The organism is Methylobacillus sp. MM3, from assembly GCF_001645185.1.
GTDB lineage: Bacteria > Pseudomonadota > Gammaproteobacteria > Burkholderiales > Methylophilaceae > MM2.
Map to the genome: position 1 here is coordinate 401,114 of NZ_LXTQ01000001.1, position 115,343 is coordinate 516,456.

Annotated in this window: 97 protein-coding genes and 6 tRNA genes (2 of these 103 running past the window's edge); 32 read left to right on the forward strand and 71 right to left on the reverse strand. The window is 57.8% G+C overall.

What is annotated here, in order from left to right:
• A protein-coding gene (locus tag A7976_RS01960; protein WP_067106229.1) for a formate/nitrite transporter family protein crosses the window boundary here: on the forward strand, positions 1 to 727 show its 3' portion. It extends 161 nt beyond the left edge of the window; 727 of the gene's 888 nt are visible here — the last part of the coding sequence; the start codon falls outside the window, past its left edge; its stop codon occupies positions 725 to 727.
• Positions 728 to 732: 5 nt separating this feature from the next.
• Here A7976_RS01960 and A7976_RS01965 read toward each other — a convergent pair whose 3' ends face one another.
• The gene (locus A7976_RS01965; RefSeq protein ID WP_067106231.1) at positions 733 to 1,659 is read right to left on the reverse strand and encodes a CysB family HTH-type transcriptional regulator; all 927 of its coding nucleotides are present in this window, start codon (positions 1,657 to 1,659) and stop codon (positions 733 to 735) included.
• Between the two features lie 114 nt (positions 1,660 to 1,773).
• Between A7976_RS01965 and A7976_RS01970 the strand changes: the two genes are divergently transcribed.
• Genes A7976_RS01970 through fdxA form a run of 7 tightly spaced genes read left to right on the forward strand, consistent with a single transcriptional unit; the run spans position 1,774 to position 8,239 of the window.
• The gene (locus A7976_RS01970) at positions 1,774 to 2,556 is read left to right on the forward strand and encodes a sulfite exporter TauE/SafE family protein (RefSeq protein ID WP_067106234.1); all 783 of its coding nucleotides are present in this window, start codon (positions 1,774 to 1,776) and stop codon (positions 2,554 to 2,556) included.
• 24 nt (positions 2,557 to 2,580) lie between these two features.
• Complete coding sequence (locus A7976_RS01975; protein ID WP_067106235.1) at positions 2,581 to 4,254, forward strand: nitrite/sulfite reductase; 1,674 nt, start codon at positions 2,581 to 2,583, stop codon at positions 4,252 to 4,254.
• Positions 4,247 to 4,912 (forward strand): DUF934 domain-containing protein, encoded by a 666-nt coding sequence (locus tag A7976_RS01980; protein ID WP_067106237.1) that lies wholly within the window; start codon positions 4,247 to 4,249, stop codon positions 4,910 to 4,912. Before A7976_RS01975 ends, A7976_RS01980 begins: the two co-directional genes overlap by 8 nt.
• Positions 4,912 to 5,637: a phosphoadenylyl-sulfate reductase gene (locus A7976_RS01985; protein WP_067106239.1), complete on the forward strand. Its 726-nt coding sequence runs from the start codon at positions 4,912 to 4,914 to the stop codon at positions 5,635 to 5,637. Before A7976_RS01980 ends, A7976_RS01985 begins: the two co-directional genes overlap by 1 nt.
• Positions 5,634 to 6,569, forward strand: a complete 936-nt coding sequence (gene cysD / locus A7976_RS01990; protein ID WP_067106241.1) for a sulfate adenylyltransferase subunit CysD — start codon at positions 5,634 to 5,636, stop codon at positions 6,567 to 6,569. The genes A7976_RS01985 and cysD overlap by 4 nt, the downstream gene beginning before the upstream one ends.
• Positions 6,569 to 7,855, forward strand: coding sequence for a sulfate adenylyltransferase subunit CysN (gene cysN / locus A7976_RS01995; protein WP_067106243.1), 1,287 nt, complete (start codon positions 6,569 to 6,571; stop codon positions 7,853 to 7,855). The genes cysD and cysN overlap by 1 nt, the downstream gene beginning before the upstream one ends.
• A 60-nt stretch (positions 7,856 to 7,915) precedes the next feature.
• Positions 7,916 to 8,239 (forward strand): ferredoxin FdxA, encoded by a 324-nt coding sequence (fdxA, locus tag A7976_RS02000; RefSeq protein ID WP_067106245.1) that lies wholly within the window; start codon positions 7,916 to 7,918, stop codon positions 8,237 to 8,239.
• 173 nt (positions 8,240 to 8,412) lie between these two features.
• On the opposite strand, the gene A7976_RS02005 is transcribed toward fdxA, so the two are convergent.
• The 6 genes from A7976_RS02005 to pqqA (A7976_RS15420) form a co-directional block, all read right to left on the reverse strand.
• A complete protein-coding gene (locus A7976_RS02005; RefSeq protein ID WP_240483766.1) occupies positions 8,413 to 9,591 on the reverse strand; it encodes a multidrug effflux MFS transporter in 1,179 nt (392 codons plus the stop codon).
• 419 nt (positions 9,592 to 10,010) lie between these two features.
• Positions 10,011 to 11,183 carry a pyrroloquinoline quinone biosynthesis protein PqqE gene (gene pqqE / locus A7976_RS02010; RefSeq protein WP_067106249.1) on the reverse strand — a complete coding sequence of 391 codons (1,173 nt, stop codon included), beginning with the start codon at positions 11,181 to 11,183 and terminating at the stop codon, positions 10,011 to 10,013.
• 1 nt (position 11,184) lies between these two features.
• On the reverse strand, positions 11,185 to 11,466 hold the full coding sequence (gene pqqD / locus A7976_RS02015) for a pyrroloquinoline quinone biosynthesis peptide chaperone PqqD (RefSeq protein WP_067106252.1): 282 nt from the start codon (positions 11,464 to 11,466) through the stop codon (positions 11,185 to 11,187).
• Positions 11,444 to 12,196: a pyrroloquinoline-quinone synthase PqqC gene (gene pqqC / locus A7976_RS02020; protein ID WP_067106254.1), complete on the reverse strand. Its 753-nt coding sequence runs from the start codon at positions 12,194 to 12,196 to the stop codon at positions 11,444 to 11,446. Before pqqC ends, pqqD begins: the two co-directional genes overlap by 23 nt.
• Before the next feature lie 12 nt (positions 12,197 to 12,208).
• A complete protein-coding gene (gene pqqB, locus A7976_RS02025; protein ID WP_067106255.1) occupies positions 12,209 to 13,123 on the reverse strand; it encodes a pyrroloquinoline quinone biosynthesis protein PqqB in 915 nt (304 codons plus the stop codon).
• Positions 13,124 to 13,206: 83 nt separating this feature from the next.
• Positions 13,207 to 13,278 carry a pyrroloquinoline quinone precursor peptide PqqA gene (gene pqqA / locus A7976_RS15420; protein WP_082877972.1) on the reverse strand — a complete coding sequence of 24 codons (72 nt, stop codon included), beginning with the start codon at positions 13,276 to 13,278 and terminating at the stop codon, positions 13,207 to 13,209.
• A gap of 230 nt (positions 13,279 to 13,508) precedes the next feature.
• On the opposite strand from pqqA (A7976_RS15420), the gene A7976_RS02030 reads away from it, so the two are divergent.
• On the forward strand, positions 13,509 to 15,332 hold the full coding sequence (locus tag A7976_RS02030) for a long-chain fatty acid--CoA ligase (RefSeq protein ID WP_240483767.1): 1,824 nt from the start codon (positions 13,509 to 13,511) through the stop codon (positions 15,330 to 15,332).
• 28 nt (positions 15,333 to 15,360) lie between these two features.
• On the opposite strand, the gene der is transcribed toward A7976_RS02030, so the two are convergent.
• The 13 genes from der to rnr all read right to left on the reverse strand — a co-directional run bounded on the left by der (position 15,361) and on the right by rnr (position 29,106).
• Entirely contained in the window at positions 15,361 to 16,794 is a 1,434-nt protein-coding gene (der, locus tag A7976_RS02035) for a ribosome biogenesis GTPase Der (protein WP_067106259.1), read from the reverse strand.
• Positions 16,794 to 17,960, reverse strand: a complete 1,167-nt coding sequence (bamB, locus tag A7976_RS02040) for an outer membrane protein assembly factor BamB (RefSeq protein WP_067106261.1) — start codon at positions 17,958 to 17,960, stop codon at positions 16,794 to 16,796. The genes der and bamB overlap by 1 nt, the downstream gene beginning before the upstream one ends.
• Positions 17,960 to 18,586 (reverse strand): tetratricopeptide repeat protein, encoded by a 627-nt coding sequence (locus A7976_RS02045; RefSeq protein ID WP_067106263.1) that lies wholly within the window; start codon positions 18,584 to 18,586, stop codon positions 17,960 to 17,962. Before A7976_RS02045 ends, bamB begins: the two co-directional genes overlap by 1 nt.
• 8 nt (positions 18,587 to 18,594) lie before the next feature.
• Positions 18,595 to 19,398 carry an ATP-binding cassette domain-containing protein gene (locus A7976_RS14660; protein ID WP_082877927.1) on the reverse strand — a complete coding sequence of 268 codons (804 nt, stop codon included), beginning with the start codon at positions 19,396 to 19,398 and terminating at the stop codon, positions 18,595 to 18,597.
• Entirely contained in the window at positions 19,395 to 20,228 is an 834-nt protein-coding gene (locus A7976_RS14665; RefSeq protein ID WP_082877928.1) for an ABC transporter ATP-binding protein, read from the reverse strand. Before A7976_RS14665 ends, A7976_RS14660 begins: the two co-directional genes overlap by 4 nt.
• The gene (hisS, locus tag A7976_RS02055) at positions 20,225 to 21,484 is read right to left on the reverse strand and encodes a histidine--tRNA ligase (protein ID WP_067106265.1); all 1,260 of its coding nucleotides are present in this window, start codon (positions 21,482 to 21,484) and stop codon (positions 20,225 to 20,227) included. Before hisS ends, A7976_RS14665 begins: the two co-directional genes overlap by 4 nt.
• Before the next feature lie 37 nt (positions 21,485 to 21,521).
• Positions 21,522 to 22,793: a flavodoxin-dependent (E)-4-hydroxy-3-methylbut-2-enyl-diphosphate synthase gene (gene ispG / locus A7976_RS02060; protein ID WP_371440601.1), complete on the reverse strand. Its 1,272-nt coding sequence runs from the start codon at positions 22,791 to 22,793 to the stop codon at positions 21,522 to 21,524.
• Between the two features lie 6 nt (positions 22,794 to 22,799).
• Positions 22,800 to 23,660, reverse strand: a complete 861-nt coding sequence (locus A7976_RS02065) for a RodZ domain-containing protein (RefSeq protein WP_067106267.1) — start codon at positions 23,658 to 23,660, stop codon at positions 22,800 to 22,802.
• 39 nt (positions 23,661 to 23,699) lie between these two features.
• Positions 23,700 to 24,443, reverse strand: a complete 744-nt coding sequence (pilW, locus tag A7976_RS02070) for a type IV pilus biogenesis/stability protein PilW (protein ID WP_067106269.1) — start codon at positions 24,441 to 24,443, stop codon at positions 23,700 to 23,702.
• Positions 24,440 to 25,546 (reverse strand): 23S rRNA (adenine(2503)-C(2))-methyltransferase RlmN, encoded by a 1,107-nt coding sequence (gene rlmN / locus A7976_RS02075; protein ID WP_067106271.1) that lies wholly within the window; start codon positions 25,544 to 25,546, stop codon positions 24,440 to 24,442. The genes pilW and rlmN overlap by 4 nt, the downstream gene beginning before the upstream one ends.
• A complete protein-coding gene (ndk, locus tag A7976_RS02080) occupies positions 25,546 to 25,971 on the reverse strand; it encodes a nucleoside-diphosphate kinase (protein ID WP_067106273.1) in 426 nt (141 codons plus the stop codon). The genes rlmN and ndk overlap by 1 nt, the downstream gene beginning before the upstream one ends.
• A 70-nt stretch (positions 25,972 to 26,041) precedes the next feature.
• Positions 26,042 to 26,788, reverse strand: coding sequence for a 23S rRNA (guanosine(2251)-2'-O)-methyltransferase RlmB (rlmB, locus tag A7976_RS02085; protein ID WP_067106275.1), 747 nt, complete (start codon positions 26,786 to 26,788; stop codon positions 26,042 to 26,044).
• On the reverse strand, positions 26,785 to 29,106 hold the full coding sequence (gene rnr, locus A7976_RS02090) for a ribonuclease R (protein WP_371440597.1): 2,322 nt from the start codon (positions 29,104 to 29,106) through the stop codon (positions 26,785 to 26,787). The genes rlmB and rnr overlap by 4 nt, the downstream gene beginning before the upstream one ends.
• Positions 29,107 to 29,235: 129 nt before the next feature.
• Between rnr and A7976_RS02095 the strand changes: the two genes are divergently transcribed.
• The 7 genes from A7976_RS02095 to A7976_RS14675 all read left to right on the forward strand — a co-directional run bounded on the left by A7976_RS02095 (position 29,236) and on the right by A7976_RS14675 (position 35,862).
• Positions 29,236 to 29,322, forward strand: a tRNA-Leu gene (locus A7976_RS02095).
• Positions 29,323 to 29,634: 312 nt separating this feature from the next.
• Complete coding sequence (locus tag A7976_RS02100; RefSeq protein WP_067106276.1) at positions 29,635 to 30,111, forward strand: DUF421 domain-containing protein; 477 nt, start codon at positions 29,635 to 29,637, stop codon at positions 30,109 to 30,111.
• An 11-nt stretch (positions 30,112 to 30,122) separates the two neighbouring features.
• Positions 30,123 to 31,430, forward strand: a complete 1,308-nt coding sequence (locus A7976_RS02105; protein WP_088178362.1) for a sodium:proton antiporter — start codon at positions 30,123 to 30,125, stop codon at positions 31,428 to 31,430.
• 130 nt (positions 31,431 to 31,560) lie between these two features.
• Complete coding sequence (locus tag A7976_RS14670; protein WP_082877930.1) at positions 31,561 to 33,288, forward strand: PIG-L family deacetylase; 1,728 nt, start codon at positions 31,561 to 31,563, stop codon at positions 33,286 to 33,288.
• A gap of 20 nt (positions 33,289 to 33,308) precedes the next feature.
• A complete protein-coding gene (locus A7976_RS02115; protein WP_067106278.1) occupies positions 33,309 to 34,739 on the forward strand; it encodes a cytochrome ubiquinol oxidase subunit I in 1,431 nt (476 codons plus the stop codon).
• A 2-nt stretch (positions 34,740 to 34,741) separates the two neighbouring features.
• Positions 34,742 to 35,749 carry a cytochrome d ubiquinol oxidase subunit II gene (gene cydB / locus A7976_RS02120; RefSeq protein ID WP_067106280.1) on the forward strand — a complete coding sequence of 336 codons (1,008 nt, stop codon included), beginning with the start codon at positions 34,742 to 34,744 and terminating at the stop codon, positions 35,747 to 35,749.
• The gene (locus A7976_RS14675; RefSeq protein ID WP_205633424.1) at positions 35,749 to 35,862 is read left to right on the forward strand and encodes a DUF2474 domain-containing protein; all 114 of its coding nucleotides are present in this window, start codon (positions 35,749 to 35,751) and stop codon (positions 35,860 to 35,862) included. Before cydB ends, A7976_RS14675 begins: the two co-directional genes overlap by 1 nt.
• A 93-nt stretch (positions 35,863 to 35,955) precedes the next feature.
• Here A7976_RS14675 and A7976_RS02125 read toward each other — a convergent pair whose 3' ends face one another.
• The 11 genes from A7976_RS02125 to A7976_RS02175 all read right to left on the reverse strand — a co-directional run bounded on the left by A7976_RS02125 (position 35,956) and on the right by A7976_RS02175 (position 50,674).
• On the reverse strand, positions 35,956 to 36,312 hold the full coding sequence (locus tag A7976_RS02125; RefSeq protein ID WP_067106282.1) for a nucleotide pyrophosphohydrolase: 357 nt from the start codon (positions 36,310 to 36,312) through the stop codon (positions 35,956 to 35,958).
• Entirely contained in the window at positions 36,305 to 37,474 is a 1,170-nt protein-coding gene (locus tag A7976_RS02130; protein WP_067106284.1) for a class I SAM-dependent RNA methyltransferase, read from the reverse strand. The genes A7976_RS02125 and A7976_RS02130 overlap by 8 nt, the downstream gene beginning before the upstream one ends.
• Positions 37,475 to 37,511: 37 nt before the next feature.
• Positions 37,512 to 38,312 carry a polyamine aminopropyltransferase gene (locus A7976_RS02135; RefSeq protein ID WP_067107302.1) on the reverse strand — a complete coding sequence of 267 codons (801 nt, stop codon included), beginning with the start codon at positions 38,310 to 38,312 and terminating at the stop codon, positions 37,512 to 37,514.
• Positions 38,313 to 38,314: 2 nt separating this feature from the next.
• Positions 38,315 to 40,150, reverse strand: coding sequence for a ribonuclease catalytic domain-containing protein (locus A7976_RS02140; RefSeq protein ID WP_067106286.1), 1,836 nt, complete (start codon positions 40,148 to 40,150; stop codon positions 38,315 to 38,317).
• A 157-nt stretch (positions 40,151 to 40,307) separates the two neighbouring features.
• Positions 40,308 to 40,520, reverse strand: a complete 213-nt coding sequence (locus tag A7976_RS02145; RefSeq protein WP_067106288.1) for a dodecin — start codon at positions 40,518 to 40,520, stop codon at positions 40,308 to 40,310.
• A gap of 24 nt (positions 40,521 to 40,544) precedes the next feature.
• Positions 40,545 to 42,515, reverse strand: a complete 1,971-nt coding sequence (locus A7976_RS02150) for a bifunctional diguanylate cyclase/phosphodiesterase (RefSeq protein ID WP_067106289.1) — start codon at positions 42,513 to 42,515, stop codon at positions 40,545 to 40,547.
• A gap of 130 nt (positions 42,516 to 42,645) precedes the next feature.
• A complete protein-coding gene (locus A7976_RS02155; protein WP_067106291.1) occupies positions 42,646 to 47,646 on the reverse strand; it encodes an Hpt domain-containing protein in 5,001 nt (1,666 codons plus the stop codon).
• Between the two features lie 24 nt (positions 47,647 to 47,670).
• Complete coding sequence (locus tag A7976_RS02160; protein ID WP_082877932.1) at positions 47,671 to 49,347, reverse strand: methyl-accepting chemotaxis protein; 1,677 nt, start codon at positions 49,345 to 49,347, stop codon at positions 47,671 to 47,673.
• Between the two features lie 55 nt (positions 49,348 to 49,402).
• Positions 49,403 to 49,927: a chemotaxis protein CheW gene (locus tag A7976_RS02165; RefSeq protein ID WP_067106293.1), complete on the reverse strand. Its 525-nt coding sequence runs from the start codon at positions 49,925 to 49,927 to the stop codon at positions 49,403 to 49,405.
• 7 nt (positions 49,928 to 49,934) lie between these two features.
• On the reverse strand, positions 49,935 to 50,300 hold the full coding sequence (locus A7976_RS02170; protein ID WP_067106294.1) for a PleD family two-component system response regulator: 366 nt from the start codon (positions 50,298 to 50,300) through the stop codon (positions 49,935 to 49,937).
• Positions 50,301 to 50,320: 20 nt separating this feature from the next.
• A complete protein-coding gene (locus A7976_RS02175; protein ID WP_067107306.1) occupies positions 50,321 to 50,674 on the reverse strand; it encodes a PleD family two-component system response regulator in 354 nt (117 codons plus the stop codon).
• Between the two features lie 417 nt (positions 50,675 to 51,091).
• Here A7976_RS02175 and A7976_RS02180 point away from each other — a divergent pair, with 417 nt between their 5' ends.
• Entirely contained in the window at positions 51,092 to 52,255 is a 1,164-nt protein-coding gene (locus A7976_RS02180) for an FIST signal transduction protein (RefSeq protein WP_067106296.1), read from the forward strand.
• Positions 52,256 to 52,280: 25 nt separating this feature from the next.
• Here the strand turns inward: A7976_RS02180 and hrpA are convergent, their stop codons facing one another.
• Positions 52,281 to 56,108, reverse strand: coding sequence for an ATP-dependent RNA helicase HrpA (gene hrpA / locus A7976_RS02185; protein WP_067107309.1), 3,828 nt, complete (start codon positions 56,106 to 56,108; stop codon positions 52,281 to 52,283).
• A 278-nt stretch (positions 56,109 to 56,386) separates the two neighbouring features.
• Between hrpA and pqqA (A7976_RS14680) the strand changes: the two genes are divergently transcribed.
• Together pqqA (A7976_RS14680) and A7976_RS02190 are read left to right on the forward strand one after the other, a co-directional pair.
• Positions 56,387 to 56,458, forward strand: a complete 72-nt coding sequence (gene pqqA / locus A7976_RS14680) for a pyrroloquinoline quinone precursor peptide PqqA (protein ID WP_081774944.1) — start codon at positions 56,387 to 56,389, stop codon at positions 56,456 to 56,458.
• A gap of 140 nt (positions 56,459 to 56,598) precedes the next feature.
• Positions 56,599 to 57,258, forward strand: a complete 660-nt coding sequence (locus A7976_RS02190) for a peroxiredoxin (protein WP_067106298.1) — start codon at positions 56,599 to 56,601, stop codon at positions 57,256 to 57,258.
• Positions 57,259 to 57,307: 49 nt separating this feature from the next.
• Here the strand turns inward: A7976_RS02190 and A7976_RS02195 are convergent, their stop codons facing one another.
• Positions 57,308 to 57,730 (reverse strand): hypothetical protein, encoded by a 423-nt coding sequence (locus A7976_RS02195; RefSeq protein WP_067106300.1) that lies wholly within the window; start codon positions 57,728 to 57,730, stop codon positions 57,308 to 57,310.
• A 23-nt stretch (positions 57,731 to 57,753) separates the two neighbouring features.
• On the reverse strand, positions 57,754 to 57,999 hold the full coding sequence (locus tag A7976_RS02200; protein ID WP_067106301.1) for an RNA-binding S4 domain-containing protein: 246 nt from the start codon (positions 57,997 to 57,999) through the stop codon (positions 57,754 to 57,756).
• A gap of 122 nt (positions 58,000 to 58,121) precedes the next feature.
• On the opposite strand from A7976_RS02200, the gene A7976_RS02205 reads away from it, so the two are divergent.
• Positions 58,122 to 59,006, forward strand: coding sequence for a YihY/virulence factor BrkB family protein (locus A7976_RS02205; RefSeq protein ID WP_067106303.1), 885 nt, complete (start codon positions 58,122 to 58,124; stop codon positions 59,004 to 59,006).
• A 2-nt stretch (positions 59,007 to 59,008) separates the two neighbouring features.
• Here A7976_RS02205 and A7976_RS02210 read toward each other — a convergent pair whose 3' ends face one another.
• Entirely contained in the window at positions 59,009 to 59,824 is an 816-nt protein-coding gene (locus A7976_RS02210; RefSeq protein ID WP_067107312.1) for an SAM-dependent methyltransferase, read from the reverse strand.
• Between the two features lie 109 nt (positions 59,825 to 59,933).
• On the opposite strand from A7976_RS02210, the gene ylqF reads away from it, so the two are divergent.
• From ylqF to A7976_RS02225, 3 genes are all read left to right on the forward strand, one after another.
• Positions 59,934 to 60,842: a ribosome biogenesis GTPase YlqF gene (ylqF, locus tag A7976_RS02215; RefSeq protein WP_067106305.1), complete on the forward strand. Its 909-nt coding sequence runs from the start codon at positions 59,934 to 59,936 to the stop codon at positions 60,840 to 60,842.
• The gene (locus A7976_RS02220; protein ID WP_067106308.1) at positions 60,835 to 61,218 is read left to right on the forward strand and encodes a YchJ family protein; all 384 of its coding nucleotides are present in this window, start codon (positions 60,835 to 60,837) and stop codon (positions 61,216 to 61,218) included. Before ylqF ends, A7976_RS02220 begins: the two co-directional genes overlap by 8 nt.
• Before the next feature lie 79 nt (positions 61,219 to 61,297).
• Positions 61,298 to 62,353 carry an NADP(H)-dependent aldo-keto reductase gene (locus A7976_RS02225; RefSeq protein ID WP_067106310.1) on the forward strand — a complete coding sequence of 352 codons (1,056 nt, stop codon included), beginning with the start codon at positions 61,298 to 61,300 and terminating at the stop codon, positions 62,351 to 62,353.
• Positions 62,354 to 62,806: 453 nt separating this feature from the next.
• On the opposite strand, the gene A7976_RS02230 is transcribed toward A7976_RS02225, so the two are convergent.
• Complete coding sequence (locus A7976_RS02230) at positions 62,807 to 64,723, reverse strand: U32 family peptidase (protein ID WP_067106312.1); 1,917 nt, start codon at positions 64,721 to 64,723, stop codon at positions 62,807 to 62,809.
• A gap of 125 nt (positions 64,724 to 64,848) precedes the next feature.
• Between A7976_RS02230 and A7976_RS02235 the strand changes: the two genes are divergently transcribed.
• Entirely contained in the window at positions 64,849 to 66,105 is a 1,257-nt protein-coding gene (locus tag A7976_RS02235) for a GGDEF domain-containing protein (protein WP_082877934.1), read from the forward strand.
• A gap of 9 nt (positions 66,106 to 66,114) precedes the next feature.
• On the opposite strand, the gene rpiA is transcribed toward A7976_RS02235, so the two are convergent.
• From rpiA to A7976_RS02315, 16 genes are all read right to left on the reverse strand, one after another.
• Positions 66,115 to 66,798 (reverse strand): ribose-5-phosphate isomerase RpiA, encoded by a 684-nt coding sequence (gene rpiA / locus A7976_RS02240; protein WP_067106316.1) that lies wholly within the window; start codon positions 66,796 to 66,798, stop codon positions 66,115 to 66,117.
• 45 nt (positions 66,799 to 66,843) lie between these two features.
• On the reverse strand, positions 66,844 to 67,833 hold the full coding sequence (gene dhaK / locus A7976_RS02245) for a dihydroxyacetone kinase subunit DhaK (RefSeq protein ID WP_067106317.1): 990 nt from the start codon (positions 67,831 to 67,833) through the stop codon (positions 66,844 to 66,846).
• Between the two features lie 113 nt (positions 67,834 to 67,946).
• Positions 67,947 to 68,579 carry a dihydroxyacetone kinase subunit DhaL gene (dhaL, locus tag A7976_RS02250; RefSeq protein WP_067106318.1) on the reverse strand — a complete coding sequence of 211 codons (633 nt, stop codon included), beginning with the start codon at positions 68,577 to 68,579 and terminating at the stop codon, positions 67,947 to 67,949.
• 193 nt (positions 68,580 to 68,772) lie between these two features.
• The gene (locus A7976_RS02255) at positions 68,773 to 69,024 is read right to left on the reverse strand and encodes a hypothetical protein (protein ID WP_067106319.1); all 252 of its coding nucleotides are present in this window, start codon (positions 69,022 to 69,024) and stop codon (positions 68,773 to 68,775) included.
• Positions 69,025 to 69,242: 218 nt separating this feature from the next.
• Entirely contained in the window at positions 69,243 to 69,614 is a 372-nt protein-coding gene (locus tag A7976_RS02260) for a DoxX family protein (protein WP_067106322.1), read from the reverse strand.
• An 82-nt stretch (positions 69,615 to 69,696) separates the two neighbouring features.
• Positions 69,697 to 70,881, reverse strand: a complete 1,185-nt coding sequence (locus tag A7976_RS02265) for a diguanylate cyclase (RefSeq protein ID WP_067106323.1) — start codon at positions 70,879 to 70,881, stop codon at positions 69,697 to 69,699.
• Between the two features lie 258 nt (positions 70,882 to 71,139).
• Positions 71,140 to 72,804 (reverse strand): energy-dependent translational throttle protein EttA, encoded by a 1,665-nt coding sequence (gene ettA / locus A7976_RS02270; protein ID WP_067106324.1) that lies wholly within the window; start codon positions 72,802 to 72,804, stop codon positions 71,140 to 71,142.
• A 100-nt stretch (positions 72,805 to 72,904) separates the two neighbouring features.
• Entirely contained in the window at positions 72,905 to 75,142 is a 2,238-nt protein-coding gene (locus A7976_RS02275) for an ATPase, T2SS/T4P/T4SS family (RefSeq protein ID WP_067106325.1), read from the reverse strand.
• Positions 75,143 to 75,144: 2 nt separating this feature from the next.
• On the reverse strand, positions 75,145 to 76,371 hold the full coding sequence (locus A7976_RS02280) for a sensor histidine kinase (RefSeq protein WP_067106326.1): 1,227 nt from the start codon (positions 76,369 to 76,371) through the stop codon (positions 75,145 to 75,147).
• Between the two features lies 1 nt (position 76,372).
• Positions 76,373 to 77,026, reverse strand: coding sequence for an ATP/GTP-binding protein (locus A7976_RS02285; RefSeq protein ID WP_067106334.1), 654 nt, complete (start codon positions 77,024 to 77,026; stop codon positions 76,373 to 76,375).
• Positions 77,027 to 77,057: 31 nt separating this feature from the next.
• Entirely contained in the window at positions 77,058 to 77,639 is a 582-nt protein-coding gene (locus tag A7976_RS02290; RefSeq protein ID WP_067106335.1) for a response regulator, read from the reverse strand.
• 2 nt (positions 77,640 to 77,641) lie between these two features.
• Complete coding sequence (locus A7976_RS02295) at positions 77,642 to 78,970, reverse strand: HD domain-containing phosphohydrolase (protein WP_240483769.1); 1,329 nt, start codon at positions 78,968 to 78,970, stop codon at positions 77,642 to 77,644.
• Between the two features lie 10 nt (positions 78,971 to 78,980).
• Complete coding sequence (locus A7976_RS02300) at positions 78,981 to 80,786, reverse strand: ATP-binding protein (protein WP_067106336.1); 1,806 nt, start codon at positions 80,784 to 80,786, stop codon at positions 78,981 to 78,983.
• Positions 80,787 to 80,821: 35 nt separating this feature from the next.
• Positions 80,822 to 81,670, reverse strand: a complete 849-nt coding sequence (locus A7976_RS02305; RefSeq protein ID WP_067106338.1) for an HDOD domain-containing protein — start codon at positions 81,668 to 81,670, stop codon at positions 80,822 to 80,824.
• A gap of 53 nt (positions 81,671 to 81,723) precedes the next feature.
• Positions 81,724 to 84,759 (reverse strand): EAL domain-containing protein, encoded by a 3,036-nt coding sequence (locus tag A7976_RS02310; RefSeq protein ID WP_067106340.1) that lies wholly within the window; start codon positions 84,757 to 84,759, stop codon positions 81,724 to 81,726.
• A 63-nt stretch (positions 84,760 to 84,822) separates the two neighbouring features.
• Positions 84,823 to 85,404 (reverse strand): ANTAR domain-containing response regulator, encoded by a 582-nt coding sequence (locus A7976_RS02315; RefSeq protein WP_165601708.1) that lies wholly within the window; start codon positions 85,402 to 85,404, stop codon positions 84,823 to 84,825.
• 206 nt (positions 85,405 to 85,610) lie between these two features.
• Between A7976_RS02315 and A7976_RS02320 the strand changes: the two genes are divergently transcribed.
• From A7976_RS02320 to A7976_RS15040, 6 genes are all read left to right on the forward strand, one after another.
• Positions 85,611 to 87,605: a UvrD-helicase domain-containing protein gene (locus A7976_RS02320; RefSeq protein WP_067106345.1), complete on the forward strand. Its 1,995-nt coding sequence runs from the start codon at positions 85,611 to 85,613 to the stop codon at positions 87,603 to 87,605.
• A 78-nt stretch (positions 87,606 to 87,683) separates the two neighbouring features.
• Positions 87,684 to 89,711: an AsmA family protein gene (locus A7976_RS02325; protein WP_067106347.1), complete on the forward strand. Its 2,028-nt coding sequence runs from the start codon at positions 87,684 to 87,686 to the stop codon at positions 89,709 to 89,711.
• Positions 89,712 to 89,786: 75 nt separating this feature from the next.
• The gene (locus A7976_RS02330; protein ID WP_067106349.1) at positions 89,787 to 91,688 is read left to right on the forward strand and encodes an ATP-binding cassette domain-containing protein; all 1,902 of its coding nucleotides are present in this window, start codon (positions 89,787 to 89,789) and stop codon (positions 91,686 to 91,688) included.
• A 122-nt stretch (positions 91,689 to 91,810) separates the two neighbouring features.
• Entirely contained in the window at positions 91,811 to 93,985 is a 2,175-nt protein-coding gene (locus A7976_RS02335) for a type I secretion system permease/ATPase (protein WP_082877936.1), read from the forward strand.
• Entirely contained in the window at positions 93,969 to 95,360 is a 1,392-nt protein-coding gene (locus A7976_RS02340; protein ID WP_205633425.1) for an HlyD family type I secretion periplasmic adaptor subunit, read from the forward strand. Before A7976_RS02335 ends, A7976_RS02340 begins: the two co-directional genes overlap by 17 nt.
• A gap of 143 nt (positions 95,361 to 95,503) precedes the next feature.
• Positions 95,504 to 95,971: a hypothetical protein gene (locus A7976_RS15040; protein ID WP_131800984.1), complete on the forward strand. Its 468-nt coding sequence runs from the start codon at positions 95,504 to 95,506 to the stop codon at positions 95,969 to 95,971.
• A 106-nt stretch (positions 95,972 to 96,077) separates the two neighbouring features.
• Here the strand turns inward: A7976_RS15040 and A7976_RS02345 are convergent, their stop codons facing one another.
• The 5 genes from A7976_RS02345 to A7976_RS02365 form a co-directional block, all read right to left on the reverse strand.
• Positions 96,078 to 98,036: an EAL domain-containing protein gene (locus A7976_RS02345; protein WP_067106351.1), complete on the reverse strand. Its 1,959-nt coding sequence runs from the start codon at positions 98,034 to 98,036 to the stop codon at positions 96,078 to 96,080.
• 12 nt (positions 98,037 to 98,048) lie between these two features.
• Complete coding sequence (locus A7976_RS02350; protein ID WP_240483788.1) at positions 98,049 to 98,744, reverse strand: transglutaminase-like cysteine peptidase; 696 nt, start codon at positions 98,742 to 98,744, stop codon at positions 98,049 to 98,051.
• 93 nt (positions 98,745 to 98,837) lie between these two features.
• A complete protein-coding gene (locus A7976_RS02355) occupies positions 98,838 to 100,256 on the reverse strand; it encodes a TolC family outer membrane protein (RefSeq protein WP_067106355.1) in 1,419 nt (472 codons plus the stop codon).
• Between the two features lie 636 nt (positions 100,257 to 100,892).
• Positions 100,893 to 104,306 carry a retention module-containing protein gene (locus A7976_RS02360; protein ID WP_067106357.1) on the reverse strand — a complete coding sequence of 1,138 codons (3,414 nt, stop codon included), beginning with the start codon at positions 104,304 to 104,306 and terminating at the stop codon, positions 100,893 to 100,895.
• 121 nt (positions 104,307 to 104,427) lie between these two features.
• Entirely contained in the window at positions 104,428 to 105,072 is a 645-nt protein-coding gene (locus tag A7976_RS02365; protein WP_067106358.1) for a response regulator transcription factor, read from the reverse strand.
• Between the two features lie 295 nt (positions 105,073 to 105,367).
• On the opposite strand from A7976_RS02365, the gene A7976_RS15125 reads away from it, so the two are divergent.
• Positions 105,368 to 105,511, forward strand: a complete 144-nt coding sequence (locus A7976_RS15125) for a hypothetical protein (RefSeq protein ID WP_165601710.1) — start codon at positions 105,368 to 105,370, stop codon at positions 105,509 to 105,511.
• A 158-nt stretch (positions 105,512 to 105,669) separates the two neighbouring features.
• On the opposite strand, the gene A7976_RS02375 is transcribed toward A7976_RS15125, so the two are convergent.
• Both A7976_RS02375 and A7976_RS02380 read right to left on the reverse strand, forming a co-directional pair.
• Positions 105,670 to 107,235: an HDOD domain-containing protein gene (locus A7976_RS02375; RefSeq protein ID WP_067106360.1), complete on the reverse strand. Its 1,566-nt coding sequence runs from the start codon at positions 107,233 to 107,235 to the stop codon at positions 105,670 to 105,672.
• Positions 107,232 to 107,768, reverse strand: a complete 537-nt coding sequence (locus A7976_RS02380; RefSeq protein ID WP_067106362.1) for a peroxiredoxin — start codon at positions 107,766 to 107,768, stop codon at positions 107,232 to 107,234. The genes A7976_RS02375 and A7976_RS02380 overlap by 4 nt, the downstream gene beginning before the upstream one ends.
• 60 nt (positions 107,769 to 107,828) lie before the next feature.
• Between A7976_RS02380 and A7976_RS02385 the strand changes: the two genes are divergently transcribed.
• Positions 107,829 to 107,904, forward strand: a tRNA-Arg gene (locus A7976_RS02385).
• Between the two features lie 10 nt (positions 107,905 to 107,914).
• Here the strand turns inward: A7976_RS02385 and A7976_RS02390 are convergent.
• From A7976_RS02390 to A7976_RS02445, 12 genes are all read right to left on the reverse strand, one after another.
• The gene (locus A7976_RS02390) at positions 107,915 to 108,346 is read right to left on the reverse strand and encodes a hypothetical protein (RefSeq protein ID WP_067106366.1); all 432 of its coding nucleotides are present in this window, start codon (positions 108,344 to 108,346) and stop codon (positions 107,915 to 107,917) included.
• Between the two features lie 144 nt (positions 108,347 to 108,490).
• Positions 108,491 to 109,378, reverse strand: a complete 888-nt coding sequence (gene rfbD / locus A7976_RS02395; protein WP_067106368.1) for a dTDP-4-dehydrorhamnose reductase — start codon at positions 109,376 to 109,378, stop codon at positions 108,491 to 108,493.
• Complete coding sequence (gene rfbC / locus A7976_RS02400; protein WP_067106371.1) at positions 109,375 to 109,920, reverse strand: dTDP-4-dehydrorhamnose 3,5-epimerase; 546 nt, start codon at positions 109,918 to 109,920, stop codon at positions 109,375 to 109,377. The genes rfbD and rfbC overlap by 4 nt, the downstream gene beginning before the upstream one ends.
• Entirely contained in the window at positions 109,920 to 110,798 is an 879-nt protein-coding gene (gene rfbA, locus A7976_RS02405) for a glucose-1-phosphate thymidylyltransferase RfbA (RefSeq protein ID WP_067107323.1), read from the reverse strand. The genes rfbC and rfbA overlap by 1 nt, the downstream gene beginning before the upstream one ends.
• Complete coding sequence (rfbB, locus tag A7976_RS02410; RefSeq protein WP_067106374.1) at positions 110,792 to 111,859, reverse strand: dTDP-glucose 4,6-dehydratase; 1,068 nt, start codon at positions 111,857 to 111,859, stop codon at positions 110,792 to 110,794. The genes rfbA and rfbB overlap by 7 nt, the downstream gene beginning before the upstream one ends.
• A 121-nt stretch (positions 111,860 to 111,980) precedes the next feature.
• Positions 111,981 to 112,056 (reverse strand) — tRNA-Gly (locus A7976_RS02415).
• A gap of 28 nt (positions 112,057 to 112,084) precedes the next feature.
• Positions 112,085 to 112,171, reverse strand: a tRNA-Leu gene (locus tag A7976_RS02420).
• A gap of 10 nt (positions 112,172 to 112,181) precedes the next feature.
• Positions 112,182 to 112,255, reverse strand: a tRNA-Cys gene (locus A7976_RS02425).
• Positions 112,256 to 112,362: 107 nt separating this feature from the next.
• A tRNA-Gly gene (locus A7976_RS02430) sits at positions 112,363 to 112,438 on the reverse strand.
• A gap of 58 nt (positions 112,439 to 112,496) precedes the next feature.
• The gene (gene pgsA / locus A7976_RS02435) at positions 112,497 to 113,063 is read right to left on the reverse strand and encodes a CDP-diacylglycerol--glycerol-3-phosphate 3-phosphatidyltransferase (protein ID WP_067107325.1); all 567 of its coding nucleotides are present in this window, start codon (positions 113,061 to 113,063) and stop codon (positions 112,497 to 112,499) included.
• Positions 113,064 to 113,068: 5 nt separating this feature from the next.
• Entirely contained in the window at positions 113,069 to 114,868 is a 1,800-nt protein-coding gene (gene uvrC / locus A7976_RS02440; protein ID WP_067106376.1) for an excinuclease ABC subunit UvrC, read from the reverse strand.
• Positions 114,869 to 114,904: 36 nt separating this feature from the next.
• On the reverse strand, positions 114,905 to 115,343 hold the 3' portion of the coding sequence (locus tag A7976_RS02445; RefSeq protein ID WP_131800985.1) for a GGDEF domain-containing protein. 584 nt of this gene lie beyond the right edge of the window; the window shows 439 of its 1,023 coding nt (coding positions 585-1,023); its start codon lies beyond the right edge, outside the window; it ends in the stop codon at positions 114,905 to 114,907.

Consider the following 115,343-nt stretch of genomic DNA (forward strand, 5'->3'; position numbering starts at 1 on the left):
TTACCTGACCGGCATGGCGCAGGGCCTACCGAAACTGGTCGGATCGATGCTGTTCTGCCTCGGCCTGATCCTGTGCATTGTCGGCGGCGCGGAACTATTCACCAGCAACAACCTGATCGCCATGGCCTGGGCACAAGGCAAGGTGCGGACGCGCGCCGTCGTGCGCAACTGGTTCTGGATCTATTTCGCCAACCTGATCGGCTGCCTTGGCACTGTTGCGCTCGCCTATGCTTCCGGCATTCTGCATACCGTCGATCTTGCCTTCGGTGCGCAGGCGCTCAAGGTCGCCGTGACCAAGACCAGTCTGCCGTTCAATGAAATCTTCTTCAAGGGCATTCTGTGCAATGTACTGGTCTGTCTTGGCGTCTGGCTGTGCTATGCAGCGCGCAGCGTCACCGATCGCATCATGAGCCTGATCCTGCCGATCTCGGCTTTCGTCAACATGGGCTTCGAGCACTGCATCGCCAACATGTTCTTCATTCCGCTGGGTTTTCTGGCAGCACAGGATCCGGCTGTGGTCGCCGCGTCGCATATTGCCCCTGAAGCGCTGGCACACCTCAACGCATCCAGCTTCCTCAATAATATTGTTGCCGCCACCCTGGGCAATATCGTAGGCGGCTCGGTATTCGTGGCCGGCATGTATTACCTGGTTTACATGCGCGGCGATCACCGCATGCGCGGCGTCGCCATCATGACCGGCTTCGGCGAAAACGCCAGCAAAGATTAATCCAGCTAGGTCGACTGCTTCAACGCCGCATCCACCGCCTTGCGGTCCAGGTGTGGCGCCAGCATCTGGATGAAGCCGTAAATATAGCCGCGCAAATAGGAATCGCGGCGGATGCCGATATACGTGGTGCTGGGCGGGAATAGATGGCTGGCATCGAGCATTTCCAACCCGACGTCGCGATCGGAGTCGTAGGCCATCTTGGCCAGCAAGCCGATTCCCAGCCCGAGCGTCACATAGGTCTTGATCACGTCGGCGTCGATAGCAGTGAGAACGAAATTCGGATGCAGGCCTTTTTCGGAAAAGGTCCGCGTCATCAGTGAGCCGCCGGTAAACGCGAAGTCATAGGTCACCACCGGATAGCGCGCGATTTTCTCCAGCGTCAGCGGGGTATCCTTGAGCAGCGGATGCCCTTTGGGCACGACCACGCAGCGATTCCACTGATAACACGGCAGGCAAACAAGCTCGGGATAATCGGTAATCGCCTCGGTGGCGATGCCGATATCGGCCTCGGCAGCCACGACTTGCTCCGCTACTTGCGATGGGCTGCCCTGATGGATGGTCAGCCGTACGCCAGGATATTTTTCGATAAAGCCCGTTACTGCCGGCGGCAAGCGGTAGCGCGCCTGGGTGTGCGTCGTGGCGATGGTCAAACTGCCGGTATCGTCGTGCGTGAACTCCTCGCCGACGCGCTTGATGTTCTCCATCTCGCGCAGCACCTGTTCGGCGCGTTCGAGAATAATCCGGCCAGGTTCGGTCACTCCGATCAGCCGCTTGCCGTTGCGTTTGAAAATCTGTAGATCGAGTTCTTCCTCGAGCAACTGGATCTGCTTGCTGACACCCGGCTGAGAGGTATGCAGGGCTTCCGCCGCCAGAGAAACATTGAGTCCCTGGCGCGCCACTTCACGGATATATCGGAGCTGATGAAGTTTCATTTTGACGAACTCCTATATAACCAAAGTTGAGTATTTATAGAATAACATATTATTTTGTTGATATATTTTCCTGATATAGTGCCTCATCCCCTTTAGTTACCTGGATTTTCTCGCGTGGACCTCGGTTTTATAATTTCGGGCTTTCTGGTCGGCATGCTTGTCGGCGTGACGGGCGTGGGCGGCGGCTCGCTGATGACGCCATTGCTGGTATTCCTCTTCGGATTCAAGCCGGTAGTGGCTGTTGGCACGGACCTGCTGTTCGCGGCCATCACCAAAACCGGCGGCGTATTCGTGCATCACGGCAATCACAAATCCGTGGAATGGCGCATTGTCGGCCTGCTGGCTGCAGGCAGCCTGCCGGCTGCGGTCGCGACCTTGTTCGTGCTCAACCACTTTGCCAGAATAGGCAAAGAAACCTCCGGAATAATCACCTTCACTCTGGGCATCGCGCTCATCCTGACCGCGCTCGCGCTGATTTTCCGCACCTATTTGCAAAAGGCCGGAAAATCCAGCGAGGAACACCAGCCCGGCCGCTTCCATCATTTGCAGGCGCCGGCCACGGTGCTGACCGGCCTGATGCTGGGCGTATTGGTGACGATGTCTTCCGTAGGCGCGGGTGCCTTGGGCACCGTCGCCCTGCTGTTCCTTTATCCGCGCCTGCCGACCCTCAAGGTCGTTGGCACTGACCTCGCCCACGCGATTCCGCTGACCGCGATCGGCGGCTTCGGCCATTGGCAGCTCGGCCATGTCGATTTTACGCTGCTCGGTAGCCTGCTGGTCGGATCCCTGCCCGGCATCTGGATAGGTAGCCACCTGAGCGCAAAAATACCCGAGAAGGTCTTGCGCCCGGTTCTGGCCGGCGTACTGATGCTGATCGGCTTCAAATTTGTTCTGTAACGGTTTTTACTAAGTACTCATACCATGTATATCTATGACGACATCGACCAACGTATTGTTGACGAACGCGTGGCGCAATATCGCGATCAGACACGGCGCTATCTGGCCGGCGAACTGAGCGACGATGAATTCCGCCCGCTGCGCCTGCAAAACGGCCTTTATATTCAGCGCCATGCGCCCATGCTGCGCATTGCGATCCCCTATGGCCTGCTGGCTTCACGGCAGTTGCGCAAGCTAGCGCATATCGCCCGCGTCTATGACCGCGGCTACTCGCACTTCTCCACGCGTCAGAACGTCCAGTTCAACTGGCCGGCACTGGAGCGCGTGCCCGATATTCTCGCGGAATTGGCGACGGTACAGATGCACGGTATCCAGACTTCCGGCAGTTGCGTGCGTAACATCACCACCGACCAGTTTGCCGGCGTTGCGCCGGACGAAGTGGTGGATGCGCGCCCCTACGCGGAAATCCTGCGTCAGTGGAGCACCTTCCATCCCGAGTTTGCCTATCTGCCTCGCAAGTTCAAGATCGCCGTCAACGGCGCCGAATCCGATCGCGCCATCATCCAGATGCATGACATCGGCCTCGGTTTCTACCTTGACGAACAGGGCGAAGTCGCCCTGGAAATCTGGGTGGGCGGCGGCATGGGCCGCACGCCGGCCATCGGCGCAATGATACGCAAACATTTGCCGTGGCAACACGCGCTGAGCTATTGCGAAGCAATCCTGCGCGTTTATAACCGCTATGGCCGTCGCGACAACGCATTCAAGGCCCGCATCAAGATTCTGGTGAAGGCACTGGGTGCGGAGGAATTCGCACGCCAGGTCGAGGCCGAATGGGCGCAGATCAAGGACGGCCCGTCCACGATCACCCAGGAAGAACTCGACCGCGTGGCCAGCTTCTTCCGCAACCGCACCTACGAAACATTGAGTGACGACGTGCCGGCATTCAATGAGAAGCTTGCTTCGGACAAAGCCTTCGCCAACTGGGTAAAACGCAATGTGCATGCGCACAAGGTGCCGGGTTACCGCGCGGTAACACTGTCGCTCAAGCCCACCGGTACCGCTCCCGGCGACGCCACGGCCGACCAGATGGACAGCGTGGCTTTCCTTGCCGACCGCTACAGTTTCGGCGAACTGCGTGTGTCGCACGAGCAGAACCTGATCCTGGCCGACGTCAAGAAATCCGATCTTTACCAGCTATGGCAGGAAGCCGTGAGAGTCGGCTTCGCCACGCCCAATATCGGCTTGCTCACCGACATCATCTGCTGCCCCGGCGGCGATTTCTGCTCGCTGGCCAATGCCAAGAGCATCCCGATTGCGCAAGCGATCCAGCAGAAGTTCGACGACCTCGACTACCTGCACGATATCGGCGATCTCGACCTCAACATTTCCGGCTGCATGAACTCCTGCGGCCACCATCACGTCGGCCATATCGGCGTGCTGGGCGTCGACAAGGACGGCTCCGAGTGGTACCAGATCACCATCGGCGGCAACCAGGGCAACTCCGCCAGCATCGGCACCGTCATCGGCCCGTCCTTTGCGGCCGATGAAGTGCCGGGCGTGGTGGAGAAGCTGATCGAAACCTATATCGAACAACGTACCGATGAAGAGCGCTTCATCGACACCGTTCGCCGCATCGGCGTCGCGCCGTTCAAGGAGCATGTCTACGGCGAAAAGAAGGAGGCCGCCCATGTCTAAGCTGATCCGCAACAATGCCATCGTCCAGGACGACTGGGCCGTCGTGCAATTGGCCTCCCCGGCCGAGGAAACCGTACGCAAGCAGGCTGGCAAGGTCGTGATTTTCAAGCTGACCGGCGAACAGGCCGCCAGCGCGGAACAGATCGCCGGCACCAACATTCCTCCCGGCGGCAAGGTCATCGTACCCCTGGCCGTGTGGCAGGCACGCAAGGAAGAGCTTGCTCCGCGCCTCGCGGCCGGTGAAGTCGGCCTGTGGCTGGAAACCTTCGAACTGGTCGAGGACCTGGTGGCGAGCGTGCCGGACTTGAACAGCCTGCCAGTGATCGCCGTCCATTTCCCGCGTCCGGTGGACGGTCGCGGCTTTACCATCGCCACGATGCTGCGCACGCGTTTCGGTTACCGCAATGAAATCCGCGCGATCGGCGACGTGCTGCGCGACCAGCTCTTCTACATGAAGCGCTGCGGTTTCAATGCTTACGCGATTCGTGCCGACCGCTCCGCGGAAGAAGCGCTGGCCAGCCTGCGCGATTTCTCCGAACCCTATCAGGGCGCGGTGGATAACCCATTGCCGGTATGGCGCCGCCACGCGCGCGTCGCTGCCGCGCATGCCGTCACCGTAGGCCGCACTCCGGCCAGCCATGAAGACGAGGTGGATTGATGAGCCTGGATGCAAAAATCGCCGCCGTTGCGGTATTGCTGGAACGTATCCAGAACGAATTCAGCCCGGCCACACTCGCCAGCAGCCTTGGTGCGGAAGACATGGTCCTGACCGACCTCGTCGCCAGATATGCGCCCGGCATCAGCATTTTTTCGCTGGATACCGGCCGCCTCAACCCCGAGACCTACGATCTGCTGGCAAAAGTACAGGAAACTTACGGCGACAAAGTGGAACTGCGCGTGTTCTATCCGCAGGCCGATGCCATCCAGCAATACGTGCAGGACAATGGCATCAATGCCTTCTACAACAGCGTCGACCTGCGCAAGGCCTGCTGCGGTATCCGCAAGGTCGAGCCATTGAAACGCGCCCTGGCCGGCCAAAAAGCCTGGATCACCGGCATGCGCCGCCAGCAGGCCTCCACCCGCGCCAACATGCCGGTGGAAGAGTTCGATGCCGACCACGGCCTGACCAAGTTCAATCCTCTGGCAGACTGGACCGAGAAGGAAGTGTGGGAGTACATCCGCGCCAACGACGTTCCTTATAATGCGCTCCACGACAAGCACTACCCCAGCATTGGCTGTGCCCCTTGCACCCGCGCCATCGCCGTCGGCGAAGACGTCCGTGCCGGACGCTGGTGGTGGGAAGACGAGGCCGGCAAGGAATGCGGCTTGCACGTCAAGAATGCCAGTGCTGTAACGCCTATCAAGTTTGAGACAACGAAATGACTACCCTGACACGCCAAACTCTATCCCATCTGGATTGGCTCGAAGCCGAGGCCATCCACATCCTGCGCGAAGTGGCCGGCCAATGCGAACGCCCGGTATTGCTGTTTTCCGGCGGCAAGGATTCCGTCTGCCTGCTGCGTCTGGCCGAAAAAGCCTTCCGGCCGGGTAAATTCCCCTTTCCGCTGATGCACATCGACACCGGCCACAATTACAAGGAAGTGGTCGAATTCCGCGACAAGCGTGCCGCCGAACTGGGCGAACGCCTGATCGTCCGCTCCGTGGAGGATTCGATCAAGCGCGGCACCGTAGTGCTCAAGCATGAAGGCGAATCACGCAACAAGCACCAGTCTGTGACGCTGCTGGAAGCCATTGCCGAGTTCGAGTTCGATGCCTGCATCGGCGGCGCTCGTCGCGACGAGGAAAAGGCCCGCGCCAAGGAACGCATCATGAGTTTCCGCGACGAATTCGGCCAATGGGATCCGAAAAACCAGCGCCCGGAATTGTGGAACCTGTACAACGCCCGTTCGCACAAGGGCGAAAACATCCGTGCCTTCCCGATCTCCAACTGGACTGAAATGGACGTGTGGCAGTACATCGAGCGCGAAGGCCTGGAATTGCCCAGCATCTATTTTGCGCATCAGCGTGACGTGGTGCTGCGCGGCGGCGCCATAGTGCCGGTCAATGTTCCGTTGGCCAGCGGTGAAGTCATCAATCTACCCAAACCCGGCGAAGAAATCGTCGATATGCAGGTGCGCTTCCGCACCGTCGGCGACATCACTTGCACGGCTCCAGTCGTGTCCGATGCCGATAACGTCGCCAAGATCGTGCTGGAAACCGCAACTACTACGATTACCGAGCGCGGCGCGACCCGTCTGGACGACCAGACCTCCGACGCCTCCATGGAACAACGCAAGAAGGAAGGTTACTTCTAATGAATGCCCCGATTAACCACCAGGACAATGGCCTGCTGCGCTTCATGACCTGCGGCAGCGTCGACGACGGCAAGAGCACGCTGATCGGTCGCCTGCTGTTCGATACCAAAACCATCCTCGCCGACACGCTGACGCAGATCGAAAAGACATCCAGGAAACGCGGCATGGAAGCGGTCGACCTTTCATTGCTCACCGACGGTCTGCAAGCCGAGCGCGAGCAAGGTATCACCATCGACGTCGCCTACCGCTATTTCAGTACCGGCACGCGCAAGTACATCATTGCCGATGCGCCGGGGCATGAGCAGTACACCCGCAACATGGTGACGGCAGCTTCGACTGCCAACCTCGCTATCATCCTGATCGATGCGCGCAAGGGCGTGCTGACGCAAACCCGCCGCCACTCCTTCCTGGCGCATCTGGTCGGTATTCCGCATATCGTTGTCGCGGTGAACAAGATGGATCTGGTGGACTACGACCAGGCCGTGTTCGACCGCATTCGCGCCGATTACCTGGCGTTTGCGAAAGAAATCGGCCTGCAGCGCGAAGGCCATGACATTCGTTTCATTCCGATGTCGGCATTGAATGGCGACATGATCGTGGATCGCAGCGACGAGATGAACTGGTACAACGGCCCCACCCTGCTCGACGTGCTGGAAGCAGTTCCTGCCGCGCATACAGAAAAAGCCGAGAGCTTCCGCTTTCCGGTGCAATATGTCTGCCGCCCGCAGGCCTCCGACGATCCTGAACTGCACGATTTCCGCGGCTTCATGGGCCGCGTGGAATCCGGCGAAATTGCCGTCGGCGATGCCGTCACCGTGCTGCCGTCCGGCCGTGCCAGCAAGGTCAAGGCCATCCAGCTCGGCAATGACAAGCTGGACCGGGCGATTCATGAGCAATCGGTCACTTTGTTGCTGGAAGACGAGATCGATATTTCGCGTGGCGACATGATCGTCAAGAGCAGCGAAGCCAGGGAGCCGGTGAAACAACTCGATGCCATGCTGTGCTGGCTCTCGGAAACGCCGCTCTCCCCGGCCCGTACCTATATCATCCGCCACACCACGCGCGAATCGAAAGCCAAGGTCGGCGCCATCGAATATCGCATCGACGTGAACACGCTGGAACAGCAGTCGGTACAAGGTCTGGGCATGAATGACATCGCCAGGATCAGTTTCCGCCTCGCACAACCGCTATGTGTGGATGCTTATGCCGAAAACCGTGCCACGGGCGCTTTCATCGTCATCGACGAAAGCACCAACAATACCGTCGGCGCCGGCATGGTCGCCTGAGCGACTGGGAATGCAAATATCTATCTGATAAAATATCAGGCTAAATTTCTGGAGTAGATCATGACTTACGTCGTTACCGAAAACTGTATCCAATGCAAGTACACCGATTGCGTGGACGTATGCCCGGTCGATTGTTTTGTGGAAGGCCCGAACTTCCTCGCCATCGACCCGGACGAGTGTATCGATTGCACGCTGTGCGTCGCAGAGTGCCCGGCCGAAGCGATTTTCGCCGAGGATGATGTACCCGCCGATCAGCAGGAATATATCGAGCTGAATGCCCGTCTCGCCAAGGTCTGGCCGACGATTACCAGCAAGAAGGATGCGTTGCCGGAAGCGGATGAAAACAACGGCAAGACCGGCAAACGCGATCTGCTCGTAGAATAAATCCGACGCCGAGTTGGGCAATAAATAAAAAAGGGAGGCAATCGCCTCCCTTTTTGTTTTCCAGAATCGTGCAAGCCGATGGCGAGCAAGTCCTTTTTTGCAGCAGTCAATTTCTGCACCTATTGCAGGGCGACATGCGTAATGCCGGTGCAAACTGCCGATTCTTCCATTTCCTACTTCCCTATTGCGATCTCTCCTCGTTCCATGAGCGAGGAATTCCTGACATTAAGCCATCCCAATAGCAAATAAGCTCCCATACCCAACGCGAGTCCCAAAGGATGATGCCAGAGCAACGGAATGATCAAACCAGCCGAAACGGTCGACAATACCATCTGGATAAATGCCTGCCCCGAGGCAGCGGTACCGCGCAAACGGGGGTGACGATCCAGTGCGGCGACGGATAAAACCGGCATTGCGAAAGCCATGCCGACGTTATAAAGGGCAATCGGAAAAATATTGAATAATGGCTGTGGAGGAGCCCAGATACATACGGCGACATTGATCAATACCGCACCTGCCATCCAGCCGTACGCCAAGCGGATTATGCTGGCCGTCGGGAATCTCCCGGCGTAGTGTCGCGCAAACCAGGAGCCGGTCACCATGCCGAGAACCGTAGGTATGAACATCATGCCGAACTGATGTTCATTCAGCCCAAGATGCTCGATCAGGAATACAGGCGCTGCCAGGACGTAAATAAAAAACCCTGCGAAATTTGCACCGAAGGCCGTTACCAGCAGACGAAATTCCTCATCGGAAAATACCTTGCGATACCCACCCATTACCGCAGATGCTGATAAAGGCACGCGTCGCTCAACAGGAACCGTCTCCGGAAGAAAGCGATAAGCGGAAGCCAGAACAACCAGCGCATACAGAAACAGGAAAACAAAGATTACCTGCCAGTGAATGCCGAGCAGCAAGCCGCCGATAATGGGCGCAACAGCCGGCGCAAGACCGAAAATCATCTGGACCTGGGCCATCACGCGCTGTGCCGCAACGCCTTCAAACAGATCGCGCACCATCGCGCGCGCCACGACATTGCCGGCCCCGGCCGAAAAACCTTGCAGGGCCCGGAAAAACCATAGCGTTTCGACATTGGGTGCGAGCGCACAGCCGATGGAAGCCAGCGCAAACACGATCAGCCCCCAACGTATCGCAGCCAGACGGCCGATGGCATCGGAAATCGCGCCGTGCCATAAGGTCATCGCCGCATACGGAAGCAGATATGCCGTCAGGCTTTGCTGCAAGCCGAGCGTGGTTGACCCGAGATCGTGCGCCATTACTGGAAAAGCCGGCAAATAGGTATCGATTGCAAATGGAGCCAGCGCCGCAAGGCTGGCCAGAACAAACGACATGAGAAATGAGGAGTGCTTATGCATCAGCAGGTACAACAGGGAATTGCATCATGAAAGTCTATTTTTCTCATTTGTGATAGTGCCCTATTCGTAAAAATGCAGGCAACTATCTTCTTCTTATGACGATGGATAAGCTTCTTGGCTTGCAGCGATCATTTAGAGTTTCTTTTTGCCGGAGAATCTCGCGTAAACCGCAGCAATTGTACACGGCTCCAGGCAGCAATGACGCTGCCGAAAATCCAACGCATCAATGCGCGGCCTGATATTACCGTGAAGCGGCCCCGCCTAATGTTGTTGTGATAATAGGACTGAATCGGTCAACGGAGGCAAGCCCGATTTGCTCCGGAATTCATTCATACTCGCGCCTCGGGCAGGGATACGGCGCAAGGCGCGAGTATGTGAAAAGATTGGCTTATGGTTTATGGCAAGGCGTGGAATTGCTCCACCCGCTCGCGCTCGCCCTCGACCAGTTTGTGAGAGTTCTTGTCTGTGCGGAACACAATGGGCTGCGAAGCGATCTGCGGATTCTTGGCATCCTCGATGGCTTGCAGGATCACGTCGTGGTTGGGGGATAGCGAGCATACCGGATCGGCGCTTTCCGCGTCGCCCGTCAACAGGAAGGCCTGGCAGCGGCATCCGCCCAGATCCTTTTCTTTTTCCGGACAGGTACGGCAAGGCTCCTTCATCCAGCTGTCGCCGCGATACTTGTTGAACGCGGGCGATTCCGTCCATGCCCATTCCAGGCCGTGTTCGCGGACATTCGGGAAGGTCATGTTGGGCAACACGCGCGCGGAATGGCAAGGGAGCACGGTGCCATTGGCGGTGACGATCATGAAGACTTCGCCCCATCCATTCATGCATTTCTTGGGGCGGTCGGAGTAGTAATCCGGCACCACGAAGAACACGCGCATCTTGTTGCCGACGCGCTCGCGGAACTTGTTGGTCACGGCTTCAGCTTTTTCCAGTTGCTCGCGGGTCGGCATCAGCTGCGCGCGGTTGATCAGGGACCAGCCGTAATATTGCGTGTTGGCCAATTCGACGTATTCCGCGCCCAGCGCCTCTGCCATCTCCAGGATTTCGCCGATATGCTCGATGTTGTAGCGGTGGATCACTACATTCAGCACCATGGGATAACCGTAATCCTTGATCATTGCCGCTACCTTCTTTTTCAACTCAAAGGTGTTGGTATCGGTAATGAAGTTGTTGATTTCCTTGGTGATGTCGTGCATCGAAAGCTGGATATGGTCCAGCCCGCCGCGCTTGAATTCGGCGATGCGCTTTTCCGTCAGGCCGACACCGGAGGTGATCAGGTTGCTGTAATAACCGAGGCTGCCAGCTTCCGCGACGATTTCCTCGATATCGTCGCGCAGCAAGGGCTCGCCGCCGGAAATGCCGAGTTGCAGCGCGCCCATCTTGCGCGCTTCCCGCAACGACCGAATCCATTCATCGGTCGTCAGCTCATTCTGCGTATGGCTGACGTAATCCGTCGGGTTATAGCAGAACGCGCAATGCAACGGGCAGCGGTAGGTCACCTCCGCCAATAGCCAGAGCGGCTTGGGAGTGCTTTGTGCTGCAACACCGTTATTCAACATGTCAGTTCCTCACGATCCAGATTTTTTCAAGGCCGAGCTCCAGCATGGCCAGTACATCGCTTTCCAGATCCGGCGCATCGGGAAATGCGGCCTTTAATTCTTCGACAAGCGCAGCCACGGTCTTGTTTCCATCCAGACGGCTCAATACTTCGCCGGCGCCGCCGTTGAGCTTCACCATGCCCTCAGGAAACAGCAGCACGTAGCAGCCTTGCGCCTCTTCCCATTGAAAGCGGAAGTGCGGATTACGGCGAAAAACTTCTTCAGACCTGATCTTGTCGGACATATTGCACGCCATCCTCTATTTTTACGTCACAACACGCCAGCATGATGGAATCCGCCAGCGCCCATAGCACATCCAGCTTGAACTGCAGGATTTCGCAGGCACGTTCCTGCATTTCACGGCTCTGGCTGAAATATTCCAGCGTCACGTCCAGGCCCTGTTGCACATCCCGGCGAGCCTGGGTGAGGCGGTTCTTGAAATATTGCATGCCTTCCGGCTTCACCCAAGGGTATTTGTCCGGCCAGGAATCGATGCGCTGCTGGTGAATGTGCGGTGCAAACAGCTCCGTCAACGAAGAGCAAACGGCTTCCTGCCACGGACGCTGGCGAGCGAAGTTGATATAGGCATCCACCGCGAAACGCGCACCCGGTACCACATATTTCATCGAGGTCACGTCCTCGCGCGTCAGCCCTACCGCATCGCCAAGGCCGATCCAGGCTTCGATTCCGCCGTCGCCGCCCTCGGCAATACTGCCTCCGCCGTCATGATCGATAATGCGCTGTATCCAGCCGCGACGAATCTCACGATCCGTGCAGTTGGAGAGTATGGCGGCATCCTTGATCGGGATCGCGGTCTGATAATAGAAGCGATTCGCCACCCAGCACTGCATCTGCTTCTGCGTCAGCTTGCCCTCATACATCAGGACGTGAAACGGATGGTAAATGTGATAGCCGCGACCACGCTCACGCAGTTTCTGTTCGAATTCCTCGCGGCTCCAGGGTGCGTTGCTCATGCCTTGCTTCTCCTAAAGAATGATGTCCATACCGTCGTAGGAAACCTCGATGCCCTTCGCTTCCAGCTCTTTGCGCTGCGGGGATTCCTCGTTCAGGATGGGATTGGTATTGTTGATATGAATCAGCACGCGGCGTGCTTCGGGATAGGCGGAGAGCACCTCCATCATGCCGCCTTCGCCGGATTGCGGCAGGTGGCCGATGGAGCGTGCGGTCTTGGTCATCAGGCCCATGTCGATCATCTCGGTATTGGTCCAGAACGTACCGTCCACCATGATGCAGTCGGCCTGCTCGAACAGAGGCGGAAGGTGGGGTTCGATTTCGCCCAGGCCCGGCGCGTAAAACAGCTTTTTGCCATTGCTCATGTCTTCGACCAGCACGCCGATGGTGTCGCCGGGATGCGGGTTATTACGATGCGGCGAATACGGCGGCGCGGCGCTCTTGAGCGGGTAGGCCGTGAAGCGCAGGTTGGCGGCACCCGGAACTTCGAACGATTGGCCGTCGGTCGGCACTTGATGCCAGTTAACGCCGCAATAATGGCCGAGAATATTGAACAAGGGATTACCGGTGGTCAGATCCTGCTGCACCATGTCGGTACAGTAGATTTCGCGTTGCTGCTGGCCTTCGCGCAGCATCAAGAGGCCGGTGGTGTGATCGATCTGTGCGTCGATCAGCACGATGCCCGCAATACCGGTGTCGCGAATCGCGCGACCGGGCTGCAGAGGGGCGAATTCCTGTATTTGCTTCAGCACGTCGGGCGAAGCATTGAAAAGCACCCAGTTAACGCCGTCGCCGCTGACGCAGATCGAAGACTGGGTACGTGCGCGGGCTTTGATTGTCCCTTTGCGCAGGCCATCGCAGTTATGGCAATTGCAGTTCCATTGCGGGAACCCTCCACCTGCGCCGGCACCTAAAACGTGAATATGCATGAGATCATCCAGACTGCTAAGGGCATAAGAGCCCTGGAGAGTTAAGCGGGGCCGCCTTGCGGCGACCCCGCGACGTCACAACCTTAGCGGTTGCAAACGTACATGGTCACTTCAAAGCCGAAACGCATTTCGGTAACTTGAGGCTTGGTCCACATGGCATATCTCCTTAAGATAATAATTTGTAATTCGTGAAACTCACCGCCAGCCTCGAAAAAGACTGTCCGCAAGTCCGGTATCCATTCTCCTCAGCATGGCTATCAGGCAACAGCGCAAATATCAGGAAATTCTGCTCATGATTATCATGAGGCCTTATTCCAAGCCATTTCGGGGCAACCTGCATCTTAAAAAATGCGTGCTTTCGCCGTTTTGAGTACCATGGATCCCCATGATGAAGAATTTACATACCGACCCGATTCCCCCGGCACTTGCTATGACGCTGGATGGCCTGTTTCACGAGCGCGCCCGCCGCACTCCCGATGCGCTGGCATATCGCTATTTCAACGAAGCCCAGGATATCTGGCAGGACCTGACCTGGTCGCAAATGCAACAGGAAGTCATGCGCTGGCAAAAGGCGCTGGCGCGAGAATCGCTGCAGCCCGGCGACCGCGTTGCCATCATGCTGAAAAACTGCCCGCAGTGGGTGATGATGGATCAGGCCGCGCTGGGGCTGGGCCTTGTCACCGTGCCGCTCTACACCTCGGATCGCCCGGACAACGTAGCCTATGTACTGCAGGATAGCGGTGCGCGACTTCTTCTGACCGGCAGCGCCGAACAATGGCAGGCGATTCACGATACCGGCCAGCCGCTGCCAGAGTTACAGCGGATCATCTGCATCAGGGATGTTACGCATGACAATGACAACCGCTTATGCCCGCTGTCGTCCTGGCTTCCCGAAAATGTGGCAGAGCCTCCTTCTCCAAGCCATCACGATCCAGACCGGCTTGCATCCATCATCTACACCTCGGGGACAACCGGCAAGCCGAAAGGCGTCATGCTCTCGCATCGCAACATGCTGGAAAACTGCCGCAGCGTGCTGCAAAGCTTCGATGTCTACCGCGAGGACCGCTTTCTCTCCTTTCTGCCGCTATCGCACACCTTCGAGCGTACCGCCGGTTATTACCTGCCGCTGATGGCGGGCGCCACCGTTGTCTATGCCCGCTCCTTTCAGCAATTGCAGGAAGATTTATCGATTGCACAGCCGACCATACTGATGTCGGTACCACGCATTTATGAACGCATACATGTCGCACTGCGCGCAAAGCTGGCGGATGGTCCGGCGTATGCCGCGCGGCTATTTGATCTTGCAGTAAATGTAGGTTACAGCCGCTTCGAATATGCCCAAGGGCGAGGGCCCTGGCGATTAAGCCATCTGCTCTGGCCGATTCTCAAATATCTGGTGGCAAACAAGCTGACACAGCGATTAGGCGGCAGCATACGACTTGCGGTTTCTGGCGGGGCAGCCTTGCCTCCAGAGACCGCGCGCATATTCATCGGGCTGGGAATAACCGTGTTGCAGGGCTACGGACTGACGGAAACCAGCCCGGTGATCAGCGTCAACCGCCCGGAAGATAACGTACCGGCAAGCGTTGGAACCGCGCTGGCGGGCGTCGAAACGCGAGTTGGGGCCAATGGCGCACTTCAGGTGCACGGCCCGACCGTCATGCTGGGCTATTGGCGTGACCCTGCAGCAACGCGAGCAATGGTAGACGATGAAGGTTGGCTCGATACGGGCGACGTCGTTCGCATCGACCCGGCTGGACATATCTTTATCACAGGCCGCATCAAGGAAATCCTTGTGCTTTCCAATGGCGAGAAAGTGCCTCCGGCGGAGATCGAGGCTGCAATAGGCGCCGATCCGCTATTCGACCAGGTCATGGTCGCAGGGGAAGGCTGCGCCTACTTAAGCGCTCTGGTTGTCATCAATGAGGAGCAGTGGCAACTGGCAATGCAGGAGAAAGGCATTCAGGCCGCGTGGCCTGGGAGCCTGCAACACCCCGACGCCGAAAGCCTTGTCCTGGAAAGAATGGCCCGGCAGATGCGGACATTTCCGGGCTATGCCAGAATTCGCCGCGCTGCGTTACTGATCGATCCGTGGACCATCGAAAATGGATTGCTCACTCCGACGCTCAAGCTGAAACGTCCCGCGGTGCTCAAGCGCTATGCAGAAGAGTATCGAAAAATATGCGGGACAAAGAACCTATTTCAGTAGGTTCTAAGCTGCACTCGCCAGTACACCCTCAACGCTTGTTGCGTTCCTCGTCCTTGCGTTCCTTGAGCTTGGCGCGCTGTTCGTTCTTGCGCTTGCGCATGCTGACGATACCCTCGCCCGCCTTGCGCTTTTCCGGTTCGGCAAACGGATTTGCGCCCTGCTTGAACTGCACACGCAGCGGGGTGCCGGAAAGCTCGAACGCGGTACGGAAAACCCCTTCCAGAAAGCGTACGTAGCTTTGCTTGATGCCATCCACATGGTTGCCATGGACCACGATGATGGGAGGATTGCTCCCGCCCTGGTGGGCATAGCGCAGCTTGGGGCGTATCCCCTTGGAAACAGGCGGCTGATGTTGCTGGATCGCATCTTCGAGCACCCGCGTCAGTTTGGGCGTAGGCAATTTGGCCATCGCCGCCTTGAAAGCAACGTCGACCGATTGCAGCAAGGGCGTCAAGCCGCTGCCCTTCAGCGCGGAAATGTAATGGAATTTGGCGAAATCCAGGAATTGCAGCTTGCGGTCGATTTCGCGCTTGATCCACTCGCGCTTGTCGGCATCGAGGCCATCCCACTTGTTGACCGCCACCACCAGCGCGCGGCCGGTTTCGAGGATGAAAGCGGCAATGTGCGCCTCCTGCTCGGTCACCCCATCCTGCGCGTCCACCACCAGAATCACCACATTGGCATCGTCGATGGCTTGCATGGTCTTGATCACGGAGAACTTCTCGACGGCTTCGAATACCTTCCCGCGACGGCGCACGCCGGCGGTATCGATCAGCGTGTAATGCTTGCCGTTGCGCTCGAGATCGATGTAAATGGAGTCGCGCGTGGTTCCCGGCTGATCGAACGCGATCACGCGCTGCTCGCCCAGCAGGGCATTGACCAATGTGGATTTGCCTACGTTGGGGCGGCCGACGATGGCAACCTTGGGCGGCTCTTTCGAGTCGCTAGCGGCTTGCTCCGGTTCTTCGGGCGCAAAATCCTGCAGCACCAGATTGACCAGATCCTTGACGCCTTCGCCATGTGCGGACGAAATCGAAAGTGGATCGCCCAGACCCAATTCATGGAATTCGGCCGCGGCAATGCCTCGGTTCATGCCTTCGGTCTTGTTGACCGCCAGGAAAACCGGACGATTGCTTCGACGCAGACGGTCGGCAATCACCTTATCTTGCGGCGTCAGGCCCTGCCGGCCATCGACCATGAAAACAATCACATCCGCTTCGTCGATAGCCAGCAGCGTTTGCCGGGCCATTTCAGCGAGAATGCCGGTGTCGACCAACGGTTCGAAACCGCCGGTATCCACGACCAGATAAGGAAATTCGCCCACAACGCCGCGGCCATAATGGCGATCGCGCGTCAGGCCGGGAAGATCCGCAACCAACGCATCGCGCGTCTTGGTCAGTCGATTGAATAGCGTGGATTTGCCGACATTGGGACGGCCCACCAATACGAGGGTCGGTAACATTATTTCAGGCTGACTGCATACAAGCCGCCGCCGCTGGTCTGCACCATCAGCGTAGATTCGCCGAGGCTGACAGGTTGCGCCATGACGGAAGTCTTGTCGGTCTGGATGCGCGCAGCGAATGCGCCATCTTCTTTGGCAAGAAAATGCACATAGCCTTCGACATCGCCGACGGCGACATACTCGCCCATGGGCAACGGTGCGCTGACCAGTCGATTCAGCAGGCCGCCTTGCCGCCAATAGCTCTTGCCGCTGCTGTTATCCAGCGCATAAACAGCGCCGCCGCTGTGCGTTACGAAGACTTTTCCGTCGTCGGCAGCCAGACCGGTATAACTGGAGATGTCGCGGTTCCATAACACACGGCCGTTGGTGCGATCCACCGCCGCAACGCGACCCTGGAAAGCCACGGCGTAAACGTAACGACCGTCCACAACCGGCAGGCTGGTAATGTCGGCGATGCGCTCGATTTCGGTGACGCCCTTGGGCAGAGCCACAGAAGCCTCCCACAGCAGTTTCCCGTCATCCGCCTTCAGCGCGACCATCTTGCCGCCGGCAAAGCCGACATAGGCAGCACCATCCGCCAGCGTCACGCCCGCGCTGCTGCGCAGAGTCAAGGACGGCGTTGCGCGCTCATAAACCCATTTGCGCTTGCCGTCCGCAGTGCTCAGCCCGAATATGCGGCTGTCGCCGCTACGCACGACAACGACGCCGGAAGCGACTTTGGGCGCGCTCAGCACTTCACTGCTGATCTTGGATTTCCAGAGCGCCTTGCCGTTCTGGTCGTAAGCCAGCACCATGCCTTTCGGAGTACCGACCAGCACCAGGTTTTCGCCTGCGCCCACCCCGCCCGAAATGCTTTCTCCGGCATTGATGCGCCAGATCTGTTTGCCGGTTGCGGCATCGACCCGAGTGATTTCACCCTTGGTGTTGACAGCGAATACCGAACCGGCATCGACTGCCGGGGTATAGATGTAACCCTCCGCCTCGCCTACCGAGGTACTCCACAGCAGCTTCGCCGCTGCCTTCTGCTTGAAATCCGCCAGGGGCATCGGCGGCTCCTTGACCTCAGGCCCGAACATACGCTCGGAGATGTCTGTCTTGAGATCGGTGAGCGAAGAACAGCCGGCCAGCAGGGCAAAGGCAAGTATGGTGAGATAGCGTAACGACATCAGCTGCCCAATGCGTCAAGTTTATGCTGGGTATAACCGCGGAGGCGTCCATCGGCTTGCAGTTTGGTCAGTGCGTCCGCATAAGCGGTTTTCGCTTCGGCCTTTTTGCCCTGTGCCGCGTAGATATCGCCCTTGAGATCGGCGATGAGGCCATCGAACGCAGCCTCATGTTTTGCATCCAGCGTCTTCAAAGCGGCATCGTAGGCCTTTTCTTCAAGCTGGATCGCGGCCAGTTGCAATTGGGCGATCGAGCGGATGGAGTCTTCCTTGGCATTGCCCATCGCCCACTCCAGTTGCGCCTTGGCGCTCTTGGCATCGTTGTTTGCATAATTCGCCTTGGCGGCGATCAGCGCGGCGCGGCCTGCGTACGACGTACCCGCGTGCTTATCGATAATCTGGCCGGAAGCTGCGCGGATATCCTTGATATCCTTCACGCTCATCTTGGCCAGCGCTTCGTACTGCACCGACGCCTGCAATGCCTCGCTGCGCTGGTAGTATTTCCAGCCTTGGAATCCAGCGAAAACGGCAAGCACAGCAATCAGACCCCACGTTACCATGTTGCCGTTGCGCTTCCACCACGCCTTGAGTTCGTCCAGTTGTTCCTGTTCTTCCAGATCGTATGCCATATCTCTTCCTAATGCGCCAAACGGTGTTGGCCGGGTATTGAATTCAGTAACTTACGCGTATATTCCTGTTGCGGCTCGGCATAAATCCGCGCCACGTCGCCTTGCTCAACGACGCGCCCACGATGCATCACCGCGATTTCATCGGCCATATGACGCACAACGCGCAAATCATGGCTGATGAAAAGGTAGCTGAGCCCCATTTCCTGTTGCAACTCCTTCAGCAACAAGAGAATCTGCGCCTGGATGGAAACATCCAGCGCGGACACCGGTTCGTCGCATACCACCAGTTTCGGCTCCAGCACCAGCGCACGGGCGATGCCGATGCGCTGCCGCTGTCCGCCGGAAAATTCGTGCGGGTATTTTTCCATGTCCGTAGCCAAGAGGCCAACACGCTGCAGCATGCGTACCACCCTCTCGCGCCGCTCGGACGCATTGCCGAGCTTATGTATCAGTAATCCCTCGCCGACGATATCGCCGACTTTCATGCGCGGATTCAACGATGCAAACGGGTCCTGGAATACCATTTGCAAATGACGTCGCGCGGCTCGCAACTCGCTGCCGTTCAGCCCGGCAAGATTGCGGCCTTCGAAATGCACTTCGCCCGCATCGAGGGGCTGCAATTGTAGCAGACAACGCGCCAGGGTGGACTTGCCACTGCCGGACTCGCCGACGACAGCCAGCGTACGGCCCTGCCGCACGGAAACGGCTACGTCGTCCAACGCCTTGATCGTCGTGGAGCCGAAGCCGAACTTGCCGCTGCGCTGCTTGTAAATCTTGGTCAGGCCTTTGGCGGTCAGGATGAAATCGCTCATTGCGCGCTCTCGTTCAGCCAGGCGTAATCGATGGGCTTGAGGGGCTTGCTGCCCTCCGCATCCGGCACGCAATCGAGCAAGGCGCGGGTATAAGGATGCTGCGGGTTACCCAGAACATCGCTCACAGGGCCGCTCTCGACAACCTGGCCGCGGAACATGACCACGACATCGTCTGCGATATCCGCTACCACGCCAAAATCGTGGGTGATAAACAGCATGCCCATGTTCATGCGCTGTTTGAGTTCCGCCAGCAATGCCAATATCTGCGCCTGCACCGTCACATCGAGGGCCGTTGTCGGCTCGTCGGCGATCAGCATGGCCGGCTCGCACGCGATGCTCATCGCTATCATCACGCGCTGGCGCTGACCGCCGGAAAGCTCATCGGGATAGCTGGACACACGCGCGGCCGGAATCCCAACCTGCTCCAGCAATGCAGAGACCTTGCTCTTGAGCGCCTTGCCGCTGAGGCCGAGATGCACGGCCAGGCTCTCGCCGATCTGGTAGCCGATGTTCAACACCGGATTCAGCGAGGTCATCGGTTCCTGGAAAATCATGCCAATGCGCTTGCCGCGAATGTCGCGCATTTGTGCCGGAGTAAATGTGGTCAGGTCATGCCCCTGGAAGACCACGTGCCCGGCTTGGCGCTGCAACGCCGAAGGAAGCAGACCCATGATCGCCAAGGCGCTCAGGCTCTTGCCGCTGCCGGATTCGCCGACGATACAGGTCGTTCTGCCCGCTGCCAGCGCAAAGGAGACGTTATCGACCAGCAGACGCTGCGGATTTGCAGCCGGCGTAACGGTCAGTCCCTCGATGCGCAGCAGGTGGCTCATTCCGCCAGGTATTCCGCCGCTTGCACCAGGTTCATGCGGCTCTGCTCGCCGGATGTGCGCAGGGGCTTGATGCTCACCTCTCCTGCCGTGGCTTCATCGTCGCCGATGATCACCGCGTAGCGTGCACCGCTGGCATCGGCCTTCTTCATTTGCGACTTGAAACTGCCCCCGCCGCAATGCAGGACCACGCTCAGGCCGGAGTCGCGCAACTGCTCAGCGGCCAGGATAGCCATGCGATCGGCTTGTTCGCCAAGATGCAGCATATAGGCATCCGGCATCAGGGCTGGCGGGACAAAGGATTGCTCCTGCAACAGCGCCAGCAAACGTTCGACGCCCATCGCAAACCCGCAGGCCGGAGCCGACTTGCCGCCAATCTGTTCGATCAAGCTGTCGTAGCGGCCGCCGGCACAGACCGTGCCCTGCGCACCCAGGCGGGTGGTTACCCATTCGAACACCGTCGCGTTGTAGTAGTCCAGCCCGCGCACCAGACGTGGATTGATGCGGAATGGAACGCCTGCTGCGATCAGCATCTCCTGCAACTCCTCGAAGTGCTTGCGCGATTCCTCATCGAGATCTTCCGCGAGTTTGGGAGCGGCCTCGATGATGGCCTGCATCGCTGGGTTTTTCGAATCCAGGATGCGCAGCGGATTGCTGTGAAGGCGGCGCTTCGCGTCTTCATCCAGTACATCGGCATGGCCTTCAAAATAACTGATCAGGCGACTGCGATAGCGTGCCCGCGCTTCCAGCGAACCCAGCGTGTTGATTTCCAGCGCCACATCGTCCAGGCCAAGCAGCTTCCACAGCCTGGCCGTCATGACGATGTGCTCGGCATCCATATCCGGGCCGGCAAATCCCAGCGCTTCCACGCCAACCTGGTGGAATTGACGATAGCGGCCCTTTTGCGGGCGTTCATGGCGGAACATCGGCCCCTTGTACCACAGACGCTGTGGAGCGTTGTACAGCAGGTTGTGCTGAATGACTGCACGCACGCAGGAAGCGGTACCTTCCGGGCGCAACGTGAGTTGCTCGCCGTTCAGCCGGTCTTCAAAGCTGTACATTTCCTTTTCGACAATATCCGTCACTTCGCCGATCGAACGCACGAAAAGATCGGTGCTTTCAACGATGGGAGTACGAATCTGCGTATAGCCGTAGGCGCGCAGCCAATCGGCCACGGTATCCTCGAAAAACTCCCACAGGGCGGCGTCGGCCGGGAGTATGTCGTTCATGCCGCGCACGGCTTGTATGGTCTTGCTCATGTTATCTTTGTTGATTCTGTTATTGGTATGTGATTGCTCAGCCCACGGCTTTGAGCGGAATCACTTTGTGCTCGCGGCGCAGCGCGCCGCCTGCGGAATAATGTGTTTTCACGTAGTTCTCGACGATCGCCTGGAACTCCTCGGCAATCGCATCGCCTTTCAGCGTGACGGTTTTTTCGCCGTCGACGAACACCGGCGCCACCGGCACTTCACCGGTTCCCGGCAGGCTGATGCCGATATTTGCCAGCTTGGACTCGCCCGGGCCGTTGACCACGCAGCCCATCACCGCGACGTTCATGGTTTCCACACCGGGGTATTCGTTGCGCCATGCAGGCATTTGCTCGCGCAAATAACGCTGGATCTTCTGCGCCAATTCCTGGAAAAAGGTCGATGTGGTGCGGCCGCAGCCCGGACAAGCCGTCACCAGCGGCGTGAACGAACGGATGCCCATGGTTTGCAGGATTTCCTGCGCAACAATCACTTCGCGCGTCCGCGACTCGCCAGGCTCGGGCGTGAGGCTGATGCGAATGGTGTCGCCTATGCCTTCCTGCATCAGCACCGACAGCGCGGCCGTGGAAGCCACGATGCCCTTGGAGCCCATGCCTGCTTCGGTCAAACCCAAGTGCAAGGGATAATCGCAACGACGTGCAAGCTCGCGATAGACCGTGATCAAGTCCTGCACATCGCTCACCTTGCAGGAAATAATGATGCGATCGCCGGGCAAACCAATCGCCTCGGCCTGCTGCGCGCTTTCCAGCGCGGACTGGATCAGCGCCTCGCGCATCAGCGCTTCGGCCGACAACGGCTGCGCACGCTGGGCATTTTCATCCATCATGCGTGCCATCTTGGCCTGATCCAGGCTGCCCCAGTTGACGCCGATACGCACCGGCTTGTTGTATTGAATCGCCGCCTCGATCATCGCGGCAAACTGTTCGTCGCGCTTGGCGCCCTTGCCGACATTGCCCGGGTTGATCCGGTATTTGGCAAGCGCCTCGGCGCATTCTGGATATTGCGCCAGCAGTTTGTGGCCGTTGTAATGGAAGTCGCCGATCAACGGAACGAAGCACCCCATCGCATCCAGCTTGCGGCGAATTGCACCCACTTGCGCTGCGGCTTCCGGCGAATTGACAGTGATGCGCACCATTTCCGAACCGGCTTGCCACAACGCGAATACCTGCTGCGCCGTTGCTTCCGCATCGGCGGTGTCGGTATTCGTCATCGACTGCACGACCACGGGTGCATGACCGCCCACGGCGATATCGCCGATCATGACACAACGGGTCTTATGGCGATGAATATGCTGTTCGATCAAGACTTACTCCAGAGTCAGACGCGCGACGTTGCCACGAATGTGCGGCGCGAGGTCAACCGTGCTGCCGTTGAAGGTCAGTTGCATGCCGGCGGCATTGCCTATGACGAGCTTGAGAGGTGGCGTTCCGGAAATGGTTTCACTGCTGCCGGTCAGAACGTTTCTGTTGAAAAGTTCCTTGCCATCGCGGTCGGTCACGCTGACCCAGCTGGTTTGGGTAGGCGTCAGCACCAGTTTGGCTGTATTCGCTGCCACAGCCGGCTCTGCAACCGCGCCCTGCGGTGCCGCAGGCACTGCCGGTGCCGGTAGAACACCTTCCGCCAATGGGGCCGGCAACACATCAAGAGACTGCGGAGCAACCGCTGTATCAGGCAGCTCATGCGGAATCGTTGCGGGGTCTGGCTGCGGGGAGGTGCTTTTTTCGCTCGCAAAATCCATGTATGCGAACCAGGCAACGAGAGCCAGAATTACAATTACAATCGCCGCGAGATATATCGTCCAGCCCTTGCGTTCACGGCCGGCAATCAGGATATTTTCCGAGTGCAGGCTGATCTGGCCTGGGGACAATTCGGGGCCATGCACCCGGCAAGCTTCCAGTAAAGGCTCCACATCGATTTGCAGAAGCTTGGCGTAATTGCGCAAGAAACCGCGTACAAATGCCGGGCCCGGCAATGCATCGACATTTCCCGACTCAAGCGCTTGCACCTGGCGCGGCATCAAACGCAAGCGGGATGCGACCTCGTCCACGCTCAGGCCCATGTTTTCCCGCGCTTCGACAAGCAAATGGCCGACCGCCTGCAGGGACAATGTAGAAGCCGGTGTCGTCAATTGCGCGATTTTTTCGGTGTGATCGGATTGTTGTGTCATCTTGAATATCGTATCTATGGCCTGTTGCCGGTTTTATGCTTATTCCGCCAACATGGCTTTGGTTTCGTCGGAGTTCGGGTATTTTCTGCGTAACAGCAGACGATAACTCGCTTCTGCATCCTTGCCGCCCAGAATACGTTCGTTACGAACGCCCAGCCACAGCATTTCCGGCGTCGGGTCGATGTTCTTCATTGCCTGCTCCAGATGAGCACGCGCCTGCAGATGCTCTCCCTTGCCGAAATACAGCTGGGCAAGCTGATAGGAAGCCGCGCGCATATTGGGCTCGACGCGCAATGCATTCTGAAAATAGGTTTCGGCGTTCCTGATATCTTTTTTCTTGAGCGCGCAGATGCCGGCATTCAGATAGGCCGACTCCGGAGTCGCGTACAAAGGATTCTTAACCGCGGTCATGAACTCGCTGATGGCTTCGTCCACGCGATTGCGCACGCACAGGAAAGTACCGTAATTGTTGTGCGCTTCCGAGTTCTCGGGTTCGAGCTGCAAAGCGCGCTTGAAATTGCTCTCGGCCTTGGCATCCTGCTTCAGCGCCGCATGCACCAGTCCAAGCCCGGTATAAGCAGGGGCATAGGAAGAATCGAGTTCGGTAGCCTTGGTGAACTCGTCCAGCGCAATCGCCATCTGCCCTTGCGAGTAATAGGCGGCAGCGAGTTCGGTATGCAATTTTGCACGGTTGCGGCTGTGGGAATCCTCACCGGTTCTGACACCCTTGGCGGCGCAAGCAGCCAGAACCAGCGCCATCAGGATTACGAGTAGTTTTTTCATGCAACGGCCTTGAGAGTGAACTTATGGGTGCGGCGCGTTTTGTCTTCTACCTTGCCGGCGAGCTGGCCACAAGCCGCATCGATATCGTCGCCACGCGTCTTGCGAGTCGTCACGACATAACCCGCCTGCATCAGCACGTCACGGAAACGACGGATGTTATCCGGCCGGGAAGTCGCGTAACCGCTGTTCGGGAAAGGATTGAACGGAATCAGGTTGAATTTGCAGGGCACGCTTTTCACCGTTTGCAGCAGTTGTTTGGCGTGTTCGACCGTGTCATTGACGCCGTCCAGCATCACGTATTCGAAAGTCACGAAGTCGCGCGGCGCTTTTTCGAGATAGCGTATGCAAGCGGCCATCAACTCGGCCAGCGGATACTTCTTGTTGATCGGGACGATTTCGTCGCGAAGCGCGTCATTCGGCGCATGCAGCGACACGGCCAATGCCACCGGGCAGGCATCGCGCAAGCGATCCATCGCCGGAACGAGGCCGGAAGTGGACACGGTCACGCGGCGGCGACTCAATCCGTAGGCGCTGTCATCCAGCATGATATTGAGCGCAGTCACGACATTGTCGAAGTTGGCAAGCGGTTCTCCCATGCCCATCATGACCACATTGGAGATAATGCGTTCGCTGCGCGGCAACATATCGTAGCCGTCGACCTGGCGCAGAGACTGGTTGGCGCGCCAAAGCTGGCCAATGATTTCGGAAACCTGCAGATTGCGGTTGAATCCCTGGCGGCCGGTGGAGCAAAAGGTGCATTCCAGCGCACAGCCAACCTGGGACGACACGCACAGCGTACCGCGGTCATCCTCGGGGATGAAAACGGTTTCCACGCCATTATTGGGCCCGACATCGACCAGCCATTTACGCGTACCGTCATCGGAAATCTGTTCGACCTTGATTTCAGGCGGGCGAATCTCGGCCACCGCGGCGAGTTTCTCGCGCAGCGGCCGGGCAATGTCCGTCATCTGCTCGAAGTCAGTCACGCCGAAATGGTGCATCCAGCGCATCAACTGCTTGGCGCGGAATGGCTTCTCGCCGAGTTCAACAAAGAATTGGGCGAGTTTCGGCTGATCGTAATCGAGCAGATTGACGAGCGACATTAGCGGGAATACACCTGTGACGCAGGGAAGAAATAAGCGATTTCGATCGCTGCATTTTCAGCGGAATCGGAACCGTGCACGGCGTTGGCGTCGATGCTTTCAGCGAAATCGGCGCGAATGGTGCCAGGAGCGGCCTTCTTCGGATCGGTCGCACCCATCAGGTCACGGTGAGCCAGCACGGCGTTTTCGCCTTCCAGCACCTGGATCACCACCGGACCGGAAACCATGAACTTCACCAGATCGGCAAAGAAAGGACGCTCACGGTGAACGGCGTAAAAACCTTCGGCCTCTGCCTGGGACAGATGCGCCATGCGGGAAGCGACGATCTTCAGGCCGGCACCTTCGAAACGCGAATAGATCTTGCCGATTACGTTCTTGGCAACTGCGTCGGGTTTGATGATGGAAAGGGTGCGTTCAACAGCCATTTTGACTCCAAAAGTTAAGTTTATGAAAAGCCCGATAAAATACCATTTTAACGGCCTAAAATAAACCTTTTCAGGCTAGGTTTCTTTGCCTTCTGGCCTCGTAGAGACAGATTCCGCTGGCAACGGAAACGTTCAAACTCTCCACTGTGCCGAACATCGGAATGCTCACCAGCTGATCGCAGGTTTCGGCCGTCAGGCGGCGCAGGCCGGTGCCTTCGGCGCCGAGCACTATGGCAATGGGGCCAGAGAATTTTGCGGTAAACAGGTCATCCTCGGCTTCGGCTACTGCGCCCACCAGCCATACGCCGGCCTCTTTCAACTCGCGCAATGTACGCGCCAGGTTGGTCACGGCGATGAAAGGCACGGTTTCCGCCGCTCCGCAGGCAACCTTGCGCACTGTCGCATTCAGCCCGGCGGCACGATCCTTGGGAGCAATCACCGCATGCACGCCCATTGCATCGGCGACGCGCAGGCAGGCGCCGAGATTGTGCGGGTCCTCCACACCGTCCAGCACCAGGAAAAACGGCGGCTCGGCGAGATCGGACTCGAGAATATCGTGGATGTCCTGGTACGGCAGCGGCGTATCCGCCACGCGCGCCAGCACGCCCTGATGGCGGCCGTTGGCGGCCAAGCCATCAAGGCGCTCCTTCTCCATCTGCATCACGCGCACGTCCTTTTGCTCGGCCAGTTGTAGCAGATCCTGCATACGGGCGTCCTTACGTGTCTTGTCGACACAAACCTCCTGCACGCTGGCGGGGTTCTGACGTATGCGGCTCAATACCGCGTGAAAGCCGAATACGATACGGGTGATGCTCATTTCTTTTTAGTGCCTTTCCTGCTACGGGTGGATTTTGACTTGCTTTTGCCGCGCGTGCTGCTGGGCTCGCTGGATTTGCGTTTGGACGAATCAGACAGAGCAATCCTGGGACGCGCTCCGCCGGCAGCCTTGCCTGCCGGTTTGGCGGTCGATTTTGCTGCGGGCTTCACAGCCCTTTTCGCCACTGGATTCGTGGCCGGCATTTTGGCCGGTTTCTCGCCCGGCGTCGACACCGCCGTTGCCGGCAATGCATCCAGCACGAAATCGATTTTGCTGGTTTCCATGTCGACGCGCGCCACTTTCACGCGCAGCCGGTCGCCCAGGCGGTAACGCACGCCGGTACGTTCGCCCGCCATTTCATGCCGCATCGCATCGAAATTGAAATAGTCGTTGCCAAGCTCGGTGACGTGCAGCAGGCCCTCGACATAGACTTCGTCCAGCGCCACGAACAGGCCGAAGCTGGTGACGCCGGCCACGGTACCGTTGAATGTTTCGCCGACCTTGTCCTGCATGTAGAAACACTTGAGCCAGGTTTCCACGTCGCGCGTCGCATCGTCGGCGCGGCGTTCGGTCATGGAGCAATGCATGCCCAGCGCATGCCAGTCGCCGGCCTTGTATTTCTTGCTTTCCAGCACTGCATTGATCGAACGGTGGATCAGCAGGTCGGGATAGCGGCGGATAGGCGAGGTGAAATGGGTGTAATGCTCGTATGCCAGGCCGAAGTGTCCGACATTGTCCGGACTGTACACCGCCTGCTGCATCGAGCGTAGCAGCACGGTCTGCAACAGCTGTTCGTCCGGACGCCCCTTGATGTGCTCGAGCAGCTTGCCGTAATCCTTGGCATGGGGCGTATCGCCGCCGCCCAGCGCGAAGCCGAACTCCGCCATGAAACCGCGCACCTTCTCCAGTTTTTCCGGCGTCGGGCCTTCGTGGATGCGGTACAGGGCCGGGTGATCATGCTCTTTGAGAAAATCCGAAGCGCAGACGTTGGCCGCCAGCATGCACTCTTCGATCAACCGGTGCGCGTCATTCCGCACCACCGGCACGATACGGTCGATCTTGCCCTGGTCGTTGAACATCATCAGCGTTTCGGTGGTTTCGAACTCGATGGCGCCGCGCACGGCACGCGCCACAGCCAATGTCTTGTAGAGCGTGTACAGGTGCTGAACATGCGGCATCAGCCACGCGTATTCCCTGGCCGTTTCGCCTTCCGGATTGACGATCATGTCGTACACCTTGGTATACGTCATGCGCGCCTTGGACAGCATTACCGACGGGTAGAACTTGTAGCGCTTGATCTTGCCCTTGGCATCGATCTGCATGTCGCACACCATGCACAGCCGCTCGACATCGGGATTGAGCGAGCAAAGACCGTTGGACAACGCTTCCGGCAGCATCGGGATGACGCGACGCGGGAAATACACCGAGTTGCCGCGGTCGTAGGCGTCCTTATCCAGCGCTTCGCCCGGCCGCACATAGAAGCTCACATCGGCAATCGCCACCACCAGCCTCCAGCCCTTGCCCTTGCCCTGCGGCTCGCAAAAAACGGCGTCGTCGAAATCGCGCGCGGTTTCGCCGTCGATGGTCACGAGCGGCAACTCGCGCAAGTCGACACGGCCCGCCCAGTCGGATTTGCGGACCTTCTTGGGATAGGCCTCGGCCTGTTTCACGGCCTCAGGGTTGAACAGATAAGGCAATTGATGCTTGCGCAACGCAATTTCGATTTCCATGCCGGGATCGGCATAGTTGCCGAGGATTTCGACGACCTTGCCGATAGGTTTGGCATAGGCGGAAGGTTGCTCAATCAGTTCCACCATCACCACCTGCCCGGCTTTGGCCTTCATCTCCTGGCCTGGGGGAATCAGAATATCCTGCGGGATGCGCCTGTCTTCCGGGGCAACCAGCACAACGCCGCTTTCCACCAGCAAGCGTCCTACCAGGCGCTTGGTCACGCGCTCCAGCACTTCGACGATCTTGCCCTCCGGGCGTCCGCGCCGGTCCAGGCCGGACTGGCGCACCAGCACGCGGTCGCCATGCATCACCTGCGCCATCTCTTTGGGCGAGAGGAAGAGATCGTCACCGCCGGCATCCGGGATCAGAAAACCGAAACCATCCTGGTGGCCGTGCACCTTGCCCGGAATGAGATTAACTTTCTCGGCGATGCATAATGCATCCTTGCGGTTGCGAAAAATCTGGCCGTCGCGCTCCATCGCGCCGAGACGGCGATTGAAAATGTCATGCTCGGCCTTGCGGATGCCCAGCAGCTTGTAAAGACGCTCGATGCTGAGCGGCGCCCCCTCTTCCTCCATGATTTGCAAGATGAATTCCCTGCTGGGGAGCGGGTTCTCATAATTGGCGGCCTCACGGCCGGCATGCGGATCTTTTGCTCTTTGTTTTTTGATCGTTGACAAGTTCGAATTTTCCTCTAAAATGGCGCTCTTTTCGTTGCCCAGATGGCGAAATTGGTAGACGCGCTAGGTTCAGGTCCTAGTGGTGGAAACACTGTGGAGGTTCGAGTCCTCTTCTGGGCACCAGACGAATCTCCGGAAACCGCATCATGCTCAAGCAGATGCGGTTTTTTTGTTTTGTGCGCTCGCTTGCAGTTGAAAGGCATGTGAGGCATTTTACCCTACTCACTCGCGCGTTCATTGCTATTTGCGATGAGAGTTGAGACAACCGTATAAACAAATACGTTTAATCGGGCCGATAAAAACGCCATTGCTCGGCGTCAGTATTTTCCTACATCGCCCCACTGCATATCCTATAGATAAATTTGCAGCGCGTCCGATACCCATCATCCGCCAGGCGCACGACAATGTCAGAGTCCTGATTTACGGGAGAGCGCGATGTTGCAGGAACTGGTGGCATTCAGCGTCAGTCCATGGGAAATCGTGCTGCGCGGTACGCTGATGTACTGGTTTTTGTTCGCTGTGTTCCGGTTTTTGTTGCGACGCGATATCGGTAACGTCGGCATAAGCGATTTTCTTTTCGTCGTTATCGTGGCGGACGCCTCGCAAAGTGCGATGAGCGGCGATTCGAAAACGGTTGCCGACGGCATTCTGCTCGTGAGTACGCTGATTTTCTGGAATTACCTGTTCGATTATGTCAGTTACAAATCCTCATTCATTCGTCGCTTTACCGAACCTTCTTCGATCATGCTGGTAAAAAACGGCAAACTCATACTCCGCAACATGCAACGCGAATACATCACAAGAAGCGAGGTGCAGGCCAAAATGCGCGAAGAAGGAATCGAGGATATCAATAAAATCAAGGAAATGCGTCTTGAATCGGACGGCTCGATCAGCGTCATCCAGCAAGACTAGCGCCCTTCGCCATGGCTGCCCAACACGAGAATTATGCGGCACAGGAGCTTCTGCGCAGCACGGATCTCGGCTTCTTCAACATCGAGCTTTATGACGTTCAACTTTTGCTGGTGGCGACCGTCATTCTCGCGGCCGCAATCGCTCCGCGCTTGACGGTCAATCGGTTTCTGAGCGCGCCCATGGTATTCATGCTGATCGGCATGACGCTCTTTGCTCTGCCGGTGGACATCCATCTGCCCAACCTGGTTGACGCGCGCTGGCCGGAACGCCTGACCGAAATTGGCTTGCTGATCGCTCTCACGGCCGCGGGACTCAAGATCAATCACCCTTTTGCATGGACATCCTGGGAGCTTAGCTGGCGGCTGCTGGCTTATACCATGCCGCTGACCATTGCCGCCACGGCACTGCTCGGCTGGTGGGCTCTGGGCATGGTGCCGGCCACAGCGCTGCTTCTCGGTGCCGTAATCGCGCCTACCGACCCGGTGCTGGCTTCCGAAGTCCAGACGACCGCGCCCGATTCGCCGGATTATTCCCGCACCCGCGTCGCACTGACAACCGAAGCGGGATTGAACGATGGCCTGGCTTTCCCTTTTACCCATCTCGCCATCGCCGTTGCTGTTGTCGGCCTGAATCCTGCAGACTGGTTTGCAGGCTGGCTGGTGATGGACGTTTTCTATCGCATCGCGGCCGGTGCCTTGATCGGGGCGGCATCCGGCTGGCTGCTGGCAAAAATCCTGTTCGGATTCAAATCGGCTGACTTCTTCACAACCGGCAGCATTGCCCTCAGCCTGACGCTCATCCCTTATGCACTGGCGGAATTGGCATCCAGTTATGGCTTCATTAGCGTATTTGTTGCCGCCTGCACGTTCCGGCAGCAGGAATCACGCCATCGCTACCAACAGATCCTGCACGATTTTTCGGAAGAAATGGAACGTATCCTCATCGCTTTGCTGATGTTTCTGATCGGTGCATACATCGCAAGCGGAGCGTTGGCGCCGTTGACATGGGCAGGCATGACGGTCGCTCTGGCAGTGATTTTCGTGGTGCGTCCGCTGGCCGGCATGATTTCATTTATCGACCATCCGTTGCCGCCCTGGGACAAATGGGTGTTGTCCTTTTACGGCATCCGCGGCATCGGTTCGCTTTATTACCTCGGGTATGCGCTGCACCGCACCGAATTCCCGCAGGCGAAGGAATTATGGGCGGTGGTTCTGCTCGTCATCGTGATTTCCGTTATTGCCCATGGCTTGTCCGCCAAGCCCGTCATGGCGGCACTGGATCGGCATACGCAACGCAGGAATGCAACCAAACGCGCATAACTGCATCCAAACATTGTGGATAACACTTCATGAATTCCTACAGCCAAATCAGCATTTGCGTGATTAACCCGAGATGACAATATGAAGATGCTTTGGTTAATTGGTCATTCACACTAACGAGAATAATCTCATGAGCGCTTCCACTCCTCCCAGCCGGCCCGATCGCGTACTGGTTTTTGCCGTTCATCCCGATGACGAGACGCTGGGCGCCGGCGGTCTGATACAGAAGGCCCTCAAGTCCGGTTCGGAAGTTCGCGTCATCCTGGTCACCAACGGCGACAACAATCCCTGGCCCCAACGCTTCGTTGAACGTCACTGGAAAATCACGGCGGAAGATAAGCAACGTTGGGGAAAACGCAGGCGGGAAGAGGCGCTGGCCGCGCTCGCCTTGCTTGGGGTACAGGCCGATCAGGTGTTTTTTCTGGGGCTGCCCGACCAAGGCCTGACCAGCCTTCTCAATCTCGGCAGCGACAGCATCGAAGAGCGCATCGTCGCGGAAATCGCCGAGTGGCAGCCTAGCTGCATCGTCGTCCCGGCACTACAGGACAAACATCCCGATCACAATGCATTCGGATTGATGGTGGAACTGGCCTTGGATCGGCTAAGTCCCGAGCAGACTCGTCCGCAAATACTGTATTACCTGATACACGGAAAGCCCTTGTATGCCCCCGCTTGCAGCATCGAGCTGAGCGACGACGAATTGGAGCGCAAGCGGGAAGCGACCGTGTGCCACGCAACCCAGATGGCCTTATGCCGCAGCCGCTTCATGCGTTATGCGGTGCGGCGTGAAAACTATCTGGGCGCGCCCATGCTCGATTCCTACCAGTTGCAGCATCCTGTCAGACTCGTATCCGCGATGCCGCCGCTATTGACACTGCATGTGCACCTCTCCGCCTGGGTTCGCCGTATGGGCAAACCGACGTTAACCATCATGACGGGGCCTGCCGCCTACCGGATCGATCTCGGTTCCCGCGGTACCGCCGAAATCCATGACAGCACCACCAATGCCGTCATCGGGCAGGCCTATATCGTCGACATCGATGAAACGCTCGAGCTTTCGATGCCAATCTCCCTGTTCGAGGAAGTCGAGCGGTTTTACTTCAAGGTGGAACGTCGCTGGGCATTTTTTGACCCTGCCGGCTGGCGCGGCGCGAACCTTGTCAACCCAAAGGTGCAAGCTGGCGTGATCGGCCTCATGCCGTGCTACGACGTCGAGGACTTTTGCGAGCAAGTCATGCTGGGCACCTTGAAACATGTCGATCACCTGATCGTCATCGACGACGGCTCCACCGATAATACTGCGCAGATCGTGCGCCGCATGGCCGTGCAACTGCCCGGAAACATCAGCCTGATCCGCTTCGACAAAAACCAGGGCAAGGGTGTGGGGCTGATGGCCGGTTTCATTCATGCGCTCAACCATTTCGATTTCGAGACGATGGTCACGCTGGATGCGGATGGCCAGCACCCGCCGGCACGGATTCCGGAACTGGTCGAGAGTATCCACCAAGGCGCGGAAATGGTCATAGGCGAGCGCCTTCTCGCCGAAATGCCGGGACGCAGCCGCGTGGGCAACACGCTGGCAACGCACGCGATCCGCTGGCTGTACCCGCATGCGCCGTCCGACACGCAATCCGGCATGCGTGCTTTCAGCCGTGAACTGGTCGAAGAGATCGCGCGCCGGATTTCCGGCAGCCGCTACGAAACGGAATTCCAGATTCTGTTGCTCGCGCTTTCCAAGGGTAAACGCATCGCCACGGTGTCTATCCCGACGATATATATCGATAACAACCGCTCTTCCAAGTTCCGGCCGGTGATCGACACCTTGCGCATTGCGCGGGCGATGATCCACTGGCATTAGCGCCAGACCGGAGAATGCCGATGTTCGATCTCAGCGCACTGGAACTTGCCCGCATACAATTCGGTTTCACCATCTCGTTCCACATCATTTTTCCGGCGATCACGATCGGGCTTGCCAGTTACCTGGTCGTGCTCGAAGCCTCCTGGCTTCGCAGCGGACGCCAGCTCTATCTCGATCTCTACCACTACTGGCTCAAGATCTTTGCCGTCAACTTCGGCATGGGCGTGGTGTCGGGCATCGTGATGTCCTATCAGTTCGGCACCAACTGGAGCCGGCTTTCCGACTATGCCGGCAGCATCCTCGGGCCACTGCTCACCTATGAAGTGCTGACTGCATTCTTTCTCGAGGCAGGCTTCCTCGGCGTGATGCTGTTCGGCCGCAACAAGGTCGGGCCTGGACTGCATTTTTTCTCGACCCTGATGGTCGCGCTCGGCACGCTGATTTCCGCGACCTGGATACTGTCTGCCAACAGCTGGATGCAGACGCCCACCGGCTATCTGGTTGCCGATGGCCGCCTGATTCCTAACGACTGGTGGCTAATAATCTTCAACCCGTCTTTCCCCTATCGCCTGGCTCATATGGTCGCGGCGGCTTTCCTCGCGACAGCGCTGTTCGTGGTGGCATCCGCCGCATGGCACCTGCTGCGGAAAAATGACAACGCCATGGTGCGCCGCATGTTTTCGATGGGCTTGTGGATGATCCTGCTGGTAGCGCCCATTCAGGCAGTGATCGGCGATTACCACGGGCTGAACACGCTGGAACACCAACCTGCAAAAATCGCCGCGATCGAAGGCCATTGGGAAAACAAGGGTGACGAAGCCGTGCCCTTGATACTGTTCGGGCTGCCCGACATGCAGCGCGAGGAAACGCGCTTTGCCCTTGAAGTGCCTCATCTCGGCAGCCTGATCCTGACCCATAGCTGGAACGACCAGTTTCCGGGGCTGAAGGAGTTTCCGCCCGAGTACAGGCCTAACTCGGCGATCGTTTTCTGGAGTTTCCGCATCATGGTCGGCCTTGGGGTGTTAATGATTTCACTCGGCCTGTGGAGCGCATGGCTGCGCTGGCGCAGGAATCTCTTCCATTACCGGCCTTTTCTGCATTTTGCCTTGTGGATGGGGCCGTCCGGCCTTGTTGCGATACTCGCCGGATGGTTCACGACCGAAATCGGCCGCCAGCCATGGACGGTTTACGGCTTGATGCGCACGGCGGATTCTGTCTCAGCCCACGGCGCAACGGAAGTTGGCGTGACCTTGCTGTTATTCATTCTGATCTACACGGCTGTATTCGGCACCGGCATCGGCTATCTGCTGCGGCTGGTGCGTATCGGGCCGCAAACCGGCGAAAGCCATGCTCCCGATACGGGCGGGCCGGGACAAGAGCGGCAGCCGATGCGGCCCTTGTCCGTGGTGACCGGTCCGGATGAAAACACCTCAACCCGGCTGGAGAATTGAACATGGAAACCGCCCTCCCCTATATCTGGGCCATTGTCATTCTCTTCGCGATCATGATGTACGTGGTGATGGATGGGTTCGACCTGGGCATCGGCATCCTTTACCCTCTTTTCAAGGATAAGGAAGACCGCGATCTGATGATGAACAGCGTTGCACCCGTCTGGGACGGCAACGAAACCTGGCTGGTGCTGGGCGGCGCAGGCCTGCTGGCAGCTTTTCCCCTGGCTTATTCGATCATATTGAGCGCGTGCTATTTGCCGTTGATCTTCATGCTGATCGGGCTGATCTTCCGCGGCGTCGCGTTCGAGTTTCGCTTCAAGGCACACGAACACGACCGTCATTTCTGGGACAAGGCCTTTATCGGCGGATCGCTGGCCGCGACATTTTTCCAGGGAGTGACGCTCGGTGCCTACATACAGGGTTTTCCAGTCGTCGAACGCGCCTATGTCGGCGGTCCGCTGGATTGGCTGACACCGTTTTCCCTGTTCACCGGCATCAGCCTTGTTGTGGGTTACGCATTGCTGGGCAGCACCTGGCTGATCATGAAGACCGAAGGTCACGTACAGGCAGAGGCCTATCGCATTACCAGACGGCTGGTCTGGCTGTTGTTGCTGGCGATCGTCGCCGTCAGCCTGTGGACGCCGCTGATGGATGCCGAGATCGCCCGGCGCTGGTTCACCCTGCCCAACCTGCTGTGGCTTTCCCCGGTGCCGCTGCTGGTCGCGCTCTGCGCCTTTCTGTTGCTGAGATCCGTGACGCGGCAAGCGCAGACCGCGCCCTTCCTTTACACCCTCGCGCTGATATTCCTGTGCTACGCCGGGTTCGGCGTCAGCCTGTGGCCCAATATCGTCCCGCCTGGCATCACGCTCCAGGCAGCTTCTTCACCGCCACAGAGCCAGGCATTCACGCTGGTCGGCACGCTCATCATCCTGCCGGTCATCCTGGGATACACCTTATGGGCCTACCGTGTATTCCATGGCAAGGTGCGACACGGGGAGCATTACCACTGATGTGGAAGAAGCTGGGCTGGATGCTGCTGATCTGGGCCGTCAGCGTAGTCGCGCTGGGGATCGTGGCTTATGGGCTGAAGATGCTGATGAAAGCCGCAGGCCTGGTCCAGTGATTGCGGAGACGATACCCGTAACGCAGGCGTCCTTGCCTGCATTCGACCAATCGAAACGGGGTGATGCAGGCCAGGACACCTGCGCCAAGGCCCTCAGTCCTTGTATTCCGTATATTTGGCGTTGCTGCCGCGCACCTTGTCGGCCGGGTATTTCTGCGCGTTGAGCGTGATCTTGGCATTGGCCGCGTCGATCAGATCGATGCCCAGAACATCCGACATCCGCAGCAGATACACGAAAGTGTCGGCGATTTCATGCGCCACTTCCTCCCGCTTCTCCGGCGGGATGTCCTTGCTCTGGTCCTCGGTCAGCCACTGGAAATGCTCCACCAGCTCGGCCGCCTCGACAATCATCGCCATCGCCAGATTCTTGGGAGAATGAAATTGCTCCCAATCCCGCTCGCGCACAAACTCACGCAAGCGGTCGCGCAGTTGGTCCAGACGATCAGTCATTGGCGGGCTTTTCCTTGCGGTTGCTGCCAGCCACCATCTTGATCTCGAACAAGCGGCATTCCAGCGGGCCATTGAACAGCGGCGTGCGCTTCGAAGGCGACAGCCGCATCAGCTTGGGCAGGCGCAGGTCGGAAGTCAGGAAGTAGGCGTTCCAGCCCGCGAAGTGGCGCTTCAGCGTTTCGCCCATTTTCGGATACAGCGCGGCCAGTTCCTCGTCTTCGCCGATACGCACGCCATACGGCGGATTGGCGATCAGCACGCCATGATCGGCGGGTGCTTCGACATCGACGATGTCGGCGCGGTCGAGTTTCACCGCTTCCAGCAGACCGGCCTGATCCAGATTCTGCTTCGCCGCCCGCACCGATTTCATATCGAGATCGCTGCCGTAGATATTCTGGAACTCCACCGGCTTGGCTCGCCCTTGCGCTTCCTGCTTCATCTTCTGCCAAGCGGTAGCATCGAAATTAAGCAGCTTCTCGAAACCGAAGCTGCGGTTGAGGCCAGGCGCCATATCCAGCGCGATCATCGCCGCCTCCAGCAGGAAGGTGCCGCTGCCGCACATCGGGTCGAACAGCGGCGTACCCGGCTGCCAGCCGGAAAGCTTGATGATGCCGGCCGCGAGATTTTCGCGCAGTGGTGCTTCCACGCTGGAGCGGCGCTGGCCGCGCTGGAACAGCGCATTGCCGGAGGTATCCAGATAAAGGCGATACTCGTCGGCAGTCAGGTAGGCATGAACGCGCACGTCCGGCTGCTTGGTGTCGATGTACGGCCGGTTGCCGCCCTTGAGGCGGAACTTGTCGCAAACCGCATCCTTGATGCGCAGCGTGACGAATTCCAGACTCTTCAGCGGACATTTGACCGCCGTCACCTTGACCATGAAGGTGCGGTTGATCGCAAACCATTCGGGCCATTGAAGCGCATAGGCCGCCTTGTAGACATCCTCTTCGCCGCCGTATCGTCCATGTCCCACCTGCCACATGATGCGTGTGGCGACGCGGCTTTCCAGATTGGCGCGATAGCACAGCGGCATGTCGCCGGAAAAGCCGACGCCGCCATCGGTAGGCGCCAGGGATTGTGCGCCGAGAGCCGTCAGCTCTGCCGTCAGAAGGGCTTCGAGGCCGCGCGGGCAGGTGGCGAAGAATTGCTGTTTTGCGTTTTTCATATGCGGGCTGCCGCTCACTGAACGGCAGCTATTTTTCCTAGACGATCAATCGGTTAGAGGTATTGAGGTTATTATCCCGCAGGCGCTCGACAAACTCCAGAAACTCTATCTTGAGCTGATCCTGCAGGTTTTTTGCGCGTTCGCGCAGCGTGGCCCAGCGCAAATCCGGCGGCGTACGGCGAAAACCGAACACGACGATATTGCCGGGGCGCCCGGTGGGCAGCACCAGCACGCGCCCGCCGAAGCTTTGCTCGATACGCTGCAGATAAACATCAAAATTCCTGTCGCTGCCCCACAGGTTGATCGCCATCAGGCCGTCTATCGTCAGCGCTTCGGCGCAGCTATCGAAGAAATCCTGCGAGCAGAGCTCGGGCGGCACGCCTTGGCTGTCGAAAGCATCGACAATCAGCACTTCGGCATCGGATGGATGTTCCCGCAAATACTCGACGCCATCGGTTTCGATGACTTGCAGCCGCGCGTCATTTTCAGGCAAATGAAAATGACTGCGAGCGATCGCGATCACCTGCGGATTGATTTCAACCACGCGCGTCGTGAATTCCGGCAGGTAATGGTGGATAAACTTGGGGATGGATCCGCCGCCCAAACCTATCGCCAGAACATTGCGCGCCTGCGGCCGGAACAGCATGAAGGCCATGATGCCGCGCGTATAGGTCAGCTCCAGATCTTGCGGCGCTGCCACGCGCATCGAGCTTTGCACGGTGGACGAGCCGAGATGCAGCGAACGCACGCCGTCGGATTCGCTGACATCGACACTGGCGTCGCCGGAAACCTTGCGGTGAATGCTGCGCGCAAACCGGCGTGGGCCGAGGCGAAACAGACTCACTCCAGCGCTCCCTTGAAGCGGCAATCCAGCTCCATCAGCAAGGGATCGATACGTTTGACTTCCAGCAATACGCGCGAACCGGGCGCCAGTTCCGGCAGGCTCGGCACCTTGGTCATGTAGGGCATGCCGTCGAGGCGCACCAGATTTTCGCGCCACACTGTTCCGACCACTTCGCTTACGCCCTGCTGCTGCAAATACACCAGGCACCAGTGGCGCTCCATCCGTGTCTGGAATTCGTTGTAGGCGTTGTAGGCGAGATCGAAATCGCGCATGGCCGCAACCAGCGCGTCGCTGCCCTTGTCGTAAGGCGGTTCGCTGCCTTGCAGCAGCGCGATCATCTGGCGCTGGTTAATCAGGTCCACGGCACGGCGCAGCGGCGAGGTGCTCCAGGCATATTGCGCGACGCCCAGCCCCTGGTGCGGCTCGGCGTTGACCGTCATGTAGACCTTGCCGCCTTGTTGTGCGCGGTAAATGCCGGGAATGGCATGTTCGGCAAGCAGCCCGCCCCAATGCGCGTTGGCGTGGATCATCAATTCCGCGACCAGCTTGTCCATCGGCGAGCCGCGCTTGCGTTCGGTGATGCGGACGTTGCCGTCCTCGACATAAAAGTTGTAGTCCACTTGCGGCGCACGGTTGGGATCGTACTTGCCGCGCGCTTTTTCCAGCGACTCCGCCAGGCGGTGCAGCAGCGCCAGCCGTTCCCAATAAGGGTGTTCGCTCGGCGTTTCCCAGTTTTCTTCGTTGAAATGCGGCTCCAGCTCGTCGTGACGCAGGTTGTCCGCGATCTTCACGGCTTCGAGACGGCTGCTCTGATTCGTGATGGAGAGATCAGGCGAGATATCGAGATAAAGCGACAACGCCGGGCGCCATATGCCGGCATGCAAACTGAATGGCTCGATGGCGGCCTCAGGCAGCATGGTGATCTTGTGACCGGGCATGTAAACGGTGGAGAGGCGTTTCATCGCAATCGCATCGAGCGCGGTGCCCGGCACGATGCCCAATGCCGGCGCGGCGATATGGATGCCGATACGGGTATTGCCGTCGGGCAGCATTTGCACCGAGAATGCATCGTCGATTTCGGTGGTCGTCGCATCGTCGATGCTGAAGGCTTCGGCCTCGGCGTGATCCAGCGCATCCGGCGAAGCGACAGGTTCGTGCGTCTCGAAATTCACGCCGCCTGGGAAATATTCGCGCAGGAATGCACCGAAATGGTAGTCATGCGCCGAGGCCAGCGCGCCGCAGGCTTCGAGCAGTTTCAGATGGCCAAGCCCGGTCGCGGCAGCAGCTTCGTCCAGTGCCTTCCATTCCAGGGTATTTTTATCCGGCTCGTACAGCAGCATATCCAGCCTGTCGCCGAATTCCGGCGGCATGATATGCGCCGTAAGCTGCGCCACATATTCAGCGACCTTTTCGGCCTGCAGACGTTTGCGTTCCTGCGCGGCCAATGCAGCCTTGAGATTCTCCTCGGGGGCGGCCTTGTAGCGGCCCTTGCCCTTGCGGTAGAAATACATGGGCGCGGCATGCAGGCTGATCGCCGTGGCGGCGGCTTCTGTCGGGCCAGGCGGATGTCCGTAGTACTCCTGCGCCAGTTCGTCGAAAGCGAACTCCTCTTCGCCGCAGCATTCCCACAAAAAATCTGCGGCCAGCGTTTCGGCTTCGGCCTGGGCTTTGTCCATGAATCCCGCCAGCGAGCCTTCGAATTTGAGCAACACGTTAGCGGACTTGATCTTGGAGCGTTTCCCGGACATCGATTCCACTTGCATCGAGCCGGGATTTTCGGTCATGACGGAGGCAACCTTGAAGCTGCCTTCCTCTTCGTAAAAAACGTTCATTGAATGACTACGGAAATGATTAGCCGCCATTTTACCGTGGATTGGCAGGTAAAGTCGGGCAAACGCTCAGACACGCCCCCGTGCAAGGCCGGGTGCAGCGCAATGATTCGAGCGTGCCGGCAGTCTTCGGGCCGCCGGAACAGGAAAACCGGTCGGGCTAGTGGTCTTCCACCCGGAAGCCGACCTTGATGGTGACTTGCCAGTACGCGATCTTGCCTTCAATGATGCAGCCACGCGTTTCCACCACCTCGAACCAGTCCATGTGTTTCACGCTTTGCCCGGCCTTGGCAATCGCATTCTGTATCGCGTCGTCCGAACCGTTGGGCGATGAACCGACCAATTCAATCATTTTGTAAACATGTGCGCTCATGATGTTCCTCCTGTCGTGGATTAACTAATGCGAATTTTCCGGGCCTGACACGCGTGCCAGCCAGGCATGCGCAGGCTCCGGCCTGGAAAAGAAATATCCCTGATGAATCACCTTGGCCCGGGCATTGAGAAAATCGGCCTGGGATTGGTTTTCCACTCCTTCTGCAACGATTTTCAGCTTGAGATGGCTGGCGACGGAAAGTATCACTTCAACCAGCGCAGCATCGTCCGGGTCGTCCGGCGCATCCTGGACGAAAGTCTTGTCGATCTTGAGTTCGTGGATCGGCAAGCGCTTGAGATAGGCCAGCGATGAATAGCCGGTACCGAAATCGTCAACCGAGAAATGAATGCCCAACGCGGCGAGCTCGGTCATTTTGGCGACGACATCGTTCATGTTATCGATCATCAGGCCTTCGGTGACTTCCAGCGTCAGGTGGCTGGGGTCCGCGCCGGTCAGTGTCAGCAGGTTGCGCAGAGATTGCACGAATCCGCGCTGGCGAAAGTGGCGCGGGCTGATGTTCACGGAAATTCGTATCGGCGTATTCATGATGGTTTCCATCGTCAGCAGCCGGCAAACCTGTTTCAGCATCCATCCGTCCAGGTCGATGATCAGGTCCGACTCCTCGGCAATCGGCACAAACGCAGCCGGTGTGATGAGGCCACGCACGGGATGCTGCCAGCGCACCAGCGCCTCGGCGCCAACGACGTTGCCGTCGGCATCAACCTGCGATTGCAGGTACACATGCAATTCGTCGGCACGTATGGCCTGGCGCAATTCACGCTCGATCTGGAAGCGCTGGCTTGCGATTTCCTCCATGTCGGTTTCGAAGAAGGCTGTCTGGTTACCCCCGCTTTTCTTGGCCCGATGCAATGCGGTATCCGCCCGGCGCAGGATATCGTCCGGGGCATCGTGTTCCAGCTCCGGGAACAAGGTCACACCCAGGCTGACGGTAATCGTGACATCCTCCACGCCGCTGCTGAAAGGCTGCTTCATCGCATGGTGAATCTTATCGGCGACTACGTGCGCATGACGGCTGGCGGTATGTGCCGCAGTGTCCAGGTTTTGCAGAAGAATGGCGAACTCGTCTCCGGTCATTCGCGCCAGCGTATCGTCCTCGCGCAGGATACTCGCCAGGCGATCGGCGACCGATTTCAGCAAAAGGTCGCCCGCGGCGTGCCCCAAGGCATCGTTCAGCATTTTCAACCGGTCGATATTCAGAAAAATGATTGCACTCATACGCTTTTCGCGTCGCGTCAAGGTAAGAGTCTGTCCCAAGCGATCCATCAGCAGGAGACGGTTGGGCAATCCGGTGAGCGAATCATAATAAGCCAGCCGATGGACATTGGCTTCGGACTGCTTGCGTTCGGTGATGTCGAGCATGACCCCTTGCAGGTATAGCGCATTACCATCTTCATCGAAAACGGGCTGAGCCTCGTCGCTGAAATGCCGCCATTCCCCTTCCCTGGTTCGCAACCGGTATTCCGCTGAAAAAGAGCTGCCGTTACGGTGCGACTCGGCCAGTTGCTGCATCACAGGGGACCGATCTTCAGGATGGATCAACTTTTCCCACATACCCGGCGTATTCACCCATTCATCGGCTTCATAGCCCAGTTTGGCAACGCGCGGGCTGACATAGATAGTCTTGCTGTGCTTATCGATTCCGGCACGATAAATGATGGCGGGGACCTGCTCGGTCAAGAGACGATAACTACGCTCGCTTTCGCGCTCGCTTAAGGATGCAACAAGAATCTTGTCGACCAGGCGGCGCACCAAGCCATAAAGCAACAGCGAGGTCACGCCGACAAACAGCCAGCCCTTGACCAGGCTGGCCCAAGTGATTTGCTCGGGAGTCCGGAATACCAGCTCGACCGCCTTGTCGGAAAACAATATCCACAGCGCACCAAACGCAGCATAGACGATCACGAGCCTGAATACGCTGGGCGAGGAGCCAGCGGCGGTTGCGGTAGTCATGCTGACGGGCTGCGGCTCGGTCATTGGATCTTTCCGGATGCGAAAAGGAGGCAGTCTGGATAAGTATGCCTCAAAATACTATCCGATGCCGCCACCGCTGAGAACCGGCATTGCAGAGGCATCTGCCTCCGCGCAAGGACGAAGAGTTTTGAGCTTATCCCGAAGTAAGGCCCGTGATATGCGCGAGCAGTTCCTCTTCCTGATAAGGTTTACCGAGATAGACATTGACGCCGAGTTCTTCGGCATACTTGCGATGCTTGTCGGCCGTGCGCGAACTGATAACGATCAACGGAATATGCGCCGTTCGCGGATTGCCCCGCACCGCACGGGACAACTCGAAGCCATCCATGCGCGGCATTTCGATATCCAGCAGTATCACTTCCGGCAATACCGACTCCAATTGCTGCAGTGCATCCACGCCGTCCTTGGCGGCCAGCGGGTGATAGCCTTCGCGTGTCAGCAAGCGCGAAATCACCTTGCGCATGGTGAGCGAATCGTCCACGACCATGATAGTCGGCAACTGCACGCTTTCAGCGGCTGTCGCCACTTCATGTACTTCGGCCGCCAGCGTTTCGCGGAAAGCCATGTGGATGGGATTCAGCACCAGCATCACCTTGCCGTCGCCCATCACCGTGGCCCCGGCGATGCTGCCCATGCCAGCCAGTTGCGGGCCGATGTTCTTGACCACGATTTCGCGATTGCCGCGAATTTCATCGATGATCAGCGCGATTCGGCGCGCGCCGCTGCGCAGCAGCATTACCGGCGTATAGGCCTGCGGCTCGGGCTGGACCGGGCGGCCCAGCAGGTGCGACAGGTAATACAGGGGATATTGACGACCGCCCCAGCCGAACTGGCCTTGCTCCTGTATCGAAGCCAGCGCGCTGTGCTTGATCTTCTGCACCTGTTCCACCATCGGCGCGGGCAGCAAGAACTCTTCACTACCAACACGCACCAGCACGGTCTGATTGACCGCGAGCGTCAGCGGCAGGTAAATCGTGAACGTACAACCCTGGCCGGATTCGGAAGCGACTTCGATACGGCCGCCGAGTGCAGTGATATCGGCCCGCACCGCATCCAGGCCGACGCCCCGCCCCGAAACCTGGGTCACGTTGTCCGACGTGGAGAATCCGGGCTCGAAAATCAGCGATACCAGTTCAGACGGACTGCTCTCCTGCGTTCCGCCCAGCATGCCGAGACTGGCCGCCTTGGCCTTGATCTTTTCGTAATCCAGTCCGCTGCCGTCATCGCTCAGCGAAAGGATGATTTCATTGCCCTCCTGCCGCGCCTGAATTTGCACCTGGCCCATCCTGGGCTTTTTCAGGCTGGTGCGTTTTTTGGCGTCTTCCAGACCGTGGGCGATGGCATTTCGCAATAAATGCTCCAACGGCCCTACCATTTTCTCGAGCACGCTGCGATCGATTTCCACCGACTCGCCCTTGATCTCCAGCTCAGCCGGTTTCTTGAGTTCCGCTGCGGTCTGACGAACGATGCGGTGCAAGCGCTCCGATACGTTCTCGAACCGCACCATGCGCGTCCGCATCAGGCCTTGCTGCAACTGCTTGGTCATGCGCGACTGCTCGTTCAGCGCCGCTTCGGTTTCGTTCAGGTTGATCATCAGGCCCTGCTGCACCGTTGCCACGTCGTGCACGCTCTCGGCCATCATGCGCGTCAGTTCCTGGAAGCGCGTATAACGGTCGAACTCCAGCGGATCGAAGGTTTCATGCGCTTCCTGCAATTGCGTCAAGCGCGACTGCATCTGCGTTTCGGCCTCGATTTCCGCCTCGCGCAACTGACTGCGCAGGCGGATTACGCTATCGGTCAACTCCAGCAAGGCACTCTTGAAGGTTTCCATCTGCCGCTCGATACGCGACCGCGCGATACTGACCTCGCCCGCCTCATTGACCAGGTGATCGATGGCTTCCGAACGCACGCGCATCATCGGCGTGACGGAAATGGTTTCGATCGCCTGCTCCGCGACTTCATGGTCGGCCTCCGCTTCGGCTACAGGCACGACCGCCGACGCCTCCGCGTGCTGGCGCAGCTCGTCCAGTTGATCGCTGATGCTGTCGTACTGCTTGAAGAATGCAGTAAAGCTGCGCGCGGTCGGCGCCCCCTTTTCCAGGGCTTTCAACACCTGCGTTTCGAGATCGTGCAAATCGTCGCCCATGCGCAACGCGCCCGCCATGCGCGCACTGCCCTTCAGCGTATGCAGTGCGCGCTGCAGCGCCTGCTGCGCATCCGCAACGCCGGGGCTGGCCTGCCATTCGCGCAACTGCCTGCCGACCAGAGGCATGAGTTCGTTGCACTCTTCGAGGAAGACTTCCAGCAACTGCTGATCGACGTTGCCTGCTTCCGCTCCATGAACGAAGGATGGCACGCTGTCGAGCACGTCGCCAGACGTCTTTGGTGTCGATTCGATATGTGTAGAGATGGGCTCCGGCTCGGCGAGGGCAACACTATCAGCAACCGCGATTTCGTCTGCCTGCGTTTCCATGGATTGCGGTTCGACAGCCTGGGCTTTTGCTTCCGCCGCCTTGCGCAAGGCACTGCACAGCCATTTTGCCGCGATCGGCTGACGGTGGTTTTCCACTTTTTGCAGCATCGCCTGCAAGGCAAGCAAAGTCTGATCGAACAGATGCACTTCTTCCGGCGTCAATGCCTGATAGCGCGGGGCGATATCTTCTAGCCACGCTTCCAGCGCACCGCCCAGGTCGGAAATCGCCGTCAGACCGACCGTGCGCGACACGCCGCCTATGGTATGCGCCGGTCTCGCGACATCCGGAATCGGCGGCTCGGCTTGGGTCCGTGCGGCCTCCAGCATTTGCTGCAGCAAGGCGAGATTGGTTTTCGCTTCATTCAGGAAAATCTCGAACAACTGCCGATTCACCGTGTGCTTGCCGCCGATCACGACTATATCGTCGGCGGGCTTCTCTGCCGGCATTTCCGCTGCTGGCTCAATAACCGGCTCGGACGAAGTATCCGCGAGTTCATCACTCGTGACTTCCAGAGAAGGATGCAGCAATGCCTCGGCGCGAACTTTCCAAATACCTGGCGTCAATGCCACCGAGCCGTCGGTAAAGAGCTGCTTCACCCATTCCTGGAACTGCGCACTGACGCTGTCGATAAAGTCGAGCACTGGCACGGTAATGTCGCTGCGCGTTTCAAGCAGATGATTCAGCAATTGCTCAACCGACCACGCCACATCGCCCATCGCTGTCAGCCCCACGGTACGACCGCTGCCCTTGAGCGTATGGAAAGCGCGACGCACCGTGATCAGAGCAGGTTGATCTTCAGGCTGCGCACGCAGTGTCTGCATGCAATTCACGATGGTTTCGTGTACCTCGCCCGCTTCGGCCAGATAAACCTCAAGCAACTCATCGTCGAGCGCACGATCGACCACGATGTCCTGAGCGCTCGCTTGCTCATGCGAAACGGTTTCGGCAGCGGGTTGCGAAACCGCGGCCGCCATATCGTCCACGGCCGTTTGCAAACGCTCCGGTAGCGGATCGATGGCGCGACTGGCCTCAATATCGCCCTTTAGCAAGCGGTCAAGATAGAAACCCAGCGAGCTCAGACTTTCGGCGACAAGCTCGAACTCTTCGATAGAGACTTGGGAAGAGGGCTGGGCAAAGCGCTCGACCAGCGCCTGGCAGCCATCGATCACCTTCGAGGCAACCAGCTGTTCCAGCATGCGGAATGCGCCGCCGACTTGCTTGAACAAGGGAAGAACAGCCGTAAGCTCTGCACGTATTTCGGGGTCGCGGAAGAAATCGTCCAGCGTCTGTTCGATGCGCTGTAAATTTGCGCGGATTTCGTCTGCCACCTGCGCCAGTACCGCCAGCGTTTCATCCTGACTCGTCTCGGGCGCCGCATGGGTTTCAGGCACAGGTTCGGCACCCGGCAGCATTGCCCGCATTGAAGCCGCCTGGCTGGCCGCGCCCTGCAATCCCTGGTCGAGCGACTTTCCGCTGGAGCCCAACACGCTTTCCAGCATGAGCAAGGTAGTGGCCATCTCGATGGAGAACAATGCATCCAACGGCCGTTCGGATCCTGTCAGACTCTCTGCGCAGGCATGTACATCGGCCAGCACCTGACGGAGTTCATCGCGGCTGCCCTCGGCCGCCGTCACCAGCGCCTGCGCTTTCTCCAGGAATATCGCCAGTTGCGACCGGTCGCCTGCCGACACCAGCATCCAGCAGTCCTTGAGATCGCTCAGGCCGGCGCGGACAGCACTGAATGCGTCGTCGGCCTGTTGATCGGATGCTCTGCCAATCGACACAGCTTCGTCATCTTCGTAATACTTTTCGAGTTCGAACACGCGCTTGATATCGCATAAGCGCTCGGACACGGGCGCAGTGATCGCTACGTAATACAAGGCATCGCGCAGCATGCGGCTGTTGGGCTTGGCATTGCCTTGCGCGAGATAATGTATCTGGCGTTCCAGTTGAAAGCAGAGCTGACGACTATTCTTGTCGAGCGCCAGCGCCCCTTGTGCAATCGCTTCGAGCAAACCGACGGTCACCCACCACAGGGTTTTCTGCGACGGCAATGCCTGCGCGCGCTCCACCGCAAGCAGCGCGTCGCGCATGCCGAGAATCAGGCTCTCGTCTTCCGGCGCGCGCAGCCATTGCACCAGCAGTTTGCGGTATTTCTGGCCTTGCTCGTTCAGGTAGGCGGGCAACTCCGTCCCTTCTGGAACGTAGGTCTCCAGATCGGCCGGAGCACTATTAAACAGGTCCGGGAAAAACAGCTCGCTTTCCTGAATGACTTCCGCGCCCAGGGCTTCCTGCATTGCCTTGAATTCGGGAAACAAACGCAGCGGGACATCGGGCGCCCCGTCTACCAGTGACTGGAGATATTGCAGCAAGGCACGCAAGGCGCGCGTCAGTACATCGAGATTTTCCGGACTGGCCGAAACCGAATGCTTCTCCAGCGCGGCGATATAAGTTTCGATTTCACCCGAAAAGCGCTGAACTCCGTCCAGCCCAACCATGGAAAGCGCGCCGCTCACCTGATGGACGTGAGTCAGGCAAAAGCGCAAGGGACTGGCATCGAATGGCGATGCCGCAAATTCGCCGGCCTTGCCCAGGGCCTGGTTCAAGGCCTGGTCGATTTCGTCTTTAACCCAGGTTAGCGGGCCAATATCAAAGTCCATGGACACAATAGCGCGCGCTTATGATCAGGAGAGCTTGAAGCCGGAAACAGACTCGCGCAGTTCTTCCGCGAGGCTGGCCAACTGACCGATGGAGCCAGCGGTTTGCCGGGTACCGGCGGTAGTTTGCGTGGTAATCGCCTGGATTTCCTGCATCAGTTGGGTCACTTTTTGTTCCATCGCGGTTTGTGCGGTTGTTGCTTGCGAAATCGAGGCGATCAACTGCGCCAGACTGGATGTCACCTCGCCGATTTCGTTCAGCGCCTGACCGGCCGCATCGGACAGTTTGGCACCTTCCACCACACCCTCGGTGCTGCGTTCCATCGCCGACACGGCATCGTTGGTATCCTGCTGAATAGTTTTCACAATGGCGCCGATCTGCTTGGTCGCTTCGGAGGAACGTTCGGCCAGACGCTGCACTTCCTCGGCCACCACCGTAAAGCCGCGGCCCGCTTCGCCCGCCGATGCCGCCTGAATCGCCGCGTTCAAGGCGAGGATGTTGGTCTGTTCGGTAATATCGGAAATCAGTTCAACGATTTCGCCAATCTCCTGCGAGCTTTCGCCCAGCCGCTTGATTCGCTTGGAGGTTTCCTGGATCTGCGAGCGGATGTCGTTCATGCCGGCGATCGTGTTCTGCACTGCCACCGCGCCCTGCGATGCCGCTTGCAGCGAGCGCTGCGCCACCTCGGCCGACTGACCGGCGTTGGCGGAAACTTCATGGATGGATTGCGCCATCTGCTGCACAGCGGTGCCGGCTTCCTCGATCTGCTGCGACTGCTTCTGCGCCGCACCCTGAAGGCGCGTGGTCACGGCCTGTGCTTCGCCGGAGGCGACTGTCACCTGCTCGGTCGCCCGGTTGATCTCCTCGACCAGGGTACGCAGGCTGTCGATGGTGTAGTTAATGGAGTCCGCAATCGCACCGGTAATACTTTCCGTCACCTCCGCTGTAACGGTCAAGTCGCCGTCCGCGAGGTCGCCCATTTCATCCAGCAGCCGCAACACCGCTTCCTGGTTGCGCAGATTTTCTTCTTCCACCTTTTCGAAATGCTGCTTTGCCAGTTTCACTTGCCGATTTCCCAGCATCACCATCATCACCGCGGCAATAATGATGAATACCACGGCCAGCACCAACCACACGTGGGCAAGCACATCGCCGCGCACCTCCTTGATCAGCATGTCCCCTTCCTGCGTCATGCGGTCGCTTGCAGCCGCAATATCAAGCGCGATCATTGCCAGATTCACGCCTGTGGCCGGGTTGGCAGCATCGAATCCGGTTTTGAGCTGGCCTTCGACTGCCTGCCACTGGACAGTCAGTTGCTTCAAGGGGGCATCCACACCGCCACCGTAACCGAACAAACCGCCTGCCTGCTGCAGCGCGGCAATCGCCTCTGCGGCCTTGGCCCGGTTTAGCTTGACCTGTTCCGTAGCCTTGGGCATGCCCAAAGCCACCATTTGCAGATCCTTGGCGATACTTTGTGCGCTGACCTGGACGCGGGCAATGTTTTCCAGATACGTGGCGTCGTGCTCCTTTTTCAGAACATTGAGAGTCAACGCAACCGCTATCAGCACGCCCAACAATAAAACCAGCAGCGGGCCACGGGCCGGCGTATCAGTGGAGGCGGCATGCGCGGCGCTGCTTCGAGAAAACAAGCCGCCTGCAATTTTTTGCCAGAAATTATTCAATACTGCCGTTTCCAACGCCATATCATTCCCCTGATTCCGTATTGATTTGCCGATTACGATTGCGTGCCGATTGTCGCTAGCCCAGCCCGACCTTCATGAAGTCGGGCGATGCCAGCAATGTCTTGATGTCGATTTCCCGCCAGGTTTCGCCGGAGGCATCGCGGAATACGCGTCCGCCCAGCCAGCGGCCGGGCCTGCCCTCGTCTTCCATTTCCTGCATCTGATCCAGGGCACGAAGCCCAAGAATCGCGCTGACCAACAAGGCAGCATGGGCTTTGTATTTCTGATGCGTCAGCAGGATACGGCTGGCTACGGTGCCCGTCGTAGGCGTTTGTCCGGAAAACTGGGCAATATCGCTGACACCGTAAAGATTGCCGCGCACATTTGCCATACCGAGAAACCACGGTTTGCTCAGCGGCACCGGATGAATTTCCGGCACGGGCAGAACTTCACTCACATCCTGAAGGCCGACCAGCAGCAATTCGTTGCCTGCACGCACGCCAAGGCGGCTGCGCGTCCCAGCATCGGCAGACCGTGTCTGGTCCTTGATGCGCACCAGGATGTCTTCCTGGTATTTCCGTAAATCGAGGTTTTTCGCCATGTGATTCTTAACCGAGTGCTGCGATCTTGGCCAGCAGATCGGCTTCCACGACCGGCTTGATGACACATTCCCTGGCACCCTGGCGCAACGCCCACACGCGGTCGGTCAGTTGCTCCTTGCCGGTGCAGACGATGACCGGAATGTGTGCAGTCTCGGGGGCCTTGGTCAATGCGCGCGTAGTCTGGAATCCGTTCAGACCCGGCATGATGACGTCCATGATGACAAGGTCGGGAAGCTCGGTCTTGACGCGCTCCAACGCTTCCTCGCCCGATTCCGCCTGGCTGATGATGAAGCCGTTGCGGGTCAGCATTTCATTGAGATAGAAGCGGTCCGTTGCCGAGTCGTCCACGATCATGATTTTGGTAATGGGCATGTCGACACTTTCGTTTGCGTTTATCGGGTGGTGTGGCGTGTTACCGCATCCAGCAGGCTATCGGCGGTAAATGGTTTGGTAAGGTATTCATCGGAACCGACCATGCGGCCCCTTGCGCGGTCGAACAGGCCGTCCTTGCTGGACAGCATGATGACGGGGGTAGTGCGGTAACGTTCGTTTTTCTTGATGAGGGTGCAGGTCTGATAACCGTCCAGGCGGGGCATCATGATATCGACGAAGATCACGTCGGGCTGGTGATCCGTGATCTTGGACAATGCGTCGAAGCCGTCTTCCGCGAGTATGATCTCGCATCCGGCCTTGCCCAGAAATATCTCGGCGCTGCGGCGGATAGTGCTGCTGTCATCGATCACCATCACCTTGATGCCGGCGAGGCTGTTCGCCTTTTCCACAGTAACTCCCCTTGTGTTTTCTTCTTGTCGAAACCACGCCGCCCATGCGATTGAGGCGGCAGCTTGGAATCCCCGTTTTGCGGTCCATTATGTCTTTGGTGCGCAAAATTATCCAGCGCCTTTCATCCCGAGTTTTCGGCCGCTCATCGTGACGTAGGCGTAGACCGGGCTAAAGTACACGATTCATATTGCCCGGGCAATTCACTTGGGTTTAAACTCGCCGCAAGCCCGGCTCTATAACAAGGGCGCGTGAAATCACATTACGAATAACATTGCTCAAGCCATTGAATTTTTAGCGCTTCCTGCCGTCCTGATGACAGGCTCGCTGCGCCCTGAGATGGCTTTCGCCCGTTACTTTGACACACAATTGGAATCACAGACATGCTGATCAAACAGGAAGCCATCACCGGCAAACAAGGGTTGAAGGATCTGCCCAGGACTTCGCCATTGCCCTCTGCCAATCTCGTTCTGGTATTCGGCTCAGTCAAACGCTTCAGCGAAAGCAAATTGACGGCAACCCTGAAAGAACGCTACCCGACGGCACAAGTGATCGGTTGCACCACCGCAGGTGAAATCAGCGACCAGGGCGTCTTCGACGAAAGCCTGCAGATCACCGCGATCCAGTGGGAAAAAACCAGCATGCGTGTGGCTGACCTCCGTGTTTCCGACATGAAAAGCTCGTTCCAGACCGGCGCATCGCTCGCCACTACACTCAAAACGGACAATCTGCGCGCGATCCTGGTATTTTCCGACGGCCTCAGCGTCAACGGCACCGAGGTTTTGAAAGGCTTCCAGAGCATCATTGGCAACGAGATCCCCATTGTGGGCGGCATGGCCGGCGATAACGCAGCCTTTACCCGGACCCTGCTGCTGCATAACGACAGCGTCAGCGACAATCTGGTCATCGCGGTCGGCCTGTATGGCAACCATCTGGTCACCGCCAGCGGCGCGCTCGGCGGCTGGAAGCCCTACGGCCCGCCGCGCAAGGTTACCCGTTCGGACAAGAACGTGGTGTATGAAATGGACGGCAAGCCTGCCCTGCCGCTCTATCGCATGTATATCGGCGAGCATTACGCCAAGGGATTGCCCGGAACCGGCCTCAAGTTCCCATTCGCCATCGTCGGCGCAGGCGGCCGCGATGTGGAAACCGTGCGCACGCTGCTCAGTATCGACCCAGCCAACAACAGCCTGACCTTTGCCGGCGATGTACCGGAAGGCGAAACCGTGCGCTTGTGCCAGACCACACACGACCGTCTGGTGGAAGGTGCCGGCGGTGCGGCAAAAATGGTATCGACCTCGCTGCCGGAACAAGCGATGCGCTTTCCCGGCCTGGCGATCTGCGTCAGCTGCGTCGGCCGCAAGCTGGTGATGGCCGAGCAGATTTCCGACGAGATCCGTATCGTCAAGGACACGCTGGGCGCCCAGGCGGCGATTACTGGCTTCTACTCCAACGGCGAATTCTGTCCGGGTTCGAACAGCGACCAAAGCGTACTGCACAACCAGACCATGACCATCGGCTACTTGGCCGAGGACATGACCATCTAAGCGATTTTCCTCGCGGACGGAGCCGCTACGGCAGCTCCGTCCAGATTTTCTCCAGCCGCTTCACTGATACCGGGAACGGCGTCTTCAATTCCTGCGCGAACAGCGACACGCGCAACTCTTCGATCAGCCAGCGGAAATCCTCCAATGCAGGACTAAGGCCGCCCTGCTTGCGTTCGGCGGCAATCTTCTCCTCCCAGCGCGACCACAGTTGCTGCACCGCCTGCGCACTGCGCATATCGCGCTCGATACTGGCGGGATATTTATCCAGTCGCAACCGTAATGCCTTGAGATAGCGTGGAATATGCTGCAACCGTTCCCACGGCGTTGCGCTGAAAAAGCACTTGGGCAAGAGACGGGCATAGTGCTCCTCCACTTCGCGCTTCACGCGCGACATCGCGGGCGGCAGACCATTGAGCTTTTGTGTCAGCGGCTGTATTTCCGCGGCGATAGCCTGGGCGAGACGTCCCGCCCCTTCCACCACCGCCGGCAGCCGTGTCCGGGCGCGGGTCTTGAGCGCCATGAATTCGGCATTGGTACGCGGCAGATCATCCTCGCCGATGAAGGCGCGGTCGGCAATCGCAGTCAGCATATCCTCGCGCAGGTCGTCGGGATTCATGATATTGCGCAGCAGCATTGCATACTGATTGAAGCCGGGCAGGCCTTTTTCCAGCTGCTTCATTTGCTCTTTAAGCTCGAAACGCATCAGGCGGCGCACCCCCTTGCGGTGCGATTCCTGCGCGGCGGATTCGGTGTCGAACAGCTTGACCGCAACGCTGTCGCCGTTGTCTTCCAGAGCCGGATAGCCCGTCATCTGGCGCCCACTGCGATTGAAATCCAGCTTTTTCGGTAGATCGCCGAAATCCCATTGCTTGAGGCCGGTTTTTTCAATGTCCGGCTGACCGCTGCGAAAAGTCAGTTGCGCGGCCTGGCCCAGCTGGCTTTTCAATGCCAGCCAGTCCCGGCCCATTGCCAGTTCGCGCCCGGCATCATCCACGATGCGGAAATTCATCAGCAGGTGCGCAGGAATGGCCTCCGTCCAGTCCGACGGAGCAAGCTTTAATCCGGTGCGTTTCTGGATGTAGACAGCCAGCACTTCCAGAATCGCGCCTTCGCCGATTTTTGCCTGTTCGAGGAAACCCGTAACGAACTCCGGCACCGGCACGCACACGCGGCGGATAGTCTTGGGCAGCGCCTTGACGAGGTGCGTAATCTTCTCGCGTACCATGCCCGGCACCAGCCATTCGGTTTGCGTCGGATCGAGCTGGTTGAGCAGCGCAAGCGGGATAGTCGCCGTCACACCGTCAAGCGGATGCCCCGGCTCGAAACGATACTTGAGCGGCACCGGCACGCCATCGAGATCGAATGTTTCCGGGAACTGCGCCTCCGTGACGCTGCTGGCCGCATGGCGCATCAAGTCGTCTTTGGTGAGATACAACAGCCTGGGATTGTCCTTTTCCGCTTCCTGCCGCCATTTCTCGAACCCGGCACCGTTGACAATGCCTTCCGGGATACGCGCATCGTAGAACGCAAACAGCGCGTGCTCGTCCACCAGCACGTCCTGCCGACGCGCCTTGTGCTCCAGCTCCTCGATCTCGCGCATCAGCTTGCGGTTGGCCTCGAAGAACGGCGCGCGCGTGTCGAATTCCATGTTCGCCAATGCCTCGCGGATGAAAATTTCACGCGATTCCGCCGGATCTATGGGGCCGTAATGCACGCGACGCTTGGGCACGATGGTCAGGCCGTACAGGCTGACGCGTTCCCACGCAACCACCTGTGCCGGCTTGCGGTCCCAGCGTGGGTCGCTGTAATGGCTTTGCGTCAGGCCGCGCGCCAGCGGCTCGATCCAGTCGGGGTTGATATCGGCCACGCCGCGCGCATAAAGTTTGGCAGTTTCCATCAGTTCGGCCGCCATCACCCACTTCGGGCGGCGCTTCTTGAGGCTGGAGCCCGGAGCAATATGGAAACGAATGCCACGCGCGCCAAGATAGGATTCGGCCTCGCCGTCCTTGAAACCGATGTTGCCCAGCAGGCCAGCCAAAAGCGCCCTGTGTATCTGGTCATAACCGGCTTCCTGCTCATTGGGCCGCAGCTCCATGTCGGCGACGATGCCGGCCAGTTGGCCGTGCAGCTCGCGCCACTCCTTGAGCCGCAGGAATGACAGGAAATTCTGGTGACATTTGTTCAGGAGATCACGGTTGGATTTCTTGTGCTTGAGCGCATCCTCGTAGAAATCCCACAGCTTGAGGAAACTCATGAAATCCGAGCGCTCGTCGGCAAACTTGGCATGCGCCTGGTCGGCCGCCTCGCGCTTGTCCATCGGCCGCTCGCGCGGGTCCTGCATCGCCAGCGCCGAACCGATGATGAGAATTTCCTTGAGGCAACTCTCGCGCTTGGCGGCAAGAATCATGCGGCCGATGCGCGGATCCAGCGGCAGTTTCGCCAGCTGATTGCCAATCTCGGTGATGCGGCGCTGATCGTCTACCGCGCCCAACTCCTGCAGGAGCTGGTAGCCGTCGGCGATCAGGCGCGAATACGGCGCTTCGATGAACGGGAACTCGGATACATCGCCCAATTTGAGCGAGGCCATGCGCAGGATGACTGATGCAAGAGAGCTGCGCAGGATTTCGGGATCGGTAAATTCCGAACGCGCATTGAAATCCTCTTCGGAATATAGCCGCACGCAGATACCGTTTGAGACACGGCCGCAACGCCCCGCGCGCTGCCGTGCCGCTGCCTGCGAGATTTTTTCGATCTGCAACTGCTCGACCTTGGCGCGCGAACTGTAACGGTTGACGCGCGCCAGACCGGTGTCGATCACATATTTGATGCCGGGCACGGTAAGCGAGGTTTCGGCGACATTGGTCGCCAGCACGATGCGCCGCCCACCGGAAGGCCGGAATACCTTCTGTTGGTCCTCGATGGAAAGCCGAGCGAACAGCGGCAGGATTTCCGCACCCTTGGGATGGTGCTTGCGCAAATGCTCCGCCGTATCGCGGATTTCGCGCTCGCCAGGCAGGAATACCAGGATGTCACCCCCCCCCAGTCGCGACAGATCGTCGACCGCATCCAGGATCGCGGCCTCCATCGTTTCTTCCTGCTCGTCCTCTTCTGTTTCCTGCAACGGACGATAGCGCACCTCGACCGGATACATGCGTCCTGAAACCTCGATCACCGGCGCGCCGTCGAAATGTTTGGAGAACCGGTCGGCATCGATGGTGGCCGAGGTCACAATGACCTTAAGATCGGGCCGTTTCGGCAGCAGTTGCTTGAGATATCCCAGCAAGAAATCGATATTGAGACTGCGTTCGTGCGCTTCGTCGATAATCAGCGTGTCGTAGCCATTGAGGAAGCGGTCGCCCTGCGTCTCGGCGAGCAAAATACCGTCCGTCATCAGTTTGACGTAGCTGCTCTCGGACAGCTTGTCGTTGAAACGCACCTTGTAACCCACCGCCTCGCCCAGCGGCGTTTTCAGTTCCTGCGCGATGCGTGAAGCCACTGATCGTGCAGCGATACGGCGCGGCTGGGTGTGGCCGATCAGGCCGGAAACACCACGCCCGAGTTCGAGGCAAATCTTGGGCAATTGCGTCGTCTTACCCGAGCCGGTCTCGCCGCAGACGATGACCACCTGGTGCCTGGCGATGGCTGCGGCAATCTCGTCCTTGCGCTGGTTGACCGGTAAATCCTGCGCAAATTCAGGCCGCGGCAAGGCATCGCGGCGAGCGGCATAGCGCCGGGACGAGCTCTCGATACGCGTTGCCAGCTCCGCCAGCAGCCGCTCGGCGGGTTTGCCGGCCTTGAGTGCGTCGCGGGCATCGCGCAGCTTGCGTTGCAGCGGATACCGGTCGGCCAGCATGCAATGCGGCAGTTGCGCTTCGAACTGCTCGACGATACGGGAAGGAGAAGGCATGGTGGATGAATTCATGGGCGGCGAATTTTAACACGCCAGGCAAATGGGCCGGCGTGGGTAAAAAAGGTAAATGTCGCGGTTATTCGGGTCCCCGACGATTCATGAAAATCATTAGGCATCATTCATGAACCGAACGAGGGATCATGAAAACTGACAGCGTATAGTTGAACTCATGCGATGAGTCATAACGAATCGCCCAACCAGACAATTTTGAGGAGACTGACATGTGGACCAAGCCTGAAGTGACTGAAATGCGTTTCGGTTTTGAAGTGACGATGTACGTCTGCAACCGCTAAGACGCGATTCAAGCATTAAGACAACGGGAGCCTCGGCTCCCGTTGTCGTTTCTGTCGCCCAAATACATGCCCGCTTGCAGTAGCGCTTATCGGGAGTATGATGATTAATTCGCATCAAATTACTCCAACAGGAGGTCATCATGGCATTGCGAATTGGCGACGAAGCTCCCGACTTCACCGCGGAGACTACGGAAGGCACGATCCATTTTCATGACTGGGTCGGCGATGGCTGGGCGATACTCTTTTCCCATCCCAAGGATTTCACCCCGGTCTGCACGACCGAACTCGGCTATCTGGCAAAACTCAAACCGGAATTCGACAAACGAGGCTGCAAGGTCATCGGGCTCAGTATCGACAGCGTGGAAGACCACACAAAATGGACGCAGGACATCGAGGAAACACAAGATTGCGAGCTTAACTATCCTCTCATCGGCGACACCGATCTCAAGGTGGCCAAGCTATACGACATGATCCATCCTAACGCCAGCGGCACTGCAAGCGGCCGCACCGCAGTGGATAATGCAACGGTACGCTCGGTATTCCTGATCGGACCGGACAAGAAAATCAAGTTGATGCTGATGTACCCGATGAGTACCGGGCGCGATTTCAACGAAGTACTGCGGGCACTGGACTCCTGCCAATTGACGGGCAAACACACGGTGGCGACACCGGTTAACTGGCGCCCAGGCGACGAAGTCATCATTCCGCCCTCCGTTTCCGACGAAGCCGCCCGAGCGAAATATCCGGCCGGATGGCGGGCGCCCAAACCTTACCTGCGTTATATACAGCAGCCCAAGTAGGAACCGCTTTTTTGACCACGTCAGGACGCTTCTCGCGCCTTTGGTGTGGTTATTTCTGCGCGCACTCCTCGGAGCCGGTATTACCGCCTTTGTATTCTGGTTCGTAATAGAATTTGCTGAACGCCAGTTTTCCGTCTTTCCCCTTTTTGATCGTCGCGATGCCGGTGCCGTAATCCTTGGTGGATGGATCCTTCAAAGCGAAATGGATGGCCAGCTTGTTGCCTTCCGCTACCGCGTGCCCCAGATAGGCGCCATATTCCGGCACTTCCAGCTTGAAACCATACGCGCCGTGATCGCCGGTGCTTTGCTCCGGCACCAGCTTCATGGTCACCGTGCCGGTGTATTTGCCCTCATGCGCGTCCAGGCCCGTGCATTCGTAAACGCCACTGTAGTCGGGGCCGGTGAATGCAGGCTTGGCCTGTGCCAGACCGCTGCATGCGAACAGCGCCAAAACGGCGGCTAATTTTTTCATTTTGGTCTCCCTTTGTCCAAATTCTAATCGGCAATCCAGATGCCCGATTCCGGTGCAGGCAGTACTGTAATCTCGATATCCCCGACCGTCACTTTCTGCCCCGCGCGTACCTTGCAGGTCTTGCGCAGCTCGATCTGACCGTCCACAGATACAGCGCCGCTGGCGACGAGCGCCTTACCCGCGCCCCCGCTATCGCATACACCTACCAGTTTGAGCAGCTGATTGAGCTCGATATACTCATCATTCAGCACGAATTCCGCGTTCTGCATCTCAAGCTCCTTTTCTAATATTGCGCAATTGTAACGCAGCCCCGATGTCACCCAGGCCGGCAGCGCATCTGAACTTGATCCATCGCTCGCCATCGAACTCTTAATATCGTCGAGGGATTGTCATGCAGGTGAAATCCGGAATCGATCGGCTGAAACATATTTCCCGTCTGATGCTGGGCGCGATCAAAGCCTGGTTTTACCATCGCGCGTCGAGCAAGGGCGCTGCATTGTCTTTCTATACATTATTTTCCCTCACTCCCATACTCGTCCTGGCGATCACATTCGTAGGCTACTTCTTCGGCCAGGAGACCGCCCAAGGCGAGATTATCAAGCAGATCGAAAACCTGGTTGGGCCGCAAGGAGCGGAGGCGGCGAAGGTCATGCTCGCAGCATCACAGAGCGATGGCTCAAGTTTTTGGGCCACGCTGATTGCGGTAATACTGCTAGTCATAGGCGCCACCACGGTATTCGCGGAGCTCAAGGCCAGTCTGGATGAAATTTGGGGGATTGAAACCAACGATGAATCCGCGCTGAAATCGCTGCTGATGACGCGTCTTCTGTCATTCAGCATTGTGCTTTCGCTTGCCTTTTTGCTGCTGATTTCCCTGGTAGTCAATGCCGCACTAGCCATGCTGGAACGCTACATGGGTGGATTATGGGGAGAAATGTTCGGCATGTTCACTTACATCTCGACCCTGGTAACTTTCGGGGTCATCGCCTGCATGTTCGCGCTGATCTATAAAATGCTGCCCGAGGTACCGCTATCGTGGTCAGACGTGTGGATAGGCGCCGCAGTTACCGCCGGCCTGTTCATCTTCGGTAAATATGCCATCGGCCTCTACCTCGGCAATAGCGACATTGCCTCGGGTTACGGGGCGGCGGGTTCGCTGGTAGCCTTGCTGCTCTGGGTGTATTACTCGGCGCAAATTTTCTTCCTCGGCGCCGAATTTACCCGCCAGTACGCTACTCGCCTCGGCAGCCTGCAGCATCTTGCGCATAAAACCTAGGCTCAAGCGAAACGCTCGCGAAGTTCTTCCAGTCCCACCTCTGCCAGTATCATGTCCAGACGCTCGGCCGCCTTTTGGCGCGGCAGGTTCTTGTAGCGGGCAACGATAAGTTCGTTTTTCATCGAGTGTTCCCAGCCAACCAGTTCCGTCACCGTTACCTGGTAGCCGTGCGCCTCCAACTGCAGGCAACGCAGCACGTTGGTAATCTGGCTGCCGAATTCGCGCGTATGGATGGGGTGGCGCCAGAGTTCGCTGAGGGGATTCTTCAGCGCCTGACCTTTGTGCTTGCGCAGCACGGCTGCCACCTCGGCCTGGCAACATGGCACCAGCACCAGAAATTTCGCCTGCTTTTGCAAACCGAACTTGATCGCGTCATCGGTCGCCGTGTTACAGGCATGCAGCGCGGTGACGATATCGATTTCTTCCGGCAGCTGCGGCGAAGTGATCGACTCTTCCACCGACAGATTGAGAAAAGTCATGCGCTCGAAGCCCAGTCTGGCCGCTAGCGCACGCGATCTTTCGACCAGCTCCTGCCGCGTCTCGATGCCGTAAACATGACCGAAAGCATGCTGCTTCATGAACAGATCGTATAGGATGAAACCGAGGTAGGACTTGCCTGCGCCGTGATCCGCCAGTATCGGGTTGCCGTTTTCCTCCATCACTTCGAGGAGCAGCGGCTCGATGAATTGATAGAGATGATAGACCTGCTTCAGCTTGCGCCGGCTGTCCTGGTTGAGCTTGCCGTCGCGCGTGAGGATATGCAGCTCTTTCAGCAGTTCGACGGATTGTTCGGGGCGGATTTCGGGGATGTTGGTCACGATCAGGAAAAGGTCTTCAAATAGGCTTACATGATAGTATTTTTTGCAGCGATGCAGGATGCCGCCGCACAATGGTAAAATAATCAATTAATTAGATTCTGGTATTCGCATGGCAATTCAGTGGTTCCCCGGTCACATGACTTCCGCCCGAAAGAAAGCGGCGGAGACCATGGAGTTTATCGACGTCGTGATCGAAGTGTTGGACGCCCGCCTGCCCGAGGCGAGCCATAATCCGATGATCGAGGAGCTACGCCTGTTTCGCCAGCGCCCGTGCCTGAAAATCCTCAACAAGGCCGACCTCGCCGACCCCGCCGCGACCCAGGCCTGGCTCAATTTCTACAATAAACAACCCGGCGTGAAAGCGGTGGCGCTTTCCTGCAAAAAGCCAGGCGACGCTGCCAAGGTTACCGGCCTGTGCCAGTCGCTCGCACCGCATCGCGGCACCAATCTCAAGCCGCTGCGCATGATGATCATGGGTATTCCCAATGTGGGCAAATCCACGCTGATGAACGCCTTGCTCAACAAGCGCGTCGCCAAGGTCGGCGACGAGCCGGCGGTCACCAAGAACCAGCAGCGCATCGACCTGAGCGACAAAGCCTGCATTACCGACACGCCGGGCATGATGTGGCCCAAGATCAAATACGACTCGGATGGCTTCATGCTCGCCGCCAGTCATGCCATCGGCCGTAATGCGGTGATTGACGAAGAAGTCGCGACCTTTCTCGGCGATCTGCTGCTCAAGCGCTATCCGGCGCTGCTTGCCGGACGCTATAAATTCGCGGTCGAAGGCATGGACGGCGTGGACGTCATCGAATCCGTCGCCAAAAAACGTGGCTACCGCATGAAAGGCGGCGATCTCGATCTGGAAAAAGCCGCGATCACGCTGCTGACCGACTACCGCTCCGGAACGCTCGGCCGCATCAGCCTGGAAACGCCGGAAACACGCAGTGAAATGCTGGCTGCGGCGCAACCGGCTCCGGCCGAAGCACCCGAAGAAACACCGGAAGCGGATGAGTAAAAATCCGCTTCCGGCGTGCCCTTGCGGCGGCCTATCTTATGCCGCTTGTTGCGAACCCATTCATCAGGGTATGCCCGCTCGTAGTGCCGAGGCGTTGATGCGTTCGCGCTACAGCGCCTATGTACTGAAGCTGGAAGATTATCTATTCGCCACCTGGCATCCCGATACACGTCCCGCCGCACTTGATATCGCCGATGACGACTCGAAATGGCTGGGGCTGGAAGTGAAGCGACACGAAGAGTCCGCCGATACGGCCACTGTCGAATTCGTCGCTCGTTACAAAATCGCCGGACGCGCCCATCGCCTGCACGAAATCAGCCGCTTCGTGCGCGAGAATGGACGATGGTTTTACGTGGATGGGGTGTTTCCGCAGTAAACCGGGGATTCGCGCTTCTGCATTGCTTCGGAAATACCGCATCGCGGTAGAATCGGCCGACACCTATCAGGAAAGCCTCATGGAACACCGTCATCTAGGAAGCAGCAACCTCAACGTCTCCGCCATCTGCCTCGGCACGATGACCTTCGGCCAGCAAAACAGCGAAGCCGAAGCCCATGCGCAACTCGATTACGCCGTCGCGCAAGGCATCAATTTCATCGACACCGCAGAAATGTACCCGGTGCCGCCACGCGCCGATACGGTGACCCGCACCGAGACCATCGTCGGAAACTGGCTGAAAAACCAGCCGCGCGACAAGATCATCCTCGGTACCAAGGTCGCCGGCCCGCGTCGCAATATGGAGTGGATACGCGGCGGCCCGAAATCGATGGATCGCGCCAATATCCGTGCCGCCATCGAAGGCTCGCTCAAGCGCCTGCAGACCGACTACATCGACCTTTATCAACTGCACTGGCCGGAACGCAACGTACCGATGTTCGGGCAGTATCAGTTCGACCCGGCGCAGGAGTTCGAGAATGGCCGCCAAAAGGACTGGCTATCCATCCGGGAACAACTGGAAGCGTTGACCGAGCTTGTGAGTGAAGGCAAGGTGCGTTACGTCGGCGTTTCAAATGAGCAACCGTGGGGCGTGATGGAGTTTTTGCGCATTGCCAAGGAATACGGGCTGCCGCGCATCGCATCCATCCAGAATTGCTACAACCTCATCAATCGCGGCTTCGAATTCGGTCTGGCGGAAATCGCCTACCGCGAAAACGTCGGCCTGCTCGCCTATTCCCCGCTCGCCTTCGGCCACCTTTCCGCCAAATATCAATCAGATCCACAAGCTCAGGGCCGCGTCACGCAATTCAAGGGCTTCGCGCAACGTTACGAAAAACCCAACGTGCAACCGGCCGTCGCCGCCTATGCGGAACTCGCGCGCAAACATGGCATGACGCCGGCGCAGATGGCACTATCGTTTGTGTACCGCAGATGGTTTGTGACCAGCACGCTCGTGGGCGCCACGTCGCTACCGCAGCTGGAAGAAAACATTGCCGCCTGGGAAAAGCCATTGCCGGAAGAAGTCATGAAGGAAATCGAAGGCCTGCATCTTCGCTACATGAATCCCGCACCCTGAACACAAAGCTTCTTAATGCGGCGAATACAGATCGCACGCATGCGTGAATTATATCGTCACATCTACCGTTGCATCGACATCCAGCCATCCTTAGGCCGATGGCGGCGAGCTCTAGCAACGATAGACCGGATCGCAGCGTGCTTCGGAACTAGCCTTTGTGATGTGTTTCCAGCCTGTCCTTGCAACGTTTGCAAACCCAGCGTTGATGTAGCCGATCTGCGGTGACGATTTGCATGCCGCCCTCAGCGGGGCAGGAGTTTTTGCATTGCGTGCAGAACTTGTCTCCCGGTTGTCTTGAGGGGAGCCATCGTTCCGAGATAACAGTCATGACCTTGCCTAACGGGGTTACTGAACTTTCATCATACCCCTACCAGCGGCGAATAACCTCCCACGCCCGAATTTTCTGCCCGAAATCCTAGATCAGGCGTTTCAACCGGACATCGAAAATCGCGGTCAAGGCCGTCTGGTGTGGAACTGTACCGGCTGCGGCTGCGCCATCTGCAGTACCGGCTTGCGGATTTTCCCCATGACGTGCATTTCGCAGCGCTTGCAATCGAATTTGAGCGTAATGCGGTCCTTGCCGTTGACTAGCGTCATCGGCTCGGCGGTAATCGTGCCCTGCACGCCGATAACGCCCTTGGCTTCCTTCGGGCACATCGCGAAACTATAGCGCAGGCAGTGCTTGGTAATCATGACCGGCACCTCGCCCAATTCCTCATTAGCCTCGTAGGCGGAAGCGATGGCCTGAACGCCGTGCTTTTCGTAGAAGGCGCGGGCCTTGCGATTGTATATGTTGGCGAGATAACTCAGCGTATCTTCGGGATAGATCGCCGGCGGCTCGGCGGGCATGCCTGGCGCCGGTCGCCGATAGCCATTCGCGCGCACCTGCTGCAGTTGCGATACCGCATCGCGACGCAGCGCGTTGACAACTGATGCCGGCACGAACCAGGGCTGCCCGATGTCGAGATTAATCTCCTTGACCGAAAAATCGGTGCCGCCGAGCTTGCCGAGATTCTCACGCAACGCGGCTTCAGCCTTCTCGGGATTCTGTGCCGGCAGTTTATCGGCAATGCACTGCGCCTCGGCGGTGAAACCATCGGCGTCAGTCACGACGAGCGCGAAGCCGTCGTTTGTTTCCTTGACCGTCAATGCAACGGGAATGCGCCGCTCCGCCGAAGGCTTTTCCAGCTGGCGCATGTACGCATGGTCGCGGTTACGGTACACGGTGGTATTGCGGCGCAAATCGGCAGGCATCTCGTTTGGATATAGCCGCTTGCCCTGCACGGTATTGACGCGTAGCCCCACCAGTTCCTTGTGCACGTCGAAAAAACATACACCGTCGCCGTTGTGCAATTCAAGCGTTGTATCGACCTCGAAGTGATCCTGCCCCACGCGCGTCACCTTTCCGATTTCCTCACCGGCGAACTTGGGCGTATCGAATGCGCCGACGTCCTCGCCTCGGCCGTGAATGAAGTATTCCGTGGTACTGCGATTGAAGGTCTTGTCCGGCTGCGGCGTGAAGCTATAGGTACAGAGGCCCGAGGATGAGCGCGCGTATTCCGGCATCTCGTCGAGCAGCCCGTCCAGCAACTGGCGGTAATGGGCAGTGGCGTTCTTGACGTAGGCCATGTCCTTGTAGCGGCCCTCGATCTTGAATGAACTCACGCCCGCCTCGATCAGCGCGCGCAAGTTCGCGCTCTGGTCGTTATCCTTCATCGACAACAGGTGCTTGTCCTTGGCGAGCATGCGTCCCTGCGAGTCTTCCAGCGTGTAAGGCAAGCGGCATTCCTGCGCGCACTCGCCCCGGTTGGCGCTGCGGCCACTGTGGGCGTGGCTGATGTAGCACTGGCCGCTGAATGCAACGCACAAGGCGCCGTGGACGAAATACTCCAGATGGCAGGAAGTTGCCTCAGCCACCTTGCGGATGGTCGCAAGATCCATCTCACGCGCCAGTACGATTTGCGAAAAACCGACCTGGTCGAGGAATACCGCTTTTTCGACCGTGCGGATATCGGTTTGCGTGCTGGCGTGCAGCTGGATTGGCGGCAGATCCATCTCCAGCAGGCCCATATCCTGCACAATCAACGCATCCGCGCCGGCTTCGTAAAATTGCCACGCAAAATCGCGCGCTGCTTCCAGCTCGTTGTCGTGAAAAATGGTGTTGAAGGCGACGAATACGCGCGCATGGTAGCGGTGCGCATGCGCGGCAAGCCGCGCAATGTCGGCGACGGAGTTTTCCGCCTTGGCACGCGCGCCGAACGCCGGGCCGCCGATATAAACCGCGTCCGCGCCATGATTCACGGCCTCGATGCCGATATCGGCATTGCGGGCGGGAGCAAGCAGTTCTAGATGGCGCGGGTTCGTTTGCATAATGCTTGATAAATCAATGGGGTGCGTACTATAACATATGCTCGTTCAGATGCTTTTCAGGGAAACTGTTTAGAAAACGCAAATCCTTGACCCTAAAAGATATTTAATTCATTCTAACCAGACGAATGAACACACCAGCCAAAGACTTGACGGGGTCGTCAGTTGCCGGTGGTACTCCTGAAACTGACCAACTCGAAACGCTGGTCCAGATCGAATTGGTCGGCACGCTGGCCCGTCAATCCCGCGATGCGTCGCTAATTGCGCCGATTGGATCCTTATTTTTGGCGTTTCTTCAAATCGGCTACGTTCCGCTCATGTCCATCCTGGCGTGGCTGGCGCTGGTAACCATACCCGATGCACTGACTCTCCTGCGATCCTACAAATTCGACCGGGTTCCCCGAACACTGGCCGCCATGCGATCCTGGCAAGCCCATCAGACATTGATCCACAGCTTTGCCGGCCTCGCCTGGGGCTCTTCCATGGTTTTTTTCGTGGGCGATGCCACTCCGATCGAGCACGAAATGAAAATCGTCCTGGTGCTAATGGTAGTCAGTGCGCTTGCGGTCATTCCGGTCTCGACCTCACTCGCTTCGCTGACCGGTTTTCTGATCGGCATCACCGCGATTCCCTTGTTCCATTATTTTGCCGGATCGCATCCGGGCCATCTCTGGCTGGCCTTAGGCTCGCTCATCCTGCTGGGTTGCGCATTGCATTTCGGCCGGATCGCCCATCAGCAGATTCGTGCGCACGTATTGAGTTCGGCGATTAACGACCGCTTGGCATCGGCGCTCAGCGACGCCAACCTGACCATCAACGAGACCAACCGCAAGTTGCAGGAAAAGAACCTGGCATTGACCCATGCGATGGAAAACCTCAACAACCAGGCCACGCACGACGAACTGACAGGCCTCTACAACCGTCGCTATATCCTGCAACGACTGGAAGACCAGTGGCAGGACATCCGCCGATACCATACCGCCTGCTCCATCGCGCTACTCGATATCGATCACTTCAAGCTCGTCAACGATAGATTCGGTCATGGCATCGGCGACCTTGTGTTGAAGGGATTCGCCAGCCGCATTCAGGGCGAATTGCGCCAAGGCGACATATTCGCGCGCTATGGAGGCGAGGAATTCCTGCTCGTGCTGCCAATGACCGAACTGGAAGCAGCCGGCAAACTGGTCGACCGCTTGCGGCAAATCATCGAAGAGACGCCTATCATCGATGAGCCGCTGACCATATGCATCAGAAGCTCATTCGGCGTGGCGGAATTATTGCCCGCCGAAGCCGTGCACGACTGCATTTCACGCGCCGACCGCGCTCTTTATCGCGCAAAGGAAAGCGGAAGAAATCGCGTGGAGCTTGCCGGTAAGGATAACTGAGACAGCTAGCTACTTGCCGTTCCAGCGTTCCTCGACGCGACCGTCCTGCGCCACGAATACGGCAGCGGCAAGGCCTTGAAAAATTCCGTGCTCCACAACTCCTGGCGTCGCATTAAGCATGCCGTTCAAAGCCTGGCTGTCGATGGAAGAATCGAACACCATATCGAGCACCAGGCTGCCGTGCGAGGTGACCGCCAGCCCGTCCTTGCTCGCGTTCTGCCGCAAACCGCCGCGACCGCCCAATGATTCAAGCGTGCGTTTCGCCAGTTGCCAGGCAAAGGGAACGACTTCGATCGGGATCGGAAATTTCTCGCCTATCCTGCTCACCAGCTTGCTTTGATCCACCAACACGATGAACCGATCTGCCGCACGCGCCAATAACTTCTCGCGTACCAGATCCGATCCGCGCCCCTTAAGCAATGTCATGTCCGGCGTGACTTCATCGGCACCATCGACATAAAGATCGAGGCGGCTGACATGCTCCATTGCTACCAGCGGCAACCCCAGGCTTTGCGCCTTGATCGCGCTGATGACCGAGCTGGATACGGTCGAGACTTCCAGTCCTTCTTCGCTCTTGCGGCGGGCAAGCTCTTCGATGAAGTAGTTCGCCGTCGAGCCGGTTCCAAGGCCGACCAGCATGCCGTCTTCCACCAGCCTTGCAGCTTGATAAGCCACGAGTTCCTTATCGTTCATGGTGCATTCCTCCAGTTATGAGCTTGCGGGGTCCCTGTAGCGCAATTACCTTCCCCAGCGCAATGCGGCAGTATGCACGGGCGCGTCCCAATGACGGCGTATTTCCTCATCCAGCAGGCATACGGTAATCGACGCGCCAGCCATTTCCAGTGAAGTAGTGTAATCGCCGACCAGCGAACGGGTGACATTCACGCCATGCCGTTTCAGCAGCTTGGCTGCCGAGTTGTAAAGGACATACAACTCCATCAGCGGCGTCCCGGTGAAACCGTTCACCAGCAGCAAGGCTTCGCTGCCCTGTGCCGGCTTCAGGTCTTCCAGAATCGCACTCACCAGATCGGCGACGATTTCATCGGCGCTGCGCATCGCCTCGCGCCTGCGGCCGGGCTCGCCGTGAATGCCGACGCCCATCTCCAGCTCATGATGCTCGATATCGAAAGTCGGGCGGCCGGCGGCGGGAACCGTGCAACTGGTCAGAGCCACGCCCATCGAGGCGGTGCGGCTGTTGACGCGGTCGCCCAGGACTTTGCAGGCGGCCAGGTCGGCGCCCGTTTCGGCGAGGCTGCCGACGACCTTTTCAACGATCACCGTGCCGGCAACGCCGCGGCGGCCGGTGGTGTAGGTGGAGTTTTCCACGGCCACATCGTCGCTGGTGATCACGGTGGCATGCTCGAAGGGCAGCATTTCAGCGGCCATTTCAAAGTTCATGACGTCGCCGGCATAGTTTTTTACGATAAACAGCACACCACGGCCGCTTTCGGCAGCGACGGCCGCAGCCAGCATCTGGTCGGGCGTCGGCGAAGTAAACACGTGGCCGGGGCAGGCCGCATCCAGCATGCCGTAGCCGACAAAACCGCTGTGAAGCGGCTCATGGCCCGATCCGCCACCGGAAATCAGCACCACCTTGCTTTCCGCCTTGCTGGCGCGCACGAGGTAATTCGGGTCGAGATTGAGGCTGACAATGTCACGATGCGCCGCCGCAAAACCGGACAGGCTTTCAACCAGCAGGTCATCGACCTGATTGATGAATTTTTTCATTGGACTTCTCCTAAATCAATTTGACTACCGCCAAAACGCCGAAAGCGCCAAGGGAACCCGATCAAACGAATCCTTGTGGTTTGAATCCCCGACGAATCTGTAATGAGTATTTTTTATGGATTAGCGAGCGCCAGATCGCACACAGTGCAGATGATCACCTGACTGCTTTTTGCTCCAGGGTCGATATGGCCGATGGCCCGTTCGCCCAGGAAGGCCGCGCGCCCTTTGGTGGCTATCATGTCCCTGGTCGATTGCATGCCTTGCTGCGCCTCGCGCTTCAAGACTTCCAGCAACTCGGCGCGGCCATAGCCTTCGTCTGCCAGGCGAGTGAAAGTCTGCGATACGGGAATCAGCACATCCAGCATCGTCTTTTCCCCGACATCCGCCTTGCCACGCGCCTTGATTGCTTCGACCCCGGCTGCAAACGCGATGGCGATTTCCGGCAGCGTCTCGGCGCCTTCTTCCTTGACGGCTTTTGCCATCGACATGAAAAAACTGCCGATCAGCGGGCCGGATGCGCCGCCTATGGTGGAAAGCAGTTTCATGCCGATTTTTTGCAGCGCGGCATCCGGCGCAAGCGCAGCCAGTTCCTCGCGCATGCCGACAATAGTCGCACAACCACGTTTCATATTGATGAAATGATCGCCGTCACCGATGGCACGGTCCAGCGATTCGATTTCGGATTCGTGGGTAAGGAGAGCTTGATAAACGGCTTCGGCCGCTCGCAAAATGAATTCTGTGTTCATGCGCTTGCCTTGTCAGGAATGGCGGGAAAGCGCTTATGCTGCCAGCTTTTGGAAATCGAGCCAAGAGCGACAGCGTAGTGTCGGGAATTACATCGCCGTGTTGCCTGAAAAAACAAAAAACTACGGCCGATGCTGGACACGATCAAATCGTGACCCGGGCATCGGCCGTACTATCCAGCAAAAGTGCTAGAAATTACTTGGCTTCTTCAGCCGGAGCTGCCGGAGCTTCAGCAGGCGCTGCGGGTGCTGCAGAATCAGCGGGAGGAACCCAGCCGCCCGGTTCTGTCGGAGCCGGTTCAGGAGCGGCTTCTGCCGGAGCGCTTTGTGCAGGCGCGGAGGCTTCCGGTGCTGCCATATCGGCAGGCGCGGACTCGTCCTTCTTCTGGCAACCGGCCATCAGCAAGCCGGCGATGGAGAGAGCAAGCAACGTATGGATCAGTTTCATATAGTTCCTCCTTAAAAATTAGCGGGGTGCATATTAGCCACATCAGTATAAATACTATTGCGAATAATTTCATCGATTCCGTTGCAATCGACTGAATTTAATGCATATCCCAAGCGATTCATTTCAGATTGTGAAAATAATGACGCTTTTTCAAGCCCCCCGACATAAATTGGTCATCGAGGGGCTTTCATAAGTTCCTGCAATTTCGGCGATCCCGGCTATTTCCGGCAATCCACGCCCAGCGCAAGGGCGCCGCTGGCGGAAAGCAGCAGTAAGCCTCCGGCAATCGAGAGATTCTTGAGGAACAAGATCATTTGCATTTGATCGGCGAAGTTATGGTGAAAAATCACGGCTGCGGCAATCGAAAAAACCGCCAGGGCAAATGCCGCGATGCGCGTCTGGAACCCGATCACGAGGGCAATGCCGCCCAGGATTTCAAGCGCCAGGGTCGGCCAGACCAATATGCCCGGCACGCCCATGGATTCCATGAAACCTGCGGTGCCCGCCGGATCGGCAAGTTTACCGACACCGGAAATGATAAAAATCAAGGCCAACAGAATTCGACCGATCAAATGCATAGATGGATTCATGCGTTTCTCCTTTTATTTCATATGGTTGTTTAAAGGCGCATTGCGCATTGCATGATACCTTCATCTTGAGTCGATCGCTATTTCACCTTGCGAGCGTTCCTTTCGTCGGTGCCTCTTCTGCGGCGCCTATCAGGCGATTACGCCCGATTTCTTTCGCGCGATACATGCGCCGGTCGGCGATTTCTATCAGTTCGCTCCAGGATGCTGCCTCGTCCTCCACCCGTTCCGCCACCCCAATGCTGGCCGTGAGACTGCTTCCATCCGGCCGATAACCGAAGCCCGACCCGACGATGCGCTCAAGCGCCAGCCTCGCCTCGTCGGCGCTTGCACCGGGGAATACCAGCAAAAACTCCTCGCCACCCCAGCGCACCAGCAAATCGCTGGCGCGCAAATGAAGCTGTATCGCGGAAGCAGCACTCCGTATCGCAAGATCACCGGCATCGTGTCCGTAGGTATCGTTGATGCTCTTGAAGTTGTCCAGATCGAGAAAAGCTAGCGTCAGGCGCGTCCTGTTGCGCCTGGCCTGCTCGAACTGGAACTCCAGCATTTCCTGACCGCCGGCGCGAGCGAAGCAGCCGGTCAGCGAGTCCCGAATATTTTCGCGCACCAGCAGAATCATCAGCGCCAGTTGCGAACAACAGGACAAGGTCGCCACTCCGCTGATCAATACCAGCAACCACAGGGAACCGACAAACGACGGCCAGTTGAAAACCGGCAATTCCAGCGACGTGGCAACAATCTGCACCAACAGGATGGGCACGGTAATCGCGATGCTTTCGACATAAGTCAGCGGGAAAATACCCATGCCGGCCACCACGACGAATGGCAGGATGGTATATCCCATCGAAAAGCTGGTCGCCAGCCAGTCCAGATTGGCGCTGGCAAGATAGACGTAAACGAAGGAGTAAAACACCGCAGGCACCAGCAACATCAACAGCATATGGGCCAGTGCGGCATTGATCGTCATGACCCTGCGGGCCGAAATCGTCAGCCCCAGGAAACAAACTGAAGCGACGATATGTGCAACCGCCACCGCTTGCCATAAATTGGCCGGCAGGAACAAGGCATCCAGTGGAATCCACAGTGGCGTGCAGACGAAGAAAATCAGGCTGATCAGGCGAACCCGCGAGGCGATCACCGCTGCGCGCCTGGAGCAGAGAATAGGTATGTGCGCGTTGGAAATGAAAAGCCAGTAAAGCTCACGCCGTGAAATGTCACCCAACACGGCCTTGAAAGGCTCCAGAAAAACTATCCGCAGCAGATACATGCCAGCTCCTCTATGCCTGCAAGGCAGGTCGAGCGAACCCGAGAACCTACTGAAAAAGGTTCTCAGTACTAGATTGAGCTAATTTTTTCCGGATGGCAAGTGCAGAGCTTCGGCTTATGGGGCATCCAATGCCGATCGCTCAATACGGCGAAAAACGGATTGAGCGTGCTCGGCGAATTGAAAAACCCTCTGAAGAATTTGTGGAACATTTCAAAGAAAAACCCGCCATCCGCATACGAATGACGGGCGGGGAAATTACTATCGGGAAATCGGCTTGTAGCGTATCCGTTTCGGCTTGGCACCTTCTTCGCCCAGGCGTTTTTTCTTGTCGGCCTCGTATTCCTGGTAATTACCGTTGAAGAAGGTCCACTGCGAATTGCCTTCGGCGGCGAGGATGTGCGTCGCGATGCGGTCGAGGAACCAGCGGTCGTGCGAGGTCACCAGCACGCAGCCGGCGAATTCCAGCAGCGCATCTTCCAGCGCGCGCAGGGTTTCCACGTCGAGGTCGTTGGAGGGTTCGTCCAGCAGCAGCACGTTGCCGCCGGCGATCAGGGTCTTCGCCAAGTGCAAGCGCCCGCGCTCACCGCCGGAGAGGTTGCCGACGATCTTTTGCTGGTCGCCGCCCTTGAAGTTGAAGCGGCCGAGGTAGGCGCGCGACGGCATTTCGAATTTGCCGACCGAGAGGATATCAGCGCCGCCGGCGATGGTATCGAACACGGTTTTCGTGCCATCCAGCCCTTCGCGGCTCTGATCGACGGAGGCAATGTTCACCGTCGAGCCAATGACGATTTCGCCGCTGTCCGGCTGCTCGCGACCTTGCAGCATGCGAAACAGTGTGGATTTACCCGCGCCGTTGGGTCCGATGACGCCGACGATGGCGCCGGGCGGCACGCTGAACGACAGGTTATCGATCAGCAAACGTTCGCCGAAGCCCTTGGAAACGCCGTCGAATTCGATGACCTTGTCGCCGAGGCGCTCGCCGGGCGGAATGAAGATTTCCTGCGTTTCATTGCGCTTCTGGTATTCGACGGAATTCAGTTCCTCGAAACGGCTCAGACGCGCCTTGGACTTCGCCTGGCGTGCCTTGGGGTTCTGGCGCACCCACTCCAGTTCCTGCTTCATCGCCTTCATGTGGGCGTCGACCTGCTTGTTTTCCTGCTCCAGGCGCGCTTCCTTCTGCTCCAGCCAGCTGGAATAGTTGCCCTTCCATGGGATGCCCTGGCCGCGGTCAAGTTCGAGGATCCATTCGGCAGCGTTGTCGAGGAAATACCGGTCGTGGGTGACGGCTACCACGGTGCCGGGGAAGCGCACCAGGAACTGTTCCAGCCACTCCACCGACTCCGCATCCAGGTGGTTGGTCGGCTCATCGAGCAGCAGCATGTCGGGTTTGGAGAGCAGCAACTTGCACAGCGCCACGCGACGCTTTTCACCGCCGGACAGGTGTTCGATCTTCGCATCCCACTCCGGCAAGCGCAGCGCGTCAGCCGCAATCTCCAACTGGGTTCCTACGTCTGCGCCGCTGGCAGCGAGTATGTTTTCATACTTCGCCTGCTCTTCCGCCAGCTTGTCGAAATCGGCATCGGGTTCCGCATAAGCGGCATAGATTTCATCCAGCTTGGCCTGGGCTTGCATCACCTCGCCCATGCCGGATTCGACTTCCTGCCGCACCGTTTTGGCCGGATCGAGTTCCGGTTCCTGCGGCAGGTAGCCGATGGAAACGCCCGGCTGCCATTGCACCTCGCCTTCGAATTCCTTGTCCACGCCCGCCATGATGCGCAACACGGTGGATTTGCCGGAACCGTTGAGACCCAGAAGGCCGATCTTGGCGCCGGGGAAGAATGACAGGGAAATATCCTTGATGATTTGCCGCTTGGGCGGCACGACCTTGCTCACGCGGAGCATCGACATTACGTATTGGGCCATGATGCTTTTGCTTTGAAAGTAAAAGCGCGATTTTACCTGACGGCACGCTGCTTTAGGATTTGCTCGACACGTCCTTTTCGAAGCCCTGCGCTGCTCGGAATTACTTCTGCGCCCCGAGCACGCGCAGGACTTCTTCCGCTGTTGTCATTCCCGCATTGACCTTGTCGCGCGCGTCTTCGATCAGCGGCCGGGTGCCGCTATCGCGTGCCACGGCGGCCATTTCCAGCATGTTGGCGCCGCGTGCGATCAGATCGCGCAGCTTGTCGTCGGGCCACAGCACTTCATAAACGCCCAGGCGTCCCAGATAGCCGGTATGGTTGCAACGCGAGCAGCCTTTGCCGCGGAAGTGCTGCAGGGTTTGATCGGCGAACAATGCCCCGAGGCGCGAAACCACGGCCGGATCGGCTTGCACCTCTTCGCGGCAATGTTCGCAGATGCGGCGTACCAGGCGCTGGGCAATGATGCCTTCCAGCGCGGTGGCGATCACGTACGGCTTAAGGCCGAGATCGAACAGCCGCGCGATGGTGGCGACCGCCGAATTGGTGTGCAGCGTTGAAAACACCTGGTGGCCGGTCAGGGCGGCGTGGAAAGACACTTCCGCCGTTTCGATATCGCGGATTTCGCCCAGCAGGATCACGTCCGGGTCTTGCCGCAGAATGGAGCGCAGCACCACGGGAAATGTCAGGCCGATTTTCTCGCGGATCAGCACCTGTCCGGCGGCGTCGAGGTAGTACTCGACCGGGTCTTCCAGCGTCACATAGTTCTTGCTGGGCGTGGCGGTGTGCTGCAGCATCGCATACAGCGTGGTGGTCTTGCCGCTGCCGGTGGGACCGGTGGCGAGAATGATGCCCTGAGGCCTATCCATCATGTAGAGGATTTTTTCGAGATCGGGCGGCGAGAATCCCAAGCCCTGCATGCTGACAATCGCCGAGTTGCGGTCCAGCAAGCGCATCACGACCTTTTCGCCATTGATCGTCGGTAGCGTGGAAATGCGCAAATCGACGATGCGCAGCGGCGTCTTGATGGTGATGCGCCCGTCCTGCGGGCGGCGGCGCTCGCTGATGTCGAGGTCGGACATCACCTTCAGGCGCGACACCAGCGCCAGATAAAGATTATTGGGAATCTGGATCTTGTCCGCCAGCACGCCGTCGATGCGGTAACGCACCACTACGCTCTTGGTGCGCGGATGGATGTGGATGTCGCTCGCGCGCTGGCGGATGGCTTCCATGATGATCGCGTTCACCAGGCGAATCGCGGGAGGTTCTTCGGTACTATGCAGCAACTCTTCGAGCGAGCGTTCGTCGTCGTCCTGGTCGATGACGATCTCGATGCCTTCGTAGGGATCGACGCTGGACACCAGCGTTTCCATCTCCTCGAACGAGACGCCCTCTTCGGTTCCGTACACCTCGGCGATCTTGGCCTTGATCGCCGCCACGTCCGCCATCACCGCCTGAATCTCCAGCCCGGAGACGAAACGCAAATCCTCGATCAGCCCGGCATCCAGCGGATCGGCCATCGCCAACGTCAGCCGCTTGCCTTCCTGCTTGAGCGGCACCACCCATTGCCGCTCGCAGAAGCTGTGCGGAATCAGCGCCGCGATGGCCGGGTCGACGCGAAATTCCGGCAGTGCGACCTCCTCGAACATGAAGTCCTTGTGCAGGATGTCGCGGATGACTTTTTCGTTCACCCAGTCCTTTTCAACCAATAACCGGATTACCGGCTCCTTGCGTGTCTGTTGCAGGCGATGCAGTTCCTGCACTTGCTGGCTGGTCAGCAAATTGCGCTTGTTCAGCATGATCGCGAGCTGGCTGCGGTTGCTGACGGCGATCCTGGAAAGCGTGCTGATGGTCTTGTCCTTGCTCTCGTTTGCCTGTTGCAGCGCGCGGTTCTTGCGGATCAGTTCGTACTGCTCCAGCGCGAGCGCCACCGTCACGCGCAGGTCCTCGTCGTTCCACGGCTTGAGGATGAACTTGTACACCGCGCCTTCGTTGATCGCGCCCATCACGGCACCGGTGTCGGCATGGCCGGTGAGCATGATGCGTATCATGTCCGGCTGCAGCGACCGCGCCTGCTTGAGCAGTTCCGCGCCCGTCATGCCAGGCATCATGTAATCGCTGATGACGAGATGGAAAGCCCCGTTGCGCAGATGATCGAGTGCTTCGCGGCCGCTGGCGGCGGTCACGACATGGTAGTTCTCCTGCCGGAACACGCGCTGCAAGGCTTTCAGCACGTTCACCTCATCATCCACCAGCAGCATGCGGTACTGCAGCGACGTGCGGCGATCCTCGGCCGTTTCTTCGCCGGGTTTGCCTGTAAAAAGCGAGGATAGCCTGGACATGATCAACGGCCTTTCAGCGGAAGATGAACGGTAAAAGTGGTGCCTGCGCCGACGCGGCTTTCGACCTCGATATGGCCGCCGTGTGCGCGGACGATGTCGCGAGAGACGGTAAGGCCCAGTCCGATGCCCGTGCCAACCTCGCGCGTGGTGAAAAACGGATCGAATATCTTTGAAAGGTTTTCCGGCGCGATACCGCAGCCGTTATCCGAAATACGCACGCAGATATCGCCATCTTCCACGGCTGTCGATATGCGTATTTCACCCTGTTCTCCCACGGCTTGCGTAGCATTGAACAGCATCGCCAGCAGCACATCGTTGATATGGCCCGGCTGACACTGCAACGCCGGCAATTCGCCGAGATCGAGCACCAGCTGCGCCTTTTGCTGGATGCGGCTGCCGGCGACATTGCATACGGTGCGTATGCTCTCGTTGAGGTCGATGCGCTCCTCCTTGCCGTGTTCGATGCTGGAAAAGCCTTTGAGGTCGGAGACGATGCGCGCTACCCGATCCGCGCCGATGATGCTCTCCTGCAACAGGGACTGGAAATCCTCCAGCAGAAAATCCATGTCGGCCGTCTTCCAGGCCGTGAGGATTTTTTTCTCGTCGCCACTGGCTATCGCCGGCCGCAGCCCGGAGATATCCTTTACATAAGCGATCGCGCTGATGAGATTGCTGCGGATAAAGCCGATGGGGTTATTGATTTCGTGCGCGACGCCGGCCGCAAGCTGGCCGACAGAGGCCAGTTTTTCCGCCTGGTAAAGTTGCCGCTCGGCGGTCTTGAGGGTTTCGACCTGTGCCTGCACGCGCGCTTCCAGCTCTGCTGCGAGCGTGCGGTATTTCAGTTCCGACTTGAGCAGGGCTGCGTGTTCCTGCTGCAAACGCTGGTAATCGTGGCTGACCTGTTCTTCATGCAGCCGCGAAGCCATGCGATAGCGCATCTGGCTCTGGAGCAGGATTTCCACCAGCCCCGCCGCCGCCTTGAGCGTTTTGATGTTTGCCGGCGACTGCAAACGGCCGATGGGTTCGATATCGAGCATGATGCCGATGGTCGGCGCATCCACGGCTGCATTCCCCGACTCCAGCACCACCTCGTTTTTTTCGTCGCAAAGCCGGTAGTCTCCCAGCAAGGCAACGAGATGCCTGCCCAGGCGATCCGAAGCGAATACGCCCAGCAGCTCGCGCAAGGACAACTCGCGATCGAATGCGTCGCCTGGAGGCAGGGTATCCATCTCAGAAATCCTGAACTCCCATGCCCCGGATGAATCCGGCCGCATCGAGACCATGGTTTTTATCCATTTGGTACTTCCGATTCATATGCTGATAGACCGGCTCAAGCAACTGACGGAAAGTTTCGCCCACGCCTTCTCCGGACAATGCAGAAGCGAACACCAGCGGCCATTGCGCGTCTTGCCAGCGCTCCGAAATCTCCTCTTCGCTGAGAATATCCGGCAAATCGCGTTTGTTGAATTGCACCACCAGCGGCATGGCATCGAAATCCAGCCCCACGCGCGCGGCGTTCTCCGCGAGATTCTCGAAGGACTCGGCGTTGTTCAACACCTGGTTGCGCTGCGAATCGGCGACGAATACCACACCGTCGGCGCGCGACAGCACAGCCTTGCGCGTACCGTCGTGCGCCACCTGGCCGGGCACGGTGAACAGCTTGAATTTGACCAGCAGGCCGGAAGGTGCGCGAAAACCGAGCGGCAGCAGGTCGAAAAACAGGGTACGGTCGCCTTGCGTTTCCAGCGTCATGAGTTCGCCCTTCATGTCAGGCCTCAGCTGATCGTGCAACTGCATCAGGTTGGTCGTCTTGCCGCTCATCGCCGGGCCGTAATACACCAGCTTGATGGTCAGGCGGTTGGCATCTTCGTCGTAGTCGGCCATGGTTTAAAACCCTGTTTTGAGTTTTCAGGATTCAATCATCGTCCAGCAATATCCCGCCGTCGGAGGTACGCCGTACCTTGGTAATGCCCGGCGTCTCGGCCTCCAGCCGTCGCAGCTCCAGCTCCTGCCGGGAAATGATGCCCTGTTGGTGGCGCACCTCGTCCGCGAGGCGTTCGTTCTCGACCTGCAGATTTTGCAACTGGAAAAGCTGACGGATATCGGCGCATAGCGTGTAGTCGTCCCACGGTTTGCAGATGAAACGATGGATTTTCGCTTCGTTGATCGCGCCTATCAGGGCCTGCATATCGGCGTAGCCGCTCAGTATGATACGGACCGTATTCGGCTGGATTTCGCGCAGGGCCTTGAGAAAAGCCACGCCGTCCATTTCCGGCATGCGGTAATCCGAGATCACGATATCGAAGGCCACGCCCTCGCCCGCCCTCGCCAGCGCGGCCTTGGGCGAGGTGAAGATTTCCACGGCATTGCGCGGTGCGTCCGCCGCTTCGGGGTCCAGCGCTGCCCGGTCGCCGAACCAGGCCTCCGGCGAACCGAGAATGCGGCGCAGGGCGCGGAGTATGTTTTCCTCATCGTCCACCAGCATGATGCGTGTCATGGCTATCCCTTCACTTTGACGTGCACGACCATGGGCCGGCCGTCGGTTCGTTCATAGTTCTTGAGTTGATCGATCAGCGTGTCGTCCAGAATGTAATCTCTCGCGAGCAGCAACAGGCCGTCGCGTGTCATCAGGTCGCGCGTCAGCACCATATCGGGCTTGAGGTCGCCGGTGTGAAGGGCGATTTCACGCTCGTACGGGACGGGTTCGCCGCCGCCCAGCATCGCCAAAAAGGCATCGACGACCTGCGGATCGTAACGCTTGCCGCGTCCCTCCTTGATGAAAGTCAGCGCATCCTCGGCATTGAGCCGCTTGCTCATCAGATAACCCTGTTGTGCCGCGTCGTACTCATTGGCAACCGTCAGCACGCGCGCGCCGAGCGGAATCGCCAGGCCGGAAAGCGCATCGGGAAAGCCCTGGCCGTCGAAGCGCTCGTGATGGCTGCGGATCAGCCTGGCGGCACCGTGCAATTGCTCCAGCGCCATCAGCGCAGTCTGCCCCACCACCGGATGCTTCATGACCGCGGCGCGCTCTTCGCCCGCCAGCGTGTTGAACGGCTTGTGCAGCAATTTGTCCGGCAGGCCGATCTGGCCGATGTCGTGCAGCAGCGCGGCCACCATCACGTCCTGCACCTCGGTATCGCTCATGCCCATGCGCTTTGCCAGCTTGTGCGCGAGGTCGGCCACGCGGCGCGAATGACCCGACATCTCCCCTTCACGCAATTCCATCAGATTTGAAAACACGCGAATCGAAGTCAAAAAGCTCTTTTTCAGCCTTTCGTGCGCTACCTCGAGAAAACCCATGGTCTGCCGCACCTCTTCGGTACGCGCCTTGACCTTTTCCTCCAGATTGGCGTTGAGGTCACGCAACTCCTCGTTCTGTTTATGCGTCAGCTCTTCCAGCCTCGCCTTTTCGCGCTCCAGTATTTTCTGCTCCAGCGCGTGGCGTACCGTGAGGCAGATATCGTTGTCTTCCCACGGCTTGGCGATGTAACGGTAAATCTGCCCCTTGTTGATGGCGTCGATAGTCGAGGAAATATCAGCGTAACCGGTGAGCAGGATGCGGACGGTATCGGGCGATTTCAGCCGCACCTGCTCCAGGAATTGCGCGCCGTCCATAACCGGCATGCGCATGTCGGAAATCACCAGGTCTATAGCCTCGCTATCGAATATTTCCAACCCTTGCGCGCCGCTTTCGGCGATGAAGATGCGATAGCCCAACGGACGGAACAGCCGACGCAATGCAGACAGGATATTCGGCTCGTCATCCACGAAGAGCAGAGTGGCTTGCAGTTCCTGTTGCGGATTATCGGCGGTCATGACGGTATTCACGAACTGTTCCTCAAAGCATGGTTTTTGTTTCGGGCCCCGGTTCCGGCTGTTTTACCGGCAACGCGATGCGAAACGTCGTGCCCTTGCCGACTTCGCTGGCGACATTGATGCTGCCGTGGTGCTTCTGGATGATGCTGTATGAAACGGACAATCCGAGCCCGGTACCGGTGCCGACCGGCTTGGTGGTAAAGAACGGATCGAAGATACGCGAAAGGTTTTCCGGCGAGATGCCCTTGCCGGTATCCGATACCTCCACCCAGACCATCTCATTTGCCGACCCGGTGCGGATAAGAATGGTGCCACGATCCTCGATGGCATGCGCCGCATTCACCAGCAGGTTCATGAACACCTGGTTGAGCTGCGGCGGCAGGCATTCGATGTCGGGGATATCGCCGTATTCCTTCTTGACCTCCGCCTTGTACTTGATTTCGTTGTTGACGATGTTGAGTGTGCTGTCGATGCCCTGATGCAAATCCGCTTGCTGCCACTCCTCTTCCGAACCGACATGGGAAAAATCCTTCAGGTCCTGCACGATCTTCTTTACCCGCGTGATGCCTTCGCGGCTCTCGCCCATCAGCGCCGCCACGTCCTCGCGCAGGAAGCCGAGGTCAGCCTTCCGCTTGACCGCGCGTACGACGTTGATCGCCTCCGCATGCGACGCCAGCAGAGGCTCGAACTTTTCGTAGACGTCCAGCACGACGAACACCTCATCCAGGTATTTCTGCAACGAACCGAGATTGGAATAAACATAGCCGATGGGGTTGTTGATCTCGTGCGCCACGCCCGCCGCCAGCTGTCCGATAGACGCCATTTTTTCCGATTGCAGCAGCTGGCTCTGGATATCCTGCAACTTGGCGTAGGCCTCCTGCAGTTCCGCATGGCTTTTCTTCAGCTTGATTTCGGCTTCGCGGCTTTGCGTGATGTCCGTACCCAGCCCGTTCAGGCTCACGGGCTCACCGTTTTCGCCGAAAATGGCGTGGATGTGGTCGTGTATCCAACGCACCTCGCCATCCGGCCGCATAATGCGGTATTCGATGTCGAGCACGCCTTTTTCGAGAATTTCCGGCATGCACTGGCCGACGCGCTTGCGGTCGTCGGGATGCACCGTCTGGAACCACAGGTTGGAATCGGCCATGAACTCTGCGATGGACCGGCCATAGACGTTTTCTGCCGCGGGGTTGAGGAAAAGCGTTTCGAACGTGTCCGGCGTAATCGACCAGACCACGTTATCGAGCGCGCTGAGGATCTGCTCCAGGTGCTCGCGCGATTGCAGCGCCAGCCGGTGGGCTTCCTGCTGCGCGATGTGCAGCTTCATGTTTTCGATGACGATGGAGATCAGGTTTACCAGCAAGGTGCCCTGTTCGAGATCCGCGTGCGTGAAAGGGGCGCGGATCTCGGCGCGATTGACGCAAAGCGCGCCCAACATGCGCTTTTCCAGTTTGAGCGGCCAGCACATCGAGCAGCCGACCCGCTCCTTGTGGGAATGGAGCTTGAGATTGCTGAAGCGCGCATCCTTTGCCGCATCGCCGACCAGCATCACCGGTTCGCCGTGGCGCATCACCCAGCCCAGCAGGCTTTCCTCGCATTTCACGCTGCTGCCGACGGTATTCTCCGGCAAGCCGGTTCCGGCGACGATGGTCATTTCGAAGCAATCTTCCGTGTCGCACAGGGCCAGTGAGCCGGTATCCGCGCCGAAGCCCCGGATGATGTGCTGGAGTATCTGCTGCTGCACGATGGCAGGCGTTTCGCGCAAAAGCTGCGACTGACCGAGAAGATACAGTTCGTACAGCCAGGGAAGTTGCGTTTCTTTTTCCATGACGTTTCCTTTTGCTTGGAGCCTGTTTCAGGCTCTTACTCGCCGACGAGCTGAATGGATCCCATATACAATTGTTGCGCCGCCTGCGCCAGGGCCGGCCATTCCGACTGATCCAGCGTGAGGCGGTCGTAAGCTTCGGCAGAGAGCATCGCGAATTTCTGCTCGCGTATCTTTCCCTGATCCAGGGCGTGCGCAAACAGATTGGCGATATACACCACATCCGACAGGTTGCTTCTGCCGCTTGCATCCGGCGGGCTATGATGCAAGCGGATGGCATCGCGGATCGCCTGCGGGAATTTCCAGCGTTGGGCCAGTTCTCCGCCCAGGGCCGCGTGGTCATAACCAATAAGGTTGCGCTCGGCTTCGAGGAAGCTCTCATCGCTGGCTTCATCTACTGCTACCACCTTTGCTGCGGCGGGATACTCCATCACGATGATCAGCTTGCCGATATCGTGCAGCACGCCCGCAGTGAATGCGATCTCGGGATTCAATCCAAGTCTTTTCGCCAGCACCTTGGCGCATGCCGCGGTACAGATGCCATGGCGCCAGAAGACAACCAGATCGAACTCGCCGAGATTCTTGGGCGACGCATTAATGATGGCCGCCGCTGTCACCAACCCGCGCAGATTGTTGAACCCCAGCACCGAAATGGCTTCGAAAATCGTTCCCACCTGACCGGACAGGCCGAAAAACGCGGAATTGGCCACGCGCATCACGCGCGCCACCAGCGCCTGGTCGTTGGCGATCTTGCCGGCGAGCGTGGAAACATCCATGCGCTCGTTATCGAAGCTCTCCAGGATTTCCAGCACGACGCTGGGCAGGGACGGCAGCTTCTGCGCATGATCCAGCACGCTGGCAACCGACGTTTGTTGATCCGGACTCATGGATGACTCCTTATCGATTTATGCACGGCATGCATGAGGCTACAGAGCACCGCCTATACCGGAGAAAACACCAGAATGCAGCCTTGCGCCTTGCACATGTCGCCCATGCGATGGCACATCACATGAAAACGACGGCCATCGGCCAGCATCACGGTATGCGATTCGCCGGCAGCCTCGTCGGCCAGCGCCACCCACGTTTCCGGCAGACAGTCGCGCGCATTGGACCCAAGCAGGGAGCCCATTCCTCCCTGGGTCAGCAGGCTATCCGCCTGACGGTTGGCGATGACGATCAACCCTTCGTCGTCGATGCCGATCACGCCCGCCGGAAGATGCTCCAGAATTTCCTGCGACACCTGCAGCACGCCGATGTTGTGGCGCAGGGTCTCGGTCTTTTCTGCCACGCGCACTTCCAGAGCGCGATTGATTTCCGAAAGCTCGCCGTTGGCACGTTCCAGTTCGCGGGCCAACCGGGCGTTTTCCTGCTTGAGTTCATGCCGCTGGAAAGCTTCGTGCACCTGTTCGCGCAGTTGCTCATCGTCCCACGGCTTGGTCAGAAACTTGTAGATAGCACCTTCATTGATCGCGTCCGTGACCGATTTCAGTTCGGTATAGCCGGACAGCACGATGCGTATCGTGTCGGGGTAGATATCCTTCACCTTGCCGAGGAACTCGACGCCGGTCATTTCCGGCATGCGTTGATCGGAAATAATCACGCCCACCGGATTGTCGGCCAGGATTTCCAAGCCTTCCTTGCCGCTGGTCGCGGTCAGGATGCGGTATCCATCCGCGCGCAGCAGCCGCTTGAGCGACATCGCAATGTTGGGCTCGTCGTCCACCAGCAGCAGGACGCGCTCCAGCGCCTGCCCTCCTGCCGCTGTCGGCAAGCCTGCAAAGCCTTGTATGAAAGTCTTACACGCGTCAGCCGGCATGGGCTGGCTCAACAGATAACCCTGTATCTCGTCGCAATGATGACTGACCAGAAAGTGCAGATGCCCGGCAGTCTCCACTCCTTCGGCAATAACGCGCAGCTTCAGCTCGTGGGCCATGCCGATAATCGAACGGACAAGTGCCGCCGAGGCCGGATCGGTATTGATGCTGCGCACGAAGGATTGGTCGATCTTGACGGAGGTAACAGGAAAGCGGCGCAGATAGGAAAGCGATGAATAGCCGGTACCGAAGTCATCCACCGATAAACGGACGCCCAACTTGCGCAGTGCCAGGATGGCTTCGCCAACAACCTCGGTCTCCTGCATGAACAGGCTTTCGGTCAGCTCCAGCTTGAGCATGGAATTCGGCAACCCCGTTGCACGCAGGATGCGTTCCACCACATGGGCCAGTTCGGGCTGCATGAACTGCCTGACCGACACATTGACTGCCATGCGCAACTCCGGCAATCCGGCGGCACGCCATGCAACCGCCTGGCGGCAGGCCGTTTCCAGTATCCACTCGCCCAGTGGCACGATCAGCCCGGTCTCCTCCATCAACGGAATAAACTCGGCAGGCGACACCATGCCCAGCTCCGGATGCTGCCATCGCACCAGTGCCTCGACGCCGACGATCTGACCGGTATCAAGATCCGCCTGCGGCTGGTAATACAGCACGAATTCGTTGCGTGCCAGCGCCTGCCGCAGCATGTTTTCGAATTGCAGCCGGTGTACCGCCGCTGCGTTCATTTCATCGGTAAAGAATACGAAACGGTTTTTTCCGCCTTCCTTGGCGCGGTACATGGCAGCATCCGCATCCTTCAGCAGTGTTTGCACATCGGTGCCGTCGCGTGGGTAGACGCTGATGCCGATACTCGCCGTCAGGAAGAGTTCGTGCTCGCCGACGGTAAACGGTTGCGCCAGGGCCTCGATGGCATTTTTCGCAATCAGCGTGATGTCTTCGATGCGTGTCACATCGGACAGCATGATCATGAACTCGTCGCCGCCGGAACGCGCCACCGTATCGACTTCGCCAACGACACCAAGCAAACGCCCGGCGGCGGTTTGCAGCACGCCGTCGCCAATATCGTGCCCAAGGCTGTCATTGATGTTCTTGAAACGATCGAGATCGAGGAACAGCAGCGCCACCATGCCGCCGCTGCGATCCGCCTGCGCCATGGCCTGACGCAGGCGATCCTGCAGCAGGCTGCGATTCGGCAGGCCGGTCAGTTCGTCGTAGGAAGCCAGAAACACGAGCTTTCTCTCGGCATCCTTCACTGCGGTGATATCCACCATCAGGCCGCGCAAGCCGGTGATGCGCTCCTCCTTGTCGCGCACCACGCTGACGCGCCCGTGTATCCAGACGACCTTGCCCTCGCCCGTCCGAATCCGATACTCCATATCGTGCCCATGTCCCGACGCGATTTGGTCAAGGAGCTCGCCGACGGCTTTTTCGCGGTCATCGGGCAGGATGATTTCGCGCCAGAAGTCCGGCTCCTGCGTCCAGCGCGCCAGCGGATAACCCAGCATTTCCTGTGCCTGGTGGCTGACGAAAGTGAAGCGCATGGCGGTATCCGCTTCCCACACGATGGCATCAATGCCGTCCAGCAAATCCTGGAGACGCCGCTCTAATTGCAGCGCCTCCTGCTTGTCCGCATGGTGGTAGGTGTCGATGGCCAGCCCGATATCGAACAGCACGATTTTCAGCAAGGCATTGAAGGTCTTGAGAAATTCCTCGTGATTGTCGCCGTAGAGCTTCCAGAGGTGAAACAGAAAGTCGGACAGGTACTTGCGATAAGCGCCCAGATACCACTTGGGATCAAGCCCGACGCGCTTGTGGACGATACCGACATGCAGCCGCTTGTATACGTAATTGCTCTCGTATTCGCCGGCCGTCAGTCCTCGGAAATAGGTCGACAGGGTGTTTCTGAGCCGAGCCAGTGTTGCCTCGTCGGGCACCAGTTCGCGCACTTGCGAGAAATCGAGAAGATGGTTGAAAAATGTAGCAGCGATGTCTTCTTCGTAATCGTGCTGAATGGACTGCAAGCGCTTCAGCAACTCGACATCGATCTCGCCGAATTCGAGAAAGTGTTTGCGCCGGGCAATTTCCTCGGCATCAATGCCGAGTTCCCGGGCAATCGCAGCGCTTTTTTCAATCGGACTCATGCCAGGCGACTCACTTATTGTTTTTCTTTCGCGAATAAACAAACCGTGCAAGTAATGCGCATCTTATAAAGACGTCAGCAACACTTTTTCGCCGCTGACCAGCCGTTGCGCGAGGGACGCGATACCTCCGGGATGGCCTCGGGCATTGGCGCGCAGCATGTCGAAGGCCGCCGCCCGATCCAGATGGTGGCGTTCCATGATAAGACCGACAGCCATGTCCGTCTCACGGGATGACAAGGATATATCTCCCAGATCGGCGTTGCCCAGCCTGAGCTGCTCCAGTTCATCGGCGCGCTTCAGCGCGACCTCGATGGCCGGCACGATGCGCGAGATTTCAACAGGTTTCAGCAGATAGCCGAGCGCACCGGCCTCGACGGCTGCCTTGACCAGGCTATCGTCGCTATGGGCAGAAAGAAAAATGAAAGGAGTAGCCGTTTCGCTCTTGAGTAAGCGCGCCACCTCGAGACCGCTCATATCGGGCATGATCATGTCGAGAATGGCGAGATCGGGTTTTTCGTGCTTGCATATGCGCAGTGCCGGTTTGCCGCTATCCACCTGAAAGACCTGATAGCCAACCTTCCGCAAACCGAGACTGATCGTTGCCAGAACAGCCAGATCGTCATCCACCACCAGAATTTTCGGCATAGCGGGCCTCGCTTTCCAGGGAACCATGCCCGGAGCTCGCCGGAGACATGCTCAAGCAGGGCATGGTTTTTGTTTTCCTCCAACATAGCACGACTTAATGATGAATGTAACCCTATGCTGCGAAAGAGAAAATACCCATTATGCATAGGCGGGGATACTTTCCCGAAGTGACACCTCGCCCGCCAATCGGTAAACTTGCGCCGCTTATGCTTTCCAAATTAAATCCCCCCCAACGCGAAGCGGTTAAATATCTCGACGGTCCCCTGCTGGTACTGGCCGGTGCAGGCAGCGGCAAGACCCGTGTCATCACGCACAAGATCGTGCATCTGATCGACCAGTGCGGCTATGCGCCCAAGGAAATCGCCGCGATCACCTTTACCAACAAGGCCGCGCGCGAGATGCAGGAGCGCGTCGGCAAGCTGCTGGAAGGCAAGCCTTCCAAGGGCCTGACCGTCACCACCTTCCACTCCCTGGGACTGCAAATGCTGCGTCAGGAAGCGACGCTGCTGGGTTACAAACCGCAATTTTCCATTCTGGATTCTTCGGACAGTTTCAAGATTCTGGCCGATGTGCTGGCAACCACCGACAAGCAGCTTCTGCGCCGCACGCAGTCGCAGATTTCCAACTGGAAGAACGCCTTCGTCACGCCCGACCAGGCCAAGGCGCAAGCTGACGAGGAAGACACGCACGCCGCGGCCAAGGTTTACCAGCTTTACCAGCAGACGCTCAAGGCCTATCAGGCGGTGGACTTCGACGACCTGATCCGCCTGCCGGTGGAACTCTTCGAGCAGCACGCGGACGCGCTGAACAAATGGCAGCACAAACTGAAATACCTGCTGATCGACGAATATCAGGATACAAACGCCTGCCAGTACCGCCTGGTCAAACTGCTGACCGGCGTGGAAGGCCGTTTCACGGCGGTGGGCGACGACGACCAGGCGATCTATGGCTGGCGCGGCGCGGACGTGGAAAACCTGCGACAGCTGACGGTGGACTTTACCAGGCTGAAAGTCATCAAGCTGGAGCAAAACTACCGCTCCACCGTGCGCATCCTGCGCGCCGCCAACCAGGTGATCGCCAACAATCCCAAGCTGTTCGAGAAAAAACTGTGGAGCGAGCACGGCACCGGCGACATGATCCAGGTGGCCGCAATGCGCGACGACGAGCATGAAGCCGAAACCGTGGTGATGAAGCTGATGGCGCATAAATTCGAGCATCGCACCAAGTTTTCAGATTACGCCATCCTCTACCGCGGCAACCATCAGGCGCGGCTGCTGGAGGAGCACTTGCGCAGCCAGAAAGTGCCGTATACCGTCTCCGGCGGGCAATCGTTCTTCGACAAGGCGGAGATCAAGGATCTGGTCAGCTACCTGCGTCTGATCGCCAACGAGGACGACGATCCTGCCTTCATCCGCGCCGCGACCACGCCGAAAAAAGGCATAGGCAACACCACGCTGGAACGCTTGGGCGAATACGCCGCGCAAAAGCATGTTTCGCTGTTTGAAGCGGCGTTCGAAGGCGGCTTCCAGCAATTGATCGGCGCCAAACAGCTCGACGACCTCATCACCTTCTGCAACTTCATCAACCGCATGCAGGAGCGCTCCACCAAAGACCCGGCCGGCGAAGTACTGAACGACCTGCTCGGTGCGATCCAGTATGAAATGCACCTTTACGACAGTGAAGAGCCGCGTGCCGCCGAAACCAAGTGGAAGAACGTGATGGACTTCGTCGGCTGGCTGACGAAGAAAGGCGACGACGACGAGCGCAACCTGCTGCAACTGACGCAGATGGTCGCGCTGATGAGCATGCTGGAAGGCCGCGAGGAAGGCGAACCGGACGCGGTCAAGCTCTCCACGCTGCACGCCTCCAAGGGGCTGGAATTCGGCCACGTGTTCCTGATTGGCGTGGAAGAAGGCATCCTTCCTCATAGGGAATCGGTGGACAACGGCAAGATCGAGGAAGAGCGCCGCCTGATGTACGTCGGTATCACCCGCGCCGAGCGCTCGCTGCATATCTCGTGGTGCAAGAAGCGCAAGCGCGCCGGCGAAACCGAATCGTGCGAACCCAGCCGTTTCATCGCCGAACTGCCCACGGATGACGTCAGGCACAGCGGCATGCCCGGCGCCGACCCGGCCGCCAGCAAGGAACATGGCAAGGAACGCATGGCGCAAATACGCGCCATGCTGAACGCAAAAGGCTGATATCGCAGGAACTTTGCATCGGAATCGGCACTCACTTGATTTAAGTGAGCCGACTTCGAGGTGTCTCGCATAACTACAATGCAACCACCGAATGCGCCCAACGGCCGAGGGAAATCGAATTTTCTTCGCATATTCCTCGTCTTATTGCTTATCCCGATCCTCGCCATTGCCATTTTCGAAGCGCTGGGCTGGCCCTTTATGCGCGTGCCTTTCGAACGTTTTGCCAGCGAGCAGTTGCAGCGCACCGTCAGAATCTCCGAACCCTTCCAGCTCCGATTGATCGGCAGCGTCAGACTCAAGGTCGGCGGGTTATGGATATCCGCTCCCCCGGAGTTCGGCGTACCGCACCTCGTCAGCACCAATAAAGCCGATATCGAGTTGCGCTACGCCGATCTCTATCAGCTCAAGCATAGCGATCTGTTGCGCATCAAGTCGCTTGAAGTCGATCAAATCGACGCGCGCTTGACCCGTCACCAGGACGGGCAGGCCACATGGAGCTTCAAGCGCGACCCGAATCGTCCGCCGAGGCCCTTCCCTAACATAGAAAAACTGATTGCGACCAAAGGCTATGCCGAAGTCGTCGATGCCATCAATGAAGCCGACCTGAAAGTCAACTTCAACACCGACGAAGGCAGCACTAATACCAAATCCGCATCCAGCATCCGCGCCGTCGGCACCTATGGTCAAAAACCCTTGGAGGCGGTACTCGCCACGAATGGTTTTCTGCCGGTTGCCACCAAGGACAAAACCGCACCGCCTATCCAATCCAAGGGTTGGGCCGATTATGTCGGCTTGCGTGTGGACTTCGACGGCACGGTATCCGACCTCCTGGGCCAGCGCAAAATCGACGGCAAGTTCAGCGCGCACGGCCCCTCGCTCAGCATTCTGGGCAACTTTACCCATAGCGTGCTGCCGGTAACGGATAAATTCGCCCTGAACGGCACCGTGAAGAAAACCGACGAGGTCTGGAATGTAAACATCGCTGCCGCACGTGTCGGCCAGAGCGATCTTTCCGGAGAATTCCGCTACGACGCCAGCCAGCCCACGCCTTCGCTCAACGGCGAGCTCCGGGGCAAGCGCTTGTATCTGTCCGATCTTTTCCCCGCTTTCGGCACGCGTCGTGACGATGGATCAGTAGTCAAGCCTCCCAAGGGCAAGATCATCGCGGATCGGCCGCTCGACCTCCCGTCGCTGAACAAGATGGATGCCAACGTCGTGGTCAGGCTGGATTACGTCGATCTCGGCAACCTTTTCGCACGGCCCATCACCCCGTTCAATGCCGATCTCTCCATGGACAAGGGCAAGCTTGCACTCGCCAAGATCGATGCGCACGTCGCCGAAGGCTCGCTGGCGGGGTTGATCTCGATAGACGCCCACCAGGCTGAAGAGGCTCCATCTGCCGTACCTCCCGAATGGCGTATCGATCTCCAGTGGAAAAACATCGATCTCGAAAAGTGGCTGAAAGTCAGTGCAGATCGCAAACGGCAGGCGAAAAACAAGGGCGACAAGGATGTCCCCCCGGCTTACATTACCGGCTCACTGCATGGCAGGACCAAGCTCAGCGGCCATGGGAGCTCTACGCGTGAGCTGCTATCGACGCTGGACGGCGATGTGTCGATGTTTATACGCAAGGGGACGATTTCGCATTTGCTGATAGAGCTCTTGGGCATCGATCTCGCCCAAAGCCTGGGCATCATGCTCACCAAGGACGAGCCTCTTATCATGCAATGTGCCGTGATGGATTTCGATACCAGGAATGGCACCGTCAAGCCGCAGGTTGCGCTGATCGATACCAATGTCACGCTGCTGTTGATAGACGGCAAGATCAACCTGCCGGAGGAGGAGTTGGATTTACGCCTGACGGCCAAGCCCAGAAACGTGTCGCCATTCACGCTGCGCTCGCCGATTCGCGTCAAAGGCACTTTTCTCAATCCCGACGTCTCGCCGGTAAAGGGGCCCATCGCTGCGCGTGTCGCCGGCGGGGTTGCGTTGGCCTTCCTCAATCCGCTGGCGGCCATCCTACCTTTCGTCGATCTCGGCAGTACCAGCGAAGAGCCCTCCCCTTGCAAACAGACCCTGGCCAGGTTCAGCAAACCCGCTCGCTGAACGTTCTTCCAAATTTCCCGACATCCCCACTACTCCGGGCGCACGCACGGTGACGCAACGCGGTAAAATGCCGCCATGCCTTATATCACCCTTGAAAACGCCAGCCTGGCTTACGGCCTTACTCCCCTGCTCGACCACGCTGATTTTCTGCTCGATCCCGGCGAACGCGTCGGGCTGATCGGCCGCAACGGCACCGGAAAATCCAGCCTGCTCAAGGTCATCGCGGGTGAATCCAAACTGGACGACGGCACCGTCTGGCGCGCGCCCGGCGTCCGTCTTGCCTATGTGCCGCAAGAGCCGCCGCTGGATCCCGAACATACCGTGTTTGAAGCGGTTTCCGAAGGATTGGGCAATCTCAGCCAGATACTGATCGATTACCACGAGGTCTCGCATGCGATGGGCGAACCGGGCGCCGACACGACCGCGCTGCTGGATCGCATGCAGCATCTTCAGCATGAACTGGAAGCGCAGGACGGCTGGCAGGTGCAGGCACGCGTCGAGACCGTGTTGTCGCGCCTCAGCCTGCCGGCCGACACCCCGGTGTCCACGCTTTCAGGCGGTTGGCGCAAGCGCGTCGCGCTGGCCCGTGCGCTGGTAGCCGCGCCGGAAATCCTGTTGATGGACGAGCCGACCAACCACCTCGATCTCGAAGCCATCGAATGGCTCGAAGACATGCTGCTGGATTTCAAAGGAGCGCTGCTGTACATCACCCACGACCGCCGCTTCCTGGATCGCCTCGCGACACGCATCGTCGAGCTCGACCGCGGCCATCTCACCGAATTCAAGGGCAATTTCAGCGCCTACCAGATCAAGAAAGCCGAACTGCTGGAAGTCGAGGCCACGCACGCCGCCAAGTTCGATAAGGTGCTGGCGCAGGAAGAAACGTGGATCCGCCAGGGCATCAAGGCACGCCGAACCCGCAACGAGGGCCGCGTGCGCCGTCTGGAGCGGCTGCGCCTGGAACGCGCCGCGCGCCGCGAACGGCAAGGCAACGTCAGGCTGGCGCTGGATGCCGGCGAACGCTCCGGCAAGCTCGTGGCGGAACTGACACACGTCAATAAGTCTTTCGGCGACCGCGTCATCATCCACGATTTTTCCACGCGCATTTTGCGCGGCGATCGCATCGGCCTGCTCGGCCCCAACGGCGCGGGCAAATCCACGCTGCTGAAACTGATCCTGGGCGAACTGGAAGCGGATAGCGGCGAGATCAAACGCGGCACCAACCTCAACATCGCCTACTTCGACCAGATGCGCGAGCAGCTCAACGAAGAAGCAACGCTGGCCGACACCATCAGCCCCGGTTCCGATTTTGTCGAGATCGGCAACGAGCGCAAGCACGTCATCAGTTATCTCGAAGACTTCCTCTTCCCGCCGCAGCGTGCCCGCGCGCCGGTGAAGTCGCTCTCCGGCGGTGAACGTAACCGCTTGCTACTGGCCCGCCTGTTCGCCCGTCCGGCGAATGTGCTGGTGCTGGATGAACCGACCAACGACCTCGATATCGACACGCTGGAGCTGCTTGAAGAGCTCTTGCAGGATTTCGGCGGCACACTGTTCCTGGTCAGCCACGACCGCGCCTTCCTGGAAAACACCGTGACGCAGGTGATCGCGTTTGAGGGCAATGGACAACTGACCGAATTCGGCGGCGGCTACGACGACTGGCGCCGCTTTTCCGAACAACGCGCCGCCGAAGCAGTGGTCGAAAAGCCCAAGGCCGCGCCGCAGCCCAAGCCTGCAGCCCCCCCAAAGCCAGCGCAGACCAAACTCAGCTTCAAGGAAACCCACGAACTGGCCGCCCTGCCCGATAAAATCGAAACGCTGGAAACGGAACAGAATGCCCTCAATACCGAGCTGGCCGACCCCGATATCTACCGCACAGATCCGCAACGCGCAAAAGTGTTGCAAACGCGTCTCGCAGGACTCGAAATGGAACTGGAACAGGTAATGTTGAGATGGGAAGAACTGGAATCCAGGCGCTGAACTTTTCAACGCTCGGGAAATTCTTACAGCGGCTTGTTTTTTATACTTAAAACCCAGCATTGACGGGCAAAGAGCGTGCTAGAATCGGCCACGAATTTGCACATGCGCTCACGAGGATCGATATGACCGCCACCGCAGGCACGACTACGCAACAGGCTTGGGATATTCCCAAGGAAGCATTGCTTCCCGACGATCCCCTGGCAAACTGCCTGGTGCTGCTCACCCGCATGCAGCACCGCCCCTTTTCCCTGCAATCCCTGACGGCCGGACTGCCGCTGGTTTCCTCGCGACTGACCCCGGAATTATTCGTACGCGCTGCCGCCCGGGCGGACATCAGCGCCCAGATCATCAAGCGCAAGCTGGACACCATCAGCAACCTGACCCTGCCGACCGTACTGCTGCTGCAAGACGGCCAGGCCTGCATCCTGCTTGAAAAGCAAGACGGAACAGCCAAGGTCGTTTTCCCGGAAGCCGGTGCCGGCGAAGCCAGCATCGCGCTGAAAGACCTCGAAGAACGCTATACCGGTTTCGCCATTTTCGTGAAGCCGGCCTTCCGCTTCGACAAACGCGCTGAAACGAGCTTCATCCCCAAGCCCAAGCACTGGTTCTGGGGTACCGTCAAAATGTCGTGGCCGATCTACAGCGAGGTGCTGGTTGCTTCCTTGCTGATCAACCTGTTCGCCCTTGTAATGCCGCTGTTCATCATGAACGTATACGACCGCGTCGTACCGAACAACACCATCGAGACCCTGTGGGTGCTGGCTATCGGCGTCGGCGTGGTATATATCTTCGATTTCATCATGCGCGGCCTGCGCGGCTATTTCATCGATATCGCCGGCAAGAAGATCGATGTCATCCTGTCGTCGAATATTTTCGAGAAGGTGATGGGCATCCGCATGGAAGCGCGTCCGCCCTCTGTCGGCGCGTTCGCCAGTAGTCTGCAGGAATTCGAATCCTTCCGCGAATTCATCACCTCGGCCACCATCACCACGCTGGTCGACCTGCCCTTTCTGATCCTGTTCCTGGTACTGATCTGGTGGATAGGCGGCATGGCGGCGATTCCGGCCATCGTCGCGGTGCCGCTGATCCTGCTGTCGTCCTTCCTGCTGCAAAAACCGCTGGCGGCCGTGATCGCCGAAACCTTCCGCACGTCTTCGCAGCGTCAATCGACCCTGATCGAAAGTCTGACCGGGCTGGAAACCCTTAAGGCTATCGGCGCCGAAGGCCCGATGCAACGCCGCTGGGAGCAACTGATCGGCCACCTCGGCAAGCTCAGCCTCAAGGCACGCCTGCTGTCGGCCGCCAACGTCAATACCGCCACTTTCCTGCAACAGATGGCAAGCGTCGGCGTCGTCATCGTTGGCGTTTACCTGATTTCAGAGCGCGAATTGTCGGTCGGCGCATTGGTGGCCTGCACCATGCTGACCGGTCGCGCGCTGGCGCCGCTATCGCAAGTGGCCGGCCTGATCACGCGCTATCACCACGCCCGTGCCGCGCTGGACGGCATCAATCGCATGATGGCCCTGCCGGTGGAACGAGAACAGGGCAAGAGCTTCGTGCATCGTCCCAACTTCAAGGGCACCATCGAATTCAAGGATGTTTCCTTCAATTACCCCGAGCAACCTGTCGCCGCACTGCAGAACATTTCGTTCCGTATCGCCGCCGGTGAGCGGGTCGGCGTTATCGGCCGCATCGGCTCCGGCAAGACCACCATCGAAAAGCTCATCATGGGCCTCTACCAACCGACCGCAGGGTCGGTATGGATCGACGGCGTGGACTTGCAGCAGATCGATCCCGCCGATCTGCGCCGCAATATCGCCTATGTGCCGCAAGACCCGATGCTGTTCTATGGCACGGTGCGCAACAACATCGTGTTCGGCGCACCGTACGTGGATGATCGGGCGATGCTGAACGCCGCTGAAATCGCCGGCGTCAGCGAATTCGTCAACCGCCACCCCCTCGGCTTCGACATGCCGGTGGGCGAGCGCGGCGAAGGCCTTTCGGGCGGTCAGCGGCAATCGATTGCCGTGGCGCGCGCAATGTTGCTCGACCCGGTGATGCTTGTGCTGGATGAGCCCAGCAACTCTCTCGACAACCGCTCCGAAGAAAACCTCAAGGCCAGGCTAGGCCAGCATATTGACGGCAAGACGCTGTTGCTGGTCACGCACCGCGCCTCCATGCTGACGCTGGTCAACCGGCTGATCGTCGTCGATGGCGGCCGCATCATCGCGGATGGCCCGAAAGAACAGGTACTGGAAGCGCTTTCTGGAGGCAAACTGCATGTTGCAAAAAATTAAAACGATAGCAAAAGAGCAAGTTCTGTCTGAAAAATCGGCATCCGCGGGTGGGGTTTCGAGCACCGATATCGAGCTGATGCAGGACAGCACCGCGGCCCTGTTCCAGGAGACGCCCCGCTTCGGCTCCTACATCCTGTATGGCTTCATCGCCTTCATCGCGATCTTCTTCGTCTGGGCCTTTTTTGCCAAGATCGATGAAGTCACCGTGGGTGAAGGCAAGGTTATCCCTTCCAGCCAGGTGCAGGTCATCCAGAACATGGAAGGCGGCATCATCTCCAGCATTCCGGTCAAGGTCGGCGACATGGTGCGCAAGGGCGACATCATCGTACGCCTGGATGAAACGCGCTTCTCGTCATCGCTGGGCGAGACCAAGGCCAAGCGCGATGCATTGCTCGCCAAGGTGGCTCGCCTGAACGCCGAAGCCTCCGGGCGGCCATTGCAATTGCCTTCCGAACTGCTCAAATCCAATCCGCAAGTGGCCGAAGACGAGCGCCAGCTCTATGTTTCGCGCATGCGTGAAATGGAAACGTCCATCAGCGTGCTCAAGCAGCAAGCCAGCCAGCGCCGGCAGGAACTCCAGGAAACCCAGGCCAAGCTGAAGCAGCTGGATCAAAGTTACAGTCTGATCGACAAGGAACTCAAGATCAGCCGCCCGCTGGCTCAACAGGGCGTCATGTCCGAAGTGGAAATCCTCCGCCTCGAACGCCAGCTGAGCGACCTCAAAGGCGACATGGATTCAACCCGCCTGTCGGTTCCGCGCCTGGAACAAGCCGCCGTCGAAGCCAGCACCAAAGTGGACGCGGCATGGGCGAAGTTCCGCTCCGAATCCGCCTCCGAAGCCAGCGTCGCCAGCGCCGAACTGGCCGGAACCAGCGCCAGCAACGTCGCCGCTGAAGACCGGCTGGCCCGAACCTCCGTCCGCTCTCCGGTCACCGGCATCGTCAAGCAGATCAAGGTCAACACGCTGGGCGGCGTACTGCAACCCGGTATGGAAATCATGGAAGTGGTGCCGATGGAGGATACATTCCTTATCGAAACCAAGGTACGCCCCTCGGATGTCGGTTTCATTCACCCCGGCCAGGATGCAATGGTCAAGCTGACCGCCTATGACTTCTCGATTTATGGCGGGATGGAAGCCAACGTAGAAAGCATTAGCGCAGACACCATCACCGAGGACAAGAACGGCAAAAGCGAGAGCTACTACCTCGTACAAGTTCGCACCAGGAGCGGCACTTTCACCGGTACGCACAAGAAGCTGCCGATCATCCCCGGCATGATCTCGACCGTGCATATCAAGACCGGCAAGAAAACGGTGTTGCAATACCTGATGAAACCGGTGCTGAAGGCGAAGTACGACGCGTTGCGGGAGCGGTAAGAGGCACTTGGGAGGCAATAATATGCAACTAAATTGCCTGACTTGGAACGCAGCTGTCAGATATATCTGATTCTCTGTAGGAGCAAGAACCAGCCAAGATGTCTAGCGCCTAACCATTATGTTCAACGCGCTCGTAATACATTATGTGCGACGGTATCGAAATTGAAGGCAAAAAGATTATCTTCGGCGAAGGCCGCGACCTTTTGCCGATCACCCATGCTGATGAGGAAGTCAATTGGGTCATCTGGGGAGAACGCCGCGAAGGGGATTGTTATCCTCATGGAGGCTGGGTCCATCCAGGCGATTTGAAGTCCAGCTCCTGGAGACCATGGCGCCCCAAAGAGGTCGTGATTCCCGCAGATCGTTTCATGGTGCGGAATGATCGCGGAAAGGCAGAATGGTTTCCGCTTGAGCCCGGGATGGGAATACGAGGCATGATGGCCTGCCGGGAATTGGAATGTCGGCTTTACATTGTGACGACTACTCCCCCGGAACAGTATGGCTGGGCACGCCGTTGGCCTGATGTCGTCACAACGTTGCCTAACCAGGTCAGCGCTATCGAATCAAAAAGGCCATCGCAATATGAGCACCCTGATTTGCTCCATGCTTGAGTAGCCTTGCCTTTCCTTTTAGCAGGCGCGTCTGAAAGATGGCGCCCGATCAATAAAGAAAAGCCGGCATTGCCGGCTTTTCGCTTGCCTGGATGATAAGCCGGAATTACCGTGCCTCCGGCCTCCCCACTCCATACCCTTGCACGCCATCCAGCCCCAGACTGCTCAACAGATTCAACTCTTCCTGCGTTTCCACCGAAACCGCAAACACCTTGATCTCCAAGCCGTGGGCTACCTTGATCACGGACTCGATAAAGAACTGGTTGTCCTTGTTCTCCAGAATGCCGCGCACATAGCTGCCGTCGATCTTGATGTAATCCAGCTTGAGCGTGCTGAGATAGCCAAAGGACGAGAAGCCACGACCAAAGTGATCCAGGCCGACGCCAGTGCCATATGTCGCCACGCGCGCAATGAAGTCGCGCAGCGCATCGACATTTTCGATCATCCCGTATTCGGAAACTTCGATCAGCAGCCTGGAAGCCGCAGCCGGCGCTTGTGCCAATTGGTCACATAACCAACTGACGAATTCGGCATTTTGCAGGCTGGCCGGGAAAAGATTCACGGCCACGGGCGTATCGCCATAGCGTTTTGCAGCAAGGCGCGCCAGCACTTCGACGATCATGGCGCGGTCGAAATCCGTTGCCAGGCGCAGGCGTTTGGCAACCGGAGTGTAGACGACGGCAGGAATGACCGACCCTTGATCGTCGGTGAGACGCATCAGGGATTCGTAATGCAGGATGGTATCCCGAGCGGAGTCGGCAGCGGCCTTCGCTGGCTGAACCAGCAGCGAAATCCGCTTGCTGGCGAGCGCTTCGCGCAGGATATCGCCCCACTGCGTGGCGGTGCGTATCGGCGTATCGCCGCCGGTCTTGCCTGGGTCAATCAGGTTGACCGCATTCGGGCCCTGCTGCTGGGCCGCGCGTAGCGCCATGTCAGCAGCCGAGAGGACTTCGCCGTAGCTCTGGCCAGTAAAGAGCGCGATACCGATGTGACCGACTTCCTCGTTATCCACCAGTCCGCGCTCCTTGAAGCGCAGCATGGCCTTGGCAAGATTCTGGCCCAGTTCCATGGCTTCCGTGTCGCCGGCATTGGTCAGCACGACAGCGAAATTGGCACCGTTAAGATGGACGGTAAAGTATTCCAGGTGCGAATGCGATTTGCAGATCGCCTCAAGAAATTCGGCAGTGTTCTTCAGCAGTTCGTCGCCCGCTTGGTAACCGCGCTTTTCGTTGTATTGCTTGAAGTCTTTCAACTCAAGCATCAGCAGCGCGCCATGCTTGCCGGTTTCGATCAACTGCTTCAGATTCATTTCAAAGTAACGGCGGTTTGCAAGGCCGGTCAGCGAATCGCGGTAGTTCTCCGACCGCAGGCGCTCGATGGAGGCCGTTTGTTCGTCGAACATTTCCTTGACTCGGGTGCTCATGCGATTCATCGCTTCGACCACGCTGCGCAGTTCCAGCGTCCAGGGAATCTTTTTCTGCACCGGATATTCGCGATCGCAGATCGCACGCGCCTGCATCTCGACATCGCGCAAAGGACGCAGGATGAAATGCAGCGCGATTACGCCCAGCAGCACGGTGACCGTGGACGCAGCGAGGAACCACCAGAAAGATTCGGCGGTATTTGTCCAGAGAGCAACGTAGGCATAGCCAGGGTTGGCCTCCACGCGCACTGTGCCAGCCTGTTGCCAACCGGCCATGATGAGGGCCTCGCCGCGCGGAGTATCCAGCGGTACCGCATCGACAAACCATTGCGGCACGCTGCCCAGCTTGACGTCCTGCTTGCGGGAGACGATGGGCTTGCCTTCGACGTCGCTGACCACCACCTCGCGGTAGTAGCCGCTGTCCGACACCGCACTCACCATGCGATCCACCACAGCCATATCATTCTCTGCCATCGGCGGCGTAAGCGTCAGGCCAAGCGAAGTCGCGGTATCCTGCGAAATCGTGCGCAACTGATCGTTGAGGTAGTCACGCGTGTTATTGATGCTGAGCAGCAGTGTGCCGACAAAGAGCAGTATGAACAGCGTAACGATTACGATCACCAACTGCCGGAGTAACGTCATTTTATTTCTCCCTTAAAATTCTTTGCCCATGCGCGCCATCATGTCGCGCCAGAGGCTGATCTTGTTGCCGCCGGCCACGCTCTTTCCGGCCCCGCGCGCCTTGGCGAGCCACAGCCCATCACCGTTAAAGCTATAAACCGGAGTCAAATCCGGGCGCTTGTCGGCCGATTTGATCTCGGGGTTGAGATTATCGAGCACCAACGGCATCGCTGCTGGCGTCGAGTAATAAGTCAGCACCATATGCGCTGCGTTTTGCAGCCCATAACCTGTTGCCTTGACATACGTGATCTTGAGCTTGTCAATAGGGACACCTAGCGCCAACAGCGTGAAATATTTGCTGATGGAATAGTCTTCGCAATCACCCCCGCCCGACCCCAGCATTTCGAGTGGCGTCGCCCAGTAATCGACAACCCCGTAATGATCAAGATCGGAAACGAACAGTAGCTGATTGAAGAAGTTGTTCACCAGTTCAAGCTTTTCCTGCTCGCTTTTCTGCTTGTTGTCGGCCATCAGGTCCAACCATGCCGAGAGACGCTTGCGCGCGGGAAGACCGTATTTGGTTTCGGCAGAGGAAAGCTGGTGTTCGGTGAGGATGACTTCGAAACTTGCGCCAAATGTGATCGTCGCGAATGCGATCAGTACCGTGAGCGCGACCGTGCGGCAAATTCGCCACGGACGCACGGAACATACCGTAGCGTTATCGAACACCGACAATGAAGCCTCCCCAACAAAAAGGGCAGGAGGTTGCCCCCTGCCCTTTTCGATCATGCCATCAATTTCTTATGCAGACAACGTTTGCACTTACTGGGCAGGCGCTTTTTCCTCCACAGCCGGCATGGGTTCTGCCGGTGCAGCCTCAACGGGAGCTGTTTCGGTTGCCGGTGCGGCGCTGGCAGCAGGAGCACCGTTTGCCATCACCACCCTGGATTCTTCACGCGGAGCTACACCCAGCGACTCAACCAGCTTGCCCATGTCGGCCAGCAAGCGATAGCGAGCGAACATTTCGACGTATTGGCCGTCGATGAAGTTCGAGCGTGCGGTGTAGAGTTCGTTTTCGGAATCCAGCAAGTCGAGCAGCGTACGCTGGCCGATGCTGAACTGCTTGGCGTAAGCGTCGCGCGTCTGTTCGGTAGCGTCGGCGTGCGCCTTCAGCTTGGGCAGGCGATCCGTCGAAGTCAGCAGCGAGTTCCAGGAAAGACGGGTGCTTTCTTCAACCTGGCGACGCGTTTTGTTCATGATTTCGGCCGCTTCCATTTCCTGGATACGGCGCTCGGAGACGCGGGCCTTGTCGGTACCGCCGTGATACAGGTTGTACTTGAAACGCAGCATGGCGTAAGCGTCATTGTTCTTGTAACGTACGCCATCCAGATTGTTGTTCCAGCTGGTGCCGAGTTCCAGATCGACGCGCGGGCGCAGCAACGACTCTGCGGAGCGGGTCTGTGCCTTGGCGGCTTCGATATCGGCAGCGGCAGAATTCAGCAGCGGATGATTATTGACGGCAACACCCAATGCATCATCTTCGGATGCCGGAACGCCATCAGGCAGACCCGGACGGCCCAGGTCGCGAGGCATTTCGCCAACCACGCGCTGGAACTGGATGTTGGCTTCGCGCAGATTGGCTTCGGCGGAAGCCATGTTGGCCTGGGCCAATGCCAGACGGGCTTGCGCCTGTTCAAGGTCCGCCTTGCGACCGACACCGCTGTCGGAGCGCAGCTTGATTTGTTCGAAGACGCGCTCGTGAGCAGCCAGGTTATCCTGGGTCAGGTTACGCAGCTCCTGGCGACGTACGACTTCGAGATACGTTTCCACCGCACGCAGGCCGACTTCTTCAGAAGTACCGGCAACCCTGTGTGCGGCCGATTTCACACGCGCTTCATGACGCTGGACTTCGCTCTTGGTACCGAAGCCGTCATAAATCATTTGAGAAAGAGTCAATGCCGATTCGCGACGCCAAAGGTTATCGCTGCCAGGGCGCGTAGAAGTGTTCTCACTCCATTCAGCGCCGACGCCGGCAGACAAATCGACTTTCGGACGATAACCACCCTTGGCTTGATTCACGGCCTCATCAGTGGAGAGTCGGCGGCTTGCATCAATCAAAACATCAGGATTGGATTTGATAGTTTGGTCGACTGCTTCGCCCAATGTTTGAGCTGACGCCCCTTGGCTCGCGAGCAACACGCCGGCTACCGCGCAGAAAAGGACGGAATGCTTGAATTTCATAATAACCCCTTTTTATTGATCTAAAAGTTATCAGATAACCTAGACTCGAACTCAATTTATTCTAATAACTTTTTCTTTGCAAACAAAAAAGCTTAAGGATATTGCATACGCATAATTTTGCGACACTTGTTGCGAAAAACACACAGTTCTTCATTTCGGGGAGGACTATAACATGCGAGGGAATGATGGTCTCTACCCCAAATGGGGGGTAATTGCAGAGTAAAAATAGACGCTTAACAAGTTTCTATTTTAGAAGGTGATTAATTCGGCTATCTGATCTTAAAACTCCAATCAAACCATTTAAATTTCGATCATTATTTACGCTCACAATGGCATTATTCTCAGTCAAATCGACGTCTCTGCACTATGGATTTTTGCCACATTCACCTTTCGAGCAAAATCGGGAACCTGACTGCCATTCAAAATCCTAGCCTCCGGCATGGATCAGTCGATCCAGCCACGTTCAAATCAAAGATTTGTCACTTTAAAAACCCATTAACCAATCACTTTTAAAGAATGAAAGAAATTAGGTTGTTACTTTCTGTCATGCAAAGAAATTCGCTTCAATAGTCAAAATCTATATGCAAAAAAACAGGCGCCCGAAGGCGCCTGCAATTGGTCAGGAAACAGAACTAATCAAACGTCCGTTTTTATATTTCCATCCGTCAGCAAGTTATTGATGATAGTAGTTGTGGACAACGTGTTGCCTGCAGTGAGATCAACACCTTGCAGCACGACTTGCTGCACGTCTCCACCTGCAGTAGAGCCGTTGGTATCGATAGTGATGGTTGTATTACCATTGTTGTAGTTGAAGGACAGATAACTTCCTAGCGAGTTGGCATCTGCATGCTCACCTTGCAACAGGTCTGCAAGATTTATTACATCGCCGCCAGTACCCTTGGCAAAGTCCGTGATGGTATCCGTACCACTTTCGTTAGCCTTCCAGATGAAAGTATCCACCCCAGCACCGCCAGTCAGAATATCGTCACCAGTACCCCCGGTAAGAATGTCATTGCCTTCGCGACCGAAGATGGTATCGCTACCGCTTCCACCACCCAATGTGTCTCCGTTAGTGCTACCGTAAATCAGATCACCATGCTCGGTGCCGGTAGTCGTCACGGAAGGGCTACCATCGATGTCATTAATGAACGCAGCCTTCAGATAACGTGCTTGCTCATTACCTCCTGTGTTGTCATCGTAGGTCACAATCCATGCGGAGCCAGCCGCCTGCGGATGGCTTGTCAGATAAGTCGCCAGACTGACTGCTGCGCCATTAATCGTAGTTACGATGTTGCTGAAAGATACGTTATCTTGCCAATATCCACCTGCATCGGCATTCGTACCATTCTGGGTCCAGTCATTCACTCCATTATTGGCTTGGATTACCGTAAATACATGTCCATCCACGGTCAAAGTTACATTAACCTGACTCTCGACAGCGTTAGTTAAATTTTTCGAACTACGCACATGGAAATCAGTCGTCAGTTGCAATACGGCCTGAGAGTAATCGCCTTGCGAAGCAATCTCCGAGCTAACGATATAGTTAACGGTTTGGTTACTACCAGAAGTCAGAGGATGACTGCCATCGCCAATCTGAACTGTGTCGGTATGAGCCGCTGTACCTAACAAGGTGTGCAGATTGACAGTACCGGTTACTGAAGCAGTGCCATCGGATACCGAGTACGTGAATACACCGTCATCTGCGCCAGAAATCCCTTGACCGCTCGAGTTATACGTAGCGACACCATCCGGCTTGTAGGTCAACGACTGGAACTGAACCAGGGTCAGCGTCGTTCCCGTAGCCACAGCATGGAAGCCGGTACCATCAACATAGCCAACCGTACCCTTCGCAGGGAGAGTGCCCACGGTAATGGTCAGCGCATCTCCATCCACATCAGTAGGCGCATTTAATGCCAGTGGATAACCATTGCTATAGATTCCCGTCATCTGACCGGTAGCATCTGGCATGAAGACATTCTTAACCGGATCAACCACCGGCGCATCGTTCAACGGGGTCACGTCAATGGTCAGCGTGGAGGTGTCCGTGCCGCCATTGCCATCGGTTACCGTGTAAGTCGCTACCGGAACCGGGCCGTTGTAGTTCACGGCCGGGGTAAAGGTGTAGCTGCCATTGGCGTTAATCACCAGCGTGCCCACACCCGTCATGCTTGCCGTTTGACCTGCGAGGTAAACCGTTGCATCGCCAGCCACCGTGAAGCTCACTACCGTGCCCGTATCGCCATCCACATCGCTGAAGTTGGCCAGAACACCGTTAGTGGAATTCACCACCAACGGGGTATCTTCCGGTGTCGTGTTGGTTTCATTGCCGTCTACCGGCGCATCGTTCAACGGGGTCACGTCAATGGTCAGCGTGGAGGTGTCCGTGCCGCCATTGCCATCGGTTACCGTGTAAGTCGCTACCGGAACCGGGCCGTTGTAGTTCACGGCCGGGGTAAAGGTGTAGCTGCCATTGGCGTTAATCACCAGCGTGCCCACACCCGTCATGCTTGCCGTTTGACCTGCGAGGTAAACCGTTGCATCGCCAGCCACCGTGAAGCTCACTACCGTGCCCGTATCGCCATCCACATCGCTGAAGTTGGCCAGAACACCGTTAGTGGAATTCACCACCAACGGGGTATCTTCCGGTGTCGTGTTGGTTTCATTGCCGTCTACCGGCGCATCGTTTAGAGGGTTGATACCGATAGCAATAGTAGCTGTTGAAGGCGCATTGTAACCATCCGTGATGGTGTAAGTAGCATCAGGAACCGAGCCGTTGTAGTTGGCTTCGGGGATAAAGGTAAGAGCACCAGTGCTTGTGATAGTCAAAGAACCAATACCATCAAGTATGATAGTTCCCCCTGCAACCGCAGTAGCTTCATCTTCGCCTTCGCCCCAGGTGAAAGAAACAACTGTCAGAGTGTCGCCATCCTGATCATTGTCCACTCCACCCGTGCTTTCGCCGTTGCTATCATCAAGAATCACATTGGCATTCAGCGTTCCATCCTCATCGACGAAGTAAGCGTTGTCTACCGCAACTGGAGAAGTATCATCATCCACGATCCAGCCATAGGCCGTATTGGCAGCCGGGTTGATAGTGGCATTATCAGCGCCCGTTAAGACGATCTGGAAGCTTTCTGCTTCAGCCATTGTGTTGCCATTTTCATCAAAATGGTCAGGCACCACGTTGATTACGACAGGCACTTCAGTCGTACCAGCAGGAATAACTACGAAGCCCATGAGAATGCCTGTTACCGGATCAAGTACTTGACCATCATCAGGGAGGTAGTCAGCGCCAGAAGCATTTGGGGCTGTCGCGGTACCAGGGCGAATTTCATAGAAAACCGTAACATCCTGATCGAAAGCCTTGTCCAACCGTAAGATGAAAGTCACTTGATTGAAGGCATCATCACCATCCGTGCCTTCCGGCAAATAAGCATTATTGCCGGAAATAACTGGAATAAAGCCACCTTCATTTCCACCTCCTGGAGGCAACTCAACGACCACGTCAACTTCCACTGTAACCACTGGAGGCACGATGACCGGCACAGTCTCGTCTTCAACCGGCGGCAACTCCGTAAACGTCGTCGATTCCGGTCCTGGAATTCCCAGCGTATTGAAACCGCTGGTCACATTGCCCAGCGTGTTATTGAAATCAACCACAATAAAAGAAGACCCACCTTCGTCACCTGCGCCAGCGCCAGCGGCGGTGGCTTCGGTGACTGCAGTGGGATCTTCACCCCGGGCGATCATCTCTTGAATTTGTTCTGCCGTCAGTTCTTCACCCTGCGCAACTGCGTTGGCGGGGTTGAATACGTCAGTGTCGAGTACGATTTGGGAAGAGGAAGGAAGGTCGAGGTGCGAGCCGTCAATGAAGTCGATCAGGACCAGCGCGCCTACTGCTGTCATGATGGTTTCGTTGGGATAGACCTTGTCGCCAGCTTGCAGGATGCGTTCGACGCCGCTGGCATCGACAGCCTTAACCTCACCGACTACGGTTTTGACGGTACCGATGGATTCTACCTTGGTACCTGCATTCACTTGTTCAGCCATTTTGTTCCCCTTCCAAATAAGGATTTATTAGGATTACTGATGGGGTTGACTATAGGCGTCCGAAACAAGCATTCCTATCGTACCTTGGTACACCTGTACCTTGGTACTAGATGAGGCACAGCTATGACTGGCTTGTTTTGCTGACAAACAAGGCCAATTGCAGGCGGTCGCGAACATTGAGCTTTTGAAAAACGGTAGTGAGATGTGCTTTTACGGTTCGGTCCGTAATATTGAGCTTGCGGGCAATGATCTTGTTGCTATCGCCGGCGGCCACCATTTTTGCTATCTCGCGCTCACGCTGTGTCAGGTTCGATAATACTTCCGACGATGGAGGCTGAACCGCTGGCGGGCTCACTTTTTCACTGCGCTGGCGCAATCGCTGGAGCAGCTGGGGCAATGCGGCGTTGGATATCCATACGCCCCCCTCTTCCACGATAGCCAATATGCGACGCACTTGTTCTTCATCAAGTAAAGGACTGCAGCAACCCATTGCCCCGGATGCGAGCGAAGCGAGTTCTTTTTGAGGGGGAAAAAGGCCGACCAATAATACTTTGAAGGCGGGATTCAGCTGTTTCAGGCGTTTGATGCTCGTCTCGCCTTCATAGCCAGGTGCATTGGCATCGATTACTACCAGGCCTGAACCAGCATCCGAAATGCGCGGCAATACTTCGGTAAAGGTAACGAGCCATTCGAGTTCGCCGCGCTCACGCAATGGCGTCTGAAATTGCAAAACTGTCTCGTGATTTCCGCTTACCAGAAAATTCATTGTTTCCCCGAGCTGACGACTTGCAAGCAAGCTTCTCAATATGCTCGCGCTATCATTATAATGAGGTTTATTCTTGTCGAGGGCAGCCGCAATGCCGTATGTTCAGAGAAATGCTTCCGGTCATATCAGTGCCATTTTTCAGAATCCGGAGGCCAACGCAGAGGAGTTCCTGCCGAGCGACCATCCTGATATCCAATTTTTTCTTGGGGGCATTGTGCCACAAAAAAGAAAAAATACAGCGACCTCAGAACTATCCGAAACCGATCTAAGTCTGATTCGGGTAATCGAGGACATTGTGGATACGCTGATCGACAAGAACGTGCTGATGTTCACCGACCTGCCTTTGCATGCGCGTGAAAAAATCCTGCAACGCAAGAATACGCGTAAGAAAATCTCCACGCCGCTGGATATCATTGAAGACGACGACAAGATTTTCTAGAAGACTGCTCCCTGAGCTTCAGGGTTGAATCACCCTTTTCCTGCCACTGCCCATCACAGAATTCCGGGGATGCAGCCCTCGCCTGCCGGCGAGGGAATCGGAAGAGCAACCTACTACTGAGCCCATATGGCTCTTCGCCCTCACAACGCAACGGAAGCTTATTGTTTTTGTTTGATGGCAAGCACAGCCTGGTTGCGCAGTGTGCGTAGCAGGCTGAGCTGGCGTTGAGAAACTTGCAGGCTGTTGGCCGCTTCCATGTCGGCATAGAACAAGCCGATCGCCTTGCCGTTGATCATCACCGGTAGCAGCAGAAAACATTGCGCCGGAACTGCACCTCGGTACCAGGCCGGAATCTTGGAGGTGATATTGTCTGCGGCAACATCCTCGATCACGATGTCCACGCCTTTTTCCATCGAAACATGAAAAACGTCTGGCTCGAATGAAATGGGAAATTGCAACTTCGGCAACAAGCGGTCGATCTCGGCACCAAAGCCGAAACGCGCGCGCATCGTATTGGTTTTCCCGTCGCGCACGAAGATCAGCACACGATTGAAACGCATACCGCGGTACATGGTTTCAAGTACCATTTGCAGGATATCGTTCAAATTGAATTCAACCACCAGCGTGTTAGTGACATCCTGAATCCCGGCAGACAGGATGGCTTCCGGATCCATCCTGGCGGATTCGGTATCGCTTGCAGCCTCTACTGCCGTGTCCAGCGGGGTAATGCCCAGCATGCCGTCGTCCTTTGTTGAGGGGGCGGCGTCCTCAACATGCCCGTTCCATTGCGAAATGGTTTTGAGCAATGGGCTATGAGCCGTCGGCAGGTTGAGAATTCCGGCGCGCACCGATATTTCTTCCAGACCTTCATTCAGAGCCTTGCTCAGTTGTTTCTCGTCGATGGCAACAGCAGTTGAATAGCGTGTAATCAGCTGCTTGAGCGCCTTGTCTTTATCCGTTGTGGAAGACGTGGCCGCAATTTTGCACAACTCATTGGCGAGATTGCTGGTGACATTAAGGCTATCCAGTTCACTGTATGGCTTTTTGATGCGTTCGTTCGCCAGACTTTGCATGCCGACCAGCAGCCGATCCGGGAAATTCCAGCTCTTGGCGATTTCCTGCCCCAAGTCATTAAACGAGATGCCTAATACCTGGTGTGCCGCTTTGTTCTCATTGAGATCTTGCGAGACGAGTTGCGCGATCTCCTGACACTCTTCATAAAAGTAAAAGGTAGCCAAAAGCTTCCCCAGGTTCTGAAACATCGCGCATATCATTGCCTCCTCCGAATCGCGCACATTGCGTCCGGCAGAGAGTTTGGATGCGACCAGCCCGGCAAAAAAAGACGCGATGACTTCGTCCTTGAGCGATGCCGCCTGCGATTTGTTCTGAAGGAATTCGAGCAGGATCAATGTCATCGCCACATTGCGCACAGTCTCGAAGCCGAGAATCACCACCGCCTTCGAAATCGTATTGATCTTGCCGCCGAATTGTCCGTACGAAACGGTATTGACCAGCTTGAGCAGACGGTTAGTCAACGCCACATCCTGAAGGATGGTTTTGGTCAGGCGACTTGTACTTTCTGATTCCGAAGCAACAATCTTGTTGATTTCGCTGATCGTACTTGAAAGAGCGGGGAATTCATTGTCACTGCCGCCGTGTAAAAGAAATTGCAGCGCGCTTTTTTCGGAGGCGGCCCGGGATGTTTGTGCGGATGTCGTATTCATGGCTGCCTGGTTAATTGCTTCAGGTCGTCGATAATCTCCTGCGAGTGACGCGAAGTATCGACGCTAAGGTAGGTTTTTGCGATATTGCCGTGCGGGTCGATAAGAAAGGTATAGCGTTTGGCAAACTTGATCAGGCCGAGGTTGGTAAGTGCACCGTAACGTTCCGCCAGTTTTCCATCGCTATCGACTAGCAATGGAAAGGGAAGGTGATATTTTTTCGCGAATTTGGCGTGCGAGTCGGTGTCGTCCACGCTGGCGCCTAGGACCTTGGCACCCAGTTTCTCTAATTGGAACAGATCATCGCGGAAACTGCATGCCTCTTTGGTGCAGCCGGGCGTGTCATTCTTGGGATAAAAATAGAGCACAACCCATTTTCCGGAATAGTCTTCCAGCTTGTGCAGTTTTCCGTTCTGATCGGGCAGGCTGAAGGGCGGTGCGGGCTGACCGACCTTGGGAAGTTCACCGGCAAGGGCGCCGCCGAGCGAAATCAGGCAGGCGAATGTGCTGGCAACAAGCAATTTCAAGCTTTTCATGGGAGGCCTCCGTCGCCGCATTTCTTCAATAGTCCCATTTTAAGCTAAAATTACGGTCACGCCCCCGTAGCTCAGTGGATAGAGCATCCCCCTCCTAAGGGGAGGGTCACACGTTCGATTCGTGTCGGGGGCGCCAGTCTCGGTAATTAAACTTGTGCTTCAGTATCGCCAGCTTCTGTTGCTCCGACATCTACGATAGCTGGATCCGTTGCATTCTCACTACTTTCTTCGGCGCCAGGGGCGATGACTTCGGGCTCAGTGTCGGCGGGGTCGCCAGAAGTTCTGGCAAGCAGGTTGCCCTGGAGCACTTCCAGCGCATGTTGCAACCCCGTCGCATCCGGATTTTTTGTTGCATTCGACTGCAGGCGCTCAATGGCGCGTTCCAGTCCGGTGGCATGTCCGGCATTTTGCGCGGAGCTATCCGAGGCTTGCGGCAAATTCTCGCCGCTGGGAGTGACTTTTTTGCCGTTGTCGGCGGCAGTAGCATCCGTGGACAAGGAAAATTCTTTCCTGACTTCCTGCGCGCGTGCTGCCATATGCTGCAATCCCAAGGCGCTGGGCCCGCGATTGATATTCATGATGCGTTCTCCTGATGAATGAAAGCATATCAATGACAGCACATACTATGCCAATCGGCAACGCGGCCATTCAGCAAGGGGAGCCGAGGTCACGAACACGCACTTCGGAGTGATGGCGCCACGCAATGCATCGTGCGGATATTGCTACATATCCATCATGCAAAGCCGCAAAGCCTGCTGCCAGTCCGGGGCTGCGATACCGTAATCTGCCGCCAGCTTATGGCAATCCAGCCGCGAATTCGCGGGCCGTTTGGCTGGCAAGGGATATTCGGCAGTGGGAATGGGGTCGATAGCCTGCACAGCCAGTTCGACTGCCGGATAAAGCAAACGATGCTGTTCGATAATTGCACTGGCGAAACCATGCCAACTGGTGGCGCTGGCACAAGCAAGGTGATACGTGCCGGATTGGAATGCCTGGACGGCCCGCTTATCCATCGCCTGTCGCGCAACATGCGCGGTCGCATCGGCGATCCACCGCGACCAGGTCGGCGCACCTGTCTGATCGGCCACAATGCGCAAATGCTCGCGCTCCTGCGCCAGCCGAAGTACCGTACGCATAAAATTATGTCCACGCGCACCGTATACCCAGCTGGTACGTAATATCAAATGATCGCAGCCGGCGCCGGCGACAGCCTTCTCCCCGGCCAGTTTGCTGCGTCCGTAAGCGCTTTGCGGATTGGTGGGATCGGTTTCGACATACGCCTGATTGGATTGCCCATCAAAAACATAATCAGTCGAATAATGGATCAGCAAGGCCTTGCCATGCCGAGCTTCCTCGGCGAGGATTCCGGGCGCAATGGCATTGATAGCCATCGCCGCAGCCTCATCGGTTTCCGCTTTGTCCACCGCGGTGTAAGCGGCAGCATTGACGATCAGGTCCGGCTCGCTGGCCCGCACGGCTTGGCGCAAGGCATCAGGGCTCGCGAGATCGGCACCCTGCCGCCCCAGCGCCATCACCTTTCCCAGGGGTAGCAGCGAGCGCGCAAGCTCCCATCCGACCTGGCCCTGATTCCCCAATACCAGGATGTTCATTCGAACACTTCAGCGTCGCCAAACGCCATTCCTTGCATATCCTTGGCGGAGAGCTGGGGCTGATCGGCAAGCGGCCATTCAATGCCGATGGTGGGGTCGTCCCAGCGAATGCAGCGTTCGTGCTCGGGAGCGTAATAATCAGTAGTCTTATAGAGAAATTCGGCATGATTCGAGAGCACGACGAATCCATGTGCAAACCCTTCCGGCACCCACATCATGCGTCTATTTTCCTCCGACAGGTATTCGCCGACCCAGTGGCCGAATGTTGGCGAATTCCTGCGCAGATCCACCGCGACATCGAATACCTCCCCTACCACGACACGCACCAGCTTCCCTTGCGGCTGGCGAATCTGGTAATGCAGTCCGCGCAGCACTCCGCGAGCTGAGCGCGAATGATTATCCTGCACAAAATCGAGGTCCAGTCCCGTGGCGTCAGAAAAAACGCGACGGTTATAGCTTTCAAAGAAAAAACCACGTGCATCGCCGAACACCTTGGGTTCCAGCACCAGCACGTCCGGGATGGACGTAGGAATTGCTTTCATCAAAACACTCTTTCCGTGAGAACGCGCTGCAAATACTGTCCATAACCGCTTTTCAACAATGGCGCTGCAAGGCTTTCCAGTTGCGCGGCGTCGATATAGCCCATGCGGTAAGCGACCTCCTCCGGGCAGGCGATCTTCAAACCCTGGCGCTTCTCCAGCGTCTGCACGAACAGCGAAGCCTCTATCAGGGAATCATGCGTACCGGTATCCAGCCAGGCATGGCCGCGCCCCATGACCTGCACATCCAGCTGATTCTGTTCGAGATAGCGGCGATTGACGTCAGTAATCTCAAGCTCGCCACGTGGCGAAGGCTTTAGCGATTTGGCAATGTCGACCACCTGATCGTCGTAAAAATAGAGGCCTGTCACCGCATAGCGGCTCTTGGGTTTTAGCGGCTTCTCTTCCAGGCTAACGGCGCGCCCTCGTGTGTCGAATTCGACCACACCATAACGCTCGGGATCATTTACCGGATAGGCGAATACCGTCGCGCCGCTTGTCCTTTTGGCTGCAGCCTGAAGATCGTCGGCCAACTCGTGACCATGGAAAATATTATCCCCGAGCACCAGTGCGCCAGGCTCTCCGCCGAGAAAATCCTCGCCGATCAGGAACGCCTGTGCCAAGCCATCCGGTGAGGACTGAATCTCATAGCGAATGGAAATGCCCCATCGACTGCCGTCACCCAGCAACTGTTCGAAACGCGGCGTGTCAGCTGGAGTGGATATCAGCAGGATGTCGCGTATACCGGCCAGCATCAGCGTGGTGAGCGGATGGTAGACCATGGGCTTGTCGTACACTGGCAACAACTGTTTGGAAACCGCGAGAGTAGCCGGATGAAGGCGTGTGCCGGAGCCTCCGGCGAGAACGATTCCTTTCAAGATGCTGCCCTTTCTATGTAGTTGCGTTCTACCCAGTGCTGGTATTCCCCGGAAATCACATGCTGCACCCATGGCTGGTTATCCAGGTACCACTGCACCGTCTTGCGTATACCGGTTGCAAAGGTTTCCGCCGGGCGCCAGCCGAGTTCGCGCTCGATCTTGCGCGCATCGATGGCATAGCGGCGATCATGGCCGGGCCGGTCCTTGACATACGTGATCAGGCGACGGCAAGAGCCGTGCGCATTGGGGGCCAGCTCATCGAGCAGGTCACACAATGTATGAACAATCTCCAGATTGGTCATTTCGTTCCAGCCGCCTATGTTGTAGGTTTCGCCCGGTGTGCCGCGTGCCAGTACTTCGCGGATGGCGGCGCAGTGGTCGGCGACGTACAGCCAGTCGCGCACGTTCTGACCATCGCCATAGATTGGCAAGGGTTTGCCGGCGAGCGCATTGGCAATCATCAGCGGAATCAGCTTTTCCGGGAACTGGTAAGGGCCGTAATTGTTGGAACAATTGGTGGTCAGTACCGGGAGGCCATAGGTGTGGTGCCATGCGCGCACCAGGTGGTCGCTGGCGGCCTTGCTGGCGGAGTATGGGCTGTTGGGTTCGTAGGTCTTGGTTTCGGTAAAGGGAGGATCGTTGGGGCCGAGCGAGCCGTAGACCTCGTCGGTGGAAACATGCAGAAAATGGAAACCGGCCCGGGCTTCATCTTGCAAGGTATTCCAGTAATCGCGCGCCGCCTCCAGCAGCGTAAATGTACCTTCGACGTTGGTGCGCACAAAGTCGGCCGGACCGTGGATGGAGCGATCTACATGGCTCTCGGCGGCAAAATGGATAATCGCGCGGGGTTTGTGTTCCGTCAGCAGGCGGTCTATCAATGCCCGGTCGCAGATATCGCCGTGGGCGAAAACATGGCGCTCATCGTGAGCAATTGAGACGAGGTTTTCGAGATTTCCGGCGTAGGTCAATTTATCGAGATTGATGACGGGTTCGCCGGTCGCAGCCAGCCAGTCCAGTACAAAATTGGCGCCAATGAAACCGGCGCCACCAGTAACGAGGATCATCCCTTGCCTTTCAATATATCCAAAGGTAGGGATTATAACGGGTGAAAGTATTTTGGATGGAGCCGAACTTGGCTTTGAATAAAAAAGGGAAAGCATGTGCATGCTTTCCCTTTTTTAAATCTGGAGCGGGAAACGAGTCTCGAACTCGCGACCTCAACCTTGGCAAGGTTGCGCTCTACCAACTGAGCTATTCCCGCATTGTCGTGCGCTGCACGTAAACCGTTTTGGTGCCCGGGACCGGAATCGAACCGGTACAGCCGTAAGGCCGAGGGATTTTAAGTCCCTTGTGTCTACCAGTTTCACCACCCGGGCGAAATAAACTTGGAGGCGCGTGGCGGAGTCGAACCGCCCTGGAAGGATTTGCAATCCTCTGCATAACCGCTTTGCTAACGCGCCATTAAACTTGAATTCCGCGCCGGCCTTCTTCCCAGGCCGATGCATCACCATCCTGCCTCTTTAAACTAAAACGGGGAAAGCATGATAGCCTTCCCCGTTTTTTAATCTGGAGCGGGAAACGAGTCTCGAACTCGCGACCTCAACCTTGGCAAGGTTGCGCTCTACCAACTGAGCTATTCCCGCGTCGAAGAAGGCGCCATTTTAAGGATTTTCGGCCTTGTGTCAACAGCCGCGGAGCGCTTTATTTCTCCCGGATTTGAGGCCAGGCGGCCTTCAAATAGTAAGCCATTGAGAGCAATGTCAAAAATGCCGCAACATACATCAGAAGACTACCGATGCTTTTGACGTCGATCGCGCCGACAGGCTGGTAATAGAGCAGAAAAAGTATCGCCACCATTTGCGAAGCCGTCTTGATCTTGCCCAGAAACGCCACGGCTACGCTTTGGCGTTTGCCCAAACCGGCCATCCATTCGCGCAATGCGCTAATCGCAATCTCGCGGCCGATGATGATGAGCGCTACCACGGCCCCTACCCGGTCGAACTCGACCAGCACAATGAGGGCTGCCGCGACCATGAGCTTGTCCGCGACCGGATCGAGAAACGCGCCAAAAGAAGAGGTCTGATTCAGGGCGCGCGCCAGGTAGCCGTCCAGCCAGTCGGTGGCGGCAGCAAGTGCAAAGATCAGCGTGGCGTACAGGTTGCGCATGTGCTCGGGCAAGTCGCCTTCCGGGCAATAGAACACCCCGACGAACAGCGGGATCATCAGGATGCGCAGCCAGGTCAGTATGTTCGGTATATTCCAGTGCATGATCGTCAATGTAATTCCTGATAGATTTTTTCCGCCAGCGCCGGGCTGACGCCCTCCACCTGGGCCAGTTCGTCGACGCTGGCCTTGAGTACGCCGGCCAATCCGCCGAAACGGGTCAACAGCTTCTGCCGGCGCTTGGCACCGACGCCGGAGATTTCTTCCAGCGATGACTTGGTACGCGCCTTGCCGCGCCGTCCGCGATGCCCGGTGATGGCGAAGCGATGTGCCTCGTCGCGGATCTGCTGCAGCAAATGCAGGCCGGGGTTGTCTTTTTGCAGCCGCAGCGGCTCTTCCCTGTCCGGGAAAATCAGTTGCTCCAGGCCCGGCTTGCGTTCCTCGCCTTTGGCGATGCCGACAAGCATCATATCCGGCAATCCGACTTCCTGCATCACTTCGACCGCGACACCCAGCTGGCCTTTGCCGCCATCGATGAAAATGAGATCGGGCAGCTTGCCCTCGCCCGCTGCAATCTTAGTGTAACGCCGCGTAAGCACGGAGCGCATCGCAGCGTAGTCGTCGCCCGGCGTGATGTCGGTAATATTGTAGCGGCGATATTCCGAATTCTGCATGTTTCCCTTATCGAACACCACGCAGGAGGCCACCGTGGCTTCTCCCATGGTATGGCTGATGTCGAAGCACTCAATGCGCTCCGCCGATTCGGGAAGATCCAGGGCCTCGCGCAGAGCAAGCAGGCGCCCTTCCTGCGTGGTCTTTTGCGCAAGATGCTGCTTGAGCGCGATTTCCGCATTGGTTTGCGCCATCTTCAGCCAGACTCGGCGGTCGCCGCCGGCATAGGCGCTAATCTGCACCTTGCGGCCGGCACGCTCGCTCAGCATTTCCAGCAAGGCCTCGTCTTCCAGCGCTACGTCGGTAATGATGAGCGGCGGCACCGGTTGCTGCAGGTAATGCTGTTCGAGAAAGGCTTGCAGCACGGTCTTTTCGTCGCATTCCTCGATATGCTGCGGGAAGAAACTGCGGTCGCCGACATGGCGTCCGCCGCGGATCATCACCAGGTTGACGCACATGGCGCCGGACTCGGAAACGCACACCACCACATCGGCGTCGCCACTGCGGAAATCGGATACGAACTGCCGTGCCTGTACCTGCCGCAAACTTTGAATGCGATCGCGAAACACGGCTGCCAATTCGTAATCCTGGCGCTCTGCCGCCTCCATCATCTTGCCGGAAAGCTCCTCCATTACCAGCTGTTCGCGCCCTTCCAGGAACAGTTCCGCGTGGTTCACGTCGCGCTTGTAGTCCTCGGGCGAGATGTAATTGACACACGGCGCGGTGCAGCGCGCGATCTGGTATTGCAGGCACGGCCGCGAACGGTTGCTGAACACCGAGTTTTCGCAGGTACGCAGGCGGAAGACTTTCTGCAATAACTGGATGCTATCGCGCACGGCCAGCGCATTCGGAAACGGTCCGAAATAGCGGTGCAGCTTCTGCTGGCTGCCGCGATGGAATGCCAGGCGCGGATACTCGTCGCCCGAGATCATGATGTAGGGATAGGATTTATCGTCGCGAAACAGTACGTTGTACCGCGGCATCAGGCTCTTGATAAGGTTGTTTTCCAGCAGCAGCGCCTCGGCCTCGGAGCGCGTCACCGTGGTTTCGATGTTCGCGATCTGTGACACCATCATGCGCGTGCGCGGGCTAACCAGGTTTTTCTGGAAATACGAAGACACACGTTTTTTCAGGTCGCGCGCCTTGCCGACATAAATCACCTCGCCGGACGCATTGAGCATGCGGTAGACGCCGGGAAGACTGGACAGGCCTTTCAGGAAGGCTTTGGGGTCGAACATTTCGGAAGTTTGCAGTAGCGCAAAACTCCAGTATACCTACTGCGGCGCGAGACTGACGCGGTTACGGCCGTTTTCCTTGGAAAAATAGAGCGCCTTGTCCGCACGATTGAGAAAGGCCGCGGTGTCTTCTGCGCGATTGAGTTCGGCGACACCTAACGAGACAGTAATGCCGCCGACTTCGCCCTTGCCGTCCTGTCGGCGTATACGGCCCTTTTCCACCGTCTGGCGGATTTTATCTGCCAGCGCTTGTGCACCCGACAGCGATGTTTCCGGCAGGAGCACGCCGAATTCCTCTCCGCCAAGACGCGCAATGGCATCCTTGCCCTTGACGTTGGCCTTGAGCACTTCGGCAATGCCGCGGATCACCTTGTCGCCGAACAGATGGCCGTGCGTATCGTTGATTTTCTTGAAGTGATCGATGTCGAGCATGATCAGCGAGATTTCCGTACTGGAAGCCTGCGACTCGACCAGAAGG

Coding starts and splice junctions, on each gene's coding strand:
- A7976_RS01965 (WP_067106231.1), bottom strand. CDS start 1,659: ATGAAACTTCATCAGCTCCGATATATCCGTGAAGTGGCGCGCCAGGGA.
- A7976_RS01975 (WP_067106235.1), top strand. CDS start 2,581: ATGTATATCTATGACGACATCGACCAACGTATTGTTGACGAACGCGTG.
- A7976_RS01980 (WP_067106237.1), top strand. CDS start 4,247: ATGTCTAAGCTGATCCGCAACAATGCCATCGTCCAGGACGACTGGGCC.
- A7976_RS01985 (WP_067106239.1), top strand. CDS start 4,912: ATGAGCCTGGATGCAAAAATCGCCGCCGTTGCGGTATTGCTGGAACGT.
- cysD (WP_067106241.1), top strand. CDS start 5,634: ATGACTACCCTGACACGCCAAACTCTATCCCATCTGGATTGGCTCGAA.
- cysN (WP_067106243.1), top strand. CDS start 6,569: ATGAATGCCCCGATTAACCACCAGGACAATGGCCTGCTGCGCTTCATG.
- fdxA (WP_067106245.1), top strand. CDS start 7,916: ATGACTTACGTCGTTACCGAAAACTGTATCCAATGCAAGTACACCGAT.
- A7976_RS02005 (WP_240483766.1), bottom strand. CDS start 9,591: ATGTCGTTTGTTCTGGCCAGCCTTGCGGCGCTGGCTCCATTTGCAATC.
- pqqE (WP_067106249.1), bottom strand. CDS start 11,183: ATGTTGAATAACGGTGTTGCAGCACAAAGCACTCCCAAGCCGCTCTGG.
- pqqD (WP_067106252.1), bottom strand. CDS start 11,466: ATGTCCGACAAGATCAGGTCTGAAGAAGTTTTTCGCCGTAATCCGCAC.
- pqqC (WP_067106254.1), bottom strand. CDS start 12,196: ATGAGCAACGCACCCTGGAGCCGCGAGGAATTCGAACAGAAACTGCGT.
- pqqB (WP_067106255.1), bottom strand. CDS start 13,123: ATGCATATTCACGTTTTAGGTGCCGGCGCAGGTGGAGGGTTCCCGCAA.
- A7976_RS02030 (WP_240483767.1), top strand. CDS start 13,509: ATGATGAAGAATTTACATACCGACCCGATTCCCCCGGCACTTGCTATG.
- der (WP_067106259.1), bottom strand. CDS start 16,794: ATGTTACCGACCCTCGTATTGGTGGGCCGTCCCAATGTCGGCAAATCC.
- bamB (WP_067106261.1), bottom strand. CDS start 17,960: ATGTCGTTACGCTATCTCACCATACTTGCCTTTGCCCTGCTGGCCGGC.
- A7976_RS02045 (WP_067106263.1), bottom strand. CDS start 18,586: ATGGCATACGATCTGGAAGAACAGGAACAACTGGACGAACTCAAGGCG.
- A7976_RS14660 (WP_082877927.1), bottom strand. CDS start 19,398: ATGAGCGATTTCATCCTGACCGCCAAAGGCCTGACCAAGATTTACAAG.
- A7976_RS14665 (WP_082877928.1), bottom strand. CDS start 20,228: ATGAGCCACCTGCTGCGCATCGAGGGACTGACCGTTACGCCGGCTGCA.
- hisS (WP_067106265.1), bottom strand. CDS start 21,484: ATGAGCAAGACCATACAAGCCGTGCGCGGCATGAACGACATACTCCCG.
- A7976_RS02065 (WP_067106267.1), bottom strand. CDS start 23,660: ATGACACAACAATCCGATCACACCGAAAAAATCGCGCAATTGACGACA.
- pilW (WP_067106269.1), bottom strand. CDS start 24,443: ATGAAAAAACTACTCGTAATCCTGATGGCGCTGGTTCTGGCTGCTTGC.
- rlmN (WP_067106271.1), bottom strand. CDS start 25,546: ATGTCGCTCGTCAATCTGCTCGATTACGATCAGCCGAAACTCGCCCAA.
- ndk (WP_067106273.1), bottom strand. CDS start 25,971: ATGGCTGTTGAACGCACCCTTTCCATCATCAAACCCGACGCAGTTGCC.
- rlmB (WP_067106275.1), bottom strand. CDS start 26,788: ATGAGCATCACCCGTATCGTATTCGGCTTTCACGCGGTATTGAGCCGC.
- A7976_RS02100 (WP_067106276.1), top strand. CDS start 29,635: ATGTTGCAGGAACTGGTGGCATTCAGCGTCAGTCCATGGGAAATCGTG.
- A7976_RS02105 (WP_088178362.1), top strand. CDS start 30,123: ATGGCTGCCCAACACGAGAATTATGCGGCACAGGAGCTTCTGCGCAGC.
- A7976_RS14670 (WP_082877930.1), top strand. CDS start 31,561: ATGAGCGCTTCCACTCCTCCCAGCCGGCCCGATCGCGTACTGGTTTTT.
- A7976_RS02115 (WP_067106278.1), top strand. CDS start 33,309: ATGTTCGATCTCAGCGCACTGGAACTTGCCCGCATACAATTCGGTTTC.
- cydB (WP_067106280.1), top strand. CDS start 34,742: ATGGAAACCGCCCTCCCCTATATCTGGGCCATTGTCATTCTCTTCGCG.
- A7976_RS14675 (WP_205633424.1), top strand. CDS start 35,749: ATGTGGAAGAAGCTGGGCTGGATGCTGCTGATCTGGGCCGTCAGCGTA.
- A7976_RS02125 (WP_067106282.1), bottom strand. CDS start 36,312: ATGACTGATCGTCTGGACCAACTGCGCGACCGCTTGCGTGAGTTTGTG.
- A7976_RS02130 (WP_067106284.1), bottom strand. CDS start 37,474: ATGAAAAACGCAAAACAGCAATTCTTCGCCACCTGCCCGCGCGGCCTC.
- A7976_RS02140 (WP_067106286.1), bottom strand. CDS start 40,150: ATGAACGTTTTTTACGAAGAGGAAGGCAGCTTCAAGGTTGCCTCCGTC.
- A7976_RS02145 (WP_067106288.1), bottom strand. CDS start 40,520: ATGAGCGCACATGTTTACAAAATGATTGAATTGGTCGGTTCATCGCCC.
- A7976_RS02150 (WP_067106289.1), bottom strand. CDS start 42,515: ATGACCGAGCCGCAGCCCGTCAGCATGACTACCGCAACCGCCGCTGGC.
- A7976_RS02155 (WP_067106291.1), bottom strand. CDS start 47,646: ATGGACTTTGATATTGGCCCGCTAACCTGGGTTAAAGACGAAATCGAC.
- A7976_RS02160 (WP_082877932.1), bottom strand. CDS start 49,347: ATGGCGTTGGAAACGGCAGTATTGAATAATTTCTGGCAAAAAATTGCA.
- A7976_RS02165 (WP_067106293.1), bottom strand. CDS start 49,927: ATGGCGAAAAACCTCGATTTACGGAAATACCAGGAAGACATCCTGGTG.
- A7976_RS02170 (WP_067106294.1), bottom strand. CDS start 50,300: ATGCCCATTACCAAAATCATGATCGTGGACGACTCGGCAACGGACCGC.
- A7976_RS02175 (WP_067107306.1), bottom strand. CDS start 50,674: ATGGTGATCGATGACAGCAGCACTATCCGCCGCAGCGCCGAGATATTT.
- A7976_RS02180 (WP_067106296.1), top strand. CDS start 51,092: ATGCTGATCAAACAGGAAGCCATCACCGGCAAACAAGGGTTGAAGGAT.
- hrpA (WP_067107309.1), bottom strand. CDS start 56,108: ATGCTGGCCGACCGGTATCCGCTGCAACGCAAGCTGCGCGATGCCCGC.
- A7976_RS02190 (WP_067106298.1), top strand. CDS start 56,599: ATGGCATTGCGAATTGGCGACGAAGCTCCCGACTTCACCGCGGAGACT.
- A7976_RS02195 (WP_067106300.1), bottom strand. CDS start 57,730: ATGAAAAAATTAGCCGCCGTTTTGGCGCTGTTCGCATGCAGCGGTCTG.
- A7976_RS02200 (WP_067106301.1), bottom strand. CDS start 57,999: ATGCAGAACGCGGAATTCGTGCTGAATGATGAGTATATCGAGCTCAAT.
- A7976_RS02205 (WP_067106303.1), top strand. CDS start 58,122: ATGCAGGTGAAATCCGGAATCGATCGGCTGAAACATATTTCCCGTCTG.
- ylqF (WP_067106305.1), top strand. CDS start 59,934: ATGGCAATTCAGTGGTTCCCCGGTCACATGACTTCCGCCCGAAAGAAA.
- A7976_RS02220 (WP_067106308.1), top strand. CDS start 60,835: ATGAGTAAAAATCCGCTTCCGGCGTGCCCTTGCGGCGGCCTATCTTAT.
- A7976_RS02225 (WP_067106310.1), top strand. CDS start 61,298: ATGGAACACCGTCATCTAGGAAGCAGCAACCTCAACGTCTCCGCCATC.
- A7976_RS02230 (WP_067106312.1), bottom strand. CDS start 64,723: ATGCAAACGAACCCGCGCCATCTAGAACTGCTTGCTCCCGCCCGCAAT.
- A7976_RS02235 (WP_082877934.1), top strand. CDS start 64,849: ATGAACACACCAGCCAAAGACTTGACGGGGTCGTCAGTTGCCGGTGGT.
- rpiA (WP_067106316.1), bottom strand. CDS start 66,798: ATGAACGATAAGGAACTCGTGGCTTATCAAGCTGCAAGGCTGGTGGAA.
- dhaK (WP_067106317.1), bottom strand. CDS start 67,833: ATGAAAAAATTCATCAATCAGGTCGATGACCTGCTGGTTGAAAGCCTG.
- dhaL (WP_067106318.1), bottom strand. CDS start 68,579: ATGAACACAGAATTCATTTTGCGAGCGGCCGAAGCCGTTTATCAAGCT.
- A7976_RS02255 (WP_067106319.1), bottom strand. CDS start 69,024: ATGAAACTGATCCATACGTTGCTTGCTCTCTCCATCGCCGGCTTGCTG.
- A7976_RS02260 (WP_067106322.1), bottom strand. CDS start 69,614: ATGAATCCATCTATGCATTTGATCGGTCGAATTCTGTTGGCCTTGATT.
- A7976_RS02265 (WP_067106323.1), bottom strand. CDS start 70,881: ATGTATCTGCTGCGGATAGTTTTTCTGGAGCCTTTCAAGGCCGTGTTG.
- ettA (WP_067106324.1), bottom strand. CDS start 72,804: ATGGCCCAATACGTAATGTCGATGCTCCGCGTGAGCAAGGTCGTGCCG.
- A7976_RS02275 (WP_067106325.1), bottom strand. CDS start 75,142: ATGTCCAGGCTATCCTCGCTTTTTACAGGCAAACCCGGCGAAGAAACG.
- A7976_RS02280 (WP_067106326.1), bottom strand. CDS start 76,371: ATGGATACCCTGCCTCCAGGCGACGCATTCGATCGCGAGTTGTCCTTG.
- A7976_RS02285 (WP_067106334.1), bottom strand. CDS start 77,026: ATGGCCGACTACGACGAAGATGCCAACCGCCTGACCATCAAGCTGGTG.
- A7976_RS02290 (WP_067106335.1), bottom strand. CDS start 77,639: ATGACACGCATCATGCTGGTGGACGATGAGGAAAACATACTCCGCGCC.
- A7976_RS02300 (WP_067106336.1), bottom strand. CDS start 80,786: ATGGAAAAAGAAACGCAACTTCCCTGGCTGTACGAACTGTATCTTCTC.
- A7976_RS02305 (WP_067106338.1), bottom strand. CDS start 81,670: ATGAGTCCGGATCAACAAACGTCGGTTGCCAGCGTGCTGGATCATGCG.
- A7976_RS02310 (WP_067106340.1), bottom strand. CDS start 84,759: ATGAGTCCGATTGAAAAAAGCGCTGCGATTGCCCGGGAACTCGGCATT.
- A7976_RS02315 (WP_165601708.1), bottom strand. CDS start 85,404: ATGCCGAAAATTCTGGTGGTGGATGACGATCTGGCTGTTCTGGCAACG.
- A7976_RS02320 (WP_067106345.1), top strand. CDS start 85,611: ATGCTTTCCAAATTAAATCCCCCCCAACGCGAAGCGGTTAAATATCTC.
- A7976_RS02325 (WP_067106347.1), top strand. CDS start 87,684: ATGCAACCACCGAATGCGCCCAACGGCCGAGGGAAATCGAATTTTCTT.
- A7976_RS02330 (WP_067106349.1), top strand. CDS start 89,787: ATGCCTTATATCACCCTTGAAAACGCCAGCCTGGCTTACGGCCTTACT.
- A7976_RS02335 (WP_082877936.1), top strand. CDS start 91,811: ATGACCGCCACCGCAGGCACGACTACGCAACAGGCTTGGGATATTCCC.
- A7976_RS02340 (WP_205633425.1), top strand. CDS start 93,969: ATGTTGCAAAAAATTAAAACGATAGCAAAAGAGCAAGTTCTGTCTGAA.
- A7976_RS15040 (WP_131800984.1), top strand. CDS start 95,504: ATGTGCGACGGTATCGAAATTGAAGGCAAAAAGATTATCTTCGGCGAA.
- A7976_RS02345 (WP_067106351.1), bottom strand. CDS start 98,036: ATGACGTTACTCCGGCAGTTGGTGATCGTAATCGTTACGCTGTTCATA.
- A7976_RS02355 (WP_067106355.1), bottom strand. CDS start 100,256: ATGAAATTCAAGCATTCCGTCCTTTTCTGCGCGGTAGCCGGCGTGTTG.
- A7976_RS02360 (WP_067106357.1), bottom strand. CDS start 104,306: ATGGCTGAACAAGTGAATGCAGGTACCAAGGTAGAATCCATCGGTACC.
- A7976_RS02365 (WP_067106358.1), bottom strand. CDS start 105,072: ATGAATTTTCTGGTAAGCGGAAATCACGAGACAGTTTTGCAATTTCAG.
- A7976_RS02375 (WP_067106360.1), bottom strand. CDS start 107,235: ATGAATACGACATCCGCACAAACATCCCGGGCCGCCTCCGAAAAAAGC.
- A7976_RS02380 (WP_067106362.1), bottom strand. CDS start 107,768: ATGAAAAGCTTGAAATTGCTTGTTGCCAGCACATTCGCCTGCCTGATT.
- A7976_RS02390 (WP_067106366.1), bottom strand. CDS start 108,346: ATGAATATCAATCGCGGGCCCAGCGCCTTGGGATTGCAGCATATGGCA.
- rfbD (WP_067106368.1), bottom strand. CDS start 109,378: ATGAACATCCTGGTATTGGGGAATCAGGGCCAGGTCGGATGGGAGCTT.
- rfbC (WP_067106371.1), bottom strand. CDS start 109,920: ATGAAAGCAATTCCTACGTCCATCCCGGACGTGCTGGTGCTGGAACCC.
- rfbB (WP_067106374.1), bottom strand. CDS start 111,859: ATGATCCTCGTTACTGGTGGCGCCGGTTTCATTGGCGCCAATTTTGTA.
- pgsA (WP_067107325.1), bottom strand. CDS start 113,063: ATGCACTGGAATATACCGAACATACTGACCTGGCTGCGCATCCTGATG.
- uvrC (WP_067106376.1), bottom strand. CDS start 114,868: ATGTTCGACCCCAAAGCCTTCCTGAAAGGCCTGTCCAGTCTTCCCGGC.